The organism is Streptomyces sp. NPDC104202 (assembly GCF_055584185.1).
Genome location: NZ_JBVJMN010000017.1, coordinates 1 through 115,343, shown reverse-complemented (window position 1 = coordinate 115,343; position 115,343 = coordinate 1). Strand labels below are relative to the sequence as shown.

The following is a 115,343-nucleotide window of genomic DNA, read 5'->3' as shown; positions in this document are numbered from 1 at the left end:
GTTCGGCCTCCGCGGTGGCCAGGGCCCCGCTCACCAGGACGACCGGCCGCCGTCCGTCCCGCCCGTCGCCGTACCGCTCGTACGCGATCGCCGTGCCGTCCCGCGACGTGACCCGGCCCCGGACCCTGCTCAGCGTGGTGCTCACCTCGTCCATGGCAGGGCAGACCGCGGCCGCCGCCCGAACTCATCGCCGCCGGGCGGGATTTCCCGGAGAAATTCAGAAGCCGCTGGTCACGGCCTACGGTGGGGCCATGAACATCTGCGTCTTCCTCTCCGCCGCCCAGCTCGACGAGCGGTACACGACCCCCGCGCGCGACTTCGCCCGCCTCCTCGGGAAGGCCGGCCACACCCTGGTCTGGGGCGGCTCCGACACCGGTCTGATGAAGGTGGTCGCGGACGGCGTCCAGGAGGCGGGCGGCCGGCTCGTCGGCGTCTCCGTCGACTTCCTCGCGCACAAGGCACGGCCGGACGCCGACGAGATGGTCGTCGCCCGGGACCTCGCCGAGCGCAAGGCGCTGCTCCTCGCCAAGTCCGACGCGATCGTCGTCATGGTCGGCGGCACCGGCACCCTCGACGAGGCCACCGAGATCCTGGAGCTGAAGAAGCACGGCAAGCACGCCAAGCCGGTCGTCCTGCTCAACACCGCGGGCTTCTACGACGGCCTCAAGGCCCAGTTCCACCGCATGGACACCGAGGGCTTCCTGCCCCTGCCCCTGACCGACCTCGTCTTCTTCGCGGACGACGGCCCGGCCGCCCTCGCCCACCTGGAGGAGAACATCGCCTCCCGCTGATGCGAGCATGGTCCCCATGGCTACTCATGTGATCACCGGAGCCGGTTCCGGCATCGGCGCGGCCGTCGCCCGCCGCCTGCACGCGCGCGGGGACGACCTCGTGCTGCACGCGCGGGACGCGGGGCGGGCGAAGGAGCTCGCCGCACAGTTCCCCGGGGCCCGGACGCTGGTCGGCGACCTCGCCGACCCGGACCGGCTGTCCTGGGCGTTCTCGCACCAGACCATGCCGGAGCGGGTGGACGGCCTGCTGCACATCGCGGGGGTCGTCGACCTCGGCCCGATCGGGGAGCTCACCCCGAAGACGTGGCATCACCAGCTCGACGTCAACCTGGTCGCCCCGGCCGAGCTGACCCGCCACCTGCTGCCCCAGCTGAGGGTCTCCCAGGGCCACGTCGTCTTCGTGAACTCCGGCGCCGGGCTCACCGCGCACGGCGAGTGGGGCGCGTACGCGGCCTCCAAGCACGGCCTCAAGGCCCTCGCCGACGCCCTGCGCCACGAGGAGCACGCCCACGGCGTCCGGGTCACCTCGGTCTACCCCGGCCGGACGGCCAGCCCCATGCAGGAGAAGGTGCACCGGCAGGAGGGCAAGGAGTACGACGCGTCGAAGTGGATCGACCCCGAGTCGGTGGCGACGGCCGTCCTCACGGCCATCGACCTGCCGCGCGACGCGGAGATCAACGACCTCACCGTCCGACCGGGGCGCTAGCCGTGAGCGAGACCGAGAACAGCGGCGGGACGAGCCCCTGGGGCCCCGCCACCGGCGTCGGCTCCCTGCCGGGCGGCGACGCCCGCGAGGCCGCCAAGGCCGCCACCGGCTCCTTCGAGGACTTCCCGTTCCTCGCGGAGCTGCCGGCCCGCGGCCCCGGCGCCGACATGATCGGCCGGACCACCGGGATGCTCGTCGACCTCTACGCGCACGTGGAGCCGAGCGGCTGGCGGATCAGCGACCGGCCCGGCCGCGACACCAAGCGCGCCCGGTCCTGGCTCGGCGAGGACCTGGACGCCCTGGAGGAGTTCACCCAGGGCTACGAGGGCCCGCTCAAGGTGCAGGCCGTGGGCCCGTGGACGCTCGCGGCGTCCCTGGAACTGCGCGGCGGCGAGGCGGCCGTCGGCGACGCGGGCGCCTGCCGCGACCTCACCGGCTCGCTCGCCGAGGGGCTCCGCGGCCACCTCGCGGAGCTGCGCCGGCGCGTCCCCGGGGCGCGGCCGGTCCTCCAGCTCGACGAGCCCTCGCTCACCGCCGTGCTCCGCGGCCACGTCCGCACCGCCAGCGGCTACCGCACCTACCGGGCCGTCGACCGGCAAGTCGTGGAGTCCGCCCTGCGCGACGTGATCGCCGTCCACGACGGACCGGTCGTCGTCCACTCCTGCGCCCCCGACGTCCCCTTCGCGCTGCTGCGGAGGGCCGGCGTCTCCGGCGTCTCGTTCGACTTCGGCCTGCTCACCGAGCGTGACGAGGACACGATCGGCGAGGCGGTGGAGGCCGGCACGACGCTCTTCGCCGGTGTGGTGCCGTCCACCGACACCGCATTGTCCGACCCGGGCGGTAGCGTCATGGGTGTCAGGACGCTGTGGCGCAGGCTGGGGCTGAATCCGGGGACTCTCGCGGAGTCCGTGGTCGTCACCCCCACGTGCGGGCTCGCGGGCGCTTCGCCCGCCTACGCCCGCGCGGCGCTCGCCCACTGCGCCCGGGCGGCGAGATCGCTCGCGGACAACCCAGAGTGACCGGGTTCAGAGGCACGGGAGGACGGACGAAGGTGGCAGTCGAACAGGGGGCCCTGCCCGCCGAGGCACGGGAGAAGCACGCCGACCTCGCCGAGCAGGTCGAGGAGCACCGCTTCCGGTACTACGTGAAGGACCAGCCGGTCGTCAGCGACGGCGAGTTCGACCGGCTCCTGCGCGCGCTGGAGGCGCTGGAGGAGGAGTACCCGGAGCTGCGGACGCCGGACTCCCCGACGCAGAAGGTCGCGGGGCAGTACGAGACGGAGTTCACCTCCGTCGAGCACCGGGAGCGCATGCTCTCCCTGGACAACGCCTTCGACGACGAGGAGCTGGCCACCTGGGCCGAGCGGGTCGGGCGGGACGTCGGCACGCCCGACTTCCACTACCTGTGCGAGCTCAAGGTCGACGGCCTCGCGGTCAACCTGACCTACGAGAACGGCCGGCTGACCCGGGCCGCCACCCGCGGCGACGGCCGCACCGGCGAGGACATCACGCCGAACGTGCGGACGATCGCCGACATCCCGGAGCGGCTGCGCGGCGACCGCGTCCCGGCCCTCGTGGAGGTCCGCGGCGAGGTCTATTTCCCGATGGAGGCGTTCGAGGGGCTCAACGCCCGGCTGGTGGAGGCGGGCGACAAGCCCTTCGCCAACCCGCGCAACGCGGCGGCCGGCTCCCTCCGCCAGAAGGACCCCAAGGTCACCGCCTCCCGCCCGCTCCACATGGTGGTGCACGGCATCGGCGCCCGCGAGGGCCTCGACATCTCCCGGCTCTCGGAGACGTACGAGCTGCTGCACGAGTGGGGGCTGCCCACGGCCCGGCACAACCGGGTGGTCGACTCCCTCGCCGCGGTGCGCGAGTTCATCGCGTACTTCGGGGAGAACCGTCACTCCGTGGAGCACGAGATCGACGGGGTGGTCGTCAAGCTCGACGAGATCCCGCTCCAGGGCCGGCTGGGCTCCACGGCCCGCGCCCCGCGCTGGGCGATCGCCTGGAAGTACGCGCCGGAGGAGGTCAACACCCGGCTGGTCGACATCAAGGTCGGCGTCGGCCGGACCGGGCGCGTCACGCCGTACGCGCAGGTGGAGCCGGTGACGGTGGCCGGTTCCGAGGTCGAGTTCGCCACCCTCCACAACCAGGAGGTGGTGAAGGCCAAGGGCGTCCTCATCGGGGACACGGTCGTGCTGCGCAAGGCCGGCGACGTCATCCCGGAGATCCTCGGCCCGGTCGCGGACCTGCGGGACGGCACCGAGCGGGAGTTCGTCATGCCCGCGGAGTGCCCGGAGTGCGGGACGCCGCTGAAGGCCATGAAGGAGGGCGACATCGACCTCCGCTGCCCGAACGCCCGGACCTGCCCGGCCCAGCTGCGCGAGCGGCTCTTCTTCCTGGCCGGCCGTCAGTGCCTGGACATCGAGAACTTCGGGGCGGTGGCCGCCGCGGCGCTCACCCGCCCGCTGGAGCCCGCCGAGCCGCCGCTCGCGGACGAGGGCGACCTCTTCGACCTGACGATCGAGCAGCTGCTGCCGATCACGGCGTACGTCCTCGACCAGGACAGCGGACTGCCCAAGCGCGACCCGAAGACCGGCGAGGAGAAGATCGTCACGGTCTTCGCCAACCAGAAGGGCGAGCCGAAGAAGAACGCCCTGGCGATGCTGGAGAACATCGCGGCGGCGAAGACCCGCCCGCTGGCCCGCTTCCTCAACGGGCTCTCCATCCGGCACGTGGGTCCGGTCGCGGCCGAGGCGCTGGCCCGCGAGTTCCGCTCCCTGGAGCGGATCGAGCAGGCGAGCGAGGAGGAGCTGGCGGCCGTCGACGGCGTCGGCGGGATCATCGCGGCCGCGGTGAAGCAGTGGTTCGCCGAGGAGTGGCACCGCGAGATCGTGCGCAAGTGGCGCGCCGCCGGGGTCAGCCTGGAGGACGAGGGCGCCGGGGAGGACGAGGGGCCGCGCCCGCTGGAAGGTCTCACGGTCGTGGTGACCGGCACCCTGGAGCGGTTCACCAGGGATGGCGCAAAAGAGTCGCTCCAGAGCCTCGGAGCGAAGGTGACCGGTTCCGTTTCGAAGAAGACCTCCTTCGTGGTCGTCGGTGAAAACCCTGGTTCGAAGTACGACAAGGCGATGCAGCTGAAGGTTCCGGTTCTGGACGAGGAAGGCTTCTCCGTCCTGCTCGAACAGGGGCCCGAGGCCGCCCGGGAGGCCGCTGTCCCGGTCGCCGAGTAGCCGCCCACCACCCCACGGCAGGCCACCCGTTCGGCGCATACCAGATCGTTACGGGTGGCTGGGCCGCATTCGGGCAAGAGAGGGAGAGCGCTGCCCGTCGAAGCCCTCGGCGGCCTAGTGTGGTGACCGTGCGTCTCGTTCCGCACGGCCGCCCGGGGGCTCCGCCCCGCCGCGCGCCGGCCGGAGGACGGACGGCCGCACCGCGGCCCCGCGCACACCCGACGGCACCGCCGCCTGTGAGAGGGACGGGAATGGAACCGACCGAGAGCGCCGCCCCGGTCCCACGGTCACACGGCCGTGCGGTCACCCCGGGCACCACCTCCCGGCTGCCCGCAGCCGTGGTGGGCATCGCCGCCGTCGTACTCGTCGCCGGGCTCCAGCGAGCCCTGAGCACCGGCCACGGACTCTTCCCCGGCGAGGTCGCCGGCTGGTCCCTCGCCGTGCTCACCGGCCTCATCGTCGGCCACCTGGTCGCCCTCGGCCGCGACCGCTGGTGGGGCGGCACCGGCTCCGGCGCCGCCCTCACCCTCGCCGTCCTCCTGCTGTACGGCTGGGTGCCCGCCGGCCTCGTCTCGCTCACCGTCGTCACCCTGGTCGGCGCCGCCCGCCGGGACCGCTGGCGCCAGGGCCTCCTGCACGGCGCCGCCGACGTCCTCGGCGTGGGCGCCGCAGCCGTCGTCCTCGCCCTCTTCGGGGACGTGCCGACCGTCGAACAGCCCTGGTGGCCCCTCGACTGGACCATCGGGGACCTGCCGGAAGTCCTCGTCGCCGCCGGCGCCTACCTCGTGGTGACCCGGCTCCTCCTGTGGTACACGCTCGCGCCCCAGGGCCGCGGCCTGCCCACCGTCGCCCGCACCGCGCTCCTGCGCCAGGGCCTCGTCGCCGTCGCCCTCCTCGGCATCGCCCCGCTCATCTGCGTCGTCGCCGCCACCCGGCCGGTCCTGCTGCCGCTCTTCGCCGTCCCCCTCATCGCCCTCGACTCCACCCTCTGGATCGCCCGCGCCCGCGCCGAGGAACAGCTCCGCGACCCGCTCACCGGGCTCCCCAACCGCCAGTGGCTCCTGGAGCGCGCCTGGACCGCCCTGGAGGAGGCCGAGGGCGAAGGGGCCCGCGCCGCCCTCGTCCTGATCGACCTCGACCGCTTCCGGTCGGTCAACGACACCCTCGGCCACCTCGCCGGCGACCGGCTGCTCCTCCAGATCGCCGAACGGCTCGACCTCGCGCTGCCCCGCGGCGCCGAGGCCGCCCGGCTCGGCGGCGACGAGTTCGCCGTCCTGCTGCCCACCGCCGACTCCACCACCAGCGCCCAGCGGGTCGCCCGCCACCTCGTCGCCGAACTCTCCTCCCCGCTCGACCTCGACGGGCTCACCCTCGTCCTGGAGGCCAGCGCCGGCGTCGCCGTCTTCCCCGACCACGCCCTCGACGCCGAGGGGCTGCTGCGCCGCGCCGACGTGGCCATGTACCAGGCCAAGCGCGACCGCACCGGCGTCGAGGTCTACGAGTCCAAGCGCGACTCCAACACGCCCGACCGGCTCGGTCTGCTCGGCGACCTCCGCCGCGCCCTGGACGCCGGCGAGGTCGAACTCCACTACCAGCCCAAGGTCCGCTTCGACGGCCAGGTCGCCGGCCTGGAGGCCCTCGTCCGCTGGGTCCACCCCGAGCGCGGCAAGGTCCCGCCGGACGAGTTCATCGCCATCGCCGAGTCCTCCGGCCTGATGCCGCACCTCACCGAGTACGTCCTGGAGACCGCGCTCGCCCAGGTCGCCCGCTGGCGGGCCCAGGGGCTCCACGTCCCGGTCGCCGTCAACGTCTCGCCGCGCGACGTCCACACCCCCGGCTTCGCCGGCGCCGTCGCCGCCCGGCTCGCCCGCCACGGCGTCCCGGCCGGCGCCCTCCAGCTGGAGATAACGGAACACGTCCTCCTGGAGGACCCCCAGCGGGCCGCCGACACGCTCAACGGCCTCACCGGCCACGGCGTGAAGATGTCCCTCGACGACTTCGGCACCGGCTACTCCTCCCTGGTCCACCTCCGCCGGCTGCCCGTCAGCGAACTGAAGATCGACCGCTCCTTCGTCGCCCGGCTCGCCGTCGACACCGAGGACGCCGAGATCGTCCGCTGCACCGTCGACCTGGCCCACTCGCTCGGCCTCCTCGTCGTCGCCGAGGGCGTGGAGGACGACGAGACCTGGGAACGCCTCCGCGACCTGGGATGCGACGCCGTCCAGGGCTGGCTCGTCGCCGCCGCCATGCCGCCCGCCGAGGCCACCGCCTGGCTGCTGGCCCGCGGCGAGCACGGCTGGCGCCGCCCCGCCGACATCGCTGCCCAGGTCGAGCTCGACCAGCCGTCCGGGCAGGTCGTTCCCTGAGGGTGCCGCGCTGCGGGCCAAACCGTTTCACGGGCAGGGGCACGGGCCCCATAGGATGGACCAACACCATCAAGCTCACCCCGTGAGGATCCGCATGCCTGGCATCACGCGCGAGGAGGTCGCCCACCTCGCACGGCTGGCGCGTCTGGAGCTGAAGGGCGAAGAACTCGATCACTTCGCCGGCCAGCTCGACGACATCATCGGCGCGGTCGCCCGCGTCTCCGAGGTCGCCGACCAAGACGTACCGCCGACCTCCCACCCGCTGCCGCTGACCAATGTCATGCGCGCGGACGAGGTCCGTCCGTCGCTCACCCCCGAGCAGGCGCTCTCCGGCGCCCCGGCCCAGGAGCAGCAGCGTTTCAAGGTGCCGCAGATCCTGGGGGAGGACTAACAGTCATGACGGACAACATCATCAAGCTCACCGCGGCCGAGATCGCCGGAAGGATCGCCGCCGGCGAGCTGACCGCCGTCGAGGTCGCCGAGGCCCACCTCGCCCGCATCGAGGCCGTCGACGAGAAGGTCCACGCCTTCCTGCACGTCGACCGTGAGGGCGCCCTCGCGCAGGCCCGCGCCGTCGACGAGAAGCGCGCCCGCGGCGAGAAGCTGGGCCCGCTCGCCGGTGTGCCGCTCGCCCTGAAGGACATCTTCACCACCGCCGGCATGCCGACGACCGTCGGCTCGAAGATGCTGGAGGGCTGGATCCCTCCGTACGACGCGACCCTGGTCAAGAACCTCAAGGCCGCCGACGTCGTCATCCTCGGCAAGACGAACATGGACGAGTTCGCGATGGGCTCCTCCACGGAGAACAGCGCGTACGGCCCGACCGGCAACCCCTGGGACCTCACCCGGATCCCCGGCGGCTCCGGCGGCGGCTCCTCGGCCGCCCTCGCCGCGTACGAGGCCCCGCTCGCCATCGGCACGGACACCGGCGGCTCGATCCGCCAGCCCGCCGCCGTCACCGGCACCGTCGGCGTCAAGCCGACCTACGGCGCCGTCTCCCGCTACGGCATGGTGGCCTTCTCGTCCTCCCTCGACCAGGGCGGCCCCTGCGCCCGCACGGTCCTGGACGCGGCCCTCCTCCACGAGGCGATCGCCGGGCACGACCCGCTCGACTCGACCTCCATCGACGCCGAGGTCCCGCAGGTCGTCGAGGCCGCGCGCAACGGCTCGGTCGCCGGCATGCGCGTCGGCGTCGTCAAGCAGTTCCGCGGCGAGGGCTACCAGGCCGGCGTCGTGCAGCGCTTCGACGAGTCCGTCGAGCTGCTGAAGACGCTGGGCGCCGAGATCGTCGAGCTGGACTGCCCGACCTTCGACCTCGCCCTGTCGGCGTACTACCTGATCGCGCCGTCCGAGTGCTCCTCGAACCTGGCCCGCTTCGACGCCATGCGCTACGGCCTGCGGGTCGGCGACGACGGCACCCGGTCCGCCGAGGACGTCACCGCCCTCACCCGTGAGGCCGGCTTCGGCGACGAGGTCAAGCGCCGCATCATCCTGGGCACGTACGCGCTGAGCTCCGGCTACTACGACGCGTACTACGGCTCCGCCCAGAAGGTCCGGACCCTCATCACCCGCGAGTTCGAGAGGGCCTTCGAGGAGGTGGACGTCATCGTCTCCCCGACGACGCCCACCACCGCCTTCCCGATCGGCGAGCGTGCCGACGACCCGATGGCCATGTACCTCGCGGATCTGTGCACCATCCCGACCAACCTGGCCGGCAACGCCGCCATGTCGCTGCCCTGCGGCCTGGCGCCCGAGGACGGTCTCCCGGTCGGTCTGCAGATCATCGCCCCCGCCATGAAGGACGACCGGCTCTACAAGGTCGGCGCGGCCGTCGAGGCCGCCTTCGTGGAAAAGTGGGGACACCCGCTGCTCGAGGAGGCTCCGTCGCTGTGAGTGCCATGGCAAAGAAGGCCAAGAACTTCAAGAAGTCGAAGACCGGCGTCTACGTCTCGCTGGCGACCACCGCGTTCGGTGCCATCAGCGTGGCGAAGCAGGCCAAGATGGCCCGCAACGACAACGACATGCTGCGGCTGATCGACTCCGCCGTGTCCGCCGCCGCCATCGTTACCGGCCTGGCGATCCTCTACCGGGAGCTCAAGCGCCTGGGCGACGACGACGTCCTGCTGGGCTGAGAGGGAAAGTCTCACCGTGACTGTCACTGAACTGCTGTCGTACGACGCGGCCCTCGCGGCGTTCGACCCCGTCATGGGCCTGGAGGTCCATGTCGAGCTCGGCACCAAGACCAAGATGTTCTGCGGCTGCTCGACCGAGCTGGGCGCGGACGCCAACTCGCAGACCTGTCCGACCTGCCTCGGCCTGCCGGGCTCGCTGCCGGTCGTCAACGAGATCGGCGTCGAGTCGGCCGTCAAGATCGGCCTCGCGCTGAACTGCGAGATCGCCGAGTGGTGCCGCTTCGCCCGGAAGAACTACTTCTACCCGGACATGCCGAAGAACTTCCAGACCTCCCAGTACGACGAGCCGATCGCCTTCAACGGCTACCTGGACGTCCAGCTGGAGGACGGCGAGATCTTCCGCGTGGAGATCGAGCGCGCCCACATGGAGGAGGACACCGGCAAGTCCACCCACATCGGTGGCGCGACCGGCCGCATCCACGGCGCCTCGCACTCGCTGCTCGACTACAACCGCGCGGGCATCCCGCTCATCGAGATCGTCACCAAGCCCATCGAGGGCGCGGGCGAGCGGGCCCCCGAGGTCGCCAAGGCGTACGTCGCCGAGCTGCGCGAGCTGATCCGCGCGCTCGGCGTCTCCGAGGCGCGGATGGACAAGGGCCAGATGCGCTGCGACGTGAACCTGTCGCTGCGCCCCCACGGCACCACGACCTTCGGCACCCGCTCGGAGACGAAGAACGTCAACTCGCTCCGTTCCGTGGAGCGCGCGGCGCGCTTCGAGATCCAGCGCCACGCGGCCGTGCTCACCTCCGGTGGCACGATCGTGCAGGAGACCCGTCACTTCCACGAGGACGACGGCTCCACCACCTCCGGCCGCATCAAGGACAACGCCGAGGACTACCGGTACTTCCCGGAGCCCGACCTCGTCCCCGTCGCCCCGTCCCGTGCGTGGGTCGAGGAGCTGCGTGCCGGTCTGCCGGAGCTGCCCCGGGTGCGCCGCAACCGGCTGCGCGAGGAGTGGGGCGTGTCCGAGCTGGACATGCAGGCCATCCTCAACGCGGGCGCGGTGGAGTCGATCGTCGCCACGATCGAGGCGGGCGCCGACGCGGCGTCGGCCCGCAAGTGGTGGATGGGCGAGCTCGCCCGCAACGCCAACGAGCAGGGCGTCTCGCTGGAGGAGCTGGCGATCACCCCGGGTGACGTGGCCCGGGTGTCGGCCCTGGTCGCCTCCGGCGACCTCAACGACAAGCTGGCCCGTCAGGTCATCGAGGGCGTCCTCGCCGGCGAGGGCACCCCGGACGCGGTCGTCGAGAAGCGCGGTCTGAAGGTCGTCTCCGACGACGGCGCGCTCGGCGTGGCCGTCGACGAGGCCATCGCGGGCAACGCGGCCATCGCGGACAAGATCCGCGGCGGCAAGGTCGCCGCCGTCGGCGCCCTCGTCGGCGCCGTCATGAAGGCCACCCGTGGCCAGGCGGACGCGGCGAAGGTCAAGGACCTGATCCTGGAGAAGCTGGGCGTCAGCGAGGGCTGATCCCCTCCACGCACGGCACGGCGGCCCCGCACCGGAACTCCGGTGCGGGGCCGCCGTCCTTCCGGCGCGGTCGTCCCGACCTTCGACCCGGGGGACCACGGTGGGCTGGTCTCGGGCCACTCACTCCCCCCCCCCCCCCCCCCCCCCCCCCCCCCCCCCCCCCCCCCCCCCCCCTCCCCCCCCCGCCGTCCTTCCGGCGCGTTCTCTCGGACGTTCACCACGGGGTCCCCGGTGGGTCTTCTCGTGGTCATCCCGTCTCACTACCGTCCCCGACGTACCCCCAATGGCTCGACGGCGAACCATTGGACGTCGACTGGAGGTCGGTCTTGTCATCCGAGATGTCCCGCAGAAGGCTGCTCGCGCTGGGCGGAGGCGCCCTGGGCGCCGCCGCGGCCGGTTCCCTGCTGCCGCCGTCGCTGCAGGCGGCGATGGCCGCGGAGCCCCCGGCCGGGGGGCTCGCGGCGGTCCGGCACGTGGTGATCCTGATGCAGGAGAACCGTTCCTTCGACCACTACTTCGGCACCCTCCGCGGCGTCCGGGGATTCGGCGACCGCAACGCCGTCGAGCTGCCCTCGGGCCGGCCGGTCTTCGAGCAGCCGGCCGCGCCCGGCCGGACCGTGCTGCCCTTCCCGATCCGCGGCGCCGCCCGGACGCAGCAGAAGGACCTCCAGTACATCGGCGACCTCGACCACTCGTGGGGCGGCGGCGCCACGGCGTGGCACGGCGGCTGGATGGACGGCTGGGTCTCGGCCAAGACCGCGGCCACCATGGCGTACTACGACCGGCAGGACATCCCCCTGCACTACGAACTCGCCGACACCTTCACCGTCTGCGACGCCTACCACTCGTCCATCCACACCTCGACGAGCCCCAACCGCAACCACCTCTGGTCCGGCTGGACCGGCTTCGAGGCCGACGGCAGCCGGGCCGTCACGAACGCCGCCTACGCCGAGGGCACCCACCCCGGCTACGGCTGGTCCACCTACGCCGAGCGGCTCGAAGCCGCCGGGCGGAGCTGGAAGACGTACACCGAGTGGGAGAACTTCACCGACAACAACATCGAGTTCTTCACCACCTTCAAGCAGATCGCCCGGAAGGCCCTCGCCGGGACCGGCGGCCACACCTTCATGGAGTCGTTCTACGCCGCCGTCCGCGACACCGACGACACCGCCGAGCGGACCCGGCTCCTGGGCCTCCTGGAGGACGGCGTCGCCGCCCTCACCCCGGCCGAGCGGTCCCTCTTCGAGCGCGGACTGCGCCGCGTCGAGTCCGGCACCCTCGCCGACGCCTTCCGCGCCGACGTCGCCGCCGGCGCGCTGCCCGAGGTCTCGTACCTCGTCCCCTCCGCGATCGACTCCGAGCACCCCGGCTCCTCCTCGCCGATCGCCTCCGCCACCCTCGTCTACAAGGTGCTCGACGCCCTCGGCGCGCATCCGGACGTGTGGCGCCACACCGTCGTCCTGATCAACTACGACGAGAACGACGGCTTCTTCGACCACGTCCCGCCGCCGGTCCCGCCGGCCGACGACACGGACGAGCGCTGGCAGGGCCGGCCCACCGGCCTCGGCATCCGCGTCCCGCTCCTCGTCGTCTCCCCGTGGTCGACCGGCGGATACGTCTGCTCCGAGACCTTCGACCACACCTCCGTGATCCGCTTCCTGGAGCGGCTCACCGGGGTCCGGGAGCCCAACATCACGCCCTGGCGCCGGACCGTCACGGGTGATCTCACCTCCGCCTTCGACTTCACGCGCGGCCGCCGGCGCCCCGAGGTCGAGCAGCCCGGCCCGATCCCGCCCTTCACCGGCCGCTGGCGGCCGCAGCCCCCGGCCGAGCAGCGGATGCCCGTCCAGGAGCCCGGCGTCCGTCCCGCCCGTCCCCTCCCGTACCAGCCGGACGCGGCCGCCACCACGGGTGCCGGTGCCGTCACGGTCGCGCTGAGCAACCGCGGCAAGGCGAGCGCGCACTTCGCCCTCTACCCCTACGCGGGCGAGTTCGCCGTCCCGCAGCACCGGGACGTCCGGGGCACGGGGGAGTGGACCGTCCCCGTGCCGGGCGACCGCTACCGCTTCACGATCACCGGCCCCAACGGCTTCCGCCGGGAGTTCGAGGGCCCCGCGGCGGGCGGCGCCGAGCTGGCCTCCCGCATCGACCACCACGACCGCGACCTCCACCTCACCGTCCGCAACACGGGTGAGCGTCCCGTCGCCTTCACCGTCCGGCCGCTGGGCTACGGCGACGCGGACGACCTGGCCGACTGGACCCGGACCGTCACCGTGAAGCCCGGGCGGACCCGTACCGTCGTGCACTCGGCCGCCGACGCGCACGGCTGGTACGACGTCGAGGTGACCGCCCCCGGCGGTTTCCGCCGCCGGCTCATGGGCCACATCGAGAACGGGCGCCCCAGCGTCTCCGGCTGACGCCCGCGGCGGGGTGCGGAGGCGCGGGGACCCCGGTTCCTTAACCTCCGCACACGCCTGTGAGCATCGACACGAAAGGGACAAACGATCACGTTTGGCTGCAAGAGTGGGCGCACGTAGGTCACGCGCGTTCTGCTCGGGCTGTTCCCGTGCACGATCCACGAACCACCCAGGGAGCACGTCCTTTGGCAGCCATCGCCCGATGGTGCATACGGCACCGTCTCGTCGTCGTCCTCCTGTGGCTCCTCGCGCTCGGCGGGGTCGGCACCGGGGCGATCGTCGCCGGCACCGCGTACTCCAACGACTACGAGGTCCCCGGCACCGAGTCCGGCCGGGCCACCGCCCTCCTCGACCGCGGCTTCCACGGCCTCGGCGGGGACAGCGACACCGTCGTCTGGCACACCGACCACGGCAGCGTCCGCGCCGACGCCGTCGAACGCCGCATGACCGCGATGCTCGACGAGGTCGCCGACCTGCCCGGCATCGCCGCCGTGACCTCGCCGTACGGCGACACCCGCGGCCAGATCAGCGAGGACGGCCGCACCGCCTACGCCACCGTCACCTTCGACGAGCAGGCCGACGACATCCCCGCGGCCCAGGCCCGCGCCCTCGTCGACACCGCGAAGGCCGCGGCGGACGGCACCGAGGGCCTCCAGGTCGAGCTCGGCGGCAGCGCCGTCGCCCTCACCGAGGCCCCCGGCGGCCACATCGCCGAGGTCGTCGGCGTCGCCGTCGCGGCCGTCGTCCTCTTCCTCGCCTTCGGCTCGCTCGCCGCCTCCGCGCTCCCCATCGCGACCGCACTCGTCAGCGTCGGCATCGCGTACTCCGGGATCGTGCTCCTCGGCCATCTGATGACCGTCGCCGACTTCGCGCCCATGCTCGGCATGCTCGTCGGCCTGGGCGTCGGCATCGACTACGCGCTCTTCATCGTGACCCGGCACCGCAGGGGACTGAAACGCGGGCTCTCCGTCGGCGAGGCGGCCGGGACCGCCGTGGCCACCACCGGCCGCGCCGTCGTCTTCGCCGGGGCCACCGTCTGCATCGCCCTGCTCGGCATGCTGATCCTGCGGCTCGGCTTCCTCAACGGCGTCGCCATCGCCGCCTCGCTCACGGTCGTCCTCACGGTCGCGGCCTCCGTCACCCTGCTGCCCGCCCTCCTCTCGTACATCGGTCCGCGGGCGCTGTCCCGGCGCGAGCGGCGGACCCTCGCCGAGCACGGGCCGGCCCCCGAGCTCCCCACCGGCTTCGCGGCCCGCTGGTCCGCCTTCGTCGAGCGCCACCCCAAGCTCCTGGGGGCGGTGGCCGTCGTCGTCATGGGCGTCCTGGCGCTGCCGACCCTCTCGCTCCACCTCGGCACCTCCGACCAGGGCAACGACCCGGCCGGCGCGACCACCCGCCAGGCGTACGACCTGATCGCCGAGGGCTTCGGACCGGGCGTCAACGGACCCCTCACGCTGGTCGCCGGGCTCGACGGCGCCGACGACCGGGTCGCCCTCGACCAGCTGCCGGCCGCGCTCTCCGCCACCTACGGGGTCGCCTCCGTCTCCCCGGTCACCTACAACAGCGCCGGCGACACCGCGGTCCTCACCGTCGTCCCCGACTCCTCGCCGCAGTCCAAGGCCACCAGCGAGCTGGTCGACACGCTCCGCCAGGACGTCATCCCGCGGGCCGAGACCGGCACCTCCCTCGACGTGCACGTGGGCGGCGTCACCGCCTCCTACGACGACTTCGCCGAGATCATCGTCGGCAAGCTGCCGCTCTTCGTCGGCGTCGTCATCGCGCTCGGCTGCCTGCTGCTCCTGCTCGCCTTCCGCTCCCTCGGCATCCCGCTCAAGGCCGCCGCCATGAACGTCGCCGCCGTCGCCGCCGCCTTCGGCATCGTCGTGGCGATCTTCCAGTGGGGCTGGGGCACCGAACTCCTCGGCCTCGGCAGCGCCGGCCCGATCGAGCCCTTCCTCCCCGTGATCATGGTCTCGGTGCTCTTCGGGCTCTCCATGGACTACCAGGTCTTCCTGGTCAGCCGGATGTACGAGGAGTGGCTGGAGACCGGGGACAACCGGCGGGCGGTCCGCGTCGGGCTCGCCGAGACCAGCCGCGTGATCAACTCCGCCGCCGTCATCATGATCTCGGTCTTCCTCGCCTTCGTGCTCTCCGGCGACCGGGTCATCGCGATGTTCGGCATCGCGCTCGCGGCGGCCGTCGCCCTCGACGCCTTCGTCCTGCGCACCCTCCTCGTCCCCGCGCTCATGCACCTGCTCGGCGGGGCGAACTGGTGGCTGCCCAAGCGGCTCGACCGGATCCTGCCCCGGATCAGCATCGAACCGCCCGAGTGCCGCGAGGTCGCCGACGCGCGTGCGAAGATCCCCGGACAGCGCGTGACGGTCCCGGCTCAGGCGCCGGCCCCGGCCGCAGAGGAGAGGAACGACGATGTTCGCGATATCGCTCGGTGACGACGGTGCCGAGCTGAGGCCCCTGGAGCCCTGGCAGGCCGAGGAGCTCCTCGCCCACATGGACCGGGGCCGCGAGTTCATCGGACGGCACATCGCCCTCCCCGACTTCGTCGCGGACCTCGACTCCGCCCGCGCCTACCTCACCTCGTACGCCCAGAAGGCGGCCACCGACACCGGCCGGCTCTACGGCATCTGGGCCGACGGCACGCTCGTCGGCGGCGTCCTCTTCCGGATCTTCGACGCCGCGAACGGGACCGCCGAGGCGGGCTGCTGGCTGGAGCCGTCCGCCGCGGGCCGGGGCCTGATCACCCGCGCCTGCCGGGTCATCATCGACTGGGCGATCGAGGAGCGCGGGATCCACCGCGTCGAATGGCTCGCCTCCTCGGCCAACGGGCCGAGCATCGCCGTCGCCCGCCGCCTCGGCATGACGAGGGACGGCGTCCTGCGGCAGAACTACCTCTACCGCGGCACCCGCGCGGACACCGAGGTCTGGGCCGTCCTCGCACCCGAGTGGCGCGCCGCGAAGGCCGCCGCCTCTTAAGACCGCTCTCATGTGCGCCCCCTAGCGTGCGCCGCATGGACATCAAGACGACCGAGAAGACCGGCGAGACCACCGCCGGGGACACCGGCGGCACGCCGTCGAAGCCCGAGGCCGACGCCGCGCCGGGCACCACGGACGCGGCGCCCGCGGCGACGACGGAGGACGCCGCCCCGGAGACCGCGGACGCCCCCGACGCGGACGCGCCCGACGCGGCCCACGAGGACGGCGAGGACGGCGAGGACACGGACGAGGACGACGAGGCCCTCCTCGCCGCCGCCCCCGAGAGCACCGGCACCGGCGCGGGCGCCGCGGCCGTGGTCTCCGCCGCGCTCGGCGCCGTGGCCCTCACCGGGACCTGGACCGGCAAGGTCGTCTCCGAGCGCGAGACGCTCATCGGTCAGATCAACACCTCGCAGAGCGGCTCTCCGGCCCAGCAGATCTCCGAGATCTACGGCGACGCGTGGCACAGCACCGCCCTGGTCAACGGCGTCTTCGCGCTGCTCGCCCTCGTCGTCGCCGTCGTCGTGCTCACCCTGCCCCGCCGCACCGGCTGGGTCCGCGCGGTCGCCGTCGCCGGCGCCGTCCTCGGCGGCCTCGGGCTCCTCCTGTCGGTCGGCACCTACTTCGACCTGTTCCTGACCCTGCCCACCGCGGGCTCCTGAGGCGGCCCCCGGCCGGCCTAAGGCCCCCTGAGACCCGCCTAAGGCCCCCCGTACGCCGAACATGCGGCACACGCCGGATGTGACCGCACCCCCTGCGACACGACAGTGGAGGCATCGCGAGAAGCGATGCCGAAGCCGAGAAGAACCAGGGAGCACCCGATGTTCGACTACGAGATCCACCGCATGAACCACGCCGAGCTCGTCCGCGAGGCCGCCGCCCGGCGCCTCTCGCACGAGGCCGCCGAGACCACCGGGGCCACCCGGGGTCTGCGGCTCTTCGGCCGGCGGCACGGCGGCCACGACGCCGAGGGGCGGGTGGGGGACGGCGACCGCGGCCGCTTCGCCCGGGCCGCGTGACCCCCGTATGAGCGACCGTACGGACGGCTGTGCGATGCTCGGCGCCGTGGAGACCAGGTCAGTCAGTCCCGTCTTCGTCGGCCGGGCCGGCGAACTCACCGCCCTCACCGAGGCGCTCTCCCGCGCGTCCGCGGGAGAGCCCCAGGCCCTGCTCATCGGCGGCGAGGCGGGGGTCGGCAAGACCCGGCTCATCGAGGAGTTCCTCGACACGGCCTGCGACCGGGGAGCCGTGGTCGCCGTCGGCGGCTGCGTCGAACTCGGCGCCGACGGACTCCCCTTCGCCCCCTTCGCCGCCGCCCTGCGCTCGCTCCGCCGCAGACTCCCCGACGAACTCACCACGGCCGCCGACGGCCACCAGGCCGAACTCGCCCGCCTGCTGCCCGAGCTCGGCGACCCCGGCGGCCACGAGACCTCCGACGAGGACTCCACCGGCCGCCTCTTCGAACTCACCGTCCGGCTCCTGGAACGGCTCGCCGCCGACCGGACGATCGTGCTCGTCCTGGAGGACCTCCACTGGGCCGACGCCTCCACCCGGCACCTGCTCACCTACCTCCTGCGCACCCTGCGCCGCGGCCGGATCGTGGTCGTCGCCAGCTACCGCGCCGACGACATCCACCGCCGCCACCCGCTGCGCCCCCTCCTCGCCGAACTCGACCGGCTCCGCACCATCCGCCGCGTCGAGCTCGCCCGCTTCACCCGCACCGAGGTCCACCGCCAGCTCACCGGCATCCTCGCCGCGGAACCCGACCCCGGACTCGTCGAGGAGGTCTTCGCGCGCTCCGACGGCAACGCCTTCTTCGTCGAGGAGCTCGTCGTCTCCCACGAGGCCGGCTGCGCCCTCGGTCAGCTCAGCGACTCCCTGCGCGACCTCCTCCTCGTCCGGGTCGAGGCGCTCCCCGAGGACGCCCAGCGGGTCGCCAGGATCGTCGCCGAGGGCGGCTCCACCGTCGAGTACGACCTGCTCGCCGCCGTCGCCCGGCTCACCGAGGACGAGCTCATCGAGGCGCTGCGCGCCTGCGTCGGCGCCAACATCCTGCTCGCCGTCCCCGACGGCGACGGCTACCGCTTCCGCCACTCCCTGGTCCGCGAGGCCGTCAGCGACGACCTGCTGCCCGGCGAACGCTCCCGCCTCAACCGGCGCTACGCCGAGGCCCTGGAGAACGACCCGGCGCTCGTCCGGGCCGACGAGCGCGCCACCCGGCTCGCCACCTACTGGTACCACGCGCACGACGCCGCCAAGGCCCTGCCCGCCGTCCTCCGCGCCTCCGTCGCCACCCGCAAGCGGCACGCCTACGCCGAGCAGCTCCGCCTCCTCGAACGGGCCATGGAACTCTGGGACGAGGCCCCCGCCGAGATCCGCCGCGAGCTCCGGCCGATGGACTACGCCGAGGCCTACCCGCCCTGCGGCTGCGACCCCGAGACCACCCCGCTGCGCTACCTCGACCTGCTCGCCGAGGCCGCCGTCGCCGCCCGTCTCAGCGGCGAGCGCGACCGGGCCGTCAAGATAGGCAAGACGGCGCTGCGCCTCCTCGACACCGAAGAGGACAGGGACCCCCTGCGCGCCGCCTGGTTCTGGACCGAGCGGGCCCGCCTCCAGTCCAACCTCGGCCGCGGCGACGGCTGGGAGGAGATCGCCCGCGCCCAGGAACTCGTCAAGGGCCTCCCGCCGTCCGCCGTGCACGCCACCGTCCTCGTCGGCGCCGCCGGCTGGGGCATGCTCCGCAACCCCGGACCCGAGGCCCTCACCACCGCCGAACGCGCCGTCGAGTACGCCCGGCTCGTCAAGGCCGAGTCGATCGAGCTCAACGCCCGCCTCACCCTCGGCACCATCATGACCGCGGCCGGCGACGTCGAGGCCGGACTCGCCGCCATGCACGACGTCCGCGAACGGACCACGAAGCTCGGCCAGTTCAACGAGGCCGCACGCGCCCACATCAACATCTCCTCCGCCCTGGAGTCCCTCGGCCGCTCCCGCGAGGCCGTCGAGATCGCCGACTCCGGCATCCGGCTCTCCCGCACCTACGGACTGGTCGACAGCGTCGGCTGGATCGAGGCCAACCGGGCCGAGTCCCTCCTCGCGCTCGGGCGCTGGGAGGAGGCCCGGGAGGCGTCCGAACGCGTGCTGCGCCGGGCCAGCAGCACCAAGCCGCGCGGCTCGGCCTCCCTGCGCCTGGCCCAGCTCGCGGCGGCCCGCGGCGAGCTGCCGGCGGCCGCCCGCCACCTCGCCGACGCCCGCGCCGTCTACGGCACCCGCGACCCGATCCCGCAGTACACCCTGCCCATGGCGCAGGTCGCGATCGCCGTGTCCGCCGCCGAGGGCCGCCTCGCCGAGGTCCGGGCCACCGTCGCCGCCGCCGCGGAGGCCGGCTTCCCGCCCGGCACCCACCGCTACGGCTGGCCGCTCGTCCTCACCGCCGTGGCCGCCGAGGCCGACAGCCGCGGTCTGCCCGCCGCCGACGAGGGCCGCGCGGAGGCGCTGGAGCTGATCCGCCGCTGCCTCCTCGGCCTCGCCACCCCGGCGCCCCTGTGGACCGCGCACTCCCGGCACGTGTCGGAGGAGCTCGCCCGCGCGGAGGGCCGCGAGTCCGCCGCCCGCTGGGCCGAGGTCGTCGCCGCCTACGCCCCCCTCGAACGCCCCGTGCAGCTCGCCCGCGCCCGCCACCGCCTCGCCGACGCCCTGCTCGTCGAGGGCGGCCGCCGCGAGGAGGCCGCGGCCCTGCTGCGCGAGGCCCACGCCGAGGCCGTCCGCCTGGGCGCCCGACCGCTCCGCGAGGACACCGAGCTCCTCGCCGCCCGCGCCCGCCTGTCCCTCACCCCCGAGCGGCCGGCCCCGGCCCCGGCGGAGCCCGGCGACGACGGCTTCGGCCTCACCCCCCGCGAGCAGGACGTCCTGCGCCTGGTCGCGGCCGGGCGCACCAACCGTCAGATCGCCGAGGAGCTGTTCATCTCACCCAAGACGGCCAGCGTCCACGTCTCCCACATCCTCGCCAAGCTCGGCGTCGCCGGCCGCGGCGAGGCCGCCGCCCTCGCCCACCGCCTCCACCTCCTCGACCCGGCCCTCTGACCCCGGACGCCCCGCCGCCGCGCCCGGGCGGGGCACCCGTATCGTCACGCGGCCCGACCGGAGGTCTATCGGACCGCGCGAGGGATCGGCGTCCCCCGGATCCTCCCGGGTGAGGGCCTGCCGCCGCAGCTCGTCCTCGGTGTGCCTGCGCCCTGGTGCGAAGAGCTCCTCGATCCCGCCGAACACGGTCACCGCCTCCTTCAGTCCACCTCCAGCCGGAGGATCCTGTCGTCCCCCGGACCCGGCGTCCCCCGGGTGTCGGTCTCGCTGGTCACCAGCCAGAGCAGTCCGTCACCCGCCGCGACCACCGTGCGCAGGCGGCCGTACTCCTCTGTCAGGAACGCCTCCGGGTCCCCCGAACGTTCCGCGCCGGACAGCGGCACGCGCCACAGCCGCTCGCCGCGCAGCGCGGCCATCCAGATCGCCCCCCGCGCGTACGCGATGCCGCTCGGGGACGCCTCCGAGGTCGGCCACTGGGCCACCGGGTCGACGAACCCCGCCCGCCCGGCCCGGCCCTCCACCTCGGGCCAGCCGTAGTTCCCGCCGGGCTCGATCAGGTTCAGCTCGTCCCAGGTGTTCTGCCCGAACTCGGCCGCCCACAGCCGGCCCGCCGCGTCCCAGGCGATGCCCTGCACGTTGCGGTGCCCGGACGAGTAGACCACCGAGCCCGCGACCGGGTTGCCGGGGGCGGGGCGCCCCTCCGGCGTCATCCGCAGGATCTTCCCGCCCAGCGAGCTCCGGTCCTGGGCGAGGCCGGTCCGGCCCGTCTCGCCCGTCCCCGCGTACAGCATGCCGTCCGGGCCGAAGCCGATCCGCCCGCCGTTGTGCACGAACCCCTTGGGAATGCCGGTCAGCACCGGCTCCGGCGCGCCCAGCCGGTCACCCTCGCCGCCGCCGTACCGCAGGCGCACGATGCGGTTGTCGGACGCGGCGGTCAGATACGCGTACACCCAGCCGTCCCGGACGGCGAGGCCCAGCAGGCCGCCCTCCCCGCCGGGGACGACCCCCGGCACCTCGCCGAGCACCCTCCTCGCGCCGGTCCGCCCGTCCACCCGGGTGATCGTGCGCTCGTCCCGCGAGGAGACCAGCAGGTCGCCGCCGGGCAGCCGGGCGACCCCCCACGGGGACTTCAGCCCCTCGGTCAGCGTCCCCGCCACCGTCACCCGCCCGCCGCCGGACGGGGCCCCGGAGCCCGGCGACGCGGCCGTCGCCGAGGGGGAGACCGCGGCCGGCGGGGACGTGCCCGGCCGGTCCCCGGGGTCCGAGGGGTCCCCCGAGGAGCAGCCGGCCACGAGCACCAGCACGGCGGCGCCCCACAGGGCCTTCACAACAGCAGGACGGCTCATGTCCGGTCCCCTTCGACGAGTCGAGCGGCATCCCTTCACCCTTGATACACCGCTCGGCCCGATCGGGTTCCCGACCGCCGCGCACCGCTCGGGCGGGGCGCGTCAGTCCCAGGAGCCCCGGGGCGCCGGGAGCGAGGCGATCTCCGCCAGGTCCGCCGCCGTCAGCCGGAGCCCGGCCGCCCCCGCGTTCTCCACCGCCCACCGTTCCCGCTTCGCCCCCGGCACCGGCACGACGTGCGCGCCCCGCCCGAGCACCCAGGCCAGCGCCACCTGCGCCGGGGTGACCTCCGCCCCGTGCCGCGCGGCGACCCTCCGCAGCCCCGCCACGAGCGGCTGGTTCGCGGCCATCATCTCCGCGGTGAACCGCGGGTGCCGGGCCCGCGGGTCGTCCCGCTCGAAGCCGCTGCCGGGCGTCAGCGTCCCGGTGAGGAAACCGTTCCCCAGCGGCATCGCGGCCAGGAAGCCCACGCCCCGCGCGGCGCACCACGGCAGCAGCCGCGCCAGCGCCTCCTGCGACCACACGGACAGCTCCGCCTCCACCGCCGCCACCGGAAACACCTGTTGTACGCGCTCCAGTTGGCGGATCGTTCCCTCATAGCCGTCCCGTGCCGCGCCCACCGCGCCCCGGCGGGCCGCGCGGGCGCCGACCGCGCACAGGCCGAGCGCCCGCACCTTGCCGGCCGACACCAGGTCGGCCATGGCGCCCCAGGTCTCCTCGACCGGCACCTCGGGGTCCGCGCGGTGCAGTTGATACAGGTCGATCACGTCGGTCTGGAGCCGCCGCAGCGAGGCGTCGCAGGCCCGACGCACGTATCCCGGCCTGCCGTTGGCGACGACGTGCTGGTCGCCGACGAGCAGTCCGCACTTCGTGGAGACGAACGCGTCCGTCCGCCGCTCCTTCAACACCCGCCCGAGCAAAAGCTCGTTGGTGAACGGTCCGTACATGTCGGCGGTGTCGAGCAGGCTCACCCCGGCGTCGAGCGCCGCGTGCACGGTCCGCAGCGAACGGTCCCCGCGCTGTTCCGAACGGCTGTACGCCCAGCTCATCGGCATGCACCCCAGGCCGATCGCACCCACGTCGAGCGCCGTCGCCCCGATAGTCCTGCGCTCCACCTGCCGGTACCCCTCCCTGTGCCGTCCCCCAAAGTAACCAATGGCGCACGGGATTCTTCGCATAGCCTCCCGGTCATGAGATTCGAAGACACGGCCGCCGACGTGTGGCTTCCGGTTCCCGCGGACGAGATCGAGGGGCTCCCCGAGCCGGGCGCGTCAGGACTGGACTACCGCTTCTGGGACGGCGGTCCGGAGTTCCCGGCCGATCCGGCGCGGTGCGCCTTCTACGTGGTGCCCTACATGAAGGGGTCCGAGATCGCCGTACGGCCGCTGGCCGCGATGACCTCGCTCCGGGCCGTGCAGACCCTGTCCGCGGGCATCGACCACGTCACGCCCGGCATCGGCTCGCTGCGGCCCGGCGTCGCCCTGTGCAACGCCAAGGGCGTCCACGAGGCCAGCACCGCGGAGCTGACCCTCGCGCTGATCCTCGCCTCGCTGCGCGGCATCCCCGGGTTCGTGCGCGGCCAGGACGCCGAGGAGTGGCGGGCCGGCTTCTACCCCGAGCTCGCCGACAAGTCCGTCCTGATCGTCGGGTACGGGTCGATCGGCGCCGCGATCGAGGACCGGCTCGCGCCCTTCGAGTGCGCGCGGGTGGCGCGCGTCGCACGCTCCGCGCGCACCACAGAGCGCGGCCCGGTCCACGCCCTGACCGAGCTGCCCGCCCTGCTGCCCGAGGCGGACGTGGTCGTCCTCTCCACGCCGCTCACCCCCGCCACCAGGCATCTCGCCGACGCCGGCTTCCTCGGCCGGATGAAGGACGGCGCGCTGCTGGTGAACGTGGCCCGGGGACCCGTCGTCGACACCGCCGCGCTCCTCAAGGAGGTCGAGAGCGGCCGGATCACGGCGGCACTCGATGTCACCGACCCGGAACCGCTGCCGGCCGGCCACCCGTTGTGGCACGCTCCCGGTGTCCTGATCAGCCCCCATGTGGGAGGTTCGACCTCGGCCTTCATGCCGCGCGCGAAGCGGCTGATCGCCGGGCAGCTCCGGCGGTTCGCGGCCGGCGAGGAGCTGGCCAACGTGCTGTTGACCACCGGCTGAGCGGCGCCGGGCGGTCCCGCCCCCCGGTCCCGCCGGACCGGGTGTCCGGCAGGACCGGCCGGTCGGCGCGCGCCGCGGGTCCGCGTGACGCACGAGTCCGGGGTCGTCACGCAGAGTACTGCGACCCTGTCCCTGAGTGACGGTCCTGGTGTATCGTCCCGGAGCGGGGGACTGCGTCGAGTACGGGCTGACGCTGGGGAGCGAAGTGACGGGACATCAGATTCCGAGGGGGGCGGCGGGTGCGGCACGGCCGGACGACCGACGATCCGACGCGGCGACGCCGCCGTCGGCCGGCCTTCCGCGCCTCACCGGCGGCCTCGCGCGCTCGGTACCGGAACAGGCCGCGCAGCACGGCGCGCCCCGCGCCGCCGAACCGTCCGTCCCCGGGCCGCACACCGGACCGGGGCCGCGCGGCACGGGAGGCGGGGGCCCCGAGGGCGGCGCCGCCGCCCCGTCGGACGCGGCACCCGGCGACTGCGACGGACACGCCCCCGGCGCCGTCCACGAGCCACAGGCCCGCCCGCACGAGGCGGCCGGCTGCGGCGCCGCGACGCCGGACGGGCCGGTGAGCGCCCCCGGGGCGGTCCTCGCCCGCCCCGCCGCCGACGGCGACGCGCGCCGGGACCAGGACCGTGGGCGGGGTCGGGACCGTGGCCGGGACCAGGAGCGGACCGGCCTGCGGTCGGTCCTCGCCCAGGTCACCCTGGGCCTGATCTGCGCGGGATACACCACGGGCGCCTCGCTCGGCTGGGGCTCCCCGCGGCTCGCCCTCTTCATGGGCGACTTCGGGCTCAGCGCCGCCGCCCTGACCGCCGCGGTCTCCTGCTTCCTCTACGGCCGGGCCCACCGCGGCAGCGCCCGGCCCGCCTGGCTGCTCTTCGCCTTCTCCTCGTTCATGGCCTCCGCCGGCAACGCGGTGTGGGGCTGGTACGAGGTCGTGCTCCGCGCGGACGTGCCGGACTCCTCGGTCGCCGACCTCTTCTTCTTACTCTTCGCCCCGCCCGCCATCGTCGGCCTCCTCGTCCTCGCCAAGAAGCCCGTCACCCGGGCCGGCTGGGTCTGCCTGGGGCTCGACGCCTGGCTCATCGGCGGCTCCCTGCTGACGCTGTCCTGGAGCCTCGCCCTCGCCCGCACCGCCCACTTCGAGGGAGAGTCCGTCGCCCAGGCCGCGCTCTCGCTGGCCTACCCGCTGCTCGACATCGTGCTCGTCAGCATGGTCCTGGTGCTGCACTTCCGGCGCTCGCAGGCGAACCGCTCGGCGACCAACACGGCCATCGCCGCGCTCGCCCTGACGGTGCTGTGCGACGCCCTGTTCACCTCGCCGCTGCTCCGCGAGAACTACGCCTCGGGCCAGCTGCTCGACGCCGGCTGGTTCGCCGGCTCGCTGCTCCTGGCCTACGCGCCCTGGGGGGTGCGCCGCCCGCCCGACGCCGCGGTCGCCGCCCGCGGTCCCCTGCTCCACAGCCGCCCCGTCGCCGGCTCGCTGGCGGCCCTCACCCCGTACCTCGCCGCGGCGGTCTGCACCCTCGGCATCCTGTACAACGTGGTCGAGGGGCGCCGGGTCGACAAGGTCGTCGTCCTGACCGGCTGCACCGTGGTGCTCGCCCTCGTCGTGCGGCAGGGCATCATGCTCCTCGACAACATCGCCCTCACCCACGAACTGGCCCAGAAGGAGAACCACTTCCGGTCCCTCGTGCAGGGGTCGAGCGACGTCATCATGATCGCCGCGCCGACCGGGGTCCTCCGCTACGTGAGCCCCGCGGCGAGCGGGGTGTACGGCCGTGACGCCGACGAGCTCGTCGGCTCCGAACTGGCCTCCCTCATCCACCCCGAGGACCTCGGCGCCGTCGTCCACGAGGTGCGGCGGTTCCTGGCCGTCTCGCCCGCCGAGGAGCCCACCACCCGGATCGAGTGCCGCTTCCGCTCCGGCCGCGGCGACTGGCTCCACGTGGAGTCGACCGTCAACCGGCACCAGGGCGGTCTGATCTTCAACAGCCGTGACGTGACCGAACGCGTCCGGCTCCAGGCCCAGTTGCAGCACAACGCCGAGCACGACCCGCTCACCGACCTGCCCAACCGCGCGCTGTTCACCCGGCGCGTGCGGCAGGCCCTCGCCGGCCGGCGCTCCTCCGACGCCGGCGCCGCCGTGCTCTTCATCGACCTCGACGGCTTCAAGGCGGTCAACGACCGCCTCGGCCACCAGGCGGGCGACGACCTCCTCGTCCAGGCCGCCCGGCGGCTGCACGACTCCGTCCGGGCCGGCGACACGGCCGCCCGGCTCGGCGGCGACGAGTTCGCCGCCCTCATCGTCGGCGACGGCGGACGCGACCGGGCCGCCCGCCAGGGCCAGGTCCAGGAGATCGCCGACCGGCTCCGGCTCACGCTCTCCCAGCCGTACCGCGTCGACGGCGGCAACGAGGTGCGGGTCGCCGCCTCCATCGGCGTCGCCTTCGCCGAGCCCGACATGGAGGCCGGCGACCTCCTGCGCAACGCGGACCTCGCCATGTACCGCGCCAAGGCCGCCGGCAAGGACCGCGTCGAGCTGTACGCACCCCAGATGCAGGCCGAGATCGTCCGGCGCACGGAGCTGGCCTCCCGGCTGCGCACCGCCCTCCACGACGGCGAGTTCGCCCTCCTCCACCAGCCGGTCGTCGACCTCGCCACCGGCCGGATCGCGGCCGTCAGCGCGCAGGCGCGCTGGCGCTCCGCGCAGGGCATCCTCTTCACCCCCGCGGAGTACCTCCGGGTCAGCGACGGCGGGGAGCGCACCGCGGAGCTCGGCCGCTGGCTCCTGGAGGAGGCGGTGGAGCAGGCCGCGGAGCGGGCGGGAATCGGCCACCGCGCCCCGGTCGCCATCCGCCTCCCCGCCCGCCGCCTCCTCGACCGCTCGCTGCCGCTCGCCACGGTCGAGTCCCTGCTCACCCGGCACGGCCTGCCCTCCGGCTCGCTCGTCATCGAACTCGCCGACACCGACGCCAGGACCGCCCTCGACGAGCTCGAACAGCGCCTGGTCGCGCTGCGCCGCCTCGGGGTGCGGATCGCGCTCGACGGATTCGGCAGCGGACATGTGGCGATCAACGCCCTCAGGAGGCTTCCGGTCGACATACTGAAGCTGGACCGGGGGCTCGTCGAGGGCGTGGTCGAGTCGCCCCGGCTCCGCAAGATCACGCGTGGGGTGCTCCGTATCGCCGGCGAGCTGGGGATGCAGACCGTCGCCGACGGCGTCGACGTGCCGGAGCAGGTCATCGCCCTGCGTGCGATGGGATGCAGCCACGCCCAGGGGATGGCCTTCTCGGGTCCGCTGGACGAGTACCGGCTGCGCAGGGCCCTGGTGCGGGGCGACTATCCGCTCCCCGGCGGGGTTCCCGTACCGGCCGGAAACCGTCCCCCGATCGGCTCACATACTGAGACGCCCGTCCCACCCACTTGACAGTGGTGAGGCCGGAGAGGGAGGGTCAGTGCCATGCGCACCCGAATTCTCGTACTTGGAAAGCGCGTCGGCTGAAGCGGGGCCACAGTAGGCCCGGCTTAGAACGCACCCGACGCGCTCCCCTCGCTTGCCTCACGGCACGAGGGGTTTTTTGTTGCACTGGCTCACCCCAAAATCGCCGCAAACCCTCGCAAAACACCTCGCAAAAACCCTCTGCTTCGAGAAGAGATGCTGATGACCGACCAGGCCACCGGGCACCATCCGCAGCCGCGGCCCCGCGGCGGCGCGCAGCCCGCCACCACCGTCGAGCACGTCACGGGTGCGCAGTCCCTCATCCGCTCTCTCGAAGAGGTGGGCGCGGACACCATCTTCGGTCTGCCCGGCGGCTGCATCCTCCCGGCCTACGACCCGCTGATGGATTCGCAGAAGGTGCGCCACATCCTGGTCCGTCACGAGCAGGGCGCGGGCCACGCGGCCACCGGCTACGCCCAGGCCACCGGCAAGGTCGGCGTCTGCATGGTGACCAGCGGTCCCGGTGCGACCAACCTGGTCACCCCGATCGCCGACGCGCACATGGACTCGGTCCCGATGGTCGCGATCACCGGCCAGGTGGCCTCGAAGGCCATCGGCACGGACGCCTTCCAGGAGGCGGACATCTGCGGCATCACGATGCCGATCACCAAGCACAACTTCCTGGTCACCAAGGCCGAGGACATCCCGCGGACCATCGCCGAGGCGTTCCACATCGCCTCCACCGGCCGCCCGGGTCCGGTCCTGGTCGACATCGCCAAGGACGCCCTCCAGGCGAAGACCACCTTCAGCTGGCCGCCGCAGACCGACCTGCCCGGCTACCGTCCGGTGACCAAGCCGCACGCCAAGCAGATCCGCGAGGCCGCCAAACTCATCTCCGCGGCCAAGCGCCCCGTGCTGTACGTCGGCGGCGGTGTCATCAAGGCCGGCGCCACGGCCGAGCTGAAGATCCTCGCCGAGCTGACCGGCGCCCCGGTCACCACCACCCTGATGGCCCTCGGCGCCTTCCCCGACAGCCACCCGCTGCACGTGGGCATGCCGGGCATGCACGGCGCGGTCACCGCGGTCACCGCGCTGCAGAAGGCCGACCTGATCGTCGCCCTCGGCGCCCGCTTCGACGACCGCGTCACCGGCAAGCTCGACAGCTTCGCGCCGTTCGCCAAGATCGTCCACGCGGACATCGACCCGGCCGAGATCGGCAAGAACCGCGCCGCCGACGTCCCGATCGTCGGTGACGCCCGCGAGGTCATCGCCGACCTGGTCCAGGCCGTCCAGGCGGAGCACAGCGAGGGCAACCGCGGCGACTACACCGCCTGGTGGAGCGACCTGAACCGCTGGCGCGAGACCTACCCGCTGGGCTACGACCTGCCGGAGGACGGCAGCCTCTCGCCGCAGCAGGTCATCCAGCGCATCGGCCGGCTCGCCCCCGAGGGCACGATCTTCACGGCGGGCGTCGGCCAGCACCAGATGTGGGCCGCCCACTTCATCGACTACGAGAAGCCCGCCACCTGGCTGAACTCCGGCGGCGCCGGGACGATGGGGTACGCGGTCCCCGCCGCGATGGGCGCCAAGGCCGGCATGCCGGACCGCACGGTCTGGGCGGTCGACGGCGACGGCTGCTTCCAGATGACCAACCAGGAGCTCACCACCTGTGCCCTGAACAACATCCCGATCAAGGTCGCCATCATCAACAACGGCGCCCTCGGGATGGTCCGCCAGTGGCAGACCCTCTTCTACAACCAGCGCTACTCCAACACGGTGCTGCACTCCGGCCCGGACGACATCCAGGCGAACAAGGGCACCCGCGTCCCCGACTTCGTCAAGCTCTCCGAGGCCATGGGCTGCGTCGCCCTGCGCTGTGAGGACCCGGCCGACCTGGACAAGGTCATCGCCGAGGCCAACGCCATCAACGACCGCCCGGTCGTGATCGACTTCATCGTCCACGAGGACGCCCAGGTCTGGCCCATGGTCGCCGCCGGCACCTCGAACGACGAGGTCATGGCCGCACGGGGCGTCCGCCCCGACTTCGGCGACGGCGAAGACGACTGAAGCGCGGAACGCAGCAGAGCGAAAAGGAAGAGACCCAGACCATGTCCACCAAGCACACGCTCTCCGTTCTCGTCGAGAACACGCCCGGCATCCTCGCCCGGATCGCCGCCCTGTTCTCCCGCCGCGGCTTCAACATCGACTCCCTCGCCGTCGGCATCACCGAGCACCCCGACATCTCCCGCATCACCATCGTGGTCAATGTCGAGGGCCTGCCCCTGGAGCAGGTGACCAAGCAGCTCAACAAGCTGGTCAACGTCCTGAAGATCGTCGAACTCGAGCCCAGCGCCGCGATCCAGCGCGAGCTCGTCCTGGTGAAGGTCCGCGCCGACAACGAGACCCGCTCCCAGATCGTCGAGATCGTGCAGCTGTTCCGCGCCAAGACCGTGGACGTCTCGCCCGAGGCGGTCACCATCGAGGCCACCGGTTCGAGTGACAAGCTCGACGCGATGCTCAAGATGCTCGAGCAGTTCGGCGTGAAGGAGCTCGTCCAGTCCGGCACGATCGCCATAGGGCGTGGTTCCCGGTCCATCACGGACCGGTCCCTGCGCGCCCTCGACCGCAGCGCCTGAGCGTCATCGGAGGTCGACCGCCGGTCCACCCGGCGGTCCGACTGACGAGACCCGAAAACCTTCCTCCCGCTCCCCGCCGTACGGTGGGACGCAACACCAGCACCTCAAGGAGATTTCCAGTGGCCGAGCTGTTCTACGACGCCGACGCAGACCTGTCCATCATCCAGGGCCGCAAGGTCGCGGTGATCGGCTACGGCAGCCAGGGCCACGCCCACGCGCTGTCGCTCCGTGACTCCGGTGTCGACGTCCGCGTCGGTCTCCAGGAGGGCTCGAAGTCCAAGGCCAAGGCCGAGGAGCAGGGCCTGCGCGTCGTCTCCGTCGCCGAGGCCGCGGCCGAGGCCGACCTCATCATGATCCTGACCCCGGACCCGATCCAGGCCCAGGTCTACGAGGAGTCCATCAAGGACCACCTGAAGGAGGGCGACGCGCTCTTCTTCGGCCACGGCCTGAACGTCCGCTACGGCTTCATCAAGGTCCCCGAGGGCGTCGACGTCGCCCTGGTCGCCCCGAAGGGCCCGGGCCACCTGGTCCGCCGTCAGTACGAGGAGGGCCGCGGCGTCCCGTGCATCGCGGCCGTCGAGCAGGACGCCACCGGCAAGGCCTTCGACCTGGCGCTCTCGTACGCCAAGGGCATCGGCGGCACCCGCGCCGGCGTCATCAAGACCACCTTCACCGAGGAGACCGAGACCGACCTGTTCGGTGAGCAGGCCGTCCTCTGCGGTGGCACCGCGGCGCTGGTCAAGGCGGGCTTCGAGACCCTGACCGAGGCCGGCTACCAGCCGGAGATCGCGTACTTCGAGTGCCTCCACGAGCTGAAGCTCATCGTCGACCTCATGTACGAGGGCGGCCTGGAGAAGATGCGCTGGTCGGTCTCCGAGACCGCCGAGTGGGGCGACTACGTCACCGGCCCGCGGATCATCACCGACGCCACCAAGGCCGAGATGAAGAAGGTCCTCGCGGAGATCCAGGACGGCACCTTCGCCAAGGAGTGGATGGCCGAGTACCACGGCGGCCTGAAGAAGTACAACGAGTACAAGACCCAGGACGCCAACCACCTCCTGGAGACCACCGGCAAGGAGCTGCGGAAGCTCATGAGCTGGGTGAACGACGAGGAGGCGTAAGCCTCTCGGGCGGGGGCCGGACACCATGTCCGGCCCCTTCCCGCATCGTTGGACACCCCGTCCAACCACGGACGGGTGATCCTTCCAACGAGGCGCATGAAGCGCGCCGCCACAGCACTACACTGCTCAACAACATACGCGTCAGGCCCACAGCGTCGTGCGCTTTCACGCGGCAAGCCCCCTCCACCGCCTGCGGCCGTCGGGACGGCCGTCCGCACTGGACCTGTGAGGACTCACGTGAGCTCGAAACCTGTCGTACTCATCGCTGAAGAGCTGTCGCCCGCCACCGTCGACGCGCTGGGCCCGGACTTCGAGATCCGGCACTGCAACGGTGCCGACCGCGCCGAGCTGATCCCCGCCATCGCCGATGTGGACGCGATCCTGGTCCGTTCCGCGACCAAGGTCGACGCCGAGGCCCTCGCCGCCGCGAACAAGCTGCGGGTCGTCGCCCGTGCCGGCGTCGGTCTGGACAACGTCGACGTCTCCGCCGCCACCAAGGCCGGCGTCATGGTCGTCAACGCCCCGACGTCGAACATCGTCACCGCCGCCGAGCTCGCGTGCGGTCTGCTCGTCGCCACCGCGCGCAACATCCCGCAGGCCAACACCGCCCTGAAGAACGGCGAGTGGAAGCGCAACAAGTACACGGGCGTCGAGCTCAGCGAGAAGACCCTCGGTGTCGTCGGCCTCGGCCGCATCGGCGTCCTGGTCGCCCAGCGCATGTCGGCCTTCGGCATGAAGATCGTCGCGTACGACCCCTACGTGCAGCCCGCCCGCGCCGCCCAGATGGGGGTGAAGCTGCTGGCCCTGGACGAGCTCCTGGAGGTCGCGGACTTCATCACCGTCCACCTGCCGAAGACCCCGGAGACCCTCGGCCTCATCGGCGACGAGGCGCTGCACAAGGTCAAGCCCTCGGTCCGGATCGTCAACGCCGCGCGCGGCGGGATCGTGGACGAGGCGGCGCTCTACACCGCCCTCAAGGAGGGCCGGGTCGCCGGCGCGGGCCTCGACGTGTACGCGAAGGAGCCCTGCACGGACTCCCCGCTGTTCGAGCTCGACCAGGTCGTCTGCACCCCGCACCTCGGCGCGTCCACGGACGAGGCCCAGGAGAAGGCCGGCATCGCGGTCGCCCGTTCGGTGCGCCTGGCGCTCGCCGGCGAGCTGGTCCCGGACGCGGTCAACGTCCAGGGCGGCGTCATCGCCGAGGACGTGAAGCCGGGTCTGCCGCTCGCCGAGAAGCTCGGCCGGATCTTCACCGCGCTGGCGGGCGAGGTCGCGGCCCGTCTCGACGTCGAGGTGTACGGCGAGATCACCCAGCACGACGTGAAGGTGCTCGAACTCTCCGCGCTCAAGGGCGTGTTCGAGGACGTCGTCGACGAGACCGTCTCGTACGTCAACGCCCCGCTGTTCGCGCAGGAGCGCGGTGTCGAGGTGCGGCTGACGACGAGCTCCGAGTCGCCCGACCACCGCAACGTGGTCACCGTCCGCGGCACGCTGTCGAACGGCGAGGAGGTGTCGGTCTCCGGCACCCTGGCCGGCCCCAAGCACCTCCAGAAGATCGTCGCGGTCGGCGACTACGACGTGGACGTGGCGCTCGCCGACCACATGGTCGTGCTGCGCTACGACGACCGTCCGGGTGTCGTCGGCACCGTCGGCCGCATCCTCGGCGAGGCCGGTCTGAACATCGCGGGCATGCAGGTGGCGCGCGCGGAGGAGGGCGGCGAGGCGCTCGTCGTCCTGACCGTGGACGACACCGTCCCGGCCCCGGTCCTCGCGGAGATCGCGCAGGAGATCGGCGCCGCCTCGGCCCGTTCGGTCAACCTGATCTGACGTACCCCCGCACCCCGTACCCGGTCGCTAGACGTTCGTCTTACACGATTGTCTAACGGCCGGGTACAGTGCTGTCATGGGACACAAGGAAGACCTGCTCGACGGCGCCAAGCGCTGCCTCCTGGAGAAGGGGTACGGGCGCACCACCGCGCGCGACATCGTCGCCGCGTCCGGCACCAACCTGGCCTCCATCGGCTACCACTACGGCTCCAAGGACGCCCTGCTCCAGCAGGCGTTCCTCGCGCTCACCGAGGAGTGGGGCGAGCAGGTCGGCCCCGCCGGCTCCGGCGAGGAGAAGCGCCCGCTGCCGGCCGACCCGTACCGGCGCTTCCACGCCGTCTGGGAACAGGTGATCGGTGCGGCCGAGGCGAGCCGGCCGGTCTGGAAGCTGCAGACCGAGATCGTCACCCGGCTCGACGACGACGAGAAGCTGCGCGACGCCATCAAGGAGCCGCAGCGCGAGGGGCGGCTCGGGATGGCCGAGGGCTTCCTCGGCATCGACCCGGAGGCCGACCCCGAGAAGGCCAGGGTCGCCGGGCTGCTCTGCCAGGCGCTGGCCACCGGCGTGATGATCCAGTGGATGGTCGACCCGGAGACGGCGCCGAGCGCCGACGACCTCACCGCGGGGCTCAAGGTCCTGATGGGGGAGGACAGCTGAGGACCACCTTGGCCCGGGCGTGCTCCTCCTCGACGTGCCGCAGCGCCCGGGGCGCCTCGGCCAGCGGATAGGTCCGCTCGACCACCGGCACGACGGCGCCGCGCTCGGCGAACTCCCGCAGCGCCGCCAGGTTCTCCCGGCGCGGCACGGCCGTCAGGACGCGGATCCGGCGGCCGGGGAGCCGGGAGAGCAACTGCCCCTTGAGGATCAAGGACATCGGCCCGAAGAGGCTGCCGCCCTCGAAGACGCCCCCGCCGGAGAGGACGAGCGTGCCGGTGGGGGAGAGGACCCGCCGGAGGTCGGCCAGCGACCGGTTGCCCACCAGGTCGAACACCAGGTCGTAGCGGTCCCGGCCGGCGGCGAAGTCCTCCCGGGTGTAGTCGACCACCCGGTCCGCGCCGAGCCCGAGGACCAGGGAGGCGTTCCGGGCGCTGCACACCCCGGTCACCTCGGCGCCCAGCGCCTTGGCAAGCTGCACGGCGAAGGTCCCGACGCCGCCGGAAGCACCGTTGACCAGCACCTTCGCGCCCGGCCGCACGTTCCCCAGGTCCCGCAGCCCCATCAGGGCGGTGTTGCCCGCCAGCGGGATGGCCGCCGCCTGTTCGAAGGTCAGGCCGGCCGGCTTGCGTGCGGTCGTCCCCTCGGGGGCGCACACGTACTCGGCGAACGTCCCGGGTGCCTCCCCGAAGACCTCGTCCCCGGGGCGCAGCCCGGTCACCCCGGGGCCCACGGCCTCGACGCGGCCGGCGAAGTCCCGGCCCCGGATCCGCTCCCTCGGTCTTCGCGGACCGAGGGCGAGCCGGGCCACGTACGGGTCGCCCCGCATGAGGTGCCAGTCGGCCGCGTTGACCGCGGCCGCGTGCACCCGGACCAGGACCTCCCGCTCGCCCGGCACCGGCCGCGCGACCTCGGCGAACTCCAGCACGTCCGCCGATCCGTACCGGTCCTGCACCCACGCCTTCATGACGCCTCCTCGGCCGTTCCCCGTGTCGTCCACGACGGTAGGGCGCCCGGCGGCGTCCGGACATCGGGGACGACCCCGACACGGCCCTGAGGGTCGGTCAGCCCGGAGGGCTACAGCTTGGCCGACTTCAGGGACATGTGGAGCAGGAGGCGGTCCTCGCCGTCGTCCAGGTCGAGGCCCGTGAGCTGTTCGACCCGTGACAGCCGGTAGTAGAGGGTCTGCCGGTGGATGCCCAGGGCGGCCGCCGTGCGGCCCGCCTGGCCGGCGTGGTCGAGGAACACCTCGGCGGTACGGGCCAGTTCGGCGTGGGCGGGGGCGAGCAGCGGCGCGACGACGGGATCGACCTCGGGGTGGTAGAGCGCGGCGAGCAGCCGGTACGGGCCGATCCCGGCCCACTCGGCGACCGGACCGAGCGTCGGCTGGGCCGCGGCGGCACGGGCCGCCGTACTGGCCTCGCGCCAGGCCGCCGGGAGCTCGGTCAGGCCCCGGCGGGGCGTGGCGATCCCGGCGGGCGCGGTCCCGCGCAGCCGTTCCGCGGCGGCGTGGGCGGGGGAGAGGTCCTCGGCGGTGCGCAGCCGTACGAGGACGGCGAGGGAGTCGGCCTCCGGGAGGGTGGCGACCGCCGCCGCGCCGGACACCGCCCGGACCGAGGGGGCCTCGCCCCGCCAGGGCGTCACGCAGACCAGGGCGTGCAGGCCGTCGGCGCTGGGGCCGAGGGCCGCCCGCAGGGCCGCGACGGCCATGTCGCTCTGCCAGCCGCGCCCGGCGGTCAGCACCGCGGCGAACTCGCGGGAGAGGTCGGCGTCCGCCCGCTCCTCGTCGGCGAGGAGGTCGCCGATGCGGGCGGCGACGTCCATGGCGGCGGCCAGCTGCGCGCGGGAGGGGCCGGGCTCGGCGTCGAGCAGCCAGACGTAGCCGAGGACCACACCCCGATGGCGTACCGGGAGGCAGATGCGGTCCCGGAAGACGCCCGCGTCCGGGGCGGCCGGGATGCGGACCGGGCCCGTCGCCCGGGTGATGCCGTACCCCTCGAACCAGGCGCGGACCGCCGGGGTGGACTTCCGGGTCAGGATCGACCGGGTCCGGACGGGGTCCATCGCGGTGTCGTCGTCGCTGTCGTGCGCCCCGAAGGCGATCAGCCCGAAATCGCGGTTCTCCAGCGTCGCCGGGGCGCCCAGCAGTGCGGAGATCTCGTCCACCAGTTCTTGGTAATCGCCCTTCACGAGGCCATTCTCGCACCCCTTCAGACATGTGTATGAGATGCCGCGTACGGATGCGTGACAGCTGTCGATGGCAGAGGATCGGAGCGATCCATAGGTTTCACGGTGGTTCTCCGTGCTGTTCCCGGTTCGTTCCCCTGATCCGGATATGGCCCCTTTCTCCTCATGCACTTTCTGGAGGTGCCCCGTGCTGGGTCCCGTGATCCTCGCCGCGTCGCGCAGCGACAAGATGCGCCGTTTCGTGTCGGCCGCCCCCGGGACCAAGCAGGTCGTCGCCCGCTTCATCGCCGGCGAGTCCGTCGACGACGTCGTGCCGATCGTCCGCGAGCTGGGCGACCGCGGCCTGGAGGTCACCCTCGACGTCGTCGGCGAGGACATCACCACCGTCGAGCAGTCCCACGCCGCGCGGGACGCCTACCTGGAGCTCATCGGCCGCCTCAAGGAGCTGGGCCTCGGCGAGCGCGCCGAGATGTCCGTCAAGCTCTCGATGTTCGGACAGTCGCTGGAGAACGGCCACGAGCTGGCCCTCGCGAACGTCCGCCCGGTCGTCGAGGCCGCCGCCGAGATCGGCACCACGGTCACCCTGGACGCCGAGGACCACACCACCCTCGACTCGATGTTCGCCATCCACACCGAGCTGCGGAAGTCCTTCCCGCAGACCGGCTGCGTCATCCAGGCGTACCTCTTCCGCACCGAGGACGACGCCCGCCGCCTCGCGGCCGAGGGCTCCCGCGTCCGCATCGTGAAGGGCGCCTACAAGGAGCCCGCCTCCGTCGCCCTCCAGGACAAGCCCGAGATCGACAAGGCCTACGTCCGGATCATGAAGATCCTGATGGAGGGTGAGGGCTACCCGATGATCGGCTCCCACGACCCGCGCCTGATCTCCGTCGGCCAGGAGCTCGCCCGCCGCGCCGGGCGCAAGCTGGACGAGTACGAGTTCCAGATGCTGTACGGCATCCGCACGGAGGAGCAGAACCGGCTCGCCGCCGAGGGGCACCGCATGCGCGTGTACACCGCCTACGGCACCGACTGGTACGGCTACTTCATGCGCCGCCTCGCGGAGAAGCCGGCCAACCTGCTCTTCTTCGTCCGCTCCATCCTCACCAAGGGCTGAGCCCACCTCTCACAAGGAGTATCGAGACTCATGGACGCTGTCACCCAGGTCCCCGCTCCGGTCAACGAGCCGGTGCACAGCTACGCCCCCGGTTCCCCCGAGCGCTCCCGCCTGGAGACCAAGCTCAAGGAGCTGGCCGAGAACCCGCGCGAGCTGCCGATGACCATCGGCGGCGTGAAGCGTCTCGGCGGCGGCGAGGAGTTCAAGGTCGTCCAGCCGCACAACCACGCGGCCGTCATCGGCACCTTCCGCGGCGCCACCGAGCAGGACGCCCAGGACGCGATCGACGCCGCCCTGGCCGCGGCCCCGGCCTGGCGCGCGATGTCCTTCGACGACCGCGCCGCGATCATCCTGCGCGCCGCCGAGCTGCTGGCCGGCCCGTGGCGCGAGACGCTCGCCGCGTCGACCATGCTCGGCCAGTCGAAGACCGCCCAGCAGGCCGAGATCGACACCCCGTGCGAGCTCGTCGACTTCTGGCGCTTCAACGTGGCGTACGCCCGTCAGATCCTGGCCGAGCAGCCGCCGGCCAACTCCCCGGGTGTGTGGAACCGTCTGGACCACCGCCCGCTGGAGGGCTTCGTCTACGCGATCACGCCGTTCAACTTCACGGCGATCGCGGGCAACCTGCCCACCGCCCCCGCCCTCATGGGCAACGTGGTGGTCTGGAAGCCGTCCCCGACGCAGACCCACTCCGCCGTGCTCCTCATGGAGCTCCTGGAGGAGGCCGGCCTGCCCAAGGGCGTCATCAACCTGGTGACCGGTGACGGCATCGCCGTCTCCGAGGTGGCCCTCAACCACCGCGACCTGGCCGGTATCCACTTCACCGGCTCGACCCGCACCTTCCAGCACCTGTGGAAGACGGTCGGCACCAACATCGAGAAGTACCGCTCCTACCCGCGGATCGTGGGCGAGACCGGCGGCAAGGACTTCGTCGTCGCGCACCCCAGCGCCGACCGCGCCATCCTGAAGACCGCGCTGACCCGCGGCTCCTTCGAGTTCCAGGGCCAGAAGTGCTCCGCGTCCTCGCGCGCGTACATCCCGGCGTCGATCTGGAACGACGGCTTCAAGGAGGAGTTCGCGGCGGAGGTCGACGGCATCACCATGGGTGACGTCACCGACCTGTCGAACTTCATCGGCGCCGTCATCGACGAGCGCTCGTTCGCCAAGAACAAGGCCGCGATCGACCGTGCCGCGGCCGACCCGACCTGCACGATCATCGCCGGCGGCACGTACGACGACTCGGTGGGCTACTTCGTCCGCCCGACCGTCATCGCCTGCACGGACCCGGAGAACGAGGTCTTCAAGGCCGAGTACTTCGGCCCGATCCTGGCGATCCACGTGTACGACGACAGCGCCGCCGACGGGTACGACGCGATGCTGACCCAGATGGAGTCGGTCTCGGACTACGCCCTCACCGGCTCGGTCATCTCCGGCGACCGCGCGGCCACCGCGGCCACGATGGAGAAGCTCCGCTTCGCCGCGGGCAACTTCTACATCAACGACAAGTCGACCGGCGCCGTCGTCGGCCAGCAGCCCTTCGGCGGCGGCCGTGCCTCGGGCACCAACGACAAGGCCGGCGCCCCGCAGAACCTGATGCGCTGGACGCTGACCCGCGCCATCAAGGAGACCCTGGTCCCGCCGACCGAGTACGGCTACCCCCACATGGGCTGACGCCCCCGCCTCACCGAGGCCCCCTGACACCGCCCCCCTCCCCGGTCCCCCAACCGAGGACGGGGGCGGTTCTCATGCGCCGGCCGGGCCGGGCGGGGCGTCGAACCCCCCGGCGACGCGGAGCACGCTCTTGCCGTGCGTGGCGCCCTCGCGGAGCCGGCGCACCGCGAGGCCGAGCTCGGCCGGGCCGTACTCCGCGGTGACGTCGACGGAGATCCGTCCCTCGGCGAGCAGGCCGAGCGCGCGGCGGGCGGAGTCGGCGAGGCGTTCGGGGTGCGTACGGCTCAGCAGCGCGCCGTTGTAGGTCATCAGCGACCGGCCGTCCCCGAGCAGCGCGTCGGTGTCGGCGAGGACGGTCCCGCCGCCGCCGAGCGCGCCGTACGCGACGAGGCGTCCGTGCGGGGCGAGCGCGCGCAGCCCGGCCCGGCGGGTCGGGCCGCCGACCGGGTCGAGGACGACGTCGAACCGTTCGTCGCCGAGTGCGGCAGGGAGGTCCTCGCGCACCAGGACCTCGTCGAAGCCGGATCCGGCCGCGTAGGCGGCCCGGCCGGCGCTCCCGGCCACGCCGACGATCCGGGCGGCGCCGGCCAGCCGGGCGAACTGCGCGGCCTGGCCGCCGACCGCGCCGGCCGCGCCGTGGATCAGGACCCGGTCGCCGGCGCGCACCCGGGCGACGGTGTGGACGAGGTCGTAGGCGGTCGGAGTGGACCAGCCGAACGCCGCCGCCGTCCGCAGCGGCAGGTCGCCGACGGCGAGCGCGAGGACCGAAGGGACGACGAGCACCTCGGCGTGGGCGCCGCCCGCGGCGAGCGCGGTGACGGCCTCCCCGAGGCGGTCCTCGTCGACGCCGGGCCCGACCGCGACGACGTGCCCGGACGCCTCGAAGCCGGGGACGAAGGGGCGGGGCACCGGGAAGAGGCCGTCCCTGACCATCGTGTCGCCCCACTGGACGCCGGCGTAGGCCACGCGGAGCGCGACCTCGCCGGGGCCGGGGGCGGGGGTGTCGAGCTCGGTGATGCGGTAGTGGTCGTCGCTGTCGAGAACGATCGCCCTCATGGAAGCAGCCTCCTGTGCTGACTCAGTATCCTGTGACAGGCCGTCGTCGGGAACGGTAGGTGTAACAGGTACCTGAGTCAACACAGGATTCTGTGAATGCGGGTGCCGGGTACGGGAACGAGGGAGTGAGCGCATGGCCGACATGCCCGTCGAGGAGTACCTCTGCAGCCGGATCAGGCGAGCGGAGCAGGCGCTGATGGCGCACCACGAGGCCGTGCTGCGCGGGCACGGGCTGACCATGACGCAGTACACCGTGCTGCTCACCCTCTCGCGGGAGGGCGGGATGTCCGCGGCCCAGGCGGCGCGCGCCTGCGGAGTGACCCAGCAGAGCATGGCCAGCGTCGTCGCCACCATGGAGGGCAAGGGGCTCGTCCGGCGCGACCCGTCGCCCGTGCACGCCAAGGTGCAGATCGTCACGCCGACCGCCGAGGGGCTGTCCGTGCTGGGCCGGGCGTACGAGGAGGTCATCGTCCTGGAGCGGGCGCTCACCGACGCGTTCACCCCCGCCGAGCACGCCGCCCTCTGCGATCTCCTCGACCGCACCACGGCGGTCCTCGTCGACCAGACGCCGGCGGCCCGGACCCGCTGACGGGATCCGGGCCGGCGGCCGGGTGGACGGGGGTGGCGCGGGGGCGGTTCTCACGCGTCCTTCGCGACCCGCCGGGCCAGGAAGTCGTCGATGAGCGAGGCGATCGCCGGGGCGTGGGTCTCCAGGGCGAAGTGGCCGGTGGGGAGGAGGTGGACCTCGGCGTCCGGGAGGTCGCGGCGGAAGGCCTCGGCGCCGGCGGGGACGAAGACCTGGTCGCCCTCGCCCCAGACGGCGAGTAGGGGCACCCGGCTGGTGCGGAAGTACTCCTGGAAGGCCGGGTAGAGGGCGAAGTTGGTGCCGTAGTCGGCGATGAGGCCGAGCTGGATGTCGTCCTGGCCCTCGCGGGCCATCAGTGCGGCGTCGTGGTGCCAGGCGCCGGGGTCCAGCAGGTCGCGGTAGCGGTCCGGGACGCCGGTCTCGTACTGCCACCGGATGCCGTCGAGGGAGCGGATCGCGCGGACCGGCTCCTCGGTCTCGGGGGTGCGGCCGGCGATCAGGGCGAGGACCGGGGCCCAGGCGTCGGCGCCGAGGCCCTCCTCGTAGGCGTTGCCGTTCTGGCTGATGATCGCGGTGACGCGCTCCGGGTGGGCCAGGGCGAGGCGCAGGCCGATGGGGGCGCCGTAGTCCTGGATGTAGAGCGCGTACCGCTCCAGCCCCAGCGCCCGGGTGAAGTCGTCGGTGAGCGCGGCCAGTCCGGCGAAGGTGTAGTCGAAGTCGTCGGCCGAGGGGGCGGCGCTGCGGCCGAAGCCGAGGTGGTCGGGGGCGATCAGCCGGTAGTGGGGGGCGAGCAGCGGGATCAGGTCGCGGAACATGTGCGAGCTGGTGGGGAAGCCGTGCAGCAGCAGGAGGACGGGGGCGTCGGCGGGACCCGCCTCGCGGTAGGCGATCTCGTGGCCCCGGACGGTGACGGTGCGGTGGTGGGTCGGCAGCACGGACATCGTTCTAACCCCTTAGATGCGTTTCACTGGTTATGAGAAGACTCAAGCAAGTCTTGCTCTAACCTGTCAATGGTTTTTAGGAGGTTAGGAGGGCTGTGGCAGGGTGGGCCCATGACCGTGAGGACCGCGTCCACCCACGAACTCGGGGCGGTCCGGCTCCGTGCCGTCCGCGAGCTGCTCGACACCGCCTTCGGCGGCGACTTCGCCGACGAGGACTGGGACCACGCCCTCGGCGGCGTCCACGCCTGGATCGAGGACGGGCGGGGCGTCGCCGCGCACGGCGCCGTCGTCCTGCGGCGGGCCCTGCACCGAGGCCGCTCCCACCGCGTCGGCTACGTCGAGGGGGTCGCCGTGCGCGCGGACCTCCGGCGGCGGGGGCTCGGCGGGGCGGTGATGGCCGAGCTGGAACGCGTCGTCGACGGGGCGTTCGCCTTCGGGGCGCTCAGCGCCTCGGACGAGGGGCGCGCGCTCTACCGGGCGCGCGGCTGGCGGGTCTGGGAGGGGCGACTCGACGCCCTCGGGCCCGAGGGGCCCGTCCGCCTCGCCGAGGAGGAGGGGTCCCTCCTCCTGCGGCCGGCGGCCGGCCGGGTCCTCCCGGACCCGGCCCATCCGCTGGCCTTCGACTGGCGCGACGGCGACGTGCTGTGACGGCGACGTGCTGTGGCGGCGCGGGCGGACCGGCGCGGGCGGACTGGCGCCGTCATGGAGCCGGTCAGCCCTGCCGGCCCGCCTCCACGCGGCCGCGCTCCGTCTCCAGGCGGGCGGTGACCGCCGCCGTGACCGCGCTGCCGAGGGCGACGAAGAGCACCGCGTACCCCGGCAGGCCCAGGGCGAAGTAGGCGGCGGCGACGATCGCGAACCAGGCGCCGAGCAGCGCCTTGCCGCGCCGGCTCAGGAACAGCTGCTTCGCGGGGGCGGCCGGAACGGAGGGCAGGGCCCCCGCGGGCCCGTCGGTCGCCGCCTTCGGGCGCTTGAAGTAGCCGTACACCAGCCACTCGCCGCAGAGCTCCCAGCCCTCCGGCTCCAGCTCGCCCAGGACCTGGGTCCGGCGCCTGCCCTTGATCACCTCGCGGCGGTACTCCCAGGCGAGCGCGATGCCGGGGGCCCGGCGGCAGACGAACCGGCCGAGCGCGTCCAGCGATTCGACCTCCCAGCCCTGGTCGCCGTGGACGGCCAGCATCCGGCGGTCGTTGAAGAGGTCGGCGGTCCACGTCCAGTGCTCCGCCGCGCCGTCGGGTTCGCCGGGCGCCGGGGCGAGGCCGCCGAGCCCCTCCGCGAACAGCGCGGCCGGGCCGAACTCCTCCTCGGGCGCGGTCCCCGTCTCCGCGAGGTGCCCGCGCAGTTCGTCGGTCGTCCGCGCGATCTGCTCCTCGGTCACGCCCGCGGCGCGCAGCGTCTCCGTCAGCTCGGCGAAATAGGCGTCGGTGGTCATGGTGCGGTTCCCCCTGCGTGCAGTTGCGTCCGTACGGCCCGGTGGAACTCCGTCCAGGCCGCGCCCTCCTCCGCGAGCCGGGTCCGGCCCAGGGCGGTGAGGCGGTAGTAGCGGCGTCCGGGTCCGCGCTCGGCGGCGCGGAACTCGGCCTCGACGAGATCCGCCTGCTCCAGCCGGTTCAGTACGGGATAGAGGGTCCCGCCCTTGATCTCGCCGAGGCCCGCCTCGGCGAGCGCCTTGGCGATCTCGTACCCGTAACTCTCGCCGTGGGTCAGACAGGAGAGGACGAGGAGGTCGAGGACTCCCTTGAGCCAGCTGGATCTGCGGTCTGCGGCCATGGGTGCATCTCAGCACTACCTAGGTAGGAATGCAATCTAGATGGCGTTCCCGCCTCGGAGGTCGCCGTCTCAGATAGTAGGAAGTCCGAGTAATTGTGGAGACAGATGAGGAGGGCTGCCCTAGCTTTGTAGAAGCCGAACGTCTCGCTTCATCAAGCGAATGGCGGCCGAGAGCACGACGCCCTGTGCAGGCAACCCCTGCGGCGACGCTCCCCGCCCCTTCCGGCGCCTTCGATCACCACTGATCTCCGCACGCCCGGATCACCACTGATCTCAAGGAGTCGATCCCCCATGGCCGTTCAGACCGCCCCCCGCGTCCGCCACTCCGCCAACCGCCCCAGCGACGAGGCCCGCCAGAACGCGGCCGCCGCGCTCCAGCGCGCCCTCGACCGTCGCGACAACGGCGGCTCCACCGGTCACTGACCGGCCCGGCGGGCCCGCCGTCCGGCTGTCCGTTCGTCCACATGGCGGACGGAACGTGTCAGACGATGGGACGAAGAGTAGGGTGCCGACATGTCTCACAGCATCAATCTCGCAGTCATCCCCGGCGACGGCATCGGCCAGGAGGTCGTGGCCCAGGGCCTCAAGATCCTCGCGGCCGTCCTTCCCCAGGACGTGAAGCTGGAGACGGAGGAGTACGACTTCGGCGCCAAGCGCTACCACGCCACCGGTGAGACCCTCACCGACGCCGACCTCGACTCCCTCAAGAAGCACGACGCCATCCTGCTCGGCGCCATCGGCGACCCGTCGGTGCCGTCCGGCGTCCTGGAGCGCGGCTTCCTCCTGAAGCTCCGCTTCGCCTTCGACCACCACGTGAACCTGCGTCCGTCGAAGCTGCTCCCCGGCGTGGCCACCCCGCTCGCCGGGCAGCCCGCGATCGACTTCGTGGTCGTCCGCGAGGGCACCGAGGGCCCCTACACGGGCAACGGCGGCACCATCCGCAAGGGCACCCCGCACGAGGTCGCCACCGAGGTCTCGGTCAACACCGCCTTCGGTGTCGAGCGCGTGGTCCGGGACGCCTTCGCCCGCGCCCAGGCCCGTCCGCGCAAGAAGCTGACGCTGGTCCACAAGAACAACGTGCTGACCTTCGCCGGCCACCTCTGGACGGACACGTTCCACCGGGTCGCGGCCGAGTTCCCGGAGGTCGCCACCGACTACCTGCACGTCGACGCCGCGACGATCTTCCTCGTCACCGACCCGGCCCGCTTCGACGTGATCGTCACCGACAACCTCTTCGGCGACATCATCACCGACCTCGCCGCGGCCGTCTCCGGCGGCATCGGCGTCGCCGCCTCGGGCAACATCAACCCGAGCGGCGCCTTCCCGTCCATGTTCGAGCCGGTCCACGGCTCCGCGCCGGACATCGCGGGCCAGGGCAAGGCCGACCCCACGGCCACCGTCCTGTCCGTCGCCCTCCTGCTGCGCCACCTCGGCTACGAGGCCGAGGCCGCCCGGGTCGAGGAGGCCGTCGCGGCCGACCTCACCGAGCGGGGCGACACCGTCCGCACCACGGACGAGATCGGCGACGCGCTCGCCGCGCGAGTAGCGAGCTGACCCGCGCCGACTGACTCTCCACAGCAGCCGCCGGGTCGCCTCAGCGCCCGGCGGCTGTACCTGTGCGGCCGCAGGGTGCCACCATCGAACCCTGGACCGCGTTCACCCGTTTCGTGCACCGGCCCCCACGCGCGATAATCGAACGTGGGGCCGCGGCATGCGGGCATGCTCGGACGTCCTCGTAACCGGGGCGTCAGCCGCAGACTGAGGCGTGAGCGCGGTCCGACACACACAACCGGTGAAGGACACGCACTCATGACGACGCCCACCATCGAGCTCAAGCCCTCCTCCAGCCCGCTGTCCGACGCGGAGCGCGAGGCGATCCTGGCCAACCCCGGGTTCGGCCGCCACTTCACCGACCACATGGTCACCATCCGGTGGACCGAGGGCCGCGGCTGGCACGACGGGCAGCTCGTGCCGTACGGCCCGCTGCACCTGGACCCGGCGACCAGCGTCCTCCACTACGCGCAGGAGATCTTCGAGGGCCTGAAGGCGTACCGCCGCCCCGACGGCACGGTCGCCACCTTCCGCCCCGACGCCAACGGCCGCCGCTTCCAGTACTCCGCGCGCCGGCTCGGCATGCCGGAGCTTCCCGTCGAGACCTTCATCGAGGCGTGTGACGCCCTCGTCCGCCAGGACCAGGCGTGGGTGCCGGCGCACGGCGGCGAGGAGTCCCTCTACCTGCGTCCGTTCATGATCGCGACCGAGGTCGGCCTGGGCGTCCGCCCGGCCAACGAGTACCTGTTCGTGGTCATCGCCTCCCCGGCCGGCGCGTACTTCCCGGCGGGCGTCAAGCCGGTCGCCATCTGGGCCTCCGAGGACCGCGTCCGCGCCGTCCCCGGCGGCGTCGGCGACGCCAAGACCGGTGGCAACTACGCCGCCTCCCTGCTCGCCCAGGCCGAGGCCGCCGAGAAGGGCTGCATCCAGGTCGCCTACCTCGACGCCGTCGAGCACAAGTGGGTCGAGGAGCTGGGCGGCATGAACCTGTACTTCGTGTACGGGAACAAGATCGTCACACCCACCCTCACCGGCTCGCTGCTCGCGGGCATCACCCGCGACTCGCTCCTCAGGGTCGCCGAGGACCTCGGCTACGAGTCGGAGGAGGCGCGGATCTCCATCGACCAGTGGCAGGACGACAGCGCGAACGGCACCCTGACCGAGGTGTTCGCCTGTGGCACCGCCGCCGTGATCACCCCGGTCGGCACCGTGAAGTCCGCCCGGGGCGAGTGGCACCACTCGGGCGGCGAGCCCGGCGAGGTCACGATGAAGCTCCGCGAGGCGCTCCTCGCCATCCAGACCGGCAAGGCCGAGGACGTCCACGGCTGGATGCACCAGCTGGGCTAGCCCCTATTCGGTCGCCGCCAGGGCTTCCGGGGCCTTCACGGTCCCGGGGGCCCTGTTCGCCGTCAGGACGGCGTACAGGGCGCCGCCGACGATGCCCGAGAGGACGAAGCTGCAGTCGATCCCGCCCGTGAGGGCGAGCAGCGGCCCCTCGTAGAGGGGTGTCGACACCGAGGCGAGGCCGACGGCGGCGCCGACCGCCCAGGAGAAGGTGGCGCGCGGGTGCCAGCCCGCCGAGAACCAGTAGATCCCGCCGCGCGAGCGGTTGTTGAAGACCTGGAGCGCCTCCGGGTCGTACGTGCCGCCGCACCGCGCGTGCCCGATCAGGGTGATCACGGCCCACGGGGTGCCGATCGCGGTGAGCAGCAGGACGAACGAGGTCATCGCGGTCTGCGCGTCCGAGGCGAAGTGGCCGAGGAAGACGAAGGCCGTCGCCACCGCCGCGACGACGAGCGTGGCGTGCGCGCGGGTGGCCCTCGGCAGGATCGCGTCCAGGTCGAGCCCCATCGAGTACAGCATCAGGCCGGCGTTGCCGACGGAGCCGGCGGTGGCCGCGAGGAGCAGCGGTACCAGGTACCAGGCGGGCGAGGCGGCGACGAGCGGGCCCGCGTAGTCGAGCCCGCCGCGGGACGCGAGCGCGGTGAACGTGCCGAAGAGCTGGGGGACGAGCAGGCCGACGACGAGGCCGAGACACGTGGCCCGCCAGACCTTCCGCGGGCTGTGGCGCTCGGGGGAGACGTACCGGGTGTAGTCGCCGAGCAGGGTGATGAAGGCGACCGGTCCGCTGAGCCCGGCGGCGACCGCGGAGAACAGCCACGTCGGCCAGAACGAGCCGAGCAGGTACGGGGTGTCCGCCACGGCCGCGGTCGTGAAGTCCCCGGCGTAGGCGGCGATGCCGACGGCGAGCAGCACGGTCATGACGACCGCGAGCGCCTTGCTGAGCCGGAGCAGCAGCCGGTAGCCGTACACGGCGGCGACCACCGTGCAGGCGGCGAGCAGCGCGTACACGGCGGCGTGCGCCGCTCCGCCGGTCGGTAGTCCGACCAGCCGGGCGAGGGTCCCGACCATGACGTCGCCGCCGATCCAGAGGGTCAGCGCCGTGTAGCCGAGGGAGAGCAGCAGGCCGACCACCGAGCCGACGAGCCGGCCGCGGACGCCGAAGAAGGCGCCGGAGGAGGTGGAGAGGTTGGTGGCCGTACGGAGGGAGACCAGCGCCAGCGGTGCGGTGACGGCGACGCCGGCGAGGGTGCCGGTCACGACGGACGTGACCGAGGCCCAGAAGCCGAGGCCGAAGGAGACCGGGAGCCAGCCGAAGACGATGACGCCCAGGCAGAGGTTGGATCCGAGCAGGATCGAGACGAGGTCGCGGGGGCCGCTGGTGCGTTCGGCCTCGGGGATGGTGTCGACTCCGCGCTGTTCGATCGGCATGCGGCCTCCTGGGGGACGGGAGCGGTACTGATTTAGAGTGACGCTCAATGTGACCTCAGCCCGTCCCGCACGTCAATCCTTGGAAGACTGTGAATAAGCATTTAGAGTGTTGCTCAAAGATGTCGGCGCGGCGGCGGGCGGGAACGCGCGCTTCCGCCCCTCCGGGGCCGACCCGCGCCTCGACTTCGTCCGAGCCTCCCAAGGACTTCCGATGACCTTCCGTATGCCCGCCGAGTGGATGCCGCACGAGCGCACCTGGATGGCCTGGCCCAGCACCAACCCCACCTTCACGAACGCGGAGGAGCTCGCCGAGGCGCGCGCCGCGTGGGCGTCGGTGGCCCGTGCCGTCCGCGCCTTCGAGCCGGTGACGATGGTGGTCGCCCCCGGCGACACCGAGTCGGCCGCCGCGCTCCTCGGCCCGGACGTCGAGCTCGTCGAGCGCGAACTCGACGACGCCTGGATGCGGGACATCGGCCCGACCTTCGTCACCGACGGCACCGCGCTGGCCGCCGTCGACTGGGTGTTCAACGGCTGGGGCGCCCAGGACTGGGCCCGCTGGGAGCACGACTCGAAGATCGCCCGGCACGTCGCGGACACGGCGGGCGTCCCGGTCCTCTCCTCCCCCCTCGTCAACGAGGGCGGCGCCCTCCACGTCGACGGCGAGGGCACCGTCCTGCTCACCGACACCGTCCAGCTCGGCGCCGGCCGCAACCCCGGGTGGACCCGCGAGCAGGTCGAGGCCGAGATCCACGCCAAGCTCGGCACGACGAAGGCGATCTGGCTCCCGCACGGCCTCAGCGGCGACTACGGCCTCTACGGCACCCAGGGCCACGTCGACATCGTCGCCGCCTTCGCCCGCCCCGGCACGGTCCTCGTCCACAGCCAGCAGGACCCGGCCCACCCCGACCACGAGCGCTCCCGCCTCTACGTCGAGCTGCTGCGCGCCGAGACCGACGCCCAGGGCCGCCCGCTGGAGGTCATCGAGATCCCGGCCCCCACCGTCCTGAAGGACGAGGAGGGCGACTGGGTCGACTACTCGTACATCAACCACTACCTGTGCAACGGCGGCGTCGTCCTCTGCGCCTTCGACGACCCGCACGACGAGCTGGCCGCCGAGATCTTCCGCCGCCTCTTCCCGGAGCGCGAGGTCGTCCTGGTCGACGCCCGCACGATCTTCGCCGGCGGCGGCGGCATCCACTGCATCACCCAGCAGCAGCCGAAGGTCTGAGGCCGGACGGGGGATGAGGTAGAACGTACGAGTGACCCGTATGGACCCCTCCGACCCCTCCCGCCCCTCCGTCGCGGCCGCCCCGCCCCGCCGGCGCAACCAGGCCGCCCCGCCCCGCGAGGAGCTGCTCGCCGCCGCCATGGACACCATCGCCGAGCGCGGGCTCGACGGGCTCACCATGGCGGGGCTCGGGCGGCAGGTCGGGATGAGCAGCGGGCACCTGCTCTACTACTTCCGCACCAAGGACGAGCTGCTGCTCCAGACCCTGGAGTGGAGCGAGGGGCGCCTCGGCGCGGAGCGCAGCGCCCTGCTCTCCCGGCCCGGGACCGCCCGCGAGCGGCTCGACGGGTACGTCGACGTCTACGTGCCCGACGGCCCGCGCGATCCGCACTGGATCCTCTGGCTGGAGGTCTGGAACCGGTCCCAGAACGCGGACGCCGACGCCCGGGTCCGGCAGGCCGCCATCGAGGGGGCCTGGCACCGCGACCTGGTCGCGATCCTCGCCGAGGGCGTCTCGCGCGGCGAGTTCCGGCCGGTCGACCCGGACCGCTTCGCCACCCGCACGAGGGCGCTCCTGGACGGCTTCAGCGTGCACGTCGCCGTCGGCGTGCCCGGCACCGGACGCGAGCAAGTCCTGGCACACGTAAGAGAGTTCATCGAGCAGGGCCTGCTGCCGCGGGCCTAGTGGCGGCCTGGCCGCGCGCCGGCCCGCCGTCACCCCCCGCCCGGGCCGCGACCACAACGCACGCAAGTACACGGGATCGTTGCCCGCTGCACCCTTGTTGCCCCGGCGTCACCTCCGGCACGGTTCCGGTCCATGGGACGAGAGCACTGGAAGAAGATCTGGGTCGGCTCCGCCGGCAACATGGTCGAGTGGTTCGACTGGTTCGTGTACGCCAGTTTCGCCACCTACTTCGCGGGGGCGTTCTTCCCCGAGGGGAACGAGACGGCCAAACTCATGAACACCGCCGGCATCTTCGCCGTCGGCTTCTTCATGCGGCCCGTCGGCGGCTGGCTCCTCGGCCGGGTCGGCGACCGCAGGGGCCGCAAGGCGGCCCTCACCCTCACCGTCACCCTGATGTCCGCCTCCGCACTCCTCATCGCGGTCGCGCCCACCTACGCCGTCGCCGGGTACGGCGGCGCCGCCGTCCTCCTGGTCGCCCGCCTCCTCCAGGGACTGTCCGTCGGCGGCGAGTACGCCGCCAGCGCCACCTACCTCACCGAGGCATCGGCCCCCGAGCACCGCGGCTTCGCCTCCAGCTTCCAGTACGTGTCGATGACCGCCGGCCAGATCCTCGGCCTCGGCCTGCTGCTCGTCCTCCAGCACACCCTCTCCACCGAGGCCCTGCACAGCTGGGGCTGGCGCATCCCCTTCGTCCTCGGCGCCCTCGGCGCGGCCGTCGTCTTCTACCTGCGCCGCACGATGCTGGAGACGGAGGTGTACGAGACGACCGCCGACGACGGGGTCGCGAGCGACCGGAAGGGCACCCTCACGGCGCTCTGGGCGCACCGGCGCGAGGCCTTCCTCGTCGTCGCGCTCACCGTGGGCGGCACCGTCGCGTACTACACGTACACCACCTACCTCACCAAGTACCTCTCCAACTCCGCAGGCCTCCCCAAGCAGACCGCCACCCTGGTCTCCTTCTGCGCCCTCATCGTCTTCGCCTGCCTCCAGCCGCTCGCCGGACGCCTCTCCGACCGCATCGGCCGCCGCCCCCTGCTCATCACCTTCGCGGTGGGCTCCACGCTCCTCACCGTCCCGATCCTGACGATGCTGAAGCACGCCGGCTCCTTCTGGCCGGCCCTCGGGCTCTCGCTGCTCGCGCTGGTCGTCGTCACCGGCTACACCTCGATCAACGCCTGCGTGAAGGCCGAGCTCTTCCCCACCGGCATCCGCGCCCTCGGCGTCGCCCTCCCGTACGCCGTCGCCAACGCCCTCTTCGGCGGAACGGCCGAGTACGTGGCCCTCTGGTTCAAGGACGCGGGCGTCGAGTCGGGCTTCTCCTGGTACGTGGCGGGCTGCGCGGCCGTCTCCCTGGTCGTCTACCTCACGATGCGGGAGACCCGGGACATCGACCTGGGGCGGGTCGGCACGGACGGCGGTGACGCCCTGCCCGGCCGCGAGCCGGACCGCCTGCCCGTATCGTGAGATCCCCGTCCCGCCGGGACACCACCTGTGTCAGACTTCCGGCGTGCTTGCTACCACGATGATTATCGGCAGCAGCGCGCCGGTCCGCAGTGGCCACTGAATCGCGGCACGACCCCCGCGGCGGTGGACACCGTGCCCCAGACCCGCGCGCAGACCTCTCGCACCCGCGAGGGGTTTTTTCGTTTTCCGGCCCCACCCCTGCCGGAAACGGACGACGCGTGAGAATGGGGGCAAGTGGATCCAGACTTCCGGAGCCACATCCGACAGGAGCCATCACAGTCATGACCACGGAGAACGCCGAGAGCGCGCCCCTCGACGACAGCTTCCATGTCTTCGACACGACGCTGCGCGACGGGGCGCAGCGTGAAGGCATCAACCTCACCGTCGCGGACAAGCTGACCATCGCACGTCACCTCGACGACTTCGGCGTGGGCTTCATCGAGGGCGGCTGGCCCGGCGCCAACCCGCGCGACACGGAGTTCTTCGCCCGCGCCCAGCAGGAGATCGCGTTCAAGAACGCGCAGCTCGTCGCCTTCGGCGCCACCCGCCGGGCCGGCGGCAATGCCGCCGAGGACCCGCAGGTCAAGGCGCTCCTCGACTCCGGCGCCCCGGTCGTCACCCTGGTCGCCAAGTCCCACGACCGGCACGTCGAGCTGGCCCTGCGCACCACGCTCGACGAGAACCTGGAGATGGTCCGCGACACCGTCGCCCACCTGACCGCCCAGGGCCGCCGGGTCTTCGTCGACTGCGAGCACTTCTTCGACGGCTACAAGGCCAACCCCGACTACGCCAAGGCCGTCGTCCGCGCCGCCCACGAGGCCGGCGCCGACGTGGTCATCCTCTGCGACACCAACGGCGGCATGCTCCCCGCCCAGATCCAGGCCGTGGTCGCCACCGTCATCGCCGACACCGGCGCCCGCCTCGGCATCCACGCCCAGGACGACACCGGCTGCGCCGTCGCCAACACCCTGGCCGCCGTCGACGCCGGCGCCACCCACGTCCAGTGCACCGCCAACGGCTACGGCGAGCGGGTCGGCAACGCCAACCTCTTCCCGGTCGTCGCGGCCCTGGAGCTGAAGTACGGCAAGAAGGTCCTCCCCGAGGGCGCGCTCGCCGAGATGACCCGCATCTCGCACGCGATCGCCGAGGTCGTCAACCTGACCCCCTCCACCCACCAGCCCTACGTCGGCGTCTCCGCCTTCGCCCACAAGGCCGGACTCCACGCCTCGGCGATCAAGGTCGACCCGGACCTCTACCAGCACATCGACCCCGAGCTGGTCGGCAACACCATGCGGATGCTGGTCTCCGACATGGCGGGCCGCGCCTCCATCGAGCTCAAGGGCAAGGAGCTCGGCGTCGACCTGGGCGGCGACCGCGCCCTCGTCGGCCGCGTCGTCGAGCGGGTCAAGGAGCGCGAGCTCCAGGGCTACACATACGAGGCCGCCGACGCCTCCTTCGAGCTGCTGCTCCGCGAGGAGGCCGAGGGCCGGGCCCGCCGCTACTTCCGCACGGAGTCCTGGCGCGCGATCGTCGAGGACCGCCCCGACGGCACCCACGCCAACGAGGCCACCGTGAAGCTCTGGGCCAAGGGCGAGCGGATCGTCGCCACCGCCGAGGGCAACGGCCCCGTCAACGCGCTGGACCGGGCGATGCGGGTGGCGCTGGAGCGCATGTACCCGCCGCTGGCCAAGTTCGAGCTGGTCGACTACAAGGTCCGCATCCTGGAGGGCCGCCACGGCACCGAGTCGACGACCCGGGTCCTGGTCACCACCGGCGACGGCAACACCGAGTGGTCCACGGTCGGCGTCGGCGAGAACGTCATCGCCGCCTCCTGGCAGGCCCTGGAGGACGCCTTCACCTACGGGCTGCTGCGCGCCGGCATCGACCCCGCCGAATAGTCCGGCCATGTCCAGTTCGACACTGTTCGGGTAGCGTCGAACCATGAGGACCAGGGCGATGTCCACCGGGTCGGCCCTCGCGGGGCTGACGATGCTCCTGCTGCTGGTCCTGGCCCCCCTCGCGGGCGCCAGGGCCACGGGCGTACCCGATGCGGCCGCCGCCCTGAGACAGGGCCCGGTCTACGTCGACCCGGGAGCCGCCGACCAGCTTTCCGCGGCTGACGCGAAGGCCCTCGCGCAGAAGATCGAGGACGCGGACAAGCCGCTCTTCGTGGCGGTGCTGCCCGCGAACGGACAGTTCCCGCCGGAGGACCTCTTCCAGAACCTGCGGACGCGGACCGGCATCACCGGCCTGTACGCGATCCGGCTCGGCGACGGCTTCGATGCCCGCGCCGACCGCGCGGTGATGTCCCGGGACGCCGTGGACAACCTCGTCACCTCCGTACGGCAGCCGGGCGCCGACGCCGCCACCGAGCTGAACGACTTCGTCGACCAGGCCCTCCCGGTCCTGCGCGGCTCCGCCCCCGCTTCCTGGGGTTCCGCGGCGGCGGACTCCGGGGTCCCCGTCGCCGGCCTCGTCGCCCTCGGCGCGGTCGTCGTGGCGGGCGGCGCGGGCGCCTACGCCGTCGTCCGCCGCAACCGGCTCCGCAAGGAGGCCGAGGAGCGGGCCGCCCTCGACCGGCTGCGCGTGGTCGTCGACGAGGACATCACCGCCTTCGGCGAGGAGCTCGAACGCCTCGACTTCCACCCCGCCGAGCCCGGCGCCGACGACGCCATGCGCGGTGACTACGAACGCGCCCTCGACGCGTACGACCGGGCCAAGTCGCTGATGGCCGCGGCCGCCCGCCCCCACGACGTCCGCGCGGTGACCCAGGCGCTGGAGGACGGCCGCTACTCCCTCGCCGTCCTGGCCGCCCGGCGCGAGAACCGGCCCCTGCCGGAGCGCCGGCCCCCGTGCTTCTTCGACCCCCGCCACGGCCCCGCCGTCGGGGACCGGGAGTGGACCCCGGCCGCCGGCGCGCCGCGCCGGGTCCCGGTCTGCGCGGCCGACGGGGCCCGCCTCGACGACGGGCTCGACCCCGTCGCCCGCACCGTGGAGACCGACGGCGGCCGCCGCCCGTACTGGGAGGCGGGCCCGGCCTACGGCCCCTGGGCCGGCGGGTACTTCGGCGGCGGGATGCTCCCCGGCCTCCTCGTCGGCACCATGCTCGGCTCCGCGCTCGCCACCCCGGCCTACGCCGCCGAGTACGGGGGCGGCGAGTTCCAGGGCGGCGACTTCTCCGGCGGCGACTTCGGCTCCGGCGACTTCGGCGGCGGGGACTTCGGGGGCGGCGGGGACTTCGGCGGGGGCGGCGGCTTCGACGGCGGCGGCGGGTTCTGACCCGGCGGGCCCTCCCGTCTCAGATCAGCGGCTTCACCGACATCAGCAGATGGCGGTGGGTGCCGTCCGGGCCGTCGGTCAGCAGGGCGCGCTGGCCGGGGCCGAGGAGGTGGAAGCGGACCTCGGGGGCGTCCAGCGCGCCGAGCGCGTCCAGGAGGTACCCCGGGTTGAAGGCGACCGTCATCGACGCCGCCCCGGTCAGGGTGGCGGGCAGGCGCTGGGAGGCGACGTCGTCCTCGTATCCGGCCTGGAGGTGGAGGCCCGCGGCGGAGAAGGCCAGCTGGACCGGGCTGTCGCCCTCGGCGACGACCGCGACCCGGCGGACCGCCTCGGTGAGCGGGCCCCCCGCGGTCACCGCGAGGGCGTGGTCGCCGAGCGCGAAGAGCTTGTCGTGGCGGGGGAGCCGGCCGTCGAGCAGCCGGGTGGTGGCGCGGGTGCCGGCGCTCTCGAAGCCCAGGGAACCCGAGTCGAGGGCGAGCCGGGCCGGGCCGGCGCCGGCGAGCGAGCGGGCGATCTCGCTGAGGCGTCGGGCGGGGACGACCACGTCGGCGGGTTCGCCCGCGCCGCCCGCCTCGGGCTTCCACTCCAGGGCGCGGACGGCGTACCGGTAGCGGTCGGTGGCGGCCAGCGTCATCGTGTCGCCGTCCAGGGCGAGCCGGATGCCGGTCAGCACGGGCAGCGAGTCGTCCCGGCCGGCGGCGACGGCCACCTGTCCGACGGCCGTCGCGAAGGCGTCCCCGTCCACCAGGCCGCGGACCTCGGGCAGCGCCGGGGCGGCCGGGTAGTCGTCGAGGGGCAGCAGCGAGAGGCCGAAGCGGGCGTCGCCGGAGGTCACCGAGAGCCGGGCGCCCTCCACGGCGAGTTCCGCGTGGCCCCGGGGGAGCACCTTGCAGATGTCGACCAGGCGCCGGCCGAGGACCAGTGCCCGGCCCGGGACGACGGTGTCGGCCTCGACCTCGACGCGGGCGGAGGCCTCGTGGTCGAGGCCCGAGACCCGCAGCCGGCCGTCCGCCGCCTCCAGCAGCAGCCCGCCGAGGACGGGCAGCGGGGAGCGGGCGGGCAGGACCCGGGCGGCCCAGGTCACGGCCTCGGTCAACACGGCGCTGTCGATGCGGAATTCCATGCCGGCGACGCTAGTGGGCACCACTGACAGCGGCGCCCGTCCTCGGGGGCGGGCGGCCGCCGGGAACGCCGAGCGCCCGCCTTCCGCGGGTGCGGAGGGCGGGCGCGCTCGTGTGGATCCGGAGGGGTGGGGCCGGGGTCAGGCGGCGTTCTTGATGGCGGAGATGTCGAAGTTCAGCTTGACCTTGTCGCTGACCATCACGCCGCCGGTCTCCAGGGCGGCGTTCCAGGTGAGGCCCCACTCGGAGCGCAGGATCTCGGCCGAGCCCTCGAAGCCGACGCGCTCGTTGCCGTAGACGTCGGTGGCGGTGCCGTTGAACTCCAGGTCGATCGAGAGCGGCTTGGTGACGTCCTTGATGGTCAGGTCGCCGGTGATCCGGTACTTGTCGCCGCCCAGCTGCGCGGCCTCGGTGGAGCGGAACGTCATGAGCGGGAACTGCTCGGCGTCGAAGAAGTCGCCGCTGCGCAGGTGGCCGTCGCGGTCGCCGATGCCCGTGTCGACGGAGGCGATCTTCACGTCGATCGAGGCGGTGGAGGCGCCCGGGTTCGCGCCGTCCAGCTTCAGCGCGCCCTCGTGCTCGGCGAAGGTGCCGCGGACGTTGGTCACCATCGCGTGGCGGACGGTGAAGCCGATGCTGCTGTGCGCGGGGTCGATGCTGTACTCGCCGGTCAGGGCGGCCAGGGCCGGGTCCACGGGGAGGGTGGCGACGGCGGTGGCGGACTCGTTGTTCTTGCGGGTGAAGAGACCCATGACGTGCTCCTTGTCGGTGTTTGTTGAACCTTCAACGAGAACGACTGTAGCCCTATTCCGTTCAACATTCAACATCTATGGAAAACGGCCGCCGACGGCGACGGTGGCCCTGGCCCTGGCCCTGGCCCTGGCGATGGCGATGGCGATGGCGATGGCGATGGCGATGGCGATGGCAGCGGCGACGGCAGCGGCGACGGCGACGGCGGCGGGTGGCGGTGGCGGCGAGCGCGCCGGCCGGGGGAACGTCCGCTTCCTCCGCGCGGACTCGGCCCACGGCGCCACCCGCGAGGCGTTATGGTCAGGCGGTCGCCCTCCCGGTCACCCGGAAGGCGACCGACCCGCCGATTTTCCGTCTATGTGGGACCCCTACAACCACAGGGGGTATCTGGCTGTCGACTCGGCTGTGACAGGTGATGGTTCTGTACAGCCCCACCAGGAATCGACACGCGAGACTGTACGGAGTCGACGGCGGAGTTTTCGGGGGTGACTTCGTAGGGTCGGTACATGACCGTTGTGGACCAGATCCCGAGCGAGCCCGCTGACGCCCGTGGCCGAGTGGCCGAGCTGCACGTCCTGCGCGAGCAGGCCCTCCGCGGCCCGAGCGACCGCGCCACCGAGGCCCAGCACGCCAAGGGCAAGCTGACGGCCCGCGAGCGCATCGAGCTGCTGCTCGACCCTGGTTCCTTCAGCGAGGTCGAGCAGCTGCGGCGCCACCGCGCCGTCGGCTTCGGCCTGGAGGCCAAGAAGCCCTACACCGACGGTGTCATCACCGGCTGGGGCACGGTCGAGGGCCGCACGGTCTTCGTCTACGCCCACGACTTCCGGATCTTCGGCGGCGCGCTGGGCGAGGCCCACGCCACCAAGATCCACAAGATCATGGACATGGCCATCGCGGCCGGTGCCCCGCTGGTCTCCCTCAACGACGGCGCCGGCGCCCGCATCCAGGAGGGCGTCTCCGCCCTCGCCGGCTACGGCGGCATCTTCCAGCGCAACACCCGGGCCTCGGGCGTCATCCCGCAGATCTCGGTCATGCTCGGCCCGTGCGCCGGTGGCGCGGCCTACTCGCCCGCTCTCACGGACTTCGTCTTCATGGTCCGCGAGACCTCGCAGATGTTCATCACCGGCCCGGACGTCGTCAAGGCGGTCACCGGCGAGGAGATCACCCAGAACGGCCTCGGCGGCGCCGACGTCCACGCCGGCACCAGCGGCGTCGCGCACTTCGCGTACGACGACGAGGAGACCTGCATCGCCGAGGTGCGCTACCTCCTCTCGATGCTCCCCCAGAACAACCGCGAGAACCCGCCGACCGTCGCCTCCGAGGACCCGGCGGACCGCCGCTCCGAGGTCCTGCTCGACCTGGTGCCCGCCGACGGCAACCGCCCCTACGACATGCACAAGGTCATCGAGGAGCTCGTCGACGACGGCGACTACCTGGAGGTCCACGAGCGCTGGGCGCGCAACATCATCTGCGCCCTGGCCCGCCTCGACGGCCAGGTCGTCGGCATCGTCGCCAACCAGCCCCAGTCGCTGGCCGGCGTCCTCGACATCGAGGCGTCCGAGAAGGCCGCCCGCTTCGTGCAGATGTGCGACGCCTTCAACATCCCGATCATCACCCTTCTGGACGTCCCCGGCTTCCTTCCGGGCGTCGACCAGGAGCACGGTGGAATCATCCGCCACGGCGCGAAGCTGCTGTACGCCTACTGCAACGCGACCGTGCCCCGGATCTCGCTGATCCTGCGCAAGGCGTACGGCGGCGCCTACATCGTCATGGACTCCCAGTCCATCGGCGCCGACCTGACGTACGCCTGGCCCACCAACGAAATCGCGGTCATGGGCGCCGAGGGCGCCGCCAACGTGATCTTCCGCAAGCAGATCGCCGAGGCCGAGGACCCCGAGGCCATGCGTGCCCGCATGGTCAAGGAGTACAAGGCCGAGCTGATGCACCCGTACTACGCGGCGGAGCGCGGCCTGGTCGACGACGTCATCGACCCCGCCGACACCCGCCAGGTGCTCATCCGGTCCCTCGCGATGCTCCGCACCAAGCACGCGGACCTGCCGTCGCGCAAGCACGGCAACCCGCCCCAGTAGGACTTCCCTCCCCGCCCTCCGCAGGACTTCCCAGCCAGAGGAGCCACTCACGTGACCACATCAGCCAACCTGCTCCGTGTCGAGAAGGGCCACGCCGACCCCGAGGAGCTCGCCGCCATCACGGCCGTGCTGCTCGCCCGCGCGGCCGCCCGGCCCGACGAGGCCGCCACGGACCACCACGCCCGCACCACGGCCGGCTGGCGCCGCCTGGAGCGCGAGCACGGCTTCCGCGCCCCGCACAGCTGGCGCTGAGCCCCCCGAGCACCCCGAAGGCCCCCGCTCCACCCGGAGCGGGGGCCTTCGGCGTGTCCGGGAAGCCGCACGCCGCACGGCGGGAGGCCGCACGGCGAAGGGCGGGAGGCCGCACGGCGAAGGGCCCCGCACCGAGACCGGTGCGGGGCCCTTTCACCGTCGTCCGTCGGGACTACCGCAGGCGGGCCATGAGGGCGTGCTCCACGAGGGTGATGAGCGCGCTCTTGGCGTCCGCGCGGTGGCGGGCGTCGGTGGTGATGATCGGGGTGTCGGGGCCGATCTGGAGGGCCTCGCGGACCTCCTCGGGCTGGTAGGGCTGGTTCCCGTCGAAGCCGTTGAGGGCGATGACGAAGGGGAGGCCGGAGTTCTCGAAGTAGTCGACGGCCGGGAAGCAGTCGGCGAGACGGCGGGTGTCGACGAGGACGACGGCGCCGATGGCGCCGCGGACCAGGTCGTCCCACATGAACCAGAAGCGGTCCTGGCCCGGCGTACCGAAGAGGTACAGGATCAGGTCCTGGTCCAGGGTGATGCGGCCGAAGTCCATGGCGACAGTCGTCGTCGTCTTGTCGCCGGTGTGGGTGAGGTCGTCGATGCCCGCGGACGCGGACGTCATGACGGCCTCGGTACGCAGCGGGTTGATCTCCGAGACGGCGCCGACGAACGTGGTCTTGCCCACGCCGAAGCCACCCGCCACCACGATCTTCGCGCTGGTGGTTGAACGGGCCGCGCCGCCGCTAGAGCTTGCGAAGTCCACTGAGCACCCTTTCGAGCAGTGTCACGTCTGGCTGACCGCCGGCGGCCTCGTCGCCGCCCGGCTGGTGGATGGCGACGAGTCCGGCCTCGGCCAGGTCGGCGACGAGGATTCGGGCGACGCCGAGGGGGATGGAGAGAAGAGCCGAGATCTCCGCGACCGACTTGATCTCGAAGCACAGCCGGCAGATCCGCTGGTGCTCGGGCAACTGCCCCTGCAGCCGGGCCGGATCGGCCGTCGTACTGACCAGCGCCTCGATGGCGAGCTGGTAGCGCGGCCGGGTCCGGCCGCCGGTCATCGCGTAGGGACGCACGAGCGGGTTGTGCCCGCCGGAACCTCCCGATGCGGACGGACCGCGCGAGGCGCTCGGCGAGCCCGCTGCCGCGGACGGGGCGTGGGGCTGCGCGTACGGCTGCGTGGCGCCCTGTCTGCTCGGGGCGGAGGGAAAGTTGAACCGGTTGTGCGCGGTGTCGCCCTGCGGCGCCTGGTGCGCGTCATAACCGTTGTAAGGGCTCGCGCCCGGTGGTGTTCCCACGTCTCCTCCTCCGACTGCCTCGCGGTCCATGTCCCTTGGAGCCGCGCCACCGCACCCTACGGTGCGGTGGCACGAAACGCACTGTCTGTCTGTTAGTTGAGAAGACTTCCCTGGAGCTCCGCACGGAGATCCGGGGTCAGTACGGTGCCCGCACGGTCCACCAGCAGGGCCATCTCGTACCCGACGAGACCGATGTCGGCCTCCGGGTGGGCGAGTACGGCCAGCGAGGAACCGTCCGAGATCGACATGATGAAGAGGAAGCCGCGCTCCATCTCCACGACGGTCTGGTTGACCGCACCGCCCTCGAAGATCCTGGACGCGCCCGCGGTCAGCGAGGTGAGTCCGGATGCGACGGCCGCCAGCTGGTCGGCGCGGTCGCGGGGGAACCCCTCGGACATCGCCAGCAGGAGTCCGTCGGCGGAGACCACCACCGTGTGCGACACCCCGGGGGTGTTGTCCACGAAGTTGGTGATCAACCAGTTCAGATTCTGCGCCGCCTGGCTCATGCTCACACTAACGCTCCTGGTTGTAGGTACTGCCCGGGCCGAGGCCCGATCCGTTCGTGTCCGTTCCCGCGCTGCGTCCCTGCTGGACACCGCGGCGCAGGTTGCTCAACCTGCCCCGGACGTCCTCGGGAGCGCGGGAGACCTGGGGGCCGCCCTGAGGCGTCTGCTCCGCCGTTCCCTCGACCAGGTTGGCCTTCGGGACCCGCCGGGGGAGACCGGACGAGGTGACCCCGCCCGCCTTGGGGTCCTTGAGCTTCCCGGCACGCTGCCAGCGCTCGTCGTTGGTCGAGCGCCATTCGTCGGAACCGTCGGCGTCGTTCTGCCCCTGCTCCGGCTGCGCGGGCTTCGGCTGCTGCGGCGCCTGCTGCTGCGGCACCTGCTGGGTCGGCGGGGCGACGCTGCCGCGGCGCGGCAGACCGGCGTCGGTCAGCGCGTGGCCGGCGTCCGGGGCGGGGCTGGGAGCCGGACCCGGACGGTCGAAGCCTACGCGCTCCCGGCTCTGTTCGGGAGCGCTCGGAGCAGATTCCGGTTCCGCTCCGTACTCCTGGCCGTAGCCGTTCTGGTAAGCGCTCTGATCCGGCCACTCCGCCTGGTGGGCCTGGGGTTCGAACGCGTTCCCGTACTGCTGGTGTTCGGCCGCCGGGGCCTCGTACGAGGGTTCCGCATAGCCCTGCTGCGGGTACGCCTCATAACCCTGCTGCGGGTAGTCGTAGCCGTCCTGCGCGGGGTAGCCGGCCGCGTACTCCTGGCCGTAGCCCGGGGTCTGCTGCGGCTGCCCGTACTCCTGCGCGGGGTACTGCTCCGCCGCGTACTCCTGGGGCTGCTGACGAGCGTACTCCTGGCCCTGGTCCGCGACACCCTGCGCGTACGCCTGGTCCTGGTCCTGGTGCCCGTACTCGTCGCCCTGCTCCGCCTCGTCGCGGAACAGCGGGCGGTCGCCGGACTGCGCCTGGGCACCGAGGGCGGCGCGACGCCCCTCCCGGTTCAGCGAGCGGTTGACCGGGTCGAGCTGGAGCTCCTCCTCGGCCGGCTGCTCGTAGCGCGAGTCGTCGAAGCCCAGGTCCGCCGCGGTCAGCATCGGCTGCTGCTGCTGCGGGGCGGCCTCGAAGGCGTTCTGCTGCTGCTGCGGGATGATCTGCGAGACGGTGAAGTCGTCCTGGAGCGGCTGCTCGCCGCCGCCGCCGTGCGTGATCGCGTCCGGCAGCATGACGAGCGAGGTCGTCCCCGCCTGCTCGCCCGAGGGGCGGAGCTGGACGCGGATGCCGTGCCGGTCGGCGAGGCGGCCGACCACGAAGAGGCCCATGCGCTGCGAGACGGCGGCGTCCACGGTAGGCGGGTTGGCCAGCTTGTGGTTGATGTCCGCGAAGTCCTCGGCGGTGAGGCCGATGCCCTTGTCGTGGATCTCGACCATCACGCGGCCGTCGGGGAGACGGGTCGCGGTGACGCGGACCTTGGTCTGCGGGGAGGAGAACGTGGTGGCGTTCTCCAGGAGCTCGGCGAGCAGGTGCACGAGGTCGGTCACGGCCTGGCCGTGGATCTCGGCCTCCGGGACGCCGGCCAGCTCGATGCGCTCGTACTGCTCCACCTCGGAGGAGGCGGCGCGCATGACGTCGACCAGCGGGACCGGCTGGTCCCAGCGGCGGCCCGGCTCCTCGCCGGCGAGGACGAGGAGGTTCTCGCCGTTGCGGCGCATACGGGTGGCCAGGTGGTCCAGGCGGAAGAGGTTCTCCAGCTGGTCCGGGTCGGCCTCGTTGTTCTCCAGGTCCGTGATGAGGGTCAGCTGGCCCTCGATCAGCGACTGGTTGCGGCGCGAGAGGTTGGTGAAGATCGCGTTGACGTTGCCCCGGAGCATGGCCTGCTCGGCGGCGAGCCGGACGGCCTCGCGGTGGACCTGGTCGAAGGCGCGGGCGACCTCGCCGATCTCGTCCTGCGAGTCGATCGGGATGGGCTGCACCCGGGTGTCGACCCGGCCGGGCTCGGTACGGGACAGCTGGTCGACGAGCATCGGCAGGCGCTGCTCGGCGATGCCGAAGGCGGCGGTCCGCAGCTCGCGCATCGAGCGGCTCATCTGGCGGGCCATCATGCCGGCCAGGATGAAGGCGGCGAGCAGGGCGACGACGACGATGGCGCCGTTGACCCAGGCGTCCGTCTTGGACTCGTCGGAGATCTTGGCGGCCTCGGCGACGGCCTTGTCCACGAGGGCCTTCTCGACCTCCGTGTAGCCGTCGAACTTGGCGGTGGCGACGGCCATCCAGGTCTCGGCCGTGATGCCCTTGGGCTTCAGGTCCGCGAGGCCCTCGGGGCTCTTGGCGGTGCCGATGGCGGAGGCGACGCCGGAGTAGACCGACCCGTCCTTGCCCTTGGGCAGCTCGACGCCGGCGGCCTGGAGGCGCTTGGCGCCCTCGGTGGCCTTGCCGGCCATGACCTTCTTCAGCAGCTCGACGTCCTCGGGCATGCCACCGGAGGAGAACTCGCCGAGGGCGATCTGCTCCAGGTAGTTGTACGAGTTGAACGCCACGGACTGCTGGGCGAAGACGGTCTCCTGGCGGCTGGGCCGGACCAGGAGCTGGGTGCCGATGGAGCGCTGGAGCGACTCGGCGCCCTTGGCCAGCTGGATCGCGTAGACGCTGCGGCCGTAGCTGGTGACGTTGCCGGTGCCGAGGCCGAGCTCGTTGGAGAACTCGGTCAGGTAGTGCTGGACGCCGGTGTAGCCGAGCTGGGTGTTCACCGGGTCGAGGGAGCGCGTGTAGGCGGCCTTGCGGAGCGCTTCGAGCTTGGGCTCCTCGTCCTTGAACAGCCGCAGGCGGCGCTCCAGGCCCTGGCCCGAGGGGAGGTTCCCGACGGCCGCGTCGAACTTGGCGCGGGCGGCGTCGGTGGCGGCGTACGCCTGCGTCACCTCGTCGCTCTTGCGGTCCTCGGCGGACTTCGCGGCGAGCAGCGGGGCGGCGGTCAGGTCCCGCTCGTTCAGCAGGGCGGTGCTGTACTCCGAGGCGGCGCGCACGATGAGCGCCGTCTTCTCGGCGTCCTGCGCCTCCTGCCAGGTGTCGATCGACCCCTTCACCTGGAAGCCGCCCATGACGAGGCCGACCAGCACGGGTATGAGGAGGATCGCGTTCAGCCTGGTCGGCACCCGCCAGTTGCGGGGCGAGAGCTTGCTGGTGCTGCCCTTGGCCGCCTCGACGGGCGGGGGCGTCACGGGCACGTCCGCGGGCGACATCGCCGCGCGCGACGGCGGGGTGAAGTTGCCCCGCGCCTCGTGCTCCGCGGAGCTTTCCTTGCTGCGCCTCACTCGACCAACAACCTCTCGGCGTCGGCACCTACGTTGTGCCGGTGTTTCGTTCAGGGCCGTACTACTCGGGAGTTCATGAATTGCAGCACGTGATGGGGGTCCGTTCCAAACAGTGGGACAAGCCGACTTCTTGCGGTCCGGACCACGCGTAAAACGGGCATAAAGAGCGAGCCCCGCCAAATGGCGGGGCTCAGGTGAGCGCAGCGACACCGATCGGATGCATCGGGTGTCCGAGGCGCCCCAATTCTCTGTCGAAACGTTATGAACGCGCGCGCGGTCGTGTCGAAGGACACAGATCACTCCGGCAGGGGCGTGGGACACCGCCCCGGCCGGTCGCGCCCACAGCCCTACTTGAGGCGGGCCATCAGGGCGTGCTCCACGAGGGTGATGAGCGCGCTCTTGGCGTCCGCGCGGTGGCGGGCGTCGGTGGTGATGATCGGGGTGTCGGGGCCGATCTGGAGCGCCTCGCGCACTTCCTCGGGCTGGTAGGGCTGAGCTCCGTCGAAGCCGTTGAGGGCGATGACGAAGGGGAGGCCGGAGTTCTCGAAGTAGTCGACGGCCGGGAAGCAGTCGGCGAGACGGCGGGTGTCGACGAGGACGACGGCGCCGATGGCGCCGCGGACCAGGTCGTCCCACATGAACCAGAAGCGGTCCTGGCCCGGCGTACCGAAGAGGTACAGGATCAGGTCCTGGTCCAGGGTGATGCGGCCGAAGTCCATGGCGACCGTGGTGGTCGTCTTGCCACCCGTGTGCGTGAGGTCGTCGATGCCCGCCGAAGCGGACGTCATCACGGCCTCGGTACGCAGCGGGTTGATCTCCGAGACGGCGCCGACGAACGTGGTCTTGCCCACGCCGAAGCCACCCGCCACCACGATCTTCGCGCTGGTGGTCGACCGGGCCGAGCCACCGCTAGAGCTTGCGAAGTCCACTGAGCACCCTTTCGAGCAGAGTCACGTCCGGCGTGCCGCCGGTCTCTCCGTTGCCCGGCTGGTGGATGGCCACCATGCCGGCCTCCGCCAGGTCGGCGACGAGGATCCTGGCGACGCCGAGCGGCATCGACAGCAGTGCCGACACCTCGGCGACCGACTTGACCTCGCGGCACAGGTGGCAGATCCGCTGGTGCTCGGGGAGCAGCGTGGCGAGGTGCGCCGGGTCGGCCGTGGTGCTGACCAGCGCCTCGATGGCGAGCTGGTAGCGCGGCCGGGTCCGGCCGCCGGTCATCGCGTACGGACGCACCAGCGGCTGGTCGCCCTCATGTCCGTACTCGTCGACTGAGGCGCCGTACGGATCGTGAGAGGCGGGGGGCGGGGTCATGAATCCTCCGGGCGTGACAGCAAACCTTCTGCCGTCTGATGGGGCCGGTGGGGGGCCGGGTGGGGCGGCCGGACGGTGAACAGTGCCCAGGGCGGTACGGAGGGGCGTACCGCCCTGCGGGTCAGTCGGTCGGTTCGGATGGGTGTCCGGGTACAGAACCGGCTAGTGGAGCAGGCTGCCCTGGAGCTCCGCGCGGAGATCCGGGGTGAGGACGCTGCCGGCCCGGTCGACCAGCAGCGCCATCTCGTAGCCCACGAGGCCGATGTCGCACTCGGGGTGGGCGAGTACGGCCAGCGAGGAACCGTCGGAGACCGACATGAGGAAGAGGAAGCCGCGCTCCATCTCCACCACCGTCTGGGCGACGGGACCGCCCTCGAAGATCCGGGACGCGCCCGCGGTCAGCGAGGTCAGTCCGGATGCGACCGCCGCCAGCTGGTCGGCGCGGTCACGGGGGAATCCTTCGGACATGGCCAGCAGGAGTCCGTCGGCGGAGACCACCACCGTGTGCGACACCCCGGGGGTGTTGTCCACGAAGTTGGTGATCAACCAGTTCAGATTCTGCGCCGCCTGGCTCATCGCGTTCAACTAACGCTCCTGCTGGTGGTTCGGACCGAGGGGGTGGTTCCCCGTGGTCGAGTTGTTCGCCTGTCGGCCCTGCTGGATGCCGCGGCGCAGATTGGTCAGCCGGCCGCGGACGTCGTCGGGTGCACGCGAGACCTGGGGGCCGGCCGTGTGGGCCTGCTCCTGCGCGGTCCCGGGTACGAGGTTGGCCTTCGGCACGCGCCGGGGGAGGCCGGAGGTGGTGACGCCGCCGGCCGCGGGCTTGCGCACCCGCTCCGCCTGGCGCACCAGCTCGTCGTTGGGCGAGGTCCGCCAGGCGGCCCCGCCGTTCTGCCGGCCGTCGCCGGGCGCCGGGGCGGACGGCGACGGCACGACCGGGGTCTGCGTCGTCTGCGTCACGTCCGGCTGCGCCTGCTGCGCGGCCTGCTGCTGGGCCTGCTCCTGGTGGAACCAGTTGGTCTCCAGCGTGTCGTACAGCGGCGTACGGCCGTCACCGGCGCCGGCGCCGGCCGGCGGCAGCGCCTCCGGACGGCGCGGCTGCCCGAGGGCGGGCTGCCGGCGGCCGTCTTCGCCGCCGGTCCGCTGGCGGGGAGCCGGGGCCTGCTGCTGCGGAGCCTGCTGCTGGGCCTGCGGGACGTACGGCTGGCGGCCGAACTGCTGCTGCTGGCCGCCCTGGTACGCCTGGCCGCTCTGGTACGCCTGCGGCTGCTGGGCCTGCTGCGGTGCCTGCGGGGCGCCGAAGTCGGGCCGCGGGAACTGGCCGGTCGAGCCGGGGCCCTGCGGGGCGTCGGGACGCGGGAACTGGCCCGTCGAGCCCGGACCCTGCGGGGCACCGAAGTCGGGACGCGGGAACTGCGCCGTCGACGCCGGGTCCTGCGCGCCGCCCTGGTACGCCTGCTGCTGCTGCTGCTGCGGCCGGCCCTGCTGCGGGGCCTGCGGGGCGCCGAAGTCGGGACGCGGGAACTGGCCCGTGGAGCCGGGGCCCTGCGGGGCGGAGTGCGCCGGAGCGCCGTACGCGCCCGCCGCCTCCGCGTCCTCGTGGCCGCGCGGGGCGTCCAGCGGGGACATGTCCTGCTGCGGGCGCCGGACCGGCTGCTGCGCCGGGTCGTTGCCCCAGCTCGCCGCCTGCGGGCGCTGCGGCTGCGGGGTGCCGCCCGGCAGCTCGGCGCGCGGGAAGTCGTAGCCGCCGGGCTGGCCGGCCTGCGGCGCCTGGGGCTGCGGGGCGTGCTGCGGCGCACCCGGTCCGGCCTGCGGGGCGGACTGGCCGCCCTGGTTGCCCCACACGTCGGTACGGGACGGGATCGCGCTGGCCGCGCCGCCGATCAGACCGCCGCCACCGGGACCCGGGCGCAGCGCGTCCGGGTTCTGCGGAGCCTGCGGCAGCTGGCCGGTCTGGTCGAACTGCGCGTTCTGCGGCTGCGGGGTCCGCTGCTGCGGGGCGCCCTGCGGGGCACCGTCACGGGCGGGCAGCGCGGCCCGGGGACCGCTCGCACCGACCTGGGCGCGCGCGGGACCGGCACCGATCCCGCCCGGACGTCCGCCGCCGGGGCCACCGGCCGCGCCGGGGCCGCCGGGGCCACGGCCGCCCGCGCCCTGGGGCATGGCGCCCTGGCCGCCGGCGCCCGGCTTGGGCATCGGCTTCTTGCCGCCCTGGGCGACGTCGACCGGGAGCATGACGAGCGCGGTGGTGCCGCCCGAGTCGGACGGGCGCAGCTGGATGCGGATGCCGTGTCGCAGGGACAGGCGGCCGACCACGAAGAGGCCCATGCGGCGGGAGACGGAGACGTCCACGGTGGGCGGCGAGGCGAGCCGCTCGTTGATCGCGGCGAGGTCCTCGGGGGAGAGGCCGATGCCGGTGTCGTGGATCTCGACGAGGACCCGGCCGTCGGGCAGGGCGTGACCGGTGACCCGGACCTTGGTCTGCGGCGAGGAGAACGAGGTGGCGTTCTCCAGCAGCTCGGCCAGGAGGTGGACGAGGTCGTTGACGACCCGGCCGGCGACCTCGGTCGCCGGGACCGCGGCCAGTTCGATGCGCTCGTACTGCTCCACCTCGGAGGCGGCGGCGCGCAGGACGTCGACCAGCGGGACCGGGCGGGTCCAGCGGCGGCCGGGCTCCTCGCCGGCGAGGACGAGGAGGTTCTCGCCGTTCCGGCGCATACGGGTCGCGAGGTGGTCGAGCTTGAAGAGCGAGGAGAGCTGGTCCGGGTCGGCCTCGCGCGACTCCAGTTCGGAGATGAGCGACAGCTGACGCTGGATGAGGCCCTGGGAACGGCGCGAGAGGTTGGTGAACATCGCGTTGACGTTGCCCCGGAGGAGGGCCTGCTCGGCGGCGAGACGGACGGCCTCGCGGTGCACGTCGTCGAAGGCCGCGGCCACCTGGCCGATCTCGTCCCGGGAGTGGACGCCGACGGACTCGACGGAGGTGTCGACGTCCTGCGGGTCGGACTCGGAGAGCTGCTTGACGAGCTCGGGCAGACGGTCCTGGGCGACCTTGGTCGCGGTGTCCTGGAGCCGGCGCAGCGAGCGGATCATGGACCGGGCCACGACGAAGGCGCCGATGAGGGAGACGCCGAGGACGAGGAGGATCAGCGCACCGTTGATGATGGCCTCGCGCTGCGACTCCTGCCGCAGCTCACGGGCCATCGTCTCCATGTCGCCGAGGAGGCCGTCCTCGATGACGTTCATGGCGTTGATCTTGATGCCGTACTCGTCGGTGAAGTTCAGGTGACCGCGGCGGGTGCCGCCGGGCATCGCGTCGTCCGCGTTCAGCACGCGCTCGGCGTACTTGTCGGCGGCGACGATCGACGGGTTGGCGCCGGTCAGCGAGGCGGTCCGCTCGGCGGCGTCCCCGCCGGTCGACTCGTAGATCGCCTGGAACGACTTGAACTCGACGCCCTCGGAGTTGAGCGCGGCGTCGGCGTACAGGCGGTCACCCTGCTGGATGCGGCCCGGGGTCTTGTCGTTCGGCGGGAGCGCGGCGGCGATGATCGCCTGCTGGATGGAGGCGTACTCCTTGGCGGACGAGAACGCGGCGAGCGCGCGGGTCCGCTTGATCATCTCCGGGTTGCTGGTCGCCTGCGCCATGTCCTGGGACAGGCTGAGCAGGGAGCGGATCAGACGGCTGTACGCCTCGACCGTCACCGAGTGGGCGACGCCCTTCTCGTAGGCGTTGCCGCGGATCGTGTTGAGCTGGATGACCTGGGAGGCGATCTGGCTGACGTTCTGACGGATGCTCCGCAGCGCCTCGTCGCCCTCGGTGGTCGGGATGTCCTCGGTGGCGTCGAGGAAGGCCTTGTACTCGCGGTCGGTCTTCCGGCGCGGGTTGGCGACCTGGTAGTCGCTGACCGGGCGGCCGTTGGCGAGCGGACCGGCGGACAGGTCGCGCTCGGACTGCAGCGCCTGCGCGAGGTCGGTGGCCTCTCGGGTCAGCTTGGTGAGCAGCTGCATGTGGTCGAGCTGTTCCATGTCCTGGAGCGACTCGCTGATGCGGATGCCGCCCAGGGTGGTCGCCGCCACCACGGGGAGGGTGAGGAGGGCGACGAGGCGCGTGGAGATGCGCCAGTTGCGCAGGGCTATTCGCGGACCGACCTCGTTCTCGGGCCGCGGCTTGGCGGGCGTCGCGGCCGACGGGTCGGCCGGCGCGGCCTTGGCGGCCTTGCCCTTGGCGCCCGTGCGCTTGCCGGAGTCGCCGGCGTCGCCGGACGGTCCCTGTCCCTGGTTCGGGGTGTGCGGGGCCGAGGGACCGCGGTCGGTCCCGGCACGCGGTTCCTGCTCCGCCGGAGCTTCCGCTCGGCTCTGGCGGGCCTGGGGAGACCCCGAGCCATCCCTCTTGAAACGTCCCTGCACTAGCGTCGCAACCTTTTGACCAGGCGTCCTTCCGGGTGAACGGAGCGGACGGTGTCGGCGTCAGTCGGGGTACGCGAGTACCCCGGGTGGTCATCGGTGACCGGCGCAGTTCCCCCTTCCCCGCCACTCGGCCGGCGCTGCGTTGCGCCCTCCTGCGCGCCGGCTTGAACCCGCGGCGGTGCGTGGAATTCCAGCACAGTGCCGGACCTCCAACAAGAGCCACGTGTCGCACTGTGAGGGGAATGACAACCCGTGCACGAAGTGTCACCCCATGTAGAAGATGATCACGGAGGTTTCGGACTTTTACCCTCCAATGGTTCCGCGTGCGGGTGTGTCCCAGTCGGCATGATCAGGAGCGGAATAGAGCATTCAGTGGAGGAATGTCCCTTTCCGTGGCCGTCGGCCACGGTCCGTAATGCCTGGAATGTCCCGCCTGTGGTGAGGAAACTCACACGCGAATCGATGTCTGAGCCATGCATTCGAAGGGAATCGCATGTTTAGCCTGACGCTTTACACCCCTTCGCGCCCGCACGCGGCGCCCGCTCCGGAACAAGGTCAGATCACCGCGATGAAGACGACGACGCCCGGCACCACGGCCAACCCCCGCCGTTCCACCCTCGTCCACCTCACGGACGCCGCCGAACTCGGCCGGGGCGCCCAGCCGGAGTACGCGGCCGCGCTGCCCGGCCGGACGGCCAACCCCCGCCGCACGATCCTGATGCAGCCCCCGGCGCCCTACGAGCCCCAGCCGTACGCCACGCTGTCGCGCTGACCCGGCGCGGGCCCCGCCCGCGTCACGACGCACGTCACCCTTGTCATCGGCCACGCTGATATCGCCGGTCGACCGCCCTCGCGCCGCGTTAGCCTGGAGCGTCAGACTCCAGCCAGTAGCAAGTGAGGGGCGACAGCACTCGTGCGCATCGCCAGATTCTCCATCGACGGCAATGTGGCCTTCGGCGCCGTCGAGGGCGAGGGAACCGTCGAGTCCGGCGGCCTCGTCCTCGACATCATCAAGGGCATCCCGTACACCGACTTCGAGCTCAGCGGCACCAAGGTCCCGCTGAGCAAGGTACGGCTCCTGCCGCCCGTGCTCCCCAACAAGGTCGTGGCCATCGGCCGCAACTACGCGGAGCACGCCGCCGAACTCGGCAACGACGTCCCCGACGTCCCCGTCGCCTTCTTCAAGCCCACCACCTCGGTGATCGGCCCCGGCGACGCCATCGAGTACCCCTCCTTCTCCAACGAGCTGCACCACGAGGCCGAACTGGCCGTGGTCATCGGCCGCATGTGCCGCGAGGTGCCCCGCGAGCGCGTGAAGGACGTCGTCTTCGGCTACACCTGCGCCAACGACGTCACCGCCCGCGACGCCCAGCAGCGCGAGAAGCAGTGGGCCCGGGCCAAGGGCTTCGACACCTCCTGCCCGCTCGGCCCCTGGGTGGAGACCGACCTCGACCCGCGCGACCTGGCCATCCAGGCCACGGTCAACGGCGAACAGCGCCAGCTGGGTCGCACGAGCGACATGATCCGCTCCATCGAGGACCTGGTCGTCCACATCTCCGAGGCCATGACGCTGCTCCCCGGCGACGTCATCCTCACCGGCACCCCCGCCGGGGTCGGCCCCCTCAACGTCGGCGACGAGGTCGCCGTCACCATCGAAGGCATCGGCACTCTCACCAATAGGGTGATCAAGCGTGGCTAACGCGAACATCCGCGTCCGTTTCTGTCCCTCGCCGACCGGCAACCCCCACGTGGGCCTGGTCCGCACCGCCCTCTTCAACTGGGCCTTCGCCCGGCACAACGAGGGCACCATGGTCTTCCGCATCGAGGACACCGACGCTGCGCGCGACTCCGAGGAGTCGTACCACCAGCTGCTCGACTCGCTGCGCTGGCTCGGCCTCGACTGGGACGAGGGCCCGGAGATCGGCGGCCCGCACGCGCCGTACCGCCAGTCGCAGCGGATGGACATCTACAAGGACGTCGCCGACAAGCTGCTCGCCGGCGGCTACGCGTACCCCTGCTACTGCACCACCGAGGAGCTCGACGAGCGCCGCGAGGCCGCCCGCGCCGCCGGCCGCCCCTCCGGCTACGACGGCCACTGCCGCGACCTCACCGCCGAGCAGAAGGCGGCGTACGAGGCCGAGGGCCGCGCGTCGATCGTCCGCTTCCGGATGCCCGACGAGCCGATCACCTTCACCGACCTGGTCCGCGGAGAGCTCACCTTCACCCCGGAGAACGTGCCGGACTACGGCATCCTCCGGGCCAACGGCGCCCCGCTGTACACGCTGGTCAACCCCGTCGACGACGCGCTGATGGAGATCACCCACGTCCTGCGCGGCGAGGACCTGCTCTCCTCCACCCCGCGCCAGGTCGCGCTCTACAAGGCGCTGATCGAGCTGGGCGTCGCCAAGGAGATCCCCTCCTTCGGCCACCTGCCGTACGTGATGGGCGAGGGCAACAAGAAGCTCTCCAAGCGCGACCCGCAGGCGTCCCTCAACCTCTACCGGGAGCGCGGCTTCCTCCCCGAGGGCCTGCTGAACTACCTGTCGCTCCTCGGCTGGTCCTTCTCGGCCGACCAGGACCTCTTCACCATCCCCGAGATGGTGGCGAAGTTCGACATCGCCGACGTCAACGCCAACCCGGCGCGCTTCGACCTCAAGAAGGCCGAGTCGATCAACGCCGACCACATCCGGATGCTCGACGTGAAGACCTTCGCCGAGGCCTGCGAGCCCTGGCTGAAGGCCCCGCACGCCAACTGGGCGCCCGAGGACTTCGACCGCGCCGCCTGGGAGGCCATCGCGCCGCACGCCCAGACGCGCATGACCGTCCTCTCGGAGATCACGGCCAACGTGGACTTCCTCTTCCTCCCCGAGCCGGTCTTCGACCAGCCCTCGTGGGACAAGGCGATGAAGGGCGAGCCCGCCGCGCTGCTCACCACCGCGCGCGAGAAGCTCGACGCCGCCGACTGGAGCGACCCCGAGTCGCTCAAGAACGCGGTCCTGGCCGCCGGCGAGGTCCACGGCCTCAAGCTCGGCAAGGCCCAGGCCCCGGTCCGCGTCGCGGTCACCGGCCGCACGGTCGGCCTGCCCCTCTTCGAGTCCCTGGAGATCCTGGGCAAGGAGAAGTCCCTGACCCGCATCGACGCGGCCCTGGCGAAGCTCGCCGCGTAGGGGTCTCCCGTCGGGGTCCGCCCGCCCGGACCGCGCGCTACGGTCGACGCATGACCATCCGCGCGGTCCTCTGGGACGTGGACGACACGATCTTCGACTACGCCCGTGCCGACCGCGCGGGCATGAGCGAGCACCTGACGGCCGAGGGCCTGGTGGACGGATTCGACTCCGTCGACCAGGCCCTCCGTCGTTGGCGGGAGCTGACCGCGCTCCACTGGCGCCGCTTCGAGGCCGGCGGGGTCGACTACGAGGAGCAGCGCCGGGAGCGCGTCAGGGACTTCCTGGGGCTGCCGCTGACCGCCGCCGAGGCCGACGGCTGGTTCGGGCGGTACCTGGCGCGTTACGAGGCGGCCTGGGAGCTCTTCCCCGACGCGGTCCCCGTCCTGGACCTGCTGGCCCGTGACTACCGTCACGGGATCCTGTCGAACGCCGGCATCCACATCCAGGAGCGCAAGCTCCGGGTCCTGGGGGTGCGGGACCGTTTCGAGGCCGTCCTGTGCGCCGCCGAGCTCGGCGTGGCCAAGCCCGCCCCGGAGGCCTTCCACGCCGCCTGCACCGCCCTTGACCTGCCCCCGGACCAGGTGGCGTACGTCGGGGACCAGCCGGACATCGACGCGCGCGGCGCCGTGGAGGCGGGGCTCCTGGGCATCTGGCTGGACCGCGCGGACACCGGCGGCCGCCCCGAGCTGAACCGGATCACCGACCTCCGCCAGCTCCCGGCCCTGCTCAGCGGGCATACCCGTTTTGGAGCACCGTCCACCTTCGGGTAATGTTCTTCCTGCGCCGAGGGGAACAAGCCGAAAGGCAAGAACCCGGAAAGCGCAAGCCGAAGCAAGATTCCCCTGGTGGGAGCGTTGCACCGGTGGCCTATGGTGTAATTGGCAGCACGACGGTTTCTGGTTCCGTTAGTCTTGGTTCGAGTCCAGGTAGGCCAGCTCGCAGAGCTTATCTGCATCGTGGATTCCAGATCCACAAAGCCCCCGTTGTGTAGCGGCCTAGCACGCCGCCCTCTCAAGGCGGTAGCGCCGGTTCGAATCCGGTCGGGGGTACTGATCCATCCTGCGGATCACTTGGGTAGCTCCCGGTGAATCCACGGTGACATCACCCGGTTTCGGCCGGGTGGGATCGCTAGGGCCCCCGTTGTGTAGCGGCCTAGCACGCCGCCCTCTCAAGGCGGTAGCGCCGGTTCGAATCCGGTCGGGGGTACGGTGTAACCACCATGGCCTATGGTGTAATTGGCAGCACGACGGTTTCTGGTTCCGTTAGTCTTGGTTCGAGTCCAGGTAGGCCAGCTCGCAGAGCTCATCTGCACCGCGGATCTGATCCGCAAGGCCCCCGTTGTGTAGCGGCCTAGCACGCCGCCCTCTCAAGGCGGTAGCGCCGGTTCGAATCCGGTCGGGGGTACAAGAGGAGAAGCCCTTCCCTTCGGGGGAGGGCTTCTTCGTCGTCCGGACCCGGTACGGGACGCCCGTCCCGGGTCCGGAGACAACTCCGGCCCACCGCTGCGGCGTTGAAGCGGTGGGCCGGGGAAGACCGGAGGGACGGGACGCGTCAGCCGTTGCGGCGGAGCGCCTCGGAGAGGCGGGCGGCGGCGTCGATGACCGCCTGGGCGTGCATGCGGCCCGGGTGGCGCGTCAGGCGCTCGATCGGACCCGAGACCGACACGGCGGCCACCACACGGTTCGACGGGCCCCGCACGGGCGCGGAGACGGACGCGACGCCCGGCTCCCGCTCACCGATCGACTGGGCCCAGCCGCGGCGCCGTACGCCCGACAGGGCGGTCGCGGTGAAGCGGGCGCCCTGGAGGCCGCGGTGGAGCCGCTCGGGCTCCTCCCAGGCCATCAGGATCTGGGCGGAGGAGCCGGCCTTCATGGTCAGCGTCGAGCCGACCGGCACGGTGTCGCGCAGGCCCGAGAGCCGCTCGGCGGCCGCCACGCAGATGCGCATGTCGCCCTGACGGCGGTAGAGCTGGGCGCTCTCGCCGGTGACGTCGCGCAGATGCGTCAGCACCGGGCCCGCGGTCGCGAGCAGGCGGTCCTCGCCGGCCGCGGCCGCGAGCTCCGACAGGCGCGGTCCGAGGATGAACCGGCCCTGCATGTCACGGGCCACCATCCGGTGGTGTTCCAGTGCCACGGCGAGACGATGTGCCGTGGGTCGTGCGAGTCCCGTCGCCGCGACCAGTCCTGCGAGGGTGGCCGGACCGGACTCCAGGGCGCTCAGGACAAGGGCTGCCTTGTCGAGAACGCCTACGCCGCTAGAGTTGTCCATGCAACGATATTCGCGTCTCACTCTGTGAAACGCAAGTTCAATTTTCCGAGGAACGCGTCACTCTGGTGAGGCGGCCGCACGATGGCTCGCGAAACGATCTCTAGTGGTGCCGGCGCACGCCGCCGGCCGGAGGGAAAGCGATGGGTAGGACACTCGCGGAGAAGGTCTGGGACGACCACGTCGTCCGGCGCGCCGAGGGCGAGCCCGACCTCCTCTTCATCGATCTGCACCTGCTGCACGAGGTGACCAGCCCCCAGGCCTTCGACGGTCTGCGCCAGAACGGCCGGCAGGTGCGGCGCCTCGACCTCACCATCGCCACCGAGGACCACAACACCCCGACCCTCGACATCGACAAGCCGATCGCGGACCCGGTCTCCCGCGCGCAGCTGGAGACCCTGCGCAAGAACTGCGCCGAGTTCGGCGTCCGCCTGCACCCGCTGGGCGACGTCGAGCAGGGCGTCGTCCACGTCGTGGGACCGCAGCTGGGCCTCACCCAGCCCGGCACCACCGTCGTCTGCGGCGACTCGCACACCTCCACGCACGGCGCCTTCGGCGCGCTGGCGTTCGGCATCGGCACCAGCCAGGTCGAGCACGTGCTCGCCACCCAGACGCTGCCGCTGGCCCGCCCCAAGACCATGGCCATCACGGTCGACGGCGAACTGCCCGAGGACGTCACCGCCAAGGACCTGATCCTCGCGATCATCGCGAAGATCGGCACCGGCGGCGGCCAGGGCTACATCCTGGAGTACCGCGGTTCCGCCATCGAGAAGCTCTCGATGGAGGCCCGGATGACCATCTGCAACATGTCCATCGAGGCCGGCGCCCGCGCGGGCATGATCGCCCCCGACGCGACCACCTTCGCCTACCTGGAGGGTCGCGCCCACGCCCCCGAGGGCGAGGACTGGGACGCCGCCGTCGCGTACTGGAGCACCCTGCGCTCCGACGAGGACGCCGTCTTCGACGCCGAGGTCGTCATCGACGCCGCCTCCCTGGCGCCGTTCGTCACCTGGGGCACCAACCCCGGCCAGGGCGCGCCGCTTTCGGCGAACGTCCCCGACCCGGCTTCGTACGAAGACGCTTCGGAGCGCCTCGCCGCCGAAAAGGCCCTGGAGTACATGGGGTTGACCGCCGGGCAGCCGCTGCGCGACATCAAGGTCGACACCGTCTTCGTAGGCTCCTGCACCAACGGCCGCATCGAGGACCTGCGCAACGCGGCCTCGCTCCTGGAGGGCCGCCGGGTCGCCGACGGCGTCCGGATGCTGGTCGTCCCCGGCTCGGTCCGGGTCGCCCTGCAGGCCGTCGAGGAGGGCCTGGACAAGGTCTTCAAGGAGGCCGGCGCCGAATGGCGGCACGCGGGCTGCTCGATGTGCCTGGGCATGAACCCCGACCAACTGGCCCCCGGTGAGCGTTCCGCGTCCACCTCCAACCGCAACTTCGAGGGCCGGCAGGGCAAGGGCGGCCGGACCCACCTGGTCTCGCCCCAGGTCGCCGCCGCCACCGCCGTCCTGGGCCACCTGGCCTCCCCGGCCGATCTGTCCGACGTCGCCACCACCGCGGGGGTCTGAGGAACCATGGAAGCTTTCACCACGCACACCGGCCGGGCCGTCCCGCTGCGCCGCAGCAACGTCGACACCGACCAGATCATCCCGGCGCACTGGCTGAAGAAGGTCACCCGCGACGGCTTCGAGGACGGTCTCTTCGAGGCCTGGCGCAAGGACTCCGAGTTCGTCCTCAACCGCCCCGAGCGGCAGGGCGCCTCGGTCCTGGTGGCCGGCCCCGACTTCGGCACCGGCTCCTCCCGCGAGCACGCCGTCTGGGCGCTCCAGAACTACGGCTTCCAGGCCGTGATCTCCGCCCGCTTCGCCGACATCTTCCGCGGCAACTCGCTGAAGAACGGCCTGCTGACCGTCGTCCTGCCGCAGGAGACGGTGGACGCGCTCTGGGAGCTGACCGAGGCCGACCCGACCGCCGAGATCGCCGTCGACCTGGAGCGCCGCAAGGTCCTCGCCGCCGGGATCGACGCCGACTTCGAGCTCGACGAGAACGCCCGCTGGCGGCTGCTGAACGGTCTGGACGACATCAGCCTCACCCTTCAGAACGAAGCCGACATCGCGACGTACGAGGCGGCCAGGCCGTCCTTCAAGCCCCGTACAATTACCGTCTGAGCAGCGCTTTTCCAAGACTGCGCCCCCCACCTCTCGGTGGGGGGCGCAGTCGCTTGTTGGGACCCTGTCGGGCGACAACTCGCCCTAGATGGCACAATCGGTGCATGGAACGCGACAGCCAACTCGAGCTCTACGAGGCAGTCGCCGCCCGATTGAAGGAAGCGCACACAAGAGTGCGCTCACTGCAAGTCCCGGAGGGCGTAAGGATGGCGCTGTCCCGGAAGCTGCTGGTCGTGACGGCCGCGGCGAAGCACGATCTCAAGGACGCGGCAGCGCGTCTGGACCGGTTGATGAAGGACCTCGACGAGGGCCGATTCCCAGAGGACGACTGACACCAGGAACTCCGCAGCGGCTCTTCCGCGTTGCGGCACTAGGGTGATTAGCCCGTTTCGTGTTTGATTTGCGGTATATACATGCCTAACGTGCGAAAAAGCTTGAACACTTTCGTTCTGGCAATGTCTCCGAAGGGGAAGACGTGAACAAGGCGCAGCTCGTAGAAGCGATTGCCGACAAGATGGGCGGTCGTCAGCAGGCCGCCGAAGCCGTCGACCACGTGCTGGACGCCATCGTGCGTGCCGTGGTCGGGGGCGACCGGGTCTCGGTCACGGGCTTCGGCTCGTTCGAGAAGGTCGACCGTCCGGCCCGCTACGCCCGCAACCCCCAGACGGGTGAGCGCGTCCGGGTCAAGAAGACCTCGGTTCCGCGCTTCCGTGCAGGTCAGGGCTTCAAGGACCTCGTCAGCGGCTCCAAGAAGCTCCCCAAGGGCGGCGAGGTCTCCGTCAAGAAGGCCCCGAAGGGCAGCCTCACCGGCGGCGCCTCCGCCACCGTGAAGAAGGCCGCCGCCAAGCGGGCCACCACCGCCAAGAAGGCCGCCGCGAAGAAGGCGACCCCGGTGAAGAAGGCCACGACGGCCGCCGCGAAGAAGGCGACGCCGGCCAAGAAGACCACCACCGCGGCCGCCAAGAAGGCGACGCCCGCGAAGAAGACCACCACGGCCGCGAAGAAGACCGCCGCCGGCGGCGCCGCGAAGAAGGCCACCACCGCGGCCGCCGCCAAGAAGGCGACCAAGGCCACGGCCAAGAAGACCGCGCCGGCCGCGAAGAAGGCCACGGCGACGAAGGCGCCCGCCAAGAAGACGACGGCGCGCAAGACGACCGCCAAGAAGACCGCCGCCAAGAAGTAGGACGCGCGGTACCGACCCGCCGGGCCGGGCTCCCACGGGGGAGCCCGGCCCGCGGCGCGTCCGGACCCGGCCCGGACGGGGACCTCAGAAGGTCTGGAGCGTCACCAGGGTGATCAGCGGAGCGGCCCCCGCGGCGCCCGGCTCCGTCTCGATCCGCACCCGCTGCCCCGGCCGGAGCAGCCGCAGGCCACCGGCGTCGAAGGCGTCCGCCCCGAACTCCACGGGGGTGCCGTCGTCGAGCAGCACACTGCCGCTGCGGGTCTCGGGGTCGTACGTGAACGCGGTCGCCTGCATGGCCGCAGCCTATCCGGCCACCGGCAGCCACCGGGCGGCCGTCCGCGGGCCGAGCCCCAGCGCCCGGGCCTCCTCCAGATCCGCCCCGGTGTCCACGTCCCGGCGTACGGAATCCACCCCGGCGAGCCGGATTTCCACCGCTCCCGAAGACAAATGCCGCAACCTCGACGCGCCCCCGAATGCCGGTTCCAATTCCACCCCCGGGCCTGCCGAGAGGAATGTCGTACCTATTTCGGCGGCATCCGCGAGAAATGCCCTCGGAAATGCCCGGGCCGCGTCCAGGACCCGGCTCAGCTCCGCGGGCCGCAGCGCCGGCAGATCCGCGTTGAGCGCGGCCACGCGCGCGTACGGCCGCGCGTGCCGTAACGCGCGCACCCCGTGGGCGAGGGCTGCGTTGAGCCCCGCCGCCGGGGCGTCCGGCACGATCCGGGCGCCCAGGGCCGCGAGGGCCGCCCCGGCCGCCGGATCGTCCGTGACGACCACCACATCCCGTACGCGCGCGCAGTTCAGCACCGCGGCCACCGTGTCCTCGGCGAACGCCAGCGCGAGGCGGGGGCGCAACCGGGCTCCGGCCGCCGCGGCCAGTCGGCTCTTCGCCAGGGCAAGGGGCTTCAGGGGTACGACCAGCGACCAGTCGTCGTCCGCATCCGTGTTCATCGCGGCCCATTCTGTCCCGCCCACGCGGTCCGCCGCGGGTTCCGGGGCGTACGGTGTCACTCGACAGAGCAGGAGCACGGGGCGACACTTGACCCCCTGCCAGCCTGTCCCGGAGAAAGGTGTCCGAGTGTCCCGCCGCAGAATCGGCTTCTGGTACCGCCTGGCGGCGGTCATCGCCAAACCCCCCCTGGTGGTTCTGTTCAAGCGGGACTGGCGCGGTATGGAGCACGTTCCGGCCGACGGCGGATTCATCACCGCGGTCAACCACAACTCCTACCTCGACCCCCTCTCCTACGCGCACTACCAGTACAACACCGGCCGCGTCCCGCGCTTCCTCGCCAAGGCGGGCCTCTTCAAGGCCGGCTTCGTCGGCACGATGCTCCGTAACACGGGCCAGATCCCCGTGTACCGCGAGACGACCAACGCGCTGGACGCCTTCCGCGCCGCCGTCGAGGCCATCGAGCGCGGCGAGTGCGTCGCCTTCTACCCCGAGGGCACCCTCACCCGGGACCCCGAGATGTGGCCCATGGCCGGCAAGACCGGCGCCGCCCGCGTCGCGCTGCTCACCAAGGCGCCCGTCATCCCGGTGGCCCAGTGGGGCGCCAACCTCGCGATGCCGCCGTACGCCAAGGAGAACAAGCTCCGGCTGTTCCCCCGCAAGACACTGACCGTGCAGGCCGGCCCGCCCGTCGACCTCTCCCGGTTCGACGGCCTGGAGCCGACGCCGGAGGTGCTCCGCGAGGCCACCGAGGTCATCATGGCCGCCGTCACCGCCCTCCTGGAGGAGGTCCGCGGCGAGACGGCGCCCGCCGAGCCGTACGACCACCGCAGGGCCCGTCTCGAACAGCGGCGCAAGGCCGCGGGGGAGGGCACCAAGTGACCAGGGCAGCCGTCTTCGGCAACGGATCGTGGGGCACCGCCTTCGCGATGGTCCTCGCCGACGCGGGGTGCGAGGTCAGCCTCTGGGGCCGCCGCCCCGAGCTGGCCAAGGAGATCAACGCCACCCGCACCAACCCCGACTACCTGCCGGGCGTCGAACTCCCCGCGGCCGTCACGGCCACCGCGGACGCGGCCGAGGCCGCCCGCGGCGCCGACTTCACCGTCCTCGTCGTCCCCTCCCAGACCCTGCGCGGCAACCTCGCCGCCTGGAAGCCGCTCCTGGCCCCGGACACCGTCCTCGTCTCCCTCATGAAGGGCGTCGAACTCGGCACCGCCAAGCGGATGAGCGAGGTGATCACCGAGGTCGCCGACGTGCCCGCCGAGCGCGTGGCCGTCCTCACCGGCCCCAACCTGGCCAAGGAGATCGCCGCCCGGCAGCCCGCCGCCGCCGTCGCCGCCTGCGTCGACGAGACGGTCGCCCAGCGGCTCCAGGCCGCCTGCATGACCCCGTACTTCCGGCCGTACACCAACACCGACGTGGTCGGCTGCGAGCTCGGCGGCGCCGTGAAGAACGTCATCGGCCTCGCCGTCGGCATCGCCAACGGCATGGGACTCGGCGACAACTCCAAGGCCACGCTGATCACCCGCGGCCTCGCCGAGACCACCCGCCTCGGCCTCGCCATGGGGGCCGACCCGCTGACCTTCTCCGGCCTCGCCGGTCTCGGCGACCTCGTCGCCACCTGCTCCTCGCCGCTCTCCCGGAACAACACCTTCGGCACCAACCTCGGCCGCGGGATGACCCTCCAGGAGACCATCGCGGCCACCAAGCAGACCGCCGAGGGCGTCAAGTCCTGCGAGTCCGTGCTCGATCTGGGCCGCCGCCACGGCGTCGACATGCCCATCACCGAGACCGTCGTCTCGATCGTCCACGACGGCAAGCCCCCGGTCGTCGCGCTCAAGGAACTGATGTCGCGGTCGGCCAAGCCCGAGCGCCGCTGAACCCCGCGAGCCCCGCCCGCCGCGCCGTACACGCGCGGCGGGCGGGGCGCTCAGGAGTTCGGGAGTCGCAAGGTACGCTCATCGCGATATGAGCGAGAACACCCAGAGCCCCCGCAAGCCGCGCGTGGCCGTCGTCTTCGGCGGACGCAGCTCCGAGCACGCCATCTCCGTCGTCACGGCGGGCGCCGTCCTCGGCGCCATCGACCGGGACAAGTACGACGTGCTGCCCATCGGCATCACGACGGACGGGCGCTGGGCGCTCACCGCCGACGCCCCCGAGCGCATGGCCATCGCCGACCGCGCCCTGCCGAACGTCGCCGACCTGGCCGAGTCCGAGGAGGGCGGCGTCGTCCTCTCCGTCGACCCGGCCAACCGCGAGGTCGTCCTCACCGAGCCCGGCGCCGTGCCGAAGGCCCTCGGCGAGGTCGACGTGGTCTTCCCCATGCTCCACGGCCCCTACGGCGAGGACGGCACCCTCCAGGGCCTCCTGGAGCTCTCCGGCGTCCCCTACGTCGGCGCGGGCGTCCTCGCCTCCGCCGTCGGCCAGGACAAGGAGTACATGAAGCGGGTCTTCGTCTCCTTCGGCCTGCCCGTCGGCCCCTACGAGGTCATCCGGCCCCGCGAGTGGGAGCAGAGCCCGGCCGCCGCCCGCAAGAAGATCGTCGAGTTCGCCGCCGAGCACGGCTGGCCCCTCTTCGTGAAGCCGGCCCGCGGCGGCTCGTCCATGGGCATCACCAAGGTCGACGACCTCTCGGGCCTGGACGAGGCCATCGAGGAGGCCCGCCGCCACGACCCCAAGATCCTCGTCGAGTCGCTGCTGCGCGGCCGCGAGATCGAGTGCGGCGTCCTGGAGTTCGAGGACGGGCCGCGCGCCAGCGTGCCGGCCGAGATCCCGCCCGTCACCGACCACGACTTCTACGACTTCGAGGCCAAGTACATCGACTCGGCCTCCGGCATCGTGCCCGCGCCGATCGGCGACGAGGCCACCGCCGAGGTCCAGCGCCTGGCCGTCGCGGCCTACGAGGCCGTCTCCTGCGAGGGCCTGGTCCGCGCCGACTTCTTCCTCACCGAGGACGGCGACTTCGTCATCAACGAGATCAACACCATGCCGGGCTTCACGCCCATCTCCATGTACCCGCGCATGTGGCAGGAGAGCGGCGTCGGCTACTCCGAGCTCGTCGACCGGCTCATCCAGGCGGCGCTGAACCGCTCCACCGGCCTGCGCTAGCGGCCGGGGAACGCCCGGGCCGGAGTGCTCCTCAGGAGCACTCCGGCTCCAGCACGCACGGGACGGCCGCCGCCACCGGCGCGGCCAGATCCACCAGCGGGCCCATGTCGTGCGCGTACCGCTCGTCGAGGCTCACCTCGACGTACGTCCTGCGGTACACCGTGGTGAAGCGCGGCGCTCCGCCCTCCGTGCGCTCCAGCATCCAGCGCACGCCGTCCGCGGAGACGCCCTGCGCCTTCGGATCGCTCATCTTTTCGGGCCGGGGGACCCCGCAGCGCAGTACGATCGCACCGTCACCCCACCCGGCGGTCAGCTCGGAGCCGGGCTTCGGATCACTCCGTTCCTGCCCCGCCACGGTGTCGGGAAGCCCCTTCGCCAGGGCCTGGCAGAAGGCGGCCTCCGCCGCCGGGGGGCTGGGAACCACGACGGACGCCGCGGCGCCCGACGAGGAGCAGCCGACGACGGCCAGCAGCAGCACTCCTGCCGTGGCGGCGGCGGGCAGGCCGAACGGCCGGTGGGAAGAGGTCACCGGCCAAGCGTAGACGGGGGCTACAGATGAACGACCGGGCAGGTGAGGGTGCGCGTGATGCCGTCCACTTGCTGGACCTTGGCGACCACCATGCGGCCGAGCTCGTCGACCGTGTCCGCCTGCGCGCGCACGATGACGTCGTACGGACCGGTCACGTCTTCCGCCTGGAGCACCCCCGGGATCTTGGAGATGGTGTCGGCGACGGTCGACGCCTTGCCCACCTCGGTCTGGATGAGGATGTACGCCTGAACCACGGAACCTCCAGGGCGACCACGAGGATCTTGTGGGAGAAAGGGACGCCACGGTACCGCGTCGCCGCGGGCCGCGGGGAGACCCGCGCGTCCCGGGACGCCCGCGGTGTGGCGTACGCAGGACAGAAGTTGACGGTCTACTTGACGGTACCCAGCACGGTGACGGCCCGCGACCCGCGGCGCGCCCAGACGCGCCACCGCCCGCCGGCCGGCACGACGACACGAGGTGAGACGCGGTGAAGGGCACAGTCGGAGAGCTGGGCGAGTTCGGGCTCATCAGGGAGCTCACGTCCCGGCTCACCTCCACCCCCGCGGTGCGGATCGGGCCCGGCGACGACGCCGCGGTCGTCTCCGCCCCCGACCGGAGGGTGGTCGCCAGCACGGACATCCTCCTCGAAGGACGCCATTTCCGCCGCGACTGGTCGACGGCGTACGACGTCGGCCGCAAGGCCGCCGCGCAGAACCTCGCCGACATCGCCGCCATGGGCGCGGTCCCCACCGCGCTCCTCCTCGGCCTCGTCGTCCCCGCGGAACTCCCCGTCACCTGGGCCACCGAACTCATGGACGGACTGCGCGACGAATGTCAGGTCGCGGGCGCGGCCGTGGTCGGCGGCGACGTCGTCCGCGGCGACACGATCATGGTCTCCATCACCGCCCTCGGCGACCTGCGCAACCACGACCCGGTCACCCGGGGCGGGGCCCAGCCCGGCGACGTCGTCGCCTACACCGGCTGGCTCGGCTGGTCCGCCGCCGGCTACGCGGTCCTCTCCCGCGGATTCCGCTCCCCGCGCGCCTTCGTGGAGGCCCACCGCAGGCCCGAGCCGCCGTACCACGCGGGCCCGGCCGCCGCCGGACTCGGCGCCACCGCCATGTGCGACGTCAGCGACGGCCTCATCGCCGACCTCGGCCACATCGCCGAGGCCAGCAAGGTCCGCATCGACCTGCGCTCCGGCCTCATCGACATCCCCACCCAGATGAACGACATCGGCCAGGCCGTCGGCGTCGACCCCATGCAGTGGGTGCTCACCGGAGGAGAGGACCACGCCATCGTGGCCACCTTCCCGCCCGACGTGAAGCTCCCCGCCCGCTGGAAGGTCATCGGCGAGGTCCTCAACCCCTCGGCGCTGCCCCAGGTGACCGTCGACGGGGCCCCCTGGCACAGCGTCGGCGGCTGGGACCACTTCGGGGAGACCGAGTGACCGCGCGGCCCCCGCTCGTCCTCACCGTCGCCGGATCCGACTCCGGCGGCGGCGCGGGCATCCAGGCCGACCTCAAGACCATGCTCGCCCTCGGCGTCCACGGCATGAGCGTCCTCACCGCCGTCACCGCCCAGAACTCGCGGGGCGTCCACGGCGCCTGGGAGCTGCCCGTCGAGGCCGTGCGGGCCCAGTACCGGGCCGTGGCCGACGACATCGGCGTCCAGGCCGTCAAGACGGGCATGCTCGCCTCCGCCGCCCTCGTCGAGACGGTGGCCGAGCTGCTTGCCGCGACCGACGCCCCCGTCGTCGTGGACCCGGTGGGCGTCTCCAAGCACGGCGACGCCCTCCTCGCGGAGTCCGCCCTCGACTCCGTACGGACCCGGCTCCTCCCGGTCGCCACCGTCGCCACCCCGAACCTGGACGAGGTGACACAGCTCACCGGTGTCCACGTCGTCCACGAGAGCGACATGCGGACGGCCGCGGAGGCGGTCCTGTCGTACGGGCCGGAGTGGGTCCTGATCAAGGGCGGACACCTGCCCACCGGCCGTGAGGCCGTCGACCTGCTGACCGACGGCACCGAGGAGCACTGGCTGCGCGCCCCGCGCCACGACAACGGCCACACCCACGGGACGGGCTGCACGCTGGCCTCGGCCGTCGCCTCGGGGCTGGCCCGGGGACTGCCGGTGCCGGAGGCGGTCCGGCGGGCGAAGGAGTACGTGACCGGGGCCATCGCCGCCGGCTTCGCCCTGGGATCGGGCATCGGCCCGGTCGACCACGGCTGGCGGTTCAGGGACTGAGCCCGGCCCCTCAGGGACTCGGCCCGGCCCCGGGCATGGCAAAAGGCCGGTTCACCGAGGTGAACCGGCCTTTCAAGGCAACCGCAGGGGCTGCGCTACGACGGAACGTCGCAATTAGCGCGAGACCTTGCCGGCCTTGATGCACGAGGTGCAGACGTTGAGCCGCTTCGGCGTCCGACCGACCACGGCACGCACACGCTGGATGTTCGGGTTCCAGCGACGAGGCGTACGGCGGTGCGAGTGCGAAATGTTGTTGCCGAAGCCCGGCCCCTTGCCGCAGACGTCGCAGTTGGCAGCCACGGGTCACTCCAAAGACTTCAGATTTACAGTGAAATCCGGCGCACCGGAATCAGGAGTCTGAAGTGGCTTGCCGGGGGATGGCCCGGCGTGAACCAGGCAACCGAAGCAGCATACAACGGCTGGCTCGGTGGAACGAAACTACCACGGTCTGGGCGGACGCCGCCCCGGGCCCAGGTCACAAGCGCGACACCCCGCGACTACCCTGCGGTGAGCTCACCGCCGAAGGAGGACCCCCCGTTGTCGCGAGCCCTTCCGCCTTTCGAGGAGCTCGTCGAGCTCGACGCCGAAGCGCTCAGGACCTGGTGCGCACGGGCGCTGGACGCCCTCGGCCGGGAGCGCGAGGAGATCGACGCGATCAACGTCTACCCGGTCGCCGACGGGGACACGGGCACCAATCTGTACCTGACCGCGGAAGCCGCCCACCAGGCCGTCGAAGCCGTCTTCGCCGCCTCCGCGCCCGACACCGCCGAGACCGCACGGGCCATGGCGCACGGCGCCCTGCTCGGCGCCCGCGGCAACTCCGGGACGATCCTCTCCCAGCTCCTGCGCGGGATGGCGGCCGTCCTCGCCGAGGGATGTGACGGTGATCACCTCGCCCGTGCCCTCGCCGAGGCCGCCGCCTCCGCCCGGCGGGCCGTCGCCCACCCCGTGGAGGGCACCATCCTCACCGTCGCCGCCGCCGCGGCGGGCGGCTGCGCGGCCGGCGGTCCGCTCGTGGTGGTGGCCGGGAACGCCTACGACGCCGCCCGGACCGCCCTGGCGGCCACCTCGGGGCAGCTGGACGTCCTCGAACGCGCCGGAGTCGTCGACGCCGGCGGACGCGGCCTGGTGACCGTCCTCGGCGCGCTCCTGGAGACCGTCACCGGGCAGGCCCCGCCAGGCCCCGCGACCGCCGCCCCGGCCCCCGCCGCGCCCGGCCCCGCCGAGGAGTGCGCGGGCGACGACGGACCCGCCTACGAGGTGATCTACCTCCTGGAGGCCGACGACACCGCCGTGGACCTCCTCCGCGGCCGCCTCGACGCCCTGGGGGAGTCCCTCGTCGTCGTCGGCGGCGACGGACTCTGGAACGTCCACGTGCACGTCGACGACGCCGGCGCCGCCGTCGAGGCCGGAATCGAGGCCGGACGCCCGCACCGCATCCGCATCACCCACTTCGCGGCCGACGCCGCGCCGGCGGCCGGACGCGGCGAGCGCGCCCAGCGGTCCGTCGTCGCCGTCGTCCCCGGCGAGGGCCTCGCCGGCCTCTGCGCCGAGGCCGGCGCGACCACCGTCCAGAGCCGGCCCGGCGAACCGCCCGCCCGCGACGAGCTCGTCGACGCGATCCGCCGGGCGCACGCCCGCGAGGTCGTCCTCCTGCCCAACGACACCGACCTGCGGGAGACCGCCGCCGCGGCCGCCGCACACGTCAGGGCCGAGGGCATCCGCGTCGCCCTCATCCCCACCCGCGCCGCCGTCCAGGGCATCGCCGCCCTCGCCGTCCACGAACCCGACCGCCGCTTCGACGAGGACGTCGTCGCCATGACCGCCGCCGCCGGAGCCACCCGCTACGCCGAACTCGCCGTCGCCGAGCGCCAGTCCTTCACCTCGGCCGGCGTCTGCCAGGCCGGCGACGTCCTCGGCCTCATCGAGGGCGACGTCGCCGTCATCGGCCAGGACCTCACCGAGACCGCCCGCACCGTCCTGGACCGCATGCTCTCGGCGGGCGGCGAACTCGTCACCCTCGTCGTCGCCGACGACACCCCGCCCGGCCTCGCCCCCGACCTGGAACGCCACGTCCGCAGCGGCTACCTGGCCGTCGACACCACCACGTACCACGCGGGCGCGGGGGCCCCGCCGCTGCTCATCGGAGTCGAGTAGCGACCCGCCCGGGGACCGACCCGGCGCGGCCGCCGGCCGCGACCTGGACGCGCGTGTCGGTCCCTTGGTGTGGAATGGAACGCGTGCCCGCGCTCGACGAACCACTCAAGAAGTCCCTCGGCCCCGCCACCGCCAAGGTCATGGCCGAGGCACTCGACCTGCACACGGTCGGCGACCTGCTCCATCACTACCCCCGCCGGTACGCCGAGCGCGGCGAGCTCACCACCCTCGCCGACCTGCCGCTCGACGAGCACGTCACCGTCGTGGCCCAGGTCGCCGACGCCCGCGTGCTCACCTTCAACGGCTCCAAGGGGCGAGGCCAGCGGCTGGAGGTGACCATCACCGACGGCAGCGGACGCCTGCAACTGGTCTTCTTCGGCAAGGGCGTCCACAAGCCGCACAAGGACCTGCTGCCCGGCACCCGGGCGATGTTCGCCGGCAAGGTCTCGCTCTTCAACCGCCGCCTCCAGCTCGCCCACCCGTCGTACGAACTCCTGCGCGGCGACAGCGACGAGGCCGTCGACACCTGGGCCGGCGCCCTCATCCCGATCTACCCGGCCACCACCAAGATGGAGTCCTGGAAGATCGCCAAGGCCGTCGACGCCGTCCTGCCCGGCGCCGTCGACGCCGTCGACCCGCTCCCGCCCGCCCTGCGCGAGGGCCGCGGCCTCGCCGAGCTGCCCGACGCCCTGCACAAGATCCACCGGCCCCGCACCAAGGCCGACATCGCCGACGCCCGCGAACGCCTCAAGTGGGACGAGGCCTTCGTCCTCCAGGTCGCGCTCGCCCGCCGCCGCCACGCCGACACCCAGCTCCCCGCCGTCCCCCGCCGGCCCGCCCCCGACGGCATCCTCGACGCCTTCGACGCCCGGCTCCCCTTCACCCTCACCGACGGCCAGCGCAAGGTCTCCGCCGAGATCTTCGACGACCTCGCCACCGACCACCCCATGCACCGCCTCCTCCAGGGCGAGGTCGGCTCCGGCAAGACCATGGTGGCGCTGCGCGCCATGCTCGCCGTCGTCGACTCCGGCGGGCAGGCGGCGATGCTCGCGCCCACCGAGGTGCTGGCCCAGCAGCACCACCGCTCCATCACCGAGATGATGGGCGAGCTGGCCGAGGGCGGGATGCTCGGCGGCGCCGAGAAGGCCACCAAGGTCGTGCTGCTCACCGGCTCCATGGGCGCCGCGGCCCGCCGGCAGGCCCTGCTCGACCTGGTCACCGGTGAGGCGGGCCTCGTCATCGGCACCCACGCCCTCATCGAGGACAAGGTGCAGTTCCACGACCTGGGACTGGTCGTGGTGGACGAGCAGCACCGGTTCGGCGTCGAGCAGCGCGACGCGCTCAGGGGCAAGGGGAAGCAGCCGCCCCACCTGCTGGTCATGACCGCCACCCCCATCCCGCGGACCGTCGCCATGACCGTCTTCGGCGACCTGGAGACCTCCGTCCTCGACCAGCTGCCCGCCGGCCGCTCCCCGATCGCCAGCCACGTCGTCCCCGCCGCCGACAAGCCGCACTTCCTGGCCCGCGCGTGGGAACGGGTCCGCGAGGAGGTCGGCAACGGCCACCAGGCGTACGTGGTCTGCCCCCGCATCGGCGACGAGGAGGACCAGAAGAAGAAGGCGAAGGCGTCCGCCGAGGACGAGGCCGAGAAGCGCCCGCCGCTCGCCGTCCTCGACATCGCCGAGCAGCTCCGCACCGGACCCCTCGCCGGCCTGCGCGTCGCCGTCCTGCACGGCCGCATGCACCCCGACGACAAGGACGACGTCATGCGCCGGTTCGCCGCCGGCGACCTCGACGTCCTCGTCGCCACCACCGTCATCGAGGTCGGCGTCAACGTCCCCAACGCCACCGCCATGGTGATCATGGACGCCGACCGCTTCGGCGTCTCCCAGCTCCACCAGCTCCGCGGCCGCGTCGGCCGCGGCTCCGCCGCCGGCCTCTGCCTCCTCGTCAGCGAGATGCCCGAGGCCGGCCCCGCCCGGCAGCGGCTCGACGCCGTCGCGAGCACCCTCGACGGCTTCGAGCTCTCCCGCATCGACCTCGAACAGCGGCGCGAGGGCGACGTCCTCGGCCAGGCCCAGTCCGGCGTCCGCTCCTCGCTGCGGGTCCTCACCGTCATCGACGACGAGGAGGTCATCACGGCCGCCCGGGAGGAGGCCACCGCACTCGTCCTCGCCGACCCCGACCTCACCGCCCACCCGGGCCTGCGCACCGCGCTCGACGCCCTCCTCAGCGAGGAGCGGGAGGAGTACCTGGAGAAGGGCTGACCGCGGGCCCCCGCCCCGCCCGCCCTAAGCTGGGACGTACGCACCGACCGACGAACGAGGACACCGATGACCCGCGTGATCGCCGGGACCGCCGGCGGGCGCCGCCTGGCAGTGCCGCCAGGCAACGGCACCCGCCCCACCTCCGACCGGGCGCGCGAGGGCCTCTTCTCCACCTGGGAGGCGTTCCTCGGCACCCTCGACGGGGCCCGGGTCGCCGACCTGTACGCGGGTTCCGGGGCGGTCGGCCTGGAGGCGCTCTCCCGGGGCGCCGTCCACGCCCTCCTCGTCGAGGCCGAGCCCCGCGCCGCCCGGACGGTCCGCGAGAACATCGCCTCGCTCGGCCTGCCCGGCGCCGAACTCCGCTCCGGCAAGGCGGAGCAGATCGTCACGGGTCCCGCCCCCGCCGATCCGTACGACCTCGTCTTCCTGGACCCGCCGTACGCCGTCGGAGACGACGAACTCCGCGAGATTCTCCTCACACTGCGCTCGGGGGGCTGGCTGAGCGAGGATGCCCTCGTCACCGTGGAGCGCAGCACCCGAGGCGGAGAGTTCGGCTGGCCGGACGGCTTCGAACCCCTGCGGTCCCGTCGCTACGGCGAGGGAACGTTTTGGTACGGTCGCGCCGCCTCTACGTGCGAAGACGCACGATGACCGGACCGGAGAGCGAGGAAACCACGTTGCGCCGCGCCGTCTGTCCGGGGTCGTTCGACCCCATCACCAACGGACATCTCGACATCATCGCCCGCGCCTCCAAGCTGTACGACGTCGTACACGTCGCGGTGATGATCAACCAGTCGAAGAAGGGCCTCTTCACGGTCGACGAGCGGATCGAGCTGATCCGCGAGGTCACCGCCGACTTCGGCAACGTCGAGGTGGAGTCCTTCCACGGCCTTCTCGTCGACTTCTGCAAGCAGCGCGACATCCCCGCGATCGTCAAGGGCCTGCGCGCGGTCAGCGACTTCGACTACGAGCTGCAGATGGCCCAGATGAACATCGGGCTGACGGGCGTGGAGACGCTGTTCGTCCCCACCAACCCGACCTACAGCTTCCTCTCCAGCTCGCTGGTCAAGGAGGTCGCGGCCTGGGGCGGCGACGTCTCCCACCTGGTCCCCCCGGCGGTCCTCGGGCGGCTGACCGAGCGGCTGACCGCGAAGTGACGCGCGGCCACCGCCGCTGACGCTCCGTCACCTGGTGTCGGACGGGAGCCGACTGCCCTTACAGTCGTCCCGTCCGTCTCCATCCAGCTGTAGAGAGTGGCGAGCACCCGGTGGACGTGCAGAAGAAGCTCGACCAGATCGTCGCGACCGTACAGGGCGCCCGCTCCATGCCCATGTCGGCATCCTGCGTGGTCAACCGGGCCGAGCTGCTCGCCCTGCTCGACGAGGTGCGGGAGGCCCTGCCCGGCTCCCTCGCCCAGGCGCAGGAGCTGATCGGCGGCCGTGAGCAGATGGTCGAGCAGGCCCGCCAGGAGGCGGACCGCATCATCGAGGCCGCCCACGCCGAGCGCGGCTCGATCGTCTCCGACACCCAGGTCGCCCGGCAGTCGCAGGAGGAGGCCGACCGCATCCTCGGTGAGGCCCGCCGCGAGGCCGAGGAGGTCCGCGCCGAGGCCGACGACTACGTCGACTCCAAGCTCGCCAACTTCGAGGTCGTCCTCAACAAGACCATCGGCTCCGTCGACCGGGGCCGCGAGAAGCTCCTCGGCCGCGGCCCGGGCCTCGACCAGGACGGGTACGCCGACCCGGACGCCCCCGAGTACAGCGCCGACCCGCAGACCCTGATCCAGCGGGCCGACGCGTACGTGGACGCCAAGCTCGGCGCGTTCGAGGCGGTGCTCAGCAAGACCCTGGAGGCCGTCGGCCGCGGCCGGCAGAAGCTGAACGGCCGGATCGCCACCGACGACCTCGGCGAGCACATGGCGGCCCAGGACGGCCTCGGGGGCACGGTGCACACCAGCGACGCCGACTACCTGGCCGGTCTCGCCGAACTCGCCGACCCCGAGCCGGCGCCGGTCCAGGCCCCGCAGCAGGCGCAGATCCCGCAGCAGCAGCCCGACCCCTACGGCTACCCGCAGCAGCCCGTGCAGGACCCGGCCTACGGCTACCAGCAGCCCGACCCCTACGCGTACCAGCAGCAGCACGACCCGTACGCCTACCAGGGGCAGTACGGCTACGAGCAGCAGGGCTACGCCCCCCAGGCCCCCCAGCAGCAGCCGGCCGCCCTCGACGAGACCAGCTTCTTCGACACGGGCATGATCGACCTCGACCAGCTCCGCCGGTACGAACAGGGGCACTAGCCCCGATTGGGCCCTGGGCGAAGCGTCCAGTATCCTGGCTCTTCGGTCGCGCGTATGCCCGCGATCCTTGCTGCCCACGTTCGGCAGCCTCTCCACGCCGAGAACGATTCCGAAAGCAGGAAGAGCCCTGAGCACGCGCCTCGACCACCGCAATCCCCTCGTGTTCGACACACACGAGCTGGGACGGCGTCCTGGTGCCCTCCAGCGGATCTCCCGCTCGGTGGAGGCCCCCGGCCTCCTCGGCGTCGAAGGAGTCATCGGAGTGCCCGAGGGCGCTGCGGTGGACATCGATCTCCGTCTTGAGTCGGTCATGGAAGGGGTGCTTGTCACAGGCACCGCCCGTGCATCGGCCGAGGGGGAGTGCGTAAGGTGTCTGGAGCCCGTCGAGCTCGATCTCGACGTGGACTTCCAGGAGATGTTCTCGTACCCCGACTCCGACGACCGGGGCCGCTCCAAGGCGGCCGCGGACGACGAAGCCGAGGACGACGAGGACATGATCCCCCTCGAGGACGGCATGTTCGACCTCGAACCCGTGCTGCGTGATGCGGTGGTGCTCGCACTGCCGATGCAGCCGGTGTGCCGGGAGGACTGTGCGGGTCTGTGTTCCGAATGCGGGACCAACCTGAACGAGAACCCGGACCACCACCATGACGCCGTCGACATTCGTTGGGCGGCACTGCAGGGACTCGCCGGTTCGCTGGGAACCGATGAGAAGGACAACATGAGCGGCAAAGCCTCTGACGGGGACGTCCGAAGCGCCGCCGAGAAGCAGGAGAAGTAGCCGTGGCTGTTCCGAAGCGGAAGATGTCGCGCAGCAACACGCGCCACCGCCGGTCGCAGTGGAAGGCTGCGGTCCCCACCCTGGTTTCGTGTGAGCGTTGCCAGGAGCCGAAGCTGCAGCACATCGCGTGCCCGAGCTGCGGCACCTACAACAAGCGCCAGGTCCTCTCGGTCTGATTGGGCTGGTGAGAGGCGCAATGTCTGAGTCCCGCAAGACGGACGACAAGACGGACCATGCCTCGTCCCACACGCTTCTGGAAGGGCGGCTCGGCTATCGGCTCGAGTCCGCCCTTCTGGTGCGTGCGCTGACGCACCGCTCGTACGCGTACGAGAACGGCGGTCTGCCCACCAACGAGCGGCTGGAGTTCCTCGGGGACTCCGTGCTCGGCCTGGTGGTCACCGACACGCTGTACCGCACCCACCCCGACCTGCCGGAAGGCCAGCTGGCCAAACTCCGGGCCGCGGTGGTCAACTCTCGTGCGCTGGCGGAGGTCGGCCGCGGCCTCGAACTCGGCTCCTTCATCCGGCTCGGCCGGGGCGAAGAGGGCACGGGCGGCCGGGACAAGGCGTCCATCCTCGCCGACACCCTCGAAGCGGTGATCGGTGCGGTCTATCTCGACCAGGGCCTCGAAGCGGCGTCCGAGCTGGTGCACCGGCTCTTCGACCCGCTGATCGAGAAGTCCTCGAACCTCGGTGCCGGCCTGGACTGGAAGACCAGTCTCCAGGAGCTCACCGCGGCCGAGGGCCTGGGCGTGCCCGAGTACCTCGTCTCCGAAGAGGGCCCGGACCACGAGAAGGTCTTCACTGCTGCCGCCCGCGTCGGTGGTGTCTCGTACGGCACCGGCACCGGCCGCAGCAAGAAGGAAGCGGAACAGCAGGCCGCCGAGTCGGCGTGGCGCGAGATTCGCGCCGCGGCGGACGAGCGCGCGGCGGCGGCGAAGGCCGCTGCCGAGGCGGGCACGGGAGAGGTCGCCGACCCCTCTCCTGCCGCGCACCGGGCGTCGGCCTGACGGCCCCGTCCCACCGCTTCCCGAGAACCCCGCCCCAGGGCGGGGTTCTCGTCTTTTCCGGGGTCCGCGCGCCGGTAGGGTTGAGGCGCTGTCGTCGACGTCCGAGGAGTCCCCGTGCCCGAGCTGCCCGAGGTCGAGGTCGTACGCCGCGGTCTGGAGCGCTGGGTCGCCGGGCGGACCGTGACCGAGGTCGACGTGCTCCACCCCCGGGCCGTACGACGCCATCCGGCGGGCGGAGCGGACTTCGCGGCCCGGCTGACGGGGCAGCGGTTCGAGGTGGCGCGGCGCCGCGGCAAGTACCTCTGGCTCCCGCTCGCCGGCACCGGCACCTCCGTCCTCGGACACCTCGGCATGAGCGGACAGCTGCTCGTCCAGCCCGAGGCGGCCGTCGACGAGAAGCACCTGCGGATCCGCATCCGCTTCGACGACGCCACGGGCACCGAGCTCCGCTTCGTCGACCAGCGCACCTTCGGCGGGCTCTCGCTGCACGACCAGACCCCCGACGGGCTGCCCGACGTCATCGGGCACATCGCCCGCGACCCGCTGGACCCGGAGTTCGACGACGACGCCTTCCACCGCGCGCTGCGGCTGCGCCGCACGACGGTCAAGCGGGCGCTCCTGGACCAGTCGCTGATCAGCGGCGTCGGCAACATCTACGCCGACGAGGCCCTCTGGCGGTCCCGGCTGCACTACGACCGGCCGACGGCGACCCTGACCCGGCCACGCTCCACGGAACTCCTCGGCCACGTCCGGGACGTGATGAACGCGGCCCTCGCGGTCGGCGGCACCAGCTTCGACAGCCTGTACGTCAACGTCAACGGCGAGTCCGGCTACTTCGACCGCTCGCTCGACGCCTACGGCCGTGAGGACGAGCCGTGCCGTCGCTGCGGTACGCCGATACGCAGGCGGCCCTGGATGAACCGCTCCAGCTACTTCTGCCCGCGCTGCCAGCGTCCGCCGCGCGCGACCGTCTGACGCTCGGTTCCGGCAGCCGGGCCGGGAATCCGGCGGGCTCAGCCCGTCACGGGCGCCGCGCGCTGCGCGTCGTAGCTCTCCCGGGCCGCCTCGACCTCGGGCATCCGGCCCTCGACCAGGGCGATCAGGCCGATCAGCCGTTCCGCGACGTCGCGGCCGAGCGGGGTGAGCCGGTAGTCGACCCGCGGCGGGTTGGTGGGCTGCGCCTCGCGGTGCACGAGACCGTCGCGCTCCAGCGCGTGCAGGGTCTGCGACAGCATCTTCTCGCTCACGCCGTCGACCCGGCGCCGCAGCTCGTTGAAGCGGAAGGTCCCCTCGTGCAGGGCGCCCAGGGTGAGGCTGCCCCAGCGGCCCGTCACGTGTTCCAGCGTGCCGCGCGAGGGGCAGGCGCGCGCGAACACGTCGTAGGCGAGGTCGTCGGTCATGCGTCCACCGTACTCCCGTGCAGCGCTTACCACCAGAGATGCGCTATCCCTGAGGTTGCGCTTTCCAAAAGTTAGTGCTCTACTTCTGGACACAGCCCGCCGCCCCCATTCGAGGAGCCTCCTGTGACCACCCCCGTCGTCTCCATCGCCTACCACTCCGGCTACGGCCACACCGCCGTCCTCGCCGAGGCCGTCCGCGCCGGTGCCGCGGACACGGGCGCCACCGTCCACCTGATCGACGTCGACGGGATCACCGACGCCCAGTGGGAGCTGCTCGACGGCTCCGACGCGATCGTCTTCGGCTCCCCGACCTACATGGGCACCGCGTCCGGCGCCTTCCACCGGTTCGCCGAGGAGACCTCGAAGCGCTGGTTCGCCGACGCCTGGCTGGACAAGCTCGCCGCCGGCTTCACCAACTCCGGCTCCAAGAGCGGCGACAAGCTGCACACCCTGCAGTTCTTCCAGACCCTCGCCGGCCAGCACGGCATGACCTGGGTGAACCTCGGTCTGAAGCCCGGCTGGAACACCAGCGACGCGTCCGAGAACGACCTCAACCGCCTCGGCTTCTTCGCCGGCGCCGGCGCCCAGACCCACAACGACCTCGGCCCCGAGGGCGTCCACAAGGCCGACGTCGCCACCGCCGAGCACCTCGGCCGCCGCGTCGCCCTGACCGCGCGCACCTTCGTCGCCGGCCGCGCCGCCGTCTGACCGTCCGCACGCGAGAGGGCCCCGTCACCAGGTGGTGACGGGGCCCTCCCGCACTTCTCCCGGAGCGGCCGGGCGGATCAGTAGCCGAAGTCCTGCGTCCACCAGGGGCCGCCGTCGCCGAAGTGGACGCCGACGCCGAGGGCCGTGAAGTCGCAGTTGAGGATGTTGGCGCGGTGACCGTCGCTGTTCATCCACGAGGCCATGACCGCAGCGGCGTCCGCCTGGCCGCGGGCGATGTTCTCGCCGCCCATGCCCGAGATGCCGGCCTTCTCCGCGCGGACCCACGGGGTGGCCCCGTCCGGGTCGGTGTGGTCGAAGAAGCCGCGGGCGGCCATGTCCGCGCTGAAGTCCCCGGCGAGATCCGCCAGGCGGGCGTCCGCGCGGACCGGCGAGCAGCCCACGACGGCCCGCTGGACGTTGACGAGGCGCAGGACCTCCGCCTCGGCGGCGTCCCCGCGGTCGGCGGTGGAGCCCGCCTTGGCCGTCGCCGTGGGCACCGGGGCCTCGGTGGTCCGCGTCGGCTTCGGCTCGGGCGCCTTCGGGGCGGGTGCCTCCGTGGTGGGCGCGGCCGAGGTCCGGGGCGCGGTGGGGCGGGGAGCCGTCGTCCGGGTCGGGGTGGGCTTCGGTGTGGGCTTCGCGGACGGCTTCGCCGAGGGGGAGGCCGTCTTCTTCGCGGCGCCGGCGGCCTTGCCGCTCGCCGGCGTCCCCGTGCCGCTGCCGGACGACTCGCCGGCCGGGGTCTGGGTGGCCCCGCCCTGCGTCGTCAGCTCCGGCGCCTGCCGGGCGGTCTGCACCGGCCGCTCGCCGGAGCCGGCGCTGCCCATCGTGAAGGTCTCCCCGCCGGGCAGCAGGCCCGAGGCGACGGCGACGGCGCCGACGGCGACCGCCGCGGAGGCGCTGAGCAGTCCGGTGCGCACGGGGGAGCCGCGCCGCTTGCGGCGGGCACCCCGGTGCAGGCGGTCCGAACCCGCCGCGTAGTCTTCTGCGGCGGGTGCGGCGCCGGAGCGACGGTGGCGTCCCATCTGCCCTGCCTTCCTGTGCTGGTCGTGCCGGTCCTTCGGCGATCCGGTCCTCGTCGGGCCGGTGCGCGCCGAGTCTGTGTTCGGCGGGGCGCACGCGGCGGGCGGATGCCCGCCGGGCGGTCGTTCCCCGTGGTCCGTGCCGAGCCCGACCACCCTGACCAGGCGTTTGCCGGCCTTTGCTGATCTTTGCTCTCGGCTCCGGTGCGGACCGTTCGTCGAACGGCTCGCGCCCGAACGGGTGAGGCTTGTTCGGTCGGGACTGTACGCCATGAGACGCGGGGGGCGATGTGCTCATCAGGGAATCCACCCGTTAGCGTGCAGCCATGAACGACGACGTGCGGATGACCGCCTGGGTGCGCGGCCGGGTACAGGGAGTGGGCTTCCGCTGGTTCACCAGGGCAAACGCCTTGGAGATCGGCGGCATGGTGGGCTTCGCCCTGAACCTCGACGACGGCCGTGTGCAGGTCGTGGCGGAAGGGCCGCGTGAGAATTGCCACCGTCTCCTGGAGTGGCTGCACTCGTCCGACACACCCGGACGCGTCGACGGTGTCACTGAGATCTGGGACACCCCGCGCGGCGGTTACGAGGGCTTCGCCATCCGCTGACCGTCACGCGCCGCGACCCCCGTCCGGTGACCGAGAGGGGCACCGGACGGACGGGCGGTAACCGTCGCCCGAAGGGGAAACCCCCTGGTGGTTGCCAATGCGCGCCCGCCGTGCGAGGCTGCCGGGTAAGGATGATCGCGACGCCCCGAGGCACCGAGTTGCGAGGCCCCGCCGCCCTCTGAGCGGCCGTGGACTCCTCGGTCGGCCCTTCGAACGGGGCGTGATCGTGTTGACCGTCAAACTTTTTGGTGAGACTCTGGAATCCCCGCGCACCTTAGCTGTTTGGCAGTGGAACCGGCACGACAAGCAGTACTGCCGAGCACCGCGGGTGCGAATCCCTCACGACCCACACCGCTACGGTCGGTCACTCATTGTGGAGGACCATCCATCATGGCAAAGGCGCTTCTCGGTTACGTCGGCGGCTCCGACCCGCGACTCCTCGCCGAGATGCGACGGCTTCAGCAGCGCGTCCAGGACCTCGAATCCGAGCTGGTACGGATTCAGTCCGAGAACGACTCGCTCGCGGCTGCCGCCGCTCAGCACCAGGGAGAGTCGCTGCTCAACAGCATCGACCTCGACGTACCCCAGGCGGAGCCTGCGCTCACCTGACAGCCCAGCCCCTGAGGGCCAGGTGGGAAACACTCCCGCCGGCACAGCCGCACTCGGCGCAGCCGGGCGCGGTACAGCCGGACATGCAAGGGGCGCTTCGGCGTCCCTTCTTTCTTTCACCCGTTGTTTCCCCCTTGTCCCACCCCTTCTCACCCGAGGATCTGCCCTGCACCTTCGCGGGTGAAACGCGGAGGCCCCGGTAGAGTCCCCGGGGTGCACCTCAAGGCCCTGACCCTCCGCGGATTCAAGTCGTTCGCCTCGGCCACCACCCTCCGGTTCGAGCCAGGGATCACGTGCGTCGTGGGTCCCAACGGTTCGGGCAAGTCCAACGTGGTGGACGCGCTGTCCTGGGTCATGGGCGAGCAGGGCGCCAAGTCGCTGCGCGGCGGCAAGATGGAGGACGTCATCTTCGCCGGCACGACCGGGCGCCCGCCGCTCGGCCGCGCCGAGGTCTCCCTGACCATCGACAACTCCGACGGCGCGCTGCCCATCGACTACGCCGAGGTCACCCTCACCCGGATCATGTTCCGGGGCGGCAGCAGCGAGTACCAGATCAACGGCGACACCTGCCGGCTGCTCGACTTCCAGGACCTGCTCTCCGACTCCGGCATCGGGCGCGAGATGCACGTCATCGTCGGCCAGGGGCAGCTCGACTCGGTGCTGCACGCCGACCCGATGGGCCGCCGTGCCTTCATCGAGGAGGCCGCCGGAGTCCTCAAGCACCGCAAGCGCAAGGAGAAGGCGCTGCGGAAGCTGGACGCGATGCAGGCCAACCTCGCGCGCGTGCAGGACCTCACCGACGAACTGCGCCGCCAGCTCAAGCCGCTCGGCCGGCAGGCCGCCGTCGCCCGCCGGGCCGTCGTCATCCAGGCCGACCTGCGCGACGCCCGCCTGCGCCTCCTCGCCGACGACCTCGTCCACCTCCAGCGGGCGCTGACGGCGGAGGTCGCCGACGAGGCCGCGCTCCTCGCGCGCCGGGAGGCGACCGAGGCCGAGCTGCGGGCCGCCCTCGCCCGCGAGGCGGACCTGGAGGCGCAGGCCCGTGCCCTCGTGCCCCGCCTGGAGCGCGCCCAGCAGAGCTGGTACGCCCTCTCACAGCTCGCCGAGCGCGTCCGCGGCACGGTCTCCCTGGCCGACGCGCGCGTGAAGAGCGCGACCGCCGCCCCCGCCGAGGAGCGGCGCGGCCGCGACCCCGAGGACCTGGAGCGGGAGGCCGCCCGGATCCGCGAACAGGAGGCGGAGCTCGAAGCGGCCCTGGAGGCGGCCGAACGCGCCCTGGAGGACACCATCGCCCACCGCGCCGAGCTGGAAGCGGCGCTCGCGGCGGAGGAGCGCCGTCTCAAGGACCTGGCCCGGGCCATCGCCGACCGGCGCGAGGGCCTCGCCCGGCTCCACGGCCAGGTGAACGCGGCCCGCTCGCGCGCCGCCTCCGCCCGGGCCGAGATCGACCGGCTGGCCGCCGCCCGCGACGAGGCGGGGGACCGGGCGGTCGCCGCCCAGGAGGAGTACGAACAGCTCAGGGCCGAGGTGGACGGCCTCGACGCCGAGGACACCGAGCACGCCGCCCGGTACGAGGCGGCGCGCCGCGAACTGGCCGACGCGGAGGCCGACCTGGGCGCCGCGCGCGAGGCCGCCGGAACCGCCGAGCGCCGCCGAGCGGCGACCCGCGCCCGGCACGAGACGCTCGCCCTCGGCCTGCGCCGCAAGGACGGCACGGGCGCCCTTCTCGCCGCCGGCCTCACCGGACTTCTCGGCCCCGCGGCCGAACTCCTCACCGTCGCACCGGGGTACGAGGTCCCCGTCGCCGCCGCCCTCGGCGCCGCGGCCGACGCGGTCGCCGCGACCGGCCCCTCCGCGGCGGCCGAGGCGTTGCGCCTGCTGCGCAAGCAGGACGCGGGCCGCGCCTCCCTGGTGCTGACCGGAGCCCCCGACCCCGCCCCCGCCGGGGACGGCGACGGCCTCCGCCTCGCCGCGGACCTGGTGCGAGGTCCGGCCGAACTCCAGGGCGCCGTGCGTCGGTTGCTGGCCGGGATCGTGGTCGTGGAGGACCTCGACGAGGCGGCCGAGCTGGTCCGGGCGAAGCCCTGGGCCACCGCCGTCACCGCCGAAGGCGACCTGCTGGGCGCCCACTTCGCGCAGGGCGGCTCCGCGGGGGCGCCCAGCATGCTGGAGGTCCAGGCGTCGGTGGCCGAGGCCGCCGCCGAGCTGGAGGAACTGACCGTCCGCTGCGAGGAGCTGGCCGCCGCACAGCGCGAGGCAGACGAGCGGCGCCGGACCGCCGGTGCGCTGGCGGAGGAGCTCGACGGCCGCCGCCGCGCCGCCGAGCGCGAGAAGTCGGCCGTCGCGCAGCAGCTCGGCCGGCTCGCCGGCCAGGCCAGGGGAGCGGCGGGGGAGGCCGAGCGGACCGCGGCCGCGGCCGCCCGTGCCCAGGAGGCCCTGGAGAAGGCCACCGCCGACGCGGAGGAGCTGGCCGAACGGCTGCTCGTCGCCGAGGAGGCCACCGCCTTCGCGGACGGCGAGGACGAGCCCGACACCTCCGTCCGCGACCGGCTCGCCATCGACGGCTCCAACGCGCGCCAGACGGAGATGGAGGCCCGGCTCCAGGTCCGTACCCACGAGGAACGGGTCAAGGGCCTGGCCGGACGGGCCGACTCGCTGGACCGGGCCGCCCGCGCCGAACGCGAGGCACGCGCGCGTGCCGAGCAGCGCCGGGCGCGGCTGCGCCACGAGGAGCGGGTCGCGGGCGCGGTCGCGGCGGGCGCCCGCGCGCTCCTGGCCCACGTCGAGGTCTCGCTCGGGCGCGCCGAGACGGAGCGGGTGGCGGCCCAGGCCGCCCGGGCCGACCGCGAGGAGGGGCTGACGGCCGCCAGGTCGCGGGCGCGTGACCTCAAGGCCGAGCTCGACAAGCTGACCGACTCGGTGCACCGGGGCGAGGTGCTCGGCGCCGAGAAGCGCCTGCGGATCGAGCAGCTGGAGGCGAAGGCGCTGGAGGAGTTCGGGGTGGAGGCGGCCGACCTGGTCGCCGAGTACGGCCCCGACCAGCCGGTCCCGCCGTCGCCGGCCGTGGAGGGGAGCGAGGGGGCGGAGGGCGCCGGGGACGCGGCCGAGGCGCGGCCGTTCGTCCGTTCGGAGCAGGAGAAGCGGCTCAGGGCCGCCGAGCGGGCCCACCACCAGCTCGGCAAGGTCAATCCGCTGGCCCTGGAGGAGTTCGCGGCCCTGGAGGAGCGGCACCGCTTCCTCTCGGAGCAGCTGGAGGACCTGAAGAAGACCCGGACCGACCTGCTTCAGGTCGTGAAGGAGGTCGACGTCCGCGTCGAGCAGGTCTTCACGGAGGCGTACCGGGACACCGCCCGCGAGTTCGAGGGCGTCTTCTCACGGCTCTTCCCCGGCGGCGAGGGCCGGCTGATCCTCACCGATCCGGACGACATGCTCACCACCGGCGTGGACGTGGAGGCCCGCCCGCCGGGCAAGAAGGTCAAGCGGCTGTCGCTGCTCTCGGGCGGCGAGCGGTCGCTGACGGCCGTGGCGCTGCTCGTCTCCATCTTCAAGGCGCGGCCCAGCCCGTTCTACGTGATGGACGAGGTGGAGGCCGCGCTGGACGACACCAACCTCCAGCGGCTGATCCGGATCATGCAGGAGCTCCAGGAGTCCTCGCAGCTGATCGTGATCACCCACCAGAAGCGGACGATGGAGGTCGCGGACGCGCTGTACGGCGTCTCCATGCAGGGCGACGGCGTCTCGAAGGTCATCAGCCAACGGCTCCGCTGACTCCTCAAGCGTTCAAGTGTTGAACACGTCTACCCCTCAGAGCCTCTTTAAATCACATGACATTGCCTCTTGACTTCGAAACTTGAAGGCATAGTCTCTGCAACGTTGCTTTTACCTTCACGTGGTGGGCGGCGTGAAGTTGTGCGCCACTGGAAGGGCTTCCCCCCATCGAGGAGTCCATGTGTCCAATACCGCGCAGGCGCCCACACCGCCGCCTTCCGGCGGCCGCACCGCACATCCGGACCACCTCGGCCACGTCATCTTCATCACGGCCTCCGCCGCGATGGGCGGATTCCTCTTCGGATACGACAGCTCCGTCATCAACGGCGCCGTCGAGGCGATCCGGGACCGCTACGACATCGGCTCCGGCACCCTCGCCCAGGTCATCGCCATCGCCCTGATCGGCTGCGCCATCGGCGCCGCCACCGCCGGCCGCATCGCCGACCGGATCGGCCGCATCCGCTGCATGCAGATCTCCGCGGTCCTCTTCGCCGTCAGCGCCGTCGGCTCCGCGCTGCCCTTCGCCCTCTGGGACCTGGCGCTCTGGCGGATCATCGGCGGCTTCGCCATCGGCATGGCCTCCGTCATCGGCCCCGCGTACATCGCCGAGGTCGCCCCGCCGGCCTACCGCGGCCGCCTCGGCTCCTTCCAGCAGGCCGCGATCGTCATCGGCATCGCCATCTCCCAGCTGGTCAACTACGGCATCCTCCAGCTCGCCGACGGCGACCAGCGCGGCGAGATCGGCGGCCTGGAGGCCTGGCAGTGGATGCTCGGCGTGATGGTCGTGCCCGCGCTCCTCTACGGCATGCTGTCCTTCGCGATCCCGGAGTCCCCCCGCTTCCTCATCTCCGTCGGGAAGACCGAGCGCGCCAAGGAGGTCCTGGCCGAGGTCGAGGGCCAGGGCGTCGACCTCGACCGGCGCGTCGCCGAGATCGACCGCGCCATGCGCAGCGAGCACAAGTCCACTTTCAAGGACCTGCTCGTCGCGGGCAGCAGGTACCGGCTGCTGCCCATCGTCTGGGTCGGCATCGGCCTCTCCGTCTTCCAGCAGCTCGTCGGCATCAACGTCGCGTTCTACTACTCCGCGACGCTCTGGCAGTCCGTCGGCATCGACCCGTCGAGCTCGTTCTTCTACTCGTTCACCACGTCGATCATCAACATCATCGGCACCGTGATCGCGATGGTCCTGGTCGACCGGGTCGGCCGCAAGCCGCTCGCCCTCGTCGGCTCCGTCGGCATGGCGATCGCCCTCGCCGTGGAGGCGTGGGCCTTCTCCGCCGACCTCGTCGACGGCAAGCTCCCGGAGACGCAGGGCGTCGTGGCGCTCGTCGCCGCCCACGTCTTCGTCCTCTTCTTCGCCCTCTCGTGGGGTGTGGTCGTCTGGGTCTTCCTCGGCGAGATGTTCCCCAACCGGATCCGCGCCGCGGCCCTGGGCGTCGCCGCCTCCGCCCAGTGGATCGCCAACTGGGCCATCACCGCCAGCTTCCCGTCCCTCTCGGACTGGAACCTCTCCGGCACCTACATGATCTACACGGCCTTCGCCGTGCTCTCGATCCCCTTCGTACTGCGGTACGTCAAGGAGACCAAGGGCAAGGCGTTGGAGGAGATGGGCTGATCCCCGCTGCCCCGCTCCTCACGACGACTGCCCCGGCCGAGGCTCACGCCCCGAGCCGGGGCAGCACGTCGTCGCAGAACAGCCGCAGGCTCCGCCACCCCTCCTCGACCGGCATCCCGCCGCACAGCGGATGCAGCACGAGGCTCTCCAGGCCGAGCGACCGGCACTCCTCCGGCGTGACGACCCGGTAGACCCCCTCAGCCCGCAGCTCCGCCACGGTCGTCGCCGCCGAACGCACCGCCGACCGGATGTCCTTGGACTGCCACGAGGCGTAGGTCCGCGCCTCGTGCAGGAAGTGCTCCCCGTACTCCGCCCAGGTCCGGTCCGGGTCCTCCGACACGTGCAGCAGCGGGGTCTCCTCGGCCGGCATCATCGTCCAGCCCTCCGTGCCGTACTCCGCGCACCGCTCCCGGTAGTACGTCTCGAGTTCCGGCAGGTGCGCGCTCGGGAAGAGCGGCAGCCCCAGCCGGGCCGCCCGCCGGGCCGCCGCCCGCGACGAGCCGCCGACCAGCAGCAGCGGGTGGGGCCGGGTGAGGGGCCGGGGGGTGACCCGCACCGTGCGGCCCCGGTAGGTGAACGGCTCGCCGGTCCAGGCGGCGAGGAGGGTCTCCAGGAGCTCGTCCTGCAGCCGGCCCCGCCGCCCCCAGTCGACCCCGCGCTCCTCGTACTCCTCCGGGCGGTAGCCGATCCCCGCCACCGTCACCAGCCGGCCCCCGCCGAGCAGGTCGAGCACCGCGATGTCCTCGGCGAGGCGGAGCGGGTCGTGCAGCGGGCCGATGATCGCCGAGACCGTGACCGCGATCCGGCGCGTGGCGCCGAAGACGGCGCCGGCGAAGACGAAGGGCGAGGGCAGCCAGTTGTTCTCGGCACCGTGGTGCTCCTCGGTCTGCACGGTGTCGACGCCGTGCTCGTCGGCGTACGCCGCCATGGCGAGCGCGGCCCGGTAGCGCTCCGAGAGGGAGTCCGGGGTGGGGCGGGGATCGACGAGGTTGAACCGTACGACGCTGAACGGCATGGGAAGTCCCCCTTCGCGGGTGCGCGGAAGGGGGACGTTAGCTGACGCGGCGTCAGATGGAAACGGTCTCGCGCACCTCGGCGGGCACCGGCGCGGTCCTCTCCGGCGTGCGCGGCAGCACCGCGTACAGCACCCCGGCGACCACGATCGTCGCCGCCCAGCCCAGACCGTTCTCGCCGATCCAGGAGGCGGACAGCGGCCCGGCGAACCAGTCGACCCGGGTGAAGAGCAGCCCCGCGGCCAGCGCCACCGCCCACGCGGTCGTCGCCTGCCAGGCGAAGCCGCCCCGGTACCAGTACGCGCTGGTCCGGGTCGTGTCCATCAGCGCCTCCGCGTCGTACGCGCGCCGCCGCAGCATGTCCACGCCGAAGACCCCGATCCACGCCGAGAACGCCACCGCGAGCAGGGTCAGGAACGAGATGAACGAGCCGATGAAGCTCGTCGCCACCACCATCAGCAGGAAGCCGAAGACCAGGCTGATCACCGCGTTCACGCTGACCGCCGCCGCCCGCGACACCCTGATCCCCAGGGTCTGCGCCGTGAACCCGGCCGAGTACATCGACATCGAGTTGATCAGCAGCATCCCGATCAGGGCGATCACCAGGTACGGCACCGAGATCCACATCGGCAGCAGCTCGCCGATGAAGGAGACCGGGTCCTGCGCCGACGCCAGGTCCGGCGTGGACACCGCCATCACCGCGCCCATCAGCACCATCGGCAGGACCACGATCCCGGCGCCGCCGACGGTCGAGCCGACCACCGCGCGCGAGGAGGCCGTCCGGGGCAGGTAGCGGGTGAAGTCGGGACCCGAGGGCACCCAGCTGATGCCGCCCGCCGCGATCGTGCCGATGCCCGCGATCAGCATCGCCGTCGAACCGGCCGGCTTCCCGAAGACCGCCGACCAGTCGGTGTCCGCCACCAGATAGGCCAGCACGAGCACCGAGAAGGCGCCGAAGAGGTACGTGGACCACGTGCTGCACACCCGCAGCGCCTGGATCCCGAGCCCCGAGACCAGGAAGGTGCAGGTGACGAACAGCAGCAGCGTCACCACGATGAGGAGCGTGTTCGACTTCACGCCGAAGAGCAGGTCCAGCACGGTCAGCACGGCGTACGCGCCGGTCACCGCGTTGATCGTCTCCCAGCCCCAGCGGGCCACCCAGATCAGCGCGCCGGGGAAGAGGTTCCCGCGCTGACCGAACACGGCGCGGGACAGCGCCATGCCCGGCGCCCCGCCGCGCTTGCCCGCGAGCGAGATCACCCCCACGATCCCGTACGACAGGACCGGTGCGGCGACCGCCACCACCAGCACCTGCCAGAAGTTCAGGCCGTTGAAGACGATCAGACCGGCGCCCATCGTGAGCAGCAGCACGCTGATGTTGGCGGCGACCCAGGTGGGGAAGAGCTCGCGGACCCGGCCGGTCCGTTCGGCGTCGGGGACGGGTTCGAGACCGCGGGTCTCCATGGCACCGTCGAGCGTCGCGCCTTCGGCTTCGGAGGCGTGGGGCATGGGGGTACTCCGTACAGATGTGGGGGGACCCACCCAGCGTACGTGCTGCTTCTCCGGTCCCTTCGTGGCCGATACTGGTCGGGTTATGGAACTCATCCTTGCTGTAGTCATCGCTCTGGTCGTCGCGGTCGCCGTGACGGGCGGGCTCGTGATCAGCGGCCGCAAGAAGAAGCAGCTGCCGCCGGCCGAGCCGCCGTCCACCACGCCGACCATCACCGCTCCGCCCGCCGAACCGCACGTCGGCGAGGAGGCGGAGACGCCGCGGGAGGAACCACGCCGCACGGTCGAGGAGGTCCGGCTCCCCTCGGCCGAGGAGGCCACCGGGACCCCGGCCGCCGTCGAGGACCCCGTCGTCGCCGAGCCCGAGGCCCCCGAGATCGAGGTCCCGGAGCCCACCGCCGGCCGTCTCGTACGGCTGCGGGCCCGCCTCGCCCGCTCCCAGAACTCGCTCGGCAAGGGGCTGCTGACGCTCCTGTCCCGCGAGCACCTCGACGAGGACACCTGGGAGGAGATCGAGGAGACCCTCCTCACCGCCGACGTCGGCGTCGCCCCCACCCAGGAGCTCGTCGACCGGCTCCGCGAGCGGGTCAGGGTGCTGGGCACCCGCACCCCCGACGAGCTGCGGGGGCTGCTCCGCGAGGAGCTCGTCGCCCTGCTCGGTCCCGAACTCGACCGCACGGTGAAGACCGAGAGCCCCGCGGACGTCCCGGGCGTCGTCATGGTCGTCGGCGTCAACGGCACCGGCAAGACCACCACCACCGGCAAGCTGGCCCGGGTCCTCGTGGCCGACGGCAAGTCCGTCGTCCTCGGCGCCGCCGACACCTTCCGCGCCGCCGCCGCCGACCAGCTCCAGACCTGGGGCGAGCGCGTCGGGGCCCGCACCGTGCGCGGCCCCGAGGGCGGCGACCCGGCGTCGATCGCCTTCGACGCGGTCAAGGAGGGCATCGCCGAGGGCGCCGACGTCGTCCTCATCGACACCGCCGGCCGGCTCCACACCAAGACCGGCCTCATGGACGAGCTCGGCAAGGTCAAGCGGGTCGTCGAGAAGCACGGCCCGCTCGACGAGATCCTCCTCGTCCTCGACGCGACCACCGGCCAGAACGGCCTCGTGCAGGCGCGCGTCTTCGCCGAGGTCGTCGACATCACCGGCATCGTGCTGACCAAGCTCGACGGCACCGCCAAGGGCGGCATCGTCGTCGCCGTCCAGCGCGAGCTGGGCGTCCCGGTCAAGCTGATCGGCCTGGGCGAGGGCCCCGACGACCTGGCCCCGTTCGAGCCGGGCGCCTTCGTCGACGCCCTGATCGGCGACTGACACCCCGCGCGGCACACGGAAGGGCCCTCGCCACCCGGTGGCGAGGGCCCTTCCGTACGCGGGGGAGCGGGCGGCGGAACCGGACGGGGATCAGAAGTGCGTCCGGTGGCAGATGTACGCCAGCGTGCCGAGCAGCAGCCGCGCCTGCGGCGGCGCTCCCGCCGTGTCCAGCGTCGGCGGCCGCAGCCAGCGCACCGGCCCCATCCCGCCCAGGTCCGACGGGGGAGCGGTGATGTGGCTGCCCGGCCCCAGACAGTGCAGGTCCAGGCCGGCGTCGTCCCAGCCCATCCGGTAGAGCAGCTGCGGCAGCTCGGCGGCCGCGCCCGGCGCCACGAAGAACCGCGCCCGCCCGGTCGGCGTCGCGCACACCGGACCCAGCGGCAGTCCCATGCGCTCCAGCCGCACCAGCGCCCGCCGGCCCGCCGCCTCCGCGACCTCGATCACGTCGAAGGCCCGGCCCACCGGCAGCAGCAGCGCCGCGCCGGGGTACGCGGACCACGCCTTGGTGGCGACGTCGAGACCGGCGCCCGCCGGGACCGGATCCGCGAAGGAGAGGGGGTGTGCGCCGGGGGCGCGGCACCTCCGGTCGCCGCAGGAGCACTGGCCGGAGACGGCCCGCGCCCCGGGGACCACGTCCCAGCCCCACAGTCCCGTGTACTCCGCCACCGCAGTGCACTCCGTGGTGCGTACGCGGCGGCGTACGCCGGACCGCATCTCACGAATGCCGCCGATCGTGAAACCCATGCCCCCTCCAACGGGTCGAGCCTGCCGGTGGTTACGACCCGAAGTATCGCCGTCACCCTTCGTCACGTTCCGTCGCCGAGGATGGCGCACTGACGCGAAAAGGGTGGTGCGGACCGTGGCGTGCGCCTCTCCGCGCTACCGTGCGCCGACTCCGGTTCGTCGCATGTCAAGTGAATCGCGTTCCACGCTCGGCGAGTTCATTCGAAGGGGTGGCGAATGGTGGCGTTTCTTGAATCGCCCTCGTGGAGCGGTGATCGTAGGATTACTTTCGGTACACGAACCCGGGGGTCGCTCACGCGGGCGGGTATGCCGGGGGCAACCCGGTTTCCCGTTCGAAGGAGTGCGAACGCCGGACGGGGGCCGCCGGACGCGGCATTCTGATAGGGCTTCGCACGACAGGCATTCAGGTGGATGGGGGCGTTCCAGTGGGCGGCAACGGCGCAGACGGTACGACTGCCGGCAAGCGCCCGAACGAGCAGCTGGGCTCGTGGTTCGTGCGCAGCGGCTGGTCCAAGGGCGAACTCGCGCGGCAGGTGAACCGCCGTGCGCGCCAGATGGGCGCGCACCACATCTCCACCGACACCTCGCGCGTCCGGCGCTGGCTCGACGGGGAGCAGCCCCGCGAACCCATCCCGCGGATCCTCTCCGAGCTGTTCTCCGAGCGCTTCGGCTCCGTCGTCGCCGTCGAGGACCTCGGCCTGCGCACCGCCCACCAGTCGCCCTCCGTCTCCGGCGTCGACCTGCCCTGGGCGGGCCCGCAGACCGTCGCCCTGCTCAGCGAGTTCTCCCGCAGCGACCTGATGCTCGCCCGCCGCGGCTTCCTCGGCTCCTCCCTCTCGCTCGCCGCGGGACCCGCCCTCATCGAACCGATGCAGCGCTGGCTGGTGCCCACCCCCGTCGGCGAGGCCGAGCGGCCCGACCCCCTCGCCGACGCCCGCCGCCCCCACCGGCTCTCCGAGGTCGAACTCGACCTCCTGGAGTCCACCACCGCCATGTTCCGCAAGTGGGACGCCCAGTGCGGCGGCGGACTGCGCCGCAAGGCCGTCGTCGGCCAGCTCCACGAGGTCACCGACCTCCTCCAGGAGCCCCAGCCCGCCGCCACCTCCCGGCGCCTCTTCACCTGCGCCGCCGAACTCGCCGAGCTCGCCGGCTGGATGAGCTACGACGTCGGGCTCCAGCCCACCGCCCAGAAGTACTTCGTGCTCGCGCTGCACGCCGCCAAGGAGGCCGGCGACAAGCCCCTCGGCTCGTACATCCTGTCCTCCATGAGCCGCCAGATGATCCACCTCGGCCGGCCCGACGACGCCCTCGAACTCATCCACCTCGCCCAGTACGGCAGTCGAGACTGCGCCACCGCGCGCACCCAGGCGATGCTGTATGCGATGGAGGCCCGCGCCTACGCCAACATGGGACAGCCCTCCAAGTGCAAGCGGGCCGTGCGGATGGCCGAGGACACCTTCGCCGACGTCGGCCTCGACGGCGAGCCCGAGCCCGACTGGATCGGCTTCTTCTCCGAGGCCGAGCTCAACGGCGAGAACTCCCACTCCTACCGCGACCTCGCCTACGTCGCCGGACGCTCCCCGACCTACGCCTCGCTCGCCGAACCCGTCATGGAGCGGGCCGTCGCGCTCTTCGAGAAGGACCCCGACCACCAGCGGTCCTACGCGCTCAACCTGATCGGCATGGCCACCGTCCACCTCCTCCAGCGCGAGCCCGAGCAGTCCGTCGTCCTCGCCGAGAAGGCCCTCGGGGTCGCCCGCAGCATCCGGTCCGAGCGGGTCAACACCCGGCTCCGCAAGACCGTCGACCAGGCCGCCCGCACCTACAGCGACGTCGCCGAGGTCGTCGACCTCACCGACCGGCTCACCCAGCTCCTCCCCGAGGCCGCCGAGGCGGTCTGACCCGGGCCCCGCGCCCCCCTCCACGCCGGCCGCGCCGGACGTCCCGTACTGCCCGACTCGGCTCCCCCGCCGCAAGGTCACACGGACGCCCGACGCGGCCGGTCCGTCGTCCGCCGACGGACGCGGACGGGCACCGGCACCCCCACCGCGTGATCACGGCCGTTCACGGTCGCGTAACACGCCCCACTCCTTCGTCACTGGGCCGAAACATCGAGCGGCATCGACGGAAACCGCGCTGCGCGAATCTCTGGCCCATAACCGGCCACGCCCCTCACGGCCGGCCGCTCCCCGGCCCCGCCCCGCACAGGCCGCATTCGACGACGAGGAGACGCCGATGGCACCAGCCATCACGACCCTGGCAGCAGACGCCCCCGAGCTGTCCGCCGCCAACACCGGGTTCATGCTCATCTGCTCCGCCCTGGTCATGCTGATGACCCCGGCCCTGGCCTTCTTCTACGGAGGCATGGTCCGCGTCAAGTCCACCCTCAACATGCTGATGATGAGCTTCATCAGCCTCGGGATCGTCACGATCCTGTGGGTGCTCTACGGCTTCAGCATCGCCTTCGGCACCGACTCCGGATCGCTCATCGGCTGGTCCTCCGAGTACGTCGGCCTCAGCGGCATCGGCATCACCGAGCTCTGGGACGGCTACACCATCCCGGTCTACGTCTTCGCCGTCTTCCAGCTGATGTTCGCGATCATCACCCCCGCGCTCATCAGCGGCGCCCTCGCCGACCGCGTCAAGTTCACCGCCTGGGCCCTCTTCATCACCCTCTGGGTGACGGTCGTCTACTTCCCCGTCGCCCACTGGGTCTGGGGCTCCGGCGGCTGGCTCTTCGAGATGGGCGTCATCGACTTCGCCGGCGGCACGGCCGTCCACATCAACGCCGGCGCCGCCGCCCTCGGCGTCATCCTCGTCATCGGCAAGCGCGTCGGCTTCAAGAAGGACCCGATGCGCCCGCACAGCCTCCCGCTGGTCATGCTGGGCGCCGGTCTCCTCTGGTTCGGCTGGTTCGGCTTCAACGCCGGCTCCTGGCTCGGCAACGACGACGGCGTCGGCGCCGTGATGTTCGTCAACACCCAGGTCGCCACCGCCGCCGCCATGCTCGCCTGGCTCGCCTACGAGAAGATCCGCCACGGCTCCTTCACCACCCTGGGCGCGGCCTCCGGCGCCGTCGCCGGCCTCGTCGCCATCACCCCGTCCGGCGGTGCCGTCAGCCCGCTCGGCGCGATCGCCGTCGGCGCCGTCGCCGGCCTCCTGTGCGCCATGGCCGTCGGCCTCAAGTACAAGTTCGGCTACGACGACTCCCTCGACGTCGTCGGCGTCCACCTCGTCGGCGGTGTCGTCGGCTCCCTCCTCGTCGGCTTCTTCGCCACCGGCGGCGTCCAGTCCGACGCCAAGGGCCTCTTCTACGGCGGCGGCCTGGAGCAGCTCGGCAAGCAGGCGGTCGGCGTCTTCGCGGTCCTGGCCTACTCTCTGATCGTCTCCGCGGTACTCGCCCTGATCATCGACAGGACGATGGGGATGCGGGTCACCGAGGACGACGAGGTCTCCGGCATCGACCAGGTCGAGCACGCCGAGACCGCGTACGACTTCAGCGGAGCCGGCGGCGGCGCGTCCTCGCGCTCCACCGCCGCGGCCCCCGCCCCGGCCGTCACGGAGAACAAGAAGGTGGACGCATGAAGCTCATCACCGCGGTCGTGAAGCCGCACCGGCTCGACGAGATCAAGGAGGCCCTCCAGGCCTTCGGCGTCCACGGGCTCACCGTCACGGAGGCCAGCGGCTACGGCCGCCAGCGCGGCCACACCGAGGTCTACCGGGGCGCCGAGTACACCGTCGACCTCGTCCCCAAGATCCGCATCGAGGTCCTCGTCGAGGACGACGACGCCGAACAGCTCATCGACGTCGTCGTCAAGGCCGCCCGGACCGGCAAGATCGGAGACGGCAAGGTGTGGAGCGTGCCGGTCGAGACCGCCGTACGGGTCCGCACCGGTGAACGCGGTCCGGACGCACTGTAAGCACACGTGAGGAGCCGCCGGGTGACGAGCCTCGACGCGAGTACAGAGACCGAAGATTCGGGACCCGGCGGTTACGCGGCGGCCCGGCTGCTCCTTCTCCACGAGAAGGAGCGGTCCGGGCCGCCGCGCCGTACCGCCCTGGCCCGCCTCACCGACGACTGGCTGTCCGGCCTGTTCGCCGCGGCCCGGCCGCCCCGCGGCGTCGCCCTCGTCGCCGTCGGCGGCTACGGCCGCGCCGAACTCTCCCCCCGCAGCGACCTCGACCTGCTGCTGCTCCACGACGGCACCGCCGACAAGGCCGCCGTCGCCGCCCTCGCCGACCGGATCTGGTACCCCGTCTGGGACCTCGGCATCGCCCTGGACCACTCCGTGCGCACCCTCGCCGAGGCCCGCACCACCGCCGGCGAGGACCTCAAGGTCCAGCTCGGCCTCCTCGACGCCCGGACCGTCGCCGGCGACGCCGGGATCGTCGCCGCCCTGCGCACCACCGTCCTCGCCGACTGGCGCAACCAGGCCCCCCGGCGCCTCCCCGAGCTCGACGCCCTCTGCCGGGAACGCGCCGAACGCGCCGGCGAGCTCCAGTACCTCCTCGAACCCGACCTCAAGGAGGCCCGCGGCGGCCTCCGCGACGCACAGGCCCTGCGCGCCGTCGCCGCCTCCTGGCTCGCCGACGCCCCCCGCGAGGGCCTCGACGACGCCCGTCGCCGCCTCCTCGACGCCCGCGACGCCCTCCACCTCGCCACGGGGCGGGCCACCGACCGGCTCGCCCTCCAGGAACAGGACTCCGTCGCCGCCGAACTCGGCCTCCTCGACGCCGACACCCTGCTCCGCGAGGTGTACGAGGCCGCCCGGACCATCTCGTACGCCGCCGACGTCACCTGGCGCGAGGTCCACCGCGTCCTCAAGGCCCGCTCCGCCCGCCCCCGGCTGCGCTCCCTCCTCGGCGGCCGCTCCGGCGGGAAACCGCCCGTCGAGCGCACCCCGCTCGCCGAAGGCGTCGTCGAGATGGACGGCGAGGCCGTCCTCGCCCTCAGCGCCCGGCCCGAACGCGACCCCGTGCTGCCCCTGCGGGCCGCCGCCGCGGCCGCCCAGTCCGCCCTGCCGATCTCCCTGCACGCCGTCCGCCGCCTCGCCGCCACGGCCCGACCCCTCCCCGTGCCCTGGCCCGCCGAGGCCCGCGAGGAACTCGTCACCCTCCTCGGCGCCGGCGAGGCGACCGTGTCCGTCTGGGAAGCCCTGGAGGCCGAGGGCCTCGTCACCCGGCTCCTGCCCGACTGGGAGCGCGTCCGCTGCCGGCCCCAGCGCAACCCCGTCCACACCTGGACCGTCGACCGCCACCTCGTCGAGACCGCCGTCCGCGCCGCCTCCCTCACCCGCCGCGTCGGCCGCCCCGACCTCCTCCTCGTCGCCGCCCTCCTCCACGACATCGGCAAGGGCTGGCCCGGCGACCACTCCGTCGCCGGCGAGACCATCGCCCGCGACCTCGCCACCCGCATCGGCTTCGACCGCACCGACGTCCACGTCATCGCCACCGCCGTCCGCCACCACCTCCTCCTCGTCGAGACCGCCACCCGCCGCGACCTCGACGACCCCGCCACCGTCCAGGCCGTCGCCCAGGCCGTCGGCACCCTCGGCACCCTCGAACTCCTCCACGCCCTCACCGAGGCCGACGCCCTCGCCACCGGCCCCGCCGCCTGGTCCTCATGGCGCGCCTCGCTCGTCGCCGACCTGGTCAAACGGGTCGCGGGCGTCCTCGCAGGCGAGACCCCGCCCGACCCCGAGGCCGCCGCGCCCAGCGCCGACCAGGAACGCCTCGCCGTCGAGGCGCTCCGCACCGGCGAACCCGTCCTCGCCCTGCGCACCGAGCCGGTCGCCGCCGAGCCCGAGGAGCCCGAGCCCGTCGGCGTCGAACTCCTCATCGCCCTGCCCGACCAGCCCGGCGTCCTCCCCGCCGTCGCCGGCGTCCTCGCCCTCCACCGGCTCACCGTCCGCGCCGCGGACCTGCGGGCGGTGGAACTCCCCACCGCCCTCGGCTCCGGCTCCGTCCTCGTCCTCGACTGGCGCGTCGCCGCCGAGTACGGCTCCCTCCCCGAGGCGGCCCGGCTCCGCGCCGACCTCGTCCGCGCCCTCGACGGCTCCCTCGACGTCCCCGCCCGCCTGGCCGAGCGCGACGCCGCCTACCCGCGCCGGCGCGGCCTCACCGCCCCGCCGCCACGCGTCACCGTCGCCGCGGCCGACTCCCGCCTCGCCACCGTCATCGAGGTCCGCGCCCAGGACGCCCCCGGCCTCCTCCACCGCATCGGCCGCGCCCTGGAGGGCGCCGCCGTCCGCGTGCGCAGCGCCCACGTCTCGACCCTGGGCGCCAACGCCGTCGACACCCTGTACGTCACCCGCCCCGACGGCTCCCTCCTCCCCGACGAGGAGGCCGTCGACCTGGCCCGCGCCCTGGAGGCGGCGCTGCGCTGAACCGCCGGTCCGACCGCCGCCTCCCGCCGGATCGGGCGGGAGGGGGCACACACTTCGAGCGGCCGGATACCCTGGAGGGCAATCCGACCGCCCCCGACACCGAGGATCCGCGACCGCCGTGTTCGATACCCTCTCCGACCGCCTTGCAGCGACCTTCAAGAACCTCCGTGGCAAGGGCCGTCTGTCCGAGGCGGACATCGACGCCACCGCCCGCGAGATCCGCATCGCGCTGCTCGAGGCCGACGTCGCCCTGCCGGTCGTCCGGTCCTTCATCAAGCAGGTCAAGGAGCGCGCCACCGGCACCGAGGTCTCCCAGGCCCTGAACCCGGCCCAGCAGGTCATCAAGATCGTCAACGACGAGCTCATCGCCATCCTCGGCGGCGAGACCCGGCGCCTGAGGTTCGCCAAGACCGCGCCGACCGTGATCATGCTGGCCGGCCTCCAGGGCGCGGGCAAGACCACCCTCGCCGGAAAGCTCGGCCTGTGGCTGAAGGCGCAGGGCCACTCGCCGCTGCTCGTCGCCTGCGACCTCCAGCGCCCGAACGCCGTCACGCAGCTCTCCGTCGTCGCCGACCGCGCCGGCGTCGCCTTCTACGGCCCGCAGCCGGGCAACGGCGTCGGGGACCCGGTCCAGGTCGCGAAGGACTCGATCGAGCACGCGCGGACCAAGATGTACGACGTCGTGATCGTCGACACCGCCGGCCGCCTCGGCATCGACCAGGAGCTGATGCAGCAGGCCGCGGACATCCGCGACGCCGTCAGCCCCGACGAGGTCCTCTTCGTCGTCGACGCGATGATCGGCCAGGACGCCGTCAACACGGCCGAGGCCTTCCGCGACGGCGTCGGCTTCGACGGCGTCGTGCTCTCGAAGCTCGACGGCGACGCCCGCGGTGGTGCCGCGCTCTCCATCGCGCACGTCACCGGCAAGCAGATCATGTTCGCCTCCAACGGCGAGAAGCTGGACGACTTCGACGCGTTCCACCCGGACCGCATGGCGTCCCGCATCCTCGGCATGGGCGACATGCTCTCCCTGATCGAGAAGGCCCAGCAGACCTTCGACGAGACCGAGGCCGCCAAGATGGCCTCCAAGCTCGCGTCGAAGAAGGGCCAGGACTTCACCCTCGACGACTTCCTGGCGCAGATGGACCAGGTCCGCAAGATGGGCTCCATCTCCAAGCTCCTCGGCATGCTGCCCGGCATGGGCCAGATGAAGGAGCAGATCGCCAGCATCGACGAGCGGGACGTCGACCGCATGGCCGCCATCATCAAGTCGATGACGCCGGCCGAGCGCCAGGACCCGACGATCATCAACGGCTCGCGCCGGGCCCGTATCGCCCGGGGTTCGGGCGCCGAGGTCAGCGCGGTCAAGGGCCTGGTCGAGCGGTTCTTCGAGGCCCGCAAGATGATGTCCCGCATGGCGCAGGGCGGCGGCATGCCGGGGATGCCCGGCATCCCGGGCATGGGCGGCGGCCCCGGCCGGCAGAAGAAGCAGGTCAAGCAGGCCAAGGGCAAGCGCAAGAGCGGCAACCCGATGAAGCGGAAGGCCGAGGAGCAGGCCGCCGCCGAGCGCCGCGAGCAGGCACAGGCGGGCGGCGCGTTCGGCCTCCCGGCGGCGGGCCAGACGCCGAAGGACTTCGAGCTCCCGGAGGAGTTCAAGAAGTTCATGGGCTGACGGTCCGCGGCGCCGGTGAGCGCGGGGGGGGGGGGGGGGGGGGGGGGGGGGGAAGGGCAAGGGAGCCGCCCCCCTCCACCCACACCCCATCCCCCGCTCCACTCCCCC

At 72.4% G+C, this 115,343-nt stretch carries 101 protein-coding genes and 5 tRNA genes (1 of these 106 running past the window's edge); 74 read left to right on the top strand and 32 right to left on the bottom strand.

Features of this window, described 5'->3' with window-relative positions; all coding sequences use genetic code 11:
* Window positions 1–154, bottom strand: partial view of an alpha/beta fold hydrolase gene (locus ACZ60W_RS14475; protein WP_469755633.1) — the 5' portion only. 659 nt of this gene lie to the left of the window's left edge; only the first 154 of its 813 coding nucleotides appear in the window; its start codon is at window positions 152–154; the stop codon falls past the left edge of the window.
* 97 nt (window positions 155–251) lie between these two features.
* Between ACZ60W_RS14475 and ACZ60W_RS14470 the strand changes: the two genes are divergently transcribed.
* The 15 genes from ACZ60W_RS14470 to ACZ60W_RS14400 all read left to right on the top strand — a co-directional run bounded on the left by ACZ60W_RS14470 (window position 252) and on the right by ACZ60W_RS14400 (window position 20,246).
* Window positions 252–791 carry an LOG family protein gene (locus tag ACZ60W_RS14470; protein WP_469755632.1) on the top strand — a complete coding sequence of 180 codons (540 nt, stop codon included), beginning with the start codon at window positions 252–254 and terminating at the stop codon, window positions 789–791.
* A gap of 7 nt (window positions 792–798) precedes the next feature.
* On the top strand, window positions 799–1,497 hold the full coding sequence (locus ACZ60W_RS14465) for an SDR family oxidoreductase (protein WP_469755631.1): 699 nt from the start codon (window positions 799–801) through the stop codon (window positions 1,495–1,497).
* A gap of 2 nt (window positions 1,498–1,499) precedes the next feature.
* Window positions 1,500–2,516, top strand: coding sequence for a methionine synthase (locus tag ACZ60W_RS14460; RefSeq protein WP_469755630.1), 1,017 nt, complete (start codon window positions 1,500–1,502; stop codon window positions 2,514–2,516).
* Window positions 2,517–2,548: 32 nt separating this feature from the next.
* Window positions 2,549–4,729: an NAD-dependent DNA ligase LigA gene (gene ligA / locus ACZ60W_RS14455; protein ID WP_469755629.1), complete on the top strand. Its 2,181-nt coding sequence runs from the start codon at window positions 2,549–2,551 to the stop codon at window positions 4,727–4,729.
* Window positions 4,730–4,980: 251 nt separating this feature from the next.
* Window positions 4,981–7,095, top strand: coding sequence for a putative bifunctional diguanylate cyclase/phosphodiesterase (locus tag ACZ60W_RS14450; RefSeq protein ID WP_469755628.1), 2,115 nt, complete (start codon window positions 4,981–4,983; stop codon window positions 7,093–7,095).
* Between the two features lie 94 nt (window positions 7,096–7,189).
* Entirely contained in the window at window positions 7,190–7,486 is a 297-nt protein-coding gene (gene gatC, locus ACZ60W_RS14445; RefSeq protein ID WP_015036350.1) for an Asp-tRNA(Asn)/Glu-tRNA(Gln) amidotransferase subunit GatC, read from the top strand.
* A gap of 5 nt (window positions 7,487–7,491) precedes the next feature.
* Complete coding sequence (gene gatA / locus ACZ60W_RS14440) at window positions 7,492–8,988, top strand: Asp-tRNA(Asn)/Glu-tRNA(Gln) amidotransferase subunit GatA (protein ID WP_469755627.1); 1,497 nt, start codon at window positions 7,492–7,494, stop codon at window positions 8,986–8,988.
* Between the two features lie 5 nt (window positions 8,989–8,993).
* Entirely contained in the window at window positions 8,994–9,227 is a 234-nt protein-coding gene (locus ACZ60W_RS14435; RefSeq protein WP_189513203.1) for a hypothetical protein, read from the top strand.
* 16 nt (window positions 9,228–9,243) lie between these two features.
* Window positions 9,244–10,755, top strand: coding sequence for an Asp-tRNA(Asn)/Glu-tRNA(Gln) amidotransferase subunit GatB (gene gatB, locus ACZ60W_RS14430; RefSeq protein WP_469755626.1), 1,512 nt, complete (start codon window positions 9,244–9,246; stop codon window positions 10,753–10,755).
* Between the two features lie 326 nt (window positions 10,756–11,081).
* Complete coding sequence (locus tag ACZ60W_RS14425) at window positions 11,082–13,172, top strand: phosphocholine-specific phospholipase C (RefSeq protein WP_469755625.1); 2,091 nt, start codon at window positions 11,082–11,084, stop codon at window positions 13,170–13,172.
* A gap of 185 nt (window positions 13,173–13,357) precedes the next feature.
* A complete protein-coding gene (locus ACZ60W_RS14420) occupies window positions 13,358–15,622 on the top strand; it encodes an MMPL family transporter (RefSeq protein WP_469755624.1) in 2,265 nt (754 codons plus the stop codon).
* Entirely contained in the window at window positions 15,600–16,163 is a 564-nt protein-coding gene (locus ACZ60W_RS14415) for a GNAT family N-acetyltransferase (protein WP_469755623.1), read from the top strand. The genes ACZ60W_RS14420 and ACZ60W_RS14415 overlap by 23 nt, the downstream gene beginning before the upstream one ends.
* Window positions 16,164–16,198: 35 nt before the next feature.
* Window positions 16,199–16,825, top strand: coding sequence for a hypothetical protein (locus tag ACZ60W_RS14410; RefSeq protein ID WP_469755622.1), 627 nt, complete (start codon window positions 16,199–16,201; stop codon window positions 16,823–16,825).
* A gap of 159 nt (window positions 16,826–16,984) precedes the next feature.
* The gene (locus ACZ60W_RS14405; protein WP_469755621.1) at window positions 16,985–17,182 is read left to right on the top strand and encodes a hypothetical protein; all 198 of its coding nucleotides are present in this window, start codon (window positions 16,985–16,987) and stop codon (window positions 17,180–17,182) included.
* A 7-nt stretch (window positions 17,183–17,189) separates the two neighbouring features.
* Window positions 17,190–20,246: a helix-turn-helix transcriptional regulator gene (locus ACZ60W_RS14400; protein WP_469755620.1), complete on the top strand. Its 3,057-nt coding sequence runs from the start codon at window positions 17,190–17,192 to the stop codon at window positions 20,244–20,246.
* On the opposite strand, the gene ACZ60W_RS14395 is transcribed toward ACZ60W_RS14400, so the two are convergent.
* The 3 genes from ACZ60W_RS14395 to ACZ60W_RS14385 form a co-directional block, all read right to left on the bottom strand.
* On the bottom strand, window positions 20,130–20,432 hold the full coding sequence (locus ACZ60W_RS14395; RefSeq protein ID WP_469755645.1) for a DUF6191 domain-containing protein: 303 nt from the start codon (window positions 20,430–20,432) through the stop codon (window positions 20,130–20,132). The two genes, ACZ60W_RS14400 and ACZ60W_RS14395, sit on opposite strands and share 117 nt — an antisense overlap.
* 14 nt (window positions 20,433–20,446) lie before the next feature.
* Window positions 20,447–21,592, bottom strand: a complete 1,146-nt coding sequence (locus ACZ60W_RS14390) for a PQQ-dependent sugar dehydrogenase (RefSeq protein WP_469755619.1) — start codon at window positions 21,590–21,592, stop codon at window positions 20,447–20,449.
* A 102-nt stretch (window positions 21,593–21,694) separates the two neighbouring features.
* Entirely contained in the window at window positions 21,695–22,705 is a 1,011-nt protein-coding gene (locus ACZ60W_RS14385) for an aldo/keto reductase (protein ID WP_469755618.1), read from the bottom strand.
* 75 nt (window positions 22,706–22,780) lie between these two features.
* Between ACZ60W_RS14385 and ACZ60W_RS14380 the strand changes: the two genes are divergently transcribed.
* From ACZ60W_RS14380 to ACZ60W_RS14350, 7 genes are all read left to right on the top strand, one after another.
* Window positions 22,781–23,746 (top strand): 2-hydroxyacid dehydrogenase, encoded by a 966-nt coding sequence (locus tag ACZ60W_RS14380; protein WP_469755617.1) that lies wholly within the window; start codon window positions 22,781–22,783, stop codon window positions 23,744–23,746.
* A gap of 676 nt (window positions 23,747–24,422) precedes the next feature.
* Window positions 24,423–27,176: a putative bifunctional diguanylate cyclase/phosphodiesterase gene (locus tag ACZ60W_RS14375; RefSeq protein ID WP_469755644.1), complete on the top strand. Its 2,754-nt coding sequence runs from the start codon at window positions 24,423–24,425 to the stop codon at window positions 27,174–27,176.
* A gap of 228 nt (window positions 27,177–27,404) precedes the next feature.
* On the top strand, window positions 27,405–29,255 hold the full coding sequence (locus ACZ60W_RS14370; protein ID WP_469755616.1) for an acetolactate synthase large subunit: 1,851 nt from the start codon (window positions 27,405–27,407) through the stop codon (window positions 29,253–29,255).
* Window positions 29,256–29,296: 41 nt separating this feature from the next.
* Window positions 29,297–29,824 (top strand): acetolactate synthase small subunit, encoded by a 528-nt coding sequence (gene ilvN, locus ACZ60W_RS14365; protein ID WP_351909000.1) that lies wholly within the window; start codon window positions 29,297–29,299, stop codon window positions 29,822–29,824.
* Between the two features lie 119 nt (window positions 29,825–29,943).
* Entirely contained in the window at window positions 29,944–30,945 is a 1,002-nt protein-coding gene (ilvC, locus tag ACZ60W_RS14360; protein WP_366308202.1) for a ketol-acid reductoisomerase, read from the top strand.
* A gap of 237 nt (window positions 30,946–31,182) precedes the next feature.
* Window positions 31,183–32,772, top strand: a complete 1,590-nt coding sequence (gene serA / locus ACZ60W_RS14355; RefSeq protein WP_469755615.1) for a phosphoglycerate dehydrogenase — start codon at window positions 31,183–31,185, stop codon at window positions 32,770–32,772.
* A 76-nt stretch (window positions 32,773–32,848) separates the two neighbouring features.
* Window positions 32,849–33,430 (top strand): TetR/AcrR family transcriptional regulator, encoded by a 582-nt coding sequence (locus ACZ60W_RS14350; protein ID WP_469755614.1) that lies wholly within the window; start codon window positions 32,849–32,851, stop codon window positions 33,428–33,430.
* Here ACZ60W_RS14350 and ACZ60W_RS14345 read toward each other — a convergent pair.
* Window positions 33,402–34,394 carry an NAD(P)-dependent alcohol dehydrogenase gene (locus ACZ60W_RS14345; protein WP_469755613.1) on the bottom strand — a complete coding sequence of 331 codons (993 nt, stop codon included), beginning with the start codon at window positions 34,392–34,394 and terminating at the stop codon, window positions 33,402–33,404. The genes ACZ60W_RS14350 and ACZ60W_RS14345 overlap by 29 nt on opposite strands.
* A 110-nt stretch (window positions 34,395–34,504) precedes the next feature.
* Window positions 34,505–35,617 (bottom strand): PucR family transcriptional regulator, encoded by a 1,113-nt coding sequence (locus ACZ60W_RS14340; protein WP_469755612.1) that lies wholly within the window; start codon window positions 35,615–35,617, stop codon window positions 34,505–34,507.
* Between the two features lie 184 nt (window positions 35,618–35,801).
* Between ACZ60W_RS14340 and ACZ60W_RS14335 the strand changes: the two genes are divergently transcribed.
* Together ACZ60W_RS14335 and pruA are read left to right on the top strand one after the other, a co-directional pair.
* On the top strand, window positions 35,802–36,728 hold the full coding sequence (locus ACZ60W_RS14335) for a proline dehydrogenase family protein (protein WP_469755611.1): 927 nt from the start codon (window positions 35,802–35,804) through the stop codon (window positions 36,726–36,728).
* Window positions 36,729–36,758: 30 nt separating this feature from the next.
* Window positions 36,759–38,399, top strand: a complete 1,641-nt coding sequence (pruA, locus tag ACZ60W_RS14330) for an L-glutamate gamma-semialdehyde dehydrogenase (protein WP_469755610.1) — start codon at window positions 36,759–36,761, stop codon at window positions 38,397–38,399.
* A gap of 72 nt (window positions 38,400–38,471) precedes the next feature.
* On the opposite strand, the gene ACZ60W_RS14325 is transcribed toward pruA, so the two are convergent.
* Window positions 38,472–39,455 (bottom strand): quinone oxidoreductase family protein, encoded by a 984-nt coding sequence (locus ACZ60W_RS14325; RefSeq protein WP_469755609.1) that lies wholly within the window; start codon window positions 39,453–39,455, stop codon window positions 38,472–38,474.
* Between the two features lie 133 nt (window positions 39,456–39,588).
* Here ACZ60W_RS14325 and ACZ60W_RS14320 point away from each other — a divergent pair, with 133 nt between their 5' ends.
* A complete protein-coding gene (locus tag ACZ60W_RS14320; RefSeq protein WP_469755608.1) occupies window positions 39,589–40,044 on the top strand; it encodes a MarR family winged helix-turn-helix transcriptional regulator in 456 nt (151 codons plus the stop codon).
* A 50-nt stretch (window positions 40,045–40,094) separates the two neighbouring features.
* Here the strand turns inward: ACZ60W_RS14320 and ACZ60W_RS14315 are convergent, their stop codons facing one another.
* Window positions 40,095–40,982, bottom strand: coding sequence for an alpha/beta fold hydrolase (locus tag ACZ60W_RS14315; protein WP_469755607.1), 888 nt, complete (start codon window positions 40,980–40,982; stop codon window positions 40,095–40,097).
* 111 nt (window positions 40,983–41,093) lie between these two features.
* Here ACZ60W_RS14315 and ACZ60W_RS14310 point away from each other — a divergent pair, with 111 nt between their 5' ends.
* A complete protein-coding gene (locus tag ACZ60W_RS14310) occupies window positions 41,094–41,630 on the top strand; it encodes a GNAT family N-acetyltransferase (protein WP_469755606.1) in 537 nt (178 codons plus the stop codon).
* A 64-nt stretch (window positions 41,631–41,694) separates the two neighbouring features.
* Here the strand turns inward: ACZ60W_RS14310 and ACZ60W_RS14305 are convergent, their stop codons facing one another.
* Both ACZ60W_RS14305 and ACZ60W_RS14300 read right to left on the bottom strand, forming a co-directional pair.
* Window positions 41,695–42,414: a hypothetical protein gene (locus tag ACZ60W_RS14305; protein WP_469755605.1), complete on the bottom strand. Its 720-nt coding sequence runs from the start codon at window positions 42,412–42,414 to the stop codon at window positions 41,695–41,697.
* A complete protein-coding gene (locus ACZ60W_RS14300) occupies window positions 42,411–42,752 on the bottom strand; it encodes a PadR family transcriptional regulator (protein WP_469755604.1) in 342 nt (113 codons plus the stop codon). The genes ACZ60W_RS14305 and ACZ60W_RS14300 overlap by 4 nt, the downstream gene beginning before the upstream one ends.
* 291 nt (window positions 42,753–43,043) lie before the next feature.
* On the opposite strand from ACZ60W_RS14300, the gene ACZ60W_RS14295 reads away from it, so the two are divergent.
* The 3 genes from ACZ60W_RS14295 (at window position 43,044) to ACZ60W_RS14285 (ending at window position 45,650) form a co-directional block, all read left to right on the top strand.
* Window positions 43,044–43,175, top strand: a complete 132-nt coding sequence (locus ACZ60W_RS14295; protein ID WP_017235997.1) for a hypothetical protein — start codon at window positions 43,044–43,046, stop codon at window positions 43,173–43,175.
* 90 nt (window positions 43,176–43,265) lie between these two features.
* A complete protein-coding gene (locus ACZ60W_RS14290; protein WP_469755603.1) occupies window positions 43,266–44,306 on the top strand; it encodes a 3-isopropylmalate dehydrogenase in 1,041 nt (346 codons plus the stop codon).
* Between the two features lie 255 nt (window positions 44,307–44,561).
* Window positions 44,562–45,650, top strand: a complete 1,089-nt coding sequence (locus ACZ60W_RS14285) for a branched-chain amino acid aminotransferase (RefSeq protein WP_469755602.1) — start codon at window positions 44,562–44,564, stop codon at window positions 45,648–45,650.
* A 3-nt stretch (window positions 45,651–45,653) separates the two neighbouring features.
* On the opposite strand, the gene ACZ60W_RS14280 is transcribed toward ACZ60W_RS14285, so the two are convergent.
* The gene (locus ACZ60W_RS14280) at window positions 45,654–47,075 is read right to left on the bottom strand and encodes a cytosine permease (RefSeq protein ID WP_469755601.1); all 1,422 of its coding nucleotides are present in this window, start codon (window positions 47,073–47,075) and stop codon (window positions 45,654–45,656) included.
* Window positions 47,076–47,286: 211 nt separating this feature from the next.
* Here ACZ60W_RS14280 and ACZ60W_RS14275 point away from each other — a divergent pair, with 211 nt between their 5' ends.
* From ACZ60W_RS14275 to ACZ60W_RS14255, 5 genes are all read left to right on the top strand, one after another.
* Window positions 47,287–48,303, top strand: a complete 1,017-nt coding sequence (locus ACZ60W_RS14275; RefSeq protein WP_469755600.1) for an agmatine deiminase family protein — start codon at window positions 47,287–47,289, stop codon at window positions 48,301–48,303.
* A 139-nt stretch (window positions 48,304–48,442) separates the two neighbouring features.
* Complete coding sequence (locus ACZ60W_RS14270) at window positions 48,443–48,988, top strand: TetR/AcrR family transcriptional regulator (protein WP_469755643.1); 546 nt, start codon at window positions 48,443–48,445, stop codon at window positions 48,986–48,988.
* A 132-nt stretch (window positions 48,989–49,120) separates the two neighbouring features.
* A complete protein-coding gene (locus ACZ60W_RS14265) occupies window positions 49,121–50,452 on the top strand; it encodes an MFS transporter (protein WP_469755599.1) in 1,332 nt (443 codons plus the stop codon).
* A 281-nt stretch (window positions 50,453–50,733) separates the two neighbouring features.
* Window positions 50,734–52,350, top strand: a complete 1,617-nt coding sequence (gene cimA, locus ACZ60W_RS14260) for a citramalate synthase (protein WP_469755598.1) — start codon at window positions 50,734–50,736, stop codon at window positions 52,348–52,350.
* A gap of 43 nt (window positions 52,351–52,393) precedes the next feature.
* Entirely contained in the window at window positions 52,394–53,731 is a 1,338-nt protein-coding gene (locus tag ACZ60W_RS14255; RefSeq protein ID WP_469755597.1) for a hypothetical protein, read from the top strand.
* 19 nt (window positions 53,732–53,750) lie between these two features.
* Here ACZ60W_RS14255 and dnaN read toward each other — a convergent pair whose 3' ends face one another.
* Together dnaN and ACZ60W_RS14245 are read right to left on the bottom strand one after the other, a co-directional pair.
* Window positions 53,751–54,854, bottom strand: a complete 1,104-nt coding sequence (dnaN, locus tag ACZ60W_RS14250) for a DNA polymerase III subunit beta (protein WP_469755596.1) — start codon at window positions 54,852–54,854, stop codon at window positions 53,751–53,753.
* A 138-nt stretch (window positions 54,855–54,992) separates the two neighbouring features.
* Entirely contained in the window at window positions 54,993–55,604 is a 612-nt protein-coding gene (locus ACZ60W_RS14245; RefSeq protein WP_469755595.1) for a YceI family protein, read from the bottom strand.
* 504 nt (window positions 55,605–56,108) lie between these two features.
* On the opposite strand from ACZ60W_RS14245, the gene ACZ60W_RS14240 reads away from it, so the two are divergent.
* Complete coding sequence (locus tag ACZ60W_RS14240) at window positions 56,109–57,692, top strand: acyl-CoA carboxylase subunit beta (RefSeq protein ID WP_366308243.1); 1,584 nt, start codon at window positions 56,109–56,111, stop codon at window positions 57,690–57,692.
* Window positions 57,693–57,743: 51 nt separating this feature from the next.
* Window positions 57,744–57,944, top strand: coding sequence for an acyl-CoA carboxylase subunit epsilon (locus tag ACZ60W_RS14235; protein ID WP_469755594.1), 201 nt, complete (start codon window positions 57,744–57,746; stop codon window positions 57,942–57,944).
* Window positions 57,945–58,116: 172 nt separating this feature from the next.
* On the opposite strand, the gene ACZ60W_RS14230 is transcribed toward ACZ60W_RS14235, so the two are convergent.
* The 8 genes from ACZ60W_RS14230 to ACZ60W_RS14195 all read right to left on the bottom strand — a co-directional run bounded on the left by ACZ60W_RS14230 (window position 58,117) and on the right by ACZ60W_RS14195 (window position 68,746).
* Entirely contained in the window at window positions 58,117–58,698 is a 582-nt protein-coding gene (locus tag ACZ60W_RS14230; protein ID WP_015036414.1) for a GTP-binding protein, read from the bottom strand.
* Entirely contained in the window at window positions 58,679–59,230 is a 552-nt protein-coding gene (locus ACZ60W_RS14225) for a DUF742 domain-containing protein (RefSeq protein WP_469755593.1), read from the bottom strand. Before ACZ60W_RS14225 ends, ACZ60W_RS14230 begins: the two co-directional genes overlap by 20 nt.
* A gap of 92 nt (window positions 59,231–59,322) precedes the next feature.
* Window positions 59,323–59,736: a roadblock/LC7 domain-containing protein gene (locus tag ACZ60W_RS14220; RefSeq protein ID WP_026057603.1), complete on the bottom strand. Its 414-nt coding sequence runs from the start codon at window positions 59,734–59,736 to the stop codon at window positions 59,323–59,325.
* Between the two features lie 7 nt (window positions 59,737–59,743).
* Complete coding sequence (locus tag ACZ60W_RS14215) at window positions 59,744–63,025, bottom strand: sensor histidine kinase (protein WP_469755592.1); 3,282 nt, start codon at window positions 63,023–63,025, stop codon at window positions 59,744–59,746.
* Window positions 63,026–63,372: 347 nt separating this feature from the next.
* Window positions 63,373–63,954 (bottom strand): GTP-binding protein, encoded by a 582-nt coding sequence (locus tag ACZ60W_RS14210; RefSeq protein WP_366308251.1) that lies wholly within the window; start codon window positions 63,952–63,954, stop codon window positions 63,373–63,375.
* Window positions 63,935–64,339 (bottom strand): DUF742 domain-containing protein, encoded by a 405-nt coding sequence (locus ACZ60W_RS14205; protein WP_017235980.1) that lies wholly within the window; start codon window positions 64,337–64,339, stop codon window positions 63,935–63,937. Before ACZ60W_RS14205 ends, ACZ60W_RS14210 begins: the two co-directional genes overlap by 20 nt.
* 162 nt (window positions 64,340–64,501) lie before the next feature.
* Window positions 64,502–64,915: a roadblock/LC7 domain-containing protein gene (locus ACZ60W_RS14200; RefSeq protein ID WP_030496942.1), complete on the bottom strand. Its 414-nt coding sequence runs from the start codon at window positions 64,913–64,915 to the stop codon at window positions 64,502–64,504.
* A 9-nt stretch (window positions 64,916–64,924) separates the two neighbouring features.
* On the bottom strand, window positions 64,925–68,746 hold the full coding sequence (locus ACZ60W_RS14195; RefSeq protein WP_469755591.1) for a sensor histidine kinase: 3,822 nt from the start codon (window positions 68,744–68,746) through the stop codon (window positions 64,925–64,927).
* Window positions 68,747–69,314: 568 nt separating this feature from the next.
* Here ACZ60W_RS14195 and ACZ60W_RS14190 point away from each other — a divergent pair.
* The 9 genes from ACZ60W_RS14190 to ACZ60W_RS14150 all read left to right on the top strand — a co-directional run bounded on the left by ACZ60W_RS14190 (window position 69,315) and on the right by ACZ60W_RS14150 (window position 73,317).
* The gene (locus ACZ60W_RS14190) at window positions 69,315–69,518 is read left to right on the top strand and encodes a hypothetical protein (RefSeq protein WP_469755590.1); all 204 of its coding nucleotides are present in this window, start codon (window positions 69,315–69,317) and stop codon (window positions 69,516–69,518) included.
* Between the two features lie 141 nt (window positions 69,519–69,659).
* A complete protein-coding gene (locus tag ACZ60W_RS14185; RefSeq protein ID WP_469755589.1) occupies window positions 69,660–70,445 on the top strand; it encodes a fumarylacetoacetate hydrolase family protein in 786 nt (261 codons plus the stop codon).
* The gene (gltX, locus tag ACZ60W_RS14180; protein ID WP_469755588.1) at window positions 70,438–71,913 is read left to right on the top strand and encodes a glutamate--tRNA ligase; all 1,476 of its coding nucleotides are present in this window, start codon (window positions 70,438–70,440) and stop codon (window positions 71,911–71,913) included. Before ACZ60W_RS14185 ends, gltX begins: the two co-directional genes overlap by 8 nt.
* Window positions 71,914–71,963: 50 nt before the next feature.
* The gene (locus ACZ60W_RS14175; RefSeq protein ID WP_469755587.1) at window positions 71,964–72,683 is read left to right on the top strand and encodes an HAD family hydrolase; all 720 of its coding nucleotides are present in this window, start codon (window positions 71,964–71,966) and stop codon (window positions 72,681–72,683) included.
* 93 nt (window positions 72,684–72,776) lie between these two features.
* Window positions 72,777–72,848 (top strand) — tRNA-Gln (locus tag ACZ60W_RS14170).
* Window positions 72,849–72,889: 41 nt separating this feature from the next.
* Window positions 72,890–72,962 (top strand) — tRNA-Glu (locus tag ACZ60W_RS14165).
* 84 nt (window positions 72,963–73,046) lie between these two features.
* A tRNA-Glu gene (locus ACZ60W_RS14160) sits at window positions 73,047–73,119 on the top strand.
* Between the two features lie 14 nt (window positions 73,120–73,133).
* Window positions 73,134–73,205 (top strand) — tRNA-Gln (locus ACZ60W_RS14155).
* Window positions 73,206–73,244: 39 nt separating this feature from the next.
* Window positions 73,245–73,317: transfer RNA gene (locus ACZ60W_RS14150), tRNA-Glu, on the top strand.
* A 147-nt stretch (window positions 73,318–73,464) separates the two neighbouring features.
* Here the strand turns inward: ACZ60W_RS14150 and ndgR are convergent.
* Complete coding sequence (ndgR, locus tag ACZ60W_RS14145) at window positions 73,465–74,181, bottom strand: IclR family transcriptional regulator NdgR (protein ID WP_017235973.1); 717 nt, start codon at window positions 74,179–74,181, stop codon at window positions 73,465–73,467.
* 140 nt (window positions 74,182–74,321) lie between these two features.
* Between ndgR and leuC the strand changes: the two genes are divergently transcribed.
* The 4 genes from leuC to ACZ60W_RS14125 all read left to right on the top strand — a co-directional run bounded on the left by leuC (window position 74,322) and on the right by ACZ60W_RS14125 (window position 77,529).
* The gene (gene leuC, locus ACZ60W_RS14140) at window positions 74,322–75,746 is read left to right on the top strand and encodes a 3-isopropylmalate dehydratase large subunit (protein WP_469755586.1); all 1,425 of its coding nucleotides are present in this window, start codon (window positions 74,322–74,324) and stop codon (window positions 75,744–75,746) included.
* A gap of 6 nt (window positions 75,747–75,752) precedes the next feature.
* Entirely contained in the window at window positions 75,753–76,346 is a 594-nt protein-coding gene (gene leuD, locus ACZ60W_RS14135; protein WP_469755585.1) for a 3-isopropylmalate dehydratase small subunit, read from the top strand.
* 104 nt (window positions 76,347–76,450) lie between these two features.
* Window positions 76,451–76,678, top strand: a complete 228-nt coding sequence (locus ACZ60W_RS14130; protein ID WP_030206244.1) for an SCO5555 family protein — start codon at window positions 76,451–76,453, stop codon at window positions 76,676–76,678.
* A gap of 143 nt (window positions 76,679–76,821) precedes the next feature.
* Window positions 76,822–77,529: an HU family DNA-binding protein gene (locus tag ACZ60W_RS14125; protein ID WP_469755584.1), complete on the top strand. Its 708-nt coding sequence runs from the start codon at window positions 76,822–76,824 to the stop codon at window positions 77,527–77,529.
* Window positions 77,530–77,613: 84 nt separating this feature from the next.
* Here ACZ60W_RS14125 and ACZ60W_RS14120 read toward each other — a convergent pair whose 3' ends face one another.
* Together ACZ60W_RS14120 and cofC are read right to left on the bottom strand one after the other, a co-directional pair.
* Complete coding sequence (locus ACZ60W_RS14120; protein WP_469755583.1) at window positions 77,614–77,823, bottom strand: hypothetical protein; 210 nt, start codon at window positions 77,821–77,823, stop codon at window positions 77,614–77,616.
* Between the two features lie 9 nt (window positions 77,824–77,832).
* Window positions 77,833–78,480: a 2-phospho-L-lactate guanylyltransferase gene (gene cofC, locus ACZ60W_RS14115; protein WP_469755582.1), complete on the bottom strand. Its 648-nt coding sequence runs from the start codon at window positions 78,478–78,480 to the stop codon at window positions 77,833–77,835.
* A 127-nt stretch (window positions 78,481–78,607) separates the two neighbouring features.
* On the opposite strand from cofC, the gene ACZ60W_RS14110 reads away from it, so the two are divergent.
* From ACZ60W_RS14110 to ACZ60W_RS14100, 3 genes are all read left to right on the top strand, one after another.
* A complete protein-coding gene (locus ACZ60W_RS14110) occupies window positions 78,608–79,360 on the top strand; it encodes a lysophospholipid acyltransferase family protein (RefSeq protein ID WP_469755581.1) in 753 nt (250 codons plus the stop codon).
* Entirely contained in the window at window positions 79,357–80,358 is a 1,002-nt protein-coding gene (locus tag ACZ60W_RS14105) for an NAD(P)H-dependent glycerol-3-phosphate dehydrogenase (RefSeq protein ID WP_469755580.1), read from the top strand. Before ACZ60W_RS14110 ends, ACZ60W_RS14105 begins: the two co-directional genes overlap by 4 nt.
* Window positions 80,359–80,446: 88 nt before the next feature.
* Entirely contained in the window at window positions 80,447–81,586 is a 1,140-nt protein-coding gene (locus ACZ60W_RS14100) for a D-alanine--D-alanine ligase family protein (RefSeq protein WP_469755579.1), read from the top strand.
* 31 nt (window positions 81,587–81,617) lie between these two features.
* Here ACZ60W_RS14100 and ACZ60W_RS14095 read toward each other — a convergent pair whose 3' ends face one another.
* A complete protein-coding gene (locus ACZ60W_RS14095; protein ID WP_469755578.1) occupies window positions 81,618–82,115 on the bottom strand; it encodes a DUF3515 domain-containing protein in 498 nt (165 codons plus the stop codon).
* Window positions 82,116–82,135: 20 nt separating this feature from the next.
* A complete protein-coding gene (locus ACZ60W_RS14090) occupies window positions 82,136–82,369 on the bottom strand; it encodes an Lrp/AsnC family transcriptional regulator (protein ID WP_015036438.1) in 234 nt (77 codons plus the stop codon).
* A 233-nt stretch (window positions 82,370–82,602) separates the two neighbouring features.
* Here ACZ60W_RS14090 and ACZ60W_RS14085 point away from each other — a divergent pair, with 233 nt between their 5' ends.
* Entirely contained in the window at window positions 82,603–83,565 is a 963-nt protein-coding gene (locus ACZ60W_RS14085; RefSeq protein WP_017235962.1) for a thiamine-phosphate kinase, read from the top strand.
* Entirely contained in the window at window positions 83,562–84,362 is an 801-nt protein-coding gene (gene thiD, locus ACZ60W_RS14080) for a bifunctional hydroxymethylpyrimidine kinase/phosphomethylpyrimidine kinase (RefSeq protein ID WP_469755577.1), read from the top strand. The genes ACZ60W_RS14085 and thiD overlap by 4 nt, the downstream gene beginning before the upstream one ends.
* A 114-nt stretch (window positions 84,363–84,476) precedes the next feature.
* On the opposite strand, the gene rpmB is transcribed toward thiD, so the two are convergent.
* Complete coding sequence (gene rpmB / locus ACZ60W_RS14075) at window positions 84,477–84,662, bottom strand: 50S ribosomal protein L28 (RefSeq protein ID WP_015036441.1); 186 nt, start codon at window positions 84,660–84,662, stop codon at window positions 84,477–84,479.
* A 237-nt stretch (window positions 84,663–84,899) separates the two neighbouring features.
* Here rpmB and ACZ60W_RS14070 point away from each other — a divergent pair, with 237 nt between their 5' ends.
* The 9 genes from ACZ60W_RS14070 (at window position 84,900) to mutM (ending at window position 93,847) form a co-directional block, all read left to right on the top strand.
* On the top strand, window positions 84,900–86,519 hold the full coding sequence (locus ACZ60W_RS14070) for a DAK2 domain-containing protein (protein ID WP_469755576.1): 1,620 nt from the start codon (window positions 84,900–84,902) through the stop codon (window positions 86,517–86,519).
* Between the two features lie 74 nt (window positions 86,520–86,593).
* The gene (recG, locus tag ACZ60W_RS14065) at window positions 86,594–88,786 is read left to right on the top strand and encodes an ATP-dependent DNA helicase RecG (RefSeq protein ID WP_469755575.1); all 2,193 of its coding nucleotides are present in this window, start codon (window positions 86,594–86,596) and stop codon (window positions 88,784–88,786) included.
* 66 nt (window positions 88,787–88,852) lie between these two features.
* Window positions 88,853–89,437: a 16S rRNA (guanine(966)-N(2))-methyltransferase RsmD gene (rsmD, locus tag ACZ60W_RS14060; RefSeq protein ID WP_469755574.1), complete on the top strand. Its 585-nt coding sequence runs from the start codon at window positions 88,853–88,855 to the stop codon at window positions 89,435–89,437.
* Window positions 89,438–89,463: 26 nt separating this feature from the next.
* A complete protein-coding gene (gene coaD / locus ACZ60W_RS14055) occupies window positions 89,464–89,943 on the top strand; it encodes a pantetheine-phosphate adenylyltransferase (RefSeq protein ID WP_366308478.1) in 480 nt (159 codons plus the stop codon).
* A 110-nt stretch (window positions 89,944–90,053) separates the two neighbouring features.
* The gene (locus tag ACZ60W_RS14050) at window positions 90,054–91,082 is read left to right on the top strand and encodes an ATP synthase F0 subunit B (protein ID WP_469755573.1); all 1,029 of its coding nucleotides are present in this window, start codon (window positions 90,054–90,056) and stop codon (window positions 91,080–91,082) included.
* 106 nt (window positions 91,083–91,188) lie between these two features.
* The gene (locus tag ACZ60W_RS14045; protein WP_469755642.1) at window positions 91,189–91,863 is read left to right on the top strand and encodes a YceD family protein; all 675 of its coding nucleotides are present in this window, start codon (window positions 91,189–91,191) and stop codon (window positions 91,861–91,863) included.
* A gap of 2 nt (window positions 91,864–91,865) precedes the next feature.
* Window positions 91,866–92,039, top strand: coding sequence for a 50S ribosomal protein L32 (gene rpmF / locus ACZ60W_RS14040; protein ID WP_015036448.1), 174 nt, complete (start codon window positions 91,866–91,868; stop codon window positions 92,037–92,039).
* A gap of 20 nt (window positions 92,040–92,059) precedes the next feature.
* Window positions 92,060–92,872, top strand: a complete 813-nt coding sequence (gene rnc, locus ACZ60W_RS14035) for a ribonuclease III (protein WP_469755572.1) — start codon at window positions 92,060–92,062, stop codon at window positions 92,870–92,872.
* Between the two features lie 114 nt (window positions 92,873–92,986).
* Window positions 92,987–93,847 (top strand): bifunctional DNA-formamidopyrimidine glycosylase/DNA-(apurinic or apyrimidinic site) lyase, encoded by an 861-nt coding sequence (mutM, locus tag ACZ60W_RS14030; protein WP_469755571.1) that lies wholly within the window; start codon window positions 92,987–92,989, stop codon window positions 93,845–93,847.
* A gap of 38 nt (window positions 93,848–93,885) precedes the next feature.
* Here the strand turns inward: mutM and ACZ60W_RS14025 are convergent, their stop codons facing one another.
* The gene (locus tag ACZ60W_RS14025; RefSeq protein WP_469755570.1) at window positions 93,886–94,272 is read right to left on the bottom strand and encodes a winged helix-turn-helix transcriptional regulator; all 387 of its coding nucleotides are present in this window, start codon (window positions 94,270–94,272) and stop codon (window positions 93,886–93,888) included.
* 123 nt (window positions 94,273–94,395) lie between these two features.
* On the opposite strand from ACZ60W_RS14025, the gene ACZ60W_RS14020 reads away from it, so the two are divergent.
* Window positions 94,396–94,980 (top strand): flavodoxin family protein, encoded by a 585-nt coding sequence (locus ACZ60W_RS14020; protein ID WP_469755569.1) that lies wholly within the window; start codon window positions 94,396–94,398, stop codon window positions 94,978–94,980.
* 77 nt (window positions 94,981–95,057) lie between these two features.
* Here the strand turns inward: ACZ60W_RS14020 and ACZ60W_RS14015 are convergent, their stop codons facing one another.
* Window positions 95,058–96,002 (bottom strand): CAP domain-containing protein, encoded by a 945-nt coding sequence (locus ACZ60W_RS14015; protein WP_469755568.1) that lies wholly within the window; start codon window positions 96,000–96,002, stop codon window positions 95,058–95,060.
* Between the two features lie 323 nt (window positions 96,003–96,325).
* On the opposite strand from ACZ60W_RS14015, the gene ACZ60W_RS14010 reads away from it, so the two are divergent.
* From ACZ60W_RS14010 to ACZ60W_RS13995, 4 genes are all read left to right on the top strand, one after another.
* Complete coding sequence (locus ACZ60W_RS14010; RefSeq protein ID WP_469755567.1) at window positions 96,326–96,607, top strand: acylphosphatase; 282 nt, start codon at window positions 96,326–96,328, stop codon at window positions 96,605–96,607.
* 390 nt (window positions 96,608–96,997) lie between these two features.
* Window positions 96,998–97,216, top strand: a complete 219-nt coding sequence (locus ACZ60W_RS14005; RefSeq protein WP_015036455.1) for a hypothetical protein — start codon at window positions 96,998–97,000, stop codon at window positions 97,214–97,216.
* 213 nt (window positions 97,217–97,429) lie between these two features.
* A complete protein-coding gene (gene smc / locus ACZ60W_RS14000; RefSeq protein WP_469755566.1) occupies window positions 97,430–100,984 on the top strand; it encodes a chromosome segregation protein SMC in 3,555 nt (1,184 codons plus the stop codon).
* 181 nt (window positions 100,985–101,165) lie between these two features.
* A complete protein-coding gene (locus tag ACZ60W_RS13995; RefSeq protein WP_469755565.1) occupies window positions 101,166–102,599 on the top strand; it encodes a sugar porter family MFS transporter in 1,434 nt (477 codons plus the stop codon).
* 43 nt (window positions 102,600–102,642) lie between these two features.
* Here the strand turns inward: ACZ60W_RS13995 and ACZ60W_RS13990 are convergent, their stop codons facing one another.
* Window positions 102,643–103,614 carry an LLM class flavin-dependent oxidoreductase gene (locus ACZ60W_RS13990; protein WP_469755564.1) on the bottom strand — a complete coding sequence of 324 codons (972 nt, stop codon included), beginning with the start codon at window positions 103,612–103,614 and terminating at the stop codon, window positions 102,643–102,645.
* Between the two features lie 52 nt (window positions 103,615–103,666).
* On the bottom strand, window positions 103,667–105,121 hold the full coding sequence (locus ACZ60W_RS13985) for a cytosine permease (protein ID WP_469755563.1): 1,455 nt from the start codon (window positions 105,119–105,121) through the stop codon (window positions 103,667–103,669).
* Between the two features lie 85 nt (window positions 105,122–105,206).
* On the opposite strand from ACZ60W_RS13985, the gene ftsY reads away from it, so the two are divergent.
* Entirely contained in the window at window positions 105,207–106,433 is a 1,227-nt protein-coding gene (gene ftsY / locus ACZ60W_RS13980) for a signal recognition particle-docking protein FtsY (RefSeq protein ID WP_469755562.1), read from the top strand.
* 90 nt (window positions 106,434–106,523) lie between these two features.
* Here ftsY and ACZ60W_RS13975 read toward each other — a convergent pair whose 3' ends face one another.
* On the bottom strand, window positions 106,524–107,177 hold the full coding sequence (locus ACZ60W_RS13975) for a bifunctional DNA primase/polymerase (protein ID WP_469755561.1): 654 nt from the start codon (window positions 107,175–107,177) through the stop codon (window positions 106,524–106,526).
* A gap of 425 nt (window positions 107,178–107,602) precedes the next feature.
* Here ACZ60W_RS13975 and nsdA point away from each other — a divergent pair, with 425 nt between their 5' ends.
* From nsdA to ffh, 5 genes are all read left to right on the top strand, one after another.
* The gene (nsdA, locus tag ACZ60W_RS13970) at window positions 107,603–109,078 is read left to right on the top strand and encodes a transcriptional repressor NsdA (protein ID WP_469755560.1); all 1,476 of its coding nucleotides are present in this window, start codon (window positions 107,603–107,605) and stop codon (window positions 109,076–109,078) included.
* Window positions 109,079–109,412: 334 nt separating this feature from the next.
* Window positions 109,413–110,762: an ammonium transporter gene (locus ACZ60W_RS13965; protein WP_469755559.1), complete on the top strand. Its 1,350-nt coding sequence runs from the start codon at window positions 109,413–109,415 to the stop codon at window positions 110,760–110,762.
* A complete protein-coding gene (locus tag ACZ60W_RS13960; protein WP_004924863.1) occupies window positions 110,759–111,097 on the top strand; it encodes a P-II family nitrogen regulator in 339 nt (112 codons plus the stop codon). The genes ACZ60W_RS13965 and ACZ60W_RS13960 overlap by 4 nt, the downstream gene beginning before the upstream one ends.
* Window positions 111,098–111,118: 21 nt before the next feature.
* On the top strand, window positions 111,119–113,563 hold the full coding sequence (locus tag ACZ60W_RS13955) for a [protein-PII] uridylyltransferase (protein ID WP_469755558.1): 2,445 nt from the start codon (window positions 111,119–111,121) through the stop codon (window positions 113,561–113,563).
* Between the two features lie 118 nt (window positions 113,564–113,681).
* Window positions 113,682–115,235: a signal recognition particle protein gene (ffh, locus tag ACZ60W_RS13950; RefSeq protein WP_469755557.1), complete on the top strand. Its 1,554-nt coding sequence runs from the start codon at window positions 113,682–113,684 to the stop codon at window positions 115,233–115,235.
* The last annotated feature ends 108 nt before the right edge of the window (window positions 115,236–115,343 follow it).

Coding starts and splice junctions, on each gene's coding strand:
- ACZ60W_RS14470 (WP_469755632.1), top strand. CDS start 252: ATGAACATCTGCGTCTTCCTCTCCGCCGCCCAGCTCGACGAGCGGTAC.
- ACZ60W_RS14465 (WP_469755631.1), top strand. CDS start 799: ATGGTCCCCATGGCTACTCATGTGATCACCGGAGCCGGTTCCGGCATC.
- ACZ60W_RS14450 (WP_469755628.1), top strand. CDS start 4,981: ATGGAACCGACCGAGAGCGCCGCCCCGGTCCCACGGTCACACGGCCGT.
- gatC (WP_015036350.1), top strand. CDS start 7,190: ATGCCTGGCATCACGCGCGAGGAGGTCGCCCACCTCGCACGGCTGGCG.
- gatA (WP_469755627.1), top strand. CDS start 7,492: ATGACGGACAACATCATCAAGCTCACCGCGGCCGAGATCGCCGGAAGG.
- ACZ60W_RS14435 (WP_189513203.1), top strand. CDS start 8,994: ATGGCAAAGAAGGCCAAGAACTTCAAGAAGTCGAAGACCGGCGTCTAC.
- ACZ60W_RS14415 (WP_469755623.1), top strand. CDS start 15,600: ATGTTCGCGATATCGCTCGGTGACGACGGTGCCGAGCTGAGGCCCCTG.
- ACZ60W_RS14410 (WP_469755622.1), top strand. CDS start 16,199: ATGGACATCAAGACGACCGAGAAGACCGGCGAGACCACCGCCGGGGAC.
- ACZ60W_RS14405 (WP_469755621.1), top strand. CDS start 16,985: ATGTTCGACTACGAGATCCACCGCATGAACCACGCCGAGCTCGTCCGC.
- ACZ60W_RS14400 (WP_469755620.1), top strand. CDS start 17,190: ATGAGCGACCGTACGGACGGCTGTGCGATGCTCGGCGCCGTGGAGACC.
- ACZ60W_RS14390 (WP_469755619.1), bottom strand. CDS start 21,592: ATGAGCCGTCCTGCTGTTGTGAAGGCCCTGTGGGGCGCCGCCGTGCTG.
- ACZ60W_RS14380 (WP_469755617.1), top strand. CDS start 22,781: ATGAGATTCGAAGACACGGCCGCCGACGTGTGGCTTCCGGTTCCCGCG.
- ACZ60W_RS14370 (WP_469755616.1), top strand. CDS start 27,405: ATGCTGATGACCGACCAGGCCACCGGGCACCATCCGCAGCCGCGGCCC.
- ilvN (WP_351909000.1), top strand. CDS start 29,297: ATGTCCACCAAGCACACGCTCTCCGTTCTCGTCGAGAACACGCCCGGC.
- ACZ60W_RS14350 (WP_469755614.1), top strand. CDS start 32,849: ATGGGACACAAGGAAGACCTGCTCGACGGCGCCAAGCGCTGCCTCCTG.
- ACZ60W_RS14345 (WP_469755613.1), bottom strand. CDS start 34,394: ATGAAGGCGTGGGTGCAGGACCGGTACGGATCGGCGGACGTGCTGGAG.
- pruA (WP_469755610.1), top strand. CDS start 36,759: ATGGACGCTGTCACCCAGGTCCCCGCTCCGGTCAACGAGCCGGTGCAC.
- ACZ60W_RS14325 (WP_469755609.1), bottom strand. CDS start 39,455: ATGAGGGCGATCGTTCTCGACAGCGACGACCACTACCGCATCACCGAG.
- ACZ60W_RS14320 (WP_469755608.1), top strand. CDS start 39,589: ATGGCCGACATGCCCGTCGAGGAGTACCTCTGCAGCCGGATCAGGCGA.
- ACZ60W_RS14315 (WP_469755607.1), bottom strand. CDS start 40,982: ATGTCCGTGCTGCCGACCCACCACCGCACCGTCACCGTCCGGGGCCAC.
- ACZ60W_RS14310 (WP_469755606.1), top strand. CDS start 41,094: ATGACCGTGAGGACCGCGTCCACCCACGAACTCGGGGCGGTCCGGCTC.
- ACZ60W_RS14305 (WP_469755605.1), bottom strand. CDS start 42,414: ATGACCACCGACGCCTATTTCGCCGAGCTGACGGAGACGCTGCGCGCC.
- ACZ60W_RS14300 (WP_469755604.1), bottom strand. CDS start 42,752: ATGGCCGCAGACCGCAGATCCAGCTGGCTCAAGGGAGTCCTCGACCTC.
- ACZ60W_RS14295 (WP_017235997.1), top strand. CDS start 43,044: ATGGCCGTTCAGACCGCCCCCCGCGTCCGCCACTCCGCCAACCGCCCC.
- ACZ60W_RS14290 (WP_469755603.1), top strand. CDS start 43,266: ATGTCTCACAGCATCAATCTCGCAGTCATCCCCGGCGACGGCATCGGC.
- ACZ60W_RS14285 (WP_469755602.1), top strand. CDS start 44,562: ATGACGACGCCCACCATCGAGCTCAAGCCCTCCTCCAGCCCGCTGTCC.
- ACZ60W_RS14280 (WP_469755601.1), bottom strand. CDS start 47,075: ATGCCGATCGAACAGCGCGGAGTCGACACCATCCCCGAGGCCGAACGC.
- ACZ60W_RS14275 (WP_469755600.1), top strand. CDS start 47,287: ATGACCTTCCGTATGCCCGCCGAGTGGATGCCGCACGAGCGCACCTGG.
- ACZ60W_RS14270 (WP_469755643.1), top strand. CDS start 48,443: ATGGACACCATCGCCGAGCGCGGGCTCGACGGGCTCACCATGGCGGGG.
- ACZ60W_RS14265 (WP_469755599.1), top strand. CDS start 49,121: ATGGGACGAGAGCACTGGAAGAAGATCTGGGTCGGCTCCGCCGGCAAC.
- cimA (WP_469755598.1), top strand. CDS start 50,734: ATGACCACGGAGAACGCCGAGAGCGCGCCCCTCGACGACAGCTTCCAT.
- ACZ60W_RS14255 (WP_469755597.1), top strand. CDS start 52,394: ATGAGGACCAGGGCGATGTCCACCGGGTCGGCCCTCGCGGGGCTGACG.
- dnaN (WP_469755596.1), bottom strand. CDS start 54,854: ATGGAATTCCGCATCGACAGCGCCGTGTTGACCGAGGCCGTGACCTGG.
- ACZ60W_RS14245 (WP_469755595.1), bottom strand. CDS start 55,604: ATGGGTCTCTTCACCCGCAAGAACAACGAGTCCGCCACCGCCGTCGCC.
- ACZ60W_RS14240 (WP_366308243.1), top strand. CDS start 56,109: ATGACCGTTGTGGACCAGATCCCGAGCGAGCCCGCTGACGCCCGTGGC.
- ACZ60W_RS14220 (WP_026057603.1), bottom strand. CDS start 59,736: ATGAGCCAGGCGGCGCAGAATCTGAACTGGTTGATCACCAACTTCGTG.
- ACZ60W_RS14205 (WP_017235980.1), bottom strand. CDS start 64,339: ATGACCCCGCCCCCCGCCTCTCACGATCCGTACGGCGCCTCAGTCGAC.
- ACZ60W_RS14200 (WP_030496942.1), bottom strand. CDS start 64,915: ATGAGCCAGGCGGCGCAGAATCTGAACTGGTTGATCACCAACTTCGTG.
- ACZ60W_RS14190 (WP_469755590.1), top strand. CDS start 69,315: ATGAAGACGACGACGCCCGGCACCACGGCCAACCCCCGCCGTTCCACC.
- ACZ60W_RS14175 (WP_469755587.1), top strand. CDS start 71,964: ATGACCATCCGCGCGGTCCTCTGGGACGTGGACGACACGATCTTCGAC.
- ndgR (WP_017235973.1), bottom strand. CDS start 74,181: ATGGACAACTCTAGCGGCGTAGGCGTTCTCGACAAGGCAGCCCTTGTC.
- leuC (WP_469755586.1), top strand. CDS start 74,322: ATGGGTAGGACACTCGCGGAGAAGGTCTGGGACGACCACGTCGTCCGG.
- leuD (WP_469755585.1), top strand. CDS start 75,753: ATGGAAGCTTTCACCACGCACACCGGCCGGGCCGTCCCGCTGCGCCGC.
- ACZ60W_RS14130 (WP_030206244.1), top strand. CDS start 76,451: ATGGAACGCGACAGCCAACTCGAGCTCTACGAGGCAGTCGCCGCCCGA.
- ACZ60W_RS14120 (WP_469755583.1), bottom strand. CDS start 77,823: ATGCAGGCGACCGCGTTCACGTACGACCCCGAGACCCGCAGCGGCAGT.
- cofC (WP_469755582.1), bottom strand. CDS start 78,480: ATGAACACGGATGCGGACGACGACTGGTCGCTGGTCGTACCCCTGAAG.
- ACZ60W_RS14100 (WP_469755579.1), top strand. CDS start 80,447: ATGAGCGAGAACACCCAGAGCCCCCGCAAGCCGCGCGTGGCCGTCGTC.
- recG (WP_469755575.1), top strand. CDS start 86,594: ATGGAACGCGTGCCCGCGCTCGACGAACCACTCAAGAAGTCCCTCGGC.
- rsmD (WP_469755574.1), top strand. CDS start 88,853: ATGACCCGCGTGATCGCCGGGACCGCCGGCGGGCGCCGCCTGGCAGTG.
- rnc (WP_469755572.1), top strand. CDS start 92,060: ATGTCTGAGTCCCGCAAGACGGACGACAAGACGGACCATGCCTCGTCC.
- ACZ60W_RS14025 (WP_469755570.1), bottom strand. CDS start 94,272: ATGACCGACGACCTCGCCTACGACGTGTTCGCGCGCGCCTGCCCCTCG.
- ACZ60W_RS14015 (WP_469755568.1), bottom strand. CDS start 96,002: ATGGGACGCCACCGTCGCTCCGGCGCCGCACCCGCCGCAGAAGACTAC.
- ACZ60W_RS14010 (WP_469755567.1), top strand. CDS start 96,326: ATGAACGACGACGTGCGGATGACCGCCTGGGTGCGCGGCCGGGTACAG.
- ACZ60W_RS14005 (WP_015036455.1), top strand. CDS start 96,998: ATGGCAAAGGCGCTTCTCGGTTACGTCGGCGGCTCCGACCCGCGACTC.
- ACZ60W_RS13990 (WP_469755564.1), bottom strand. CDS start 103,614: ATGCCGTTCAGCGTCGTACGGTTCAACCTCGTCGATCCCCGCCCCACC.
- ACZ60W_RS13985 (WP_469755563.1), bottom strand. CDS start 105,121: ATGCCCCACGCCTCCGAAGCCGAAGGCGCGACGCTCGACGGTGCCATG.
- ftsY (WP_469755562.1), top strand. CDS start 105,207: ATGGAACTCATCCTTGCTGTAGTCATCGCTCTGGTCGTCGCGGTCGCC.
- ACZ60W_RS13975 (WP_469755561.1), bottom strand. CDS start 107,177: ATGGGTTTCACGATCGGCGGCATTCGTGAGATGCGGTCCGGCGTACGC.
- ACZ60W_RS13965 (WP_469755559.1), top strand. CDS start 109,413: ATGGCACCAGCCATCACGACCCTGGCAGCAGACGCCCCCGAGCTGTCC.
- ACZ60W_RS13960 (WP_004924863.1), top strand. CDS start 110,759: ATGAAGCTCATCACCGCGGTCGTGAAGCCGCACCGGCTCGACGAGATC.